At 72.2% G+C, this 115,343-nt stretch carries 86 protein-coding genes and 2 pseudogenes (2 of these 88 cut by a window edge); 61 read left to right on the plus strand and 27 right to left on the minus strand.

Going from position 1 to position 115,343, the window contains the following annotated elements:
* Positions 1–1,260, plus strand: the final stretch of a protein-coding gene (locus Q5425_RS12350) for a HAMP domain-containing protein (RefSeq protein ID WP_308672489.1). The gene continues 3,300 nt to the left of window position 1, outside the view; the window shows 1,260 of its 4,560 coding nt (coding positions 3,301–4,560); its start codon lies beyond the left edge, outside the window; the stop codon is at positions 1,258–1,260.
* A complete protein-coding gene (locus tag Q5425_RS12355) occupies positions 1,257–3,647 on the plus strand; it encodes a SpoIIE family protein phosphatase (RefSeq protein WP_308672315.1) in 2,391 nt (796 codons plus the stop codon). The genes Q5425_RS12350 and Q5425_RS12355 overlap by 4 nt, the downstream gene beginning before the upstream one ends.
* Positions 3,648–3,825: 178 nt before the next feature.
* Here Q5425_RS12355 and Q5425_RS12360 read toward each other — a convergent pair whose 3' ends face one another.
* Together Q5425_RS12360 and Q5425_RS12365 are read right to left on the minus strand one after the other, a co-directional pair.
* Entirely contained in the window at positions 3,826–4,920 is a 1,095-nt protein-coding gene (locus Q5425_RS12360) for an ionic transporter y4hA (RefSeq protein WP_308672316.1), read from the minus strand.
* A 51-nt stretch (positions 4,921–4,971) separates the two neighbouring features.
* The gene (locus Q5425_RS12365) at positions 4,972–5,886 is read right to left on the minus strand and encodes a LysR family transcriptional regulator (RefSeq protein WP_308672317.1); all 915 of its coding nucleotides are present in this window, start codon (positions 5,884–5,886) and stop codon (positions 4,972–4,974) included.
* Positions 5,887–5,956: 70 nt separating this feature from the next.
* Here Q5425_RS12365 and Q5425_RS12370 point away from each other — a divergent pair, with 70 nt between their 5' ends.
* Positions 5,957–7,690 (plus strand): pyruvate dehydrogenase, encoded by a 1,734-nt coding sequence (locus tag Q5425_RS12370; protein ID WP_308672318.1) that lies wholly within the window; start codon positions 5,957–5,959, stop codon positions 7,688–7,690.
* Between the two features lie 61 nt (positions 7,691–7,751).
* Here the strand turns inward: Q5425_RS12370 and Q5425_RS12375 are convergent, their stop codons facing one another.
* Positions 7,752–8,585 (minus strand): urea carboxylase-associated family protein, encoded by an 834-nt coding sequence (locus Q5425_RS12375; RefSeq protein WP_308672319.1) that lies wholly within the window; start codon positions 8,583–8,585, stop codon positions 7,752–7,754.
* 155 nt (positions 8,586–8,740) lie between these two features.
* Between Q5425_RS12375 and Q5425_RS12380 the strand changes: the two genes are divergently transcribed.
* Both Q5425_RS12380 and Q5425_RS12385 read left to right on the plus strand, forming a co-directional pair.
* Positions 8,741–9,829 carry a hypothetical protein gene (locus Q5425_RS12380; protein ID WP_308672320.1) on the plus strand — a complete coding sequence of 363 codons (1,089 nt, stop codon included), beginning with the start codon at positions 8,741–8,743 and terminating at the stop codon, positions 9,827–9,829.
* Between the two features lie 94 nt (positions 9,830–9,923).
* Positions 9,924–10,592, plus strand: a complete 669-nt coding sequence (locus Q5425_RS12385; protein ID WP_308672321.1) for an HNH endonuclease family protein — start codon at positions 9,924–9,926, stop codon at positions 10,590–10,592.
* On the opposite strand, the gene Q5425_RS12390 is transcribed toward Q5425_RS12385, so the two are convergent.
* Positions 10,589–11,365 carry a fructosamine kinase family protein gene (locus tag Q5425_RS12390; RefSeq protein WP_308672322.1) on the minus strand — a complete coding sequence of 259 codons (777 nt, stop codon included), beginning with the start codon at positions 11,363–11,365 and terminating at the stop codon, positions 10,589–10,591. The genes Q5425_RS12385 and Q5425_RS12390 overlap by 4 nt on opposite strands.
* 53 nt (positions 11,366–11,418) lie before the next feature.
* Between Q5425_RS12390 and Q5425_RS12395 the strand changes: the two genes are divergently transcribed.
* Positions 11,419–11,775, plus strand: coding sequence for an MmcQ/YjbR family DNA-binding protein (locus tag Q5425_RS12395; RefSeq protein ID WP_308672323.1), 357 nt, complete (start codon positions 11,419–11,421; stop codon positions 11,773–11,775).
* Here the strand turns inward: Q5425_RS12395 and Q5425_RS12400 are convergent.
* The 4 genes from Q5425_RS12400 to Q5425_RS12415 all read right to left on the minus strand — a co-directional run bounded on the left by Q5425_RS12400 (position 11,700) and on the right by Q5425_RS12415 (position 18,402).
* Positions 11,700–12,563, minus strand: a complete 864-nt coding sequence (locus Q5425_RS12400; protein ID WP_308672324.1) for a GNAT family N-acetyltransferase — start codon at positions 12,561–12,563, stop codon at positions 11,700–11,702. The two genes, Q5425_RS12395 and Q5425_RS12400, sit on opposite strands and share 76 nt — an antisense overlap.
* Before the next feature lie 43 nt (positions 12,564–12,606).
* Positions 12,607–14,679, minus strand: a complete 2,073-nt coding sequence (locus tag Q5425_RS12405; RefSeq protein ID WP_308672490.1) for a putative Ig domain-containing protein — start codon at positions 14,677–14,679, stop codon at positions 12,607–12,609.
* Between the two features lie 108 nt (positions 14,680–14,787).
* Positions 14,788–15,009: a hypothetical protein gene (locus tag Q5425_RS12410; protein WP_308672325.1), complete on the minus strand. Its 222-nt coding sequence runs from the start codon at positions 15,007–15,009 to the stop codon at positions 14,788–14,790.
* A gap of 411 nt (positions 15,010–15,420) precedes the next feature.
* Positions 15,421–18,402 (minus strand): BTAD domain-containing putative transcriptional regulator, encoded by a 2,982-nt coding sequence (locus Q5425_RS12415; protein ID WP_308672326.1) that lies wholly within the window; start codon positions 18,400–18,402, stop codon positions 15,421–15,423.
* A gap of 325 nt (positions 18,403–18,727) precedes the next feature.
* Between Q5425_RS12415 and Q5425_RS12420 the strand changes: the two genes are divergently transcribed.
* The gene (locus Q5425_RS12420; RefSeq protein WP_308672327.1) at positions 18,728–19,090 is read left to right on the plus strand and encodes a DUF488 family protein; all 363 of its coding nucleotides are present in this window, start codon (positions 18,728–18,730) and stop codon (positions 19,088–19,090) included.
* A 101-nt stretch (positions 19,091–19,191) separates the two neighbouring features.
* Here Q5425_RS12420 and Q5425_RS12425 read toward each other — a convergent pair whose 3' ends face one another.
* Positions 19,192–21,519, minus strand: coding sequence for a glycoside hydrolase family 2 TIM barrel-domain containing protein (locus tag Q5425_RS12425; RefSeq protein WP_308672328.1), 2,328 nt, complete (start codon positions 21,517–21,519; stop codon positions 19,192–19,194).
* Positions 21,520–21,601: 82 nt separating this feature from the next.
* Positions 21,602–22,636 (minus strand): LacI family DNA-binding transcriptional regulator, encoded by a 1,035-nt coding sequence (locus Q5425_RS12430; RefSeq protein WP_308672329.1) that lies wholly within the window; start codon positions 22,634–22,636, stop codon positions 21,602–21,604.
* 162 nt (positions 22,637–22,798) lie between these two features.
* Between Q5425_RS12430 and Q5425_RS12435 the strand changes: the two genes are divergently transcribed.
* From Q5425_RS12435 to Q5425_RS12475, 9 genes are all read left to right on the plus strand, one after another.
* Entirely contained in the window at positions 22,799–24,316 is a 1,518-nt protein-coding gene (locus tag Q5425_RS12435) for a sugar ABC transporter ATP-binding protein (RefSeq protein WP_308672330.1), read from the plus strand.
* Entirely contained in the window at positions 24,313–25,353 is a 1,041-nt protein-coding gene (locus tag Q5425_RS12440) for an ABC transporter permease (protein WP_308672331.1), read from the plus strand. The genes Q5425_RS12435 and Q5425_RS12440 overlap by 4 nt, the downstream gene beginning before the upstream one ends.
* Complete coding sequence (locus Q5425_RS12445) at positions 25,346–26,371, plus strand: ABC transporter permease (protein WP_308672332.1); 1,026 nt, start codon at positions 25,346–25,348, stop codon at positions 26,369–26,371. Before Q5425_RS12440 ends, Q5425_RS12445 begins: the two co-directional genes overlap by 8 nt.
* An 80-nt stretch (positions 26,372–26,451) precedes the next feature.
* Positions 26,452–27,513 (plus strand): rhamnose ABC transporter substrate-binding protein, encoded by a 1,062-nt coding sequence (gene rhaS, locus Q5425_RS12450; protein WP_308672333.1) that lies wholly within the window; start codon positions 26,452–26,454, stop codon positions 27,511–27,513.
* Between the two features lie 3 nt (positions 27,514–27,516).
* The gene (locus Q5425_RS12455) at positions 27,517–27,852 is read left to right on the plus strand and encodes an L-rhamnose mutarotase (RefSeq protein ID WP_308672334.1); all 336 of its coding nucleotides are present in this window, start codon (positions 27,517–27,519) and stop codon (positions 27,850–27,852) included.
* Positions 27,849–29,012 (plus strand): L-rhamnose isomerase, encoded by a 1,164-nt coding sequence (gene rhaI / locus Q5425_RS12460; protein ID WP_308672335.1) that lies wholly within the window; start codon positions 27,849–27,851, stop codon positions 29,010–29,012. Before Q5425_RS12455 ends, rhaI begins: the two co-directional genes overlap by 4 nt.
* Before the next feature lie 2 nt (positions 29,013–29,014).
* A complete protein-coding gene (locus Q5425_RS12465) occupies positions 29,015–31,045 on the plus strand; it encodes a bifunctional aldolase/short-chain dehydrogenase (RefSeq protein WP_308672336.1) in 2,031 nt (676 codons plus the stop codon).
* Positions 31,046–31,056: 11 nt separating this feature from the next.
* A complete protein-coding gene (locus tag Q5425_RS12470; RefSeq protein WP_308672337.1) occupies positions 31,057–32,478 on the plus strand; it encodes an L-fucose/L-arabinose isomerase family protein in 1,422 nt (473 codons plus the stop codon).
* 44 nt (positions 32,479–32,522) lie between these two features.
* A complete protein-coding gene (locus Q5425_RS12475; RefSeq protein WP_308672491.1) occupies positions 32,523–33,881 on the plus strand; it encodes a rhamnulokinase family protein in 1,359 nt (452 codons plus the stop codon).
* A 58-nt stretch (positions 33,882–33,939) separates the two neighbouring features.
* Here the strand turns inward: Q5425_RS12475 and Q5425_RS12480 are convergent, their stop codons facing one another.
* A complete protein-coding gene (locus tag Q5425_RS12480; RefSeq protein ID WP_308672338.1) occupies positions 33,940–34,275 on the minus strand; it encodes a hypothetical protein in 336 nt (111 codons plus the stop codon).
* A 106-nt stretch (positions 34,276–34,381) separates the two neighbouring features.
* Here Q5425_RS12480 and Q5425_RS12485 point away from each other — a divergent pair, with 106 nt between their 5' ends.
* Entirely contained in the window at positions 34,382–35,413 is a 1,032-nt protein-coding gene (locus tag Q5425_RS12485; protein ID WP_308672339.1) for a LacI family DNA-binding transcriptional regulator, read from the plus strand.
* Between the two features lie 190 nt (positions 35,414–35,603).
* Positions 35,604–38,804, plus strand: a complete 3,201-nt coding sequence (locus Q5425_RS12490; protein ID WP_396135157.1) for a TIM-barrel domain-containing protein — start codon at positions 35,604–35,606, stop codon at positions 38,802–38,804.
* A gap of 70 nt (positions 38,805–38,874) precedes the next feature.
* On the opposite strand, the gene Q5425_RS12495 is transcribed toward Q5425_RS12490, so the two are convergent.
* Both Q5425_RS12495 and Q5425_RS12500 read right to left on the minus strand, forming a co-directional pair.
* Complete coding sequence (locus Q5425_RS12495; RefSeq protein WP_308672341.1) at positions 38,875–39,399, minus strand: DUF305 domain-containing protein; 525 nt, start codon at positions 39,397–39,399, stop codon at positions 38,875–38,877.
* Positions 39,396–40,328, minus strand: coding sequence for a DUF1996 domain-containing protein (locus Q5425_RS12500; protein ID WP_308672342.1), 933 nt, complete (start codon positions 40,326–40,328; stop codon positions 39,396–39,398). Before Q5425_RS12500 ends, Q5425_RS12495 begins: the two co-directional genes overlap by 4 nt.
* A gap of 217 nt (positions 40,329–40,545) precedes the next feature.
* Here Q5425_RS12500 and Q5425_RS12505 point away from each other — a divergent pair, with 217 nt between their 5' ends.
* Positions 40,546–42,678, plus strand: a complete 2,133-nt coding sequence (locus Q5425_RS12505) for a discoidin domain-containing protein (RefSeq protein WP_308672343.1) — start codon at positions 40,546–40,548, stop codon at positions 42,676–42,678.
* Positions 42,679–42,718: 40 nt separating this feature from the next.
* Here Q5425_RS12505 and Q5425_RS12510 read toward each other — a convergent pair whose 3' ends face one another.
* A complete protein-coding gene (locus Q5425_RS12510; protein ID WP_308672344.1) occupies positions 42,719–43,069 on the minus strand; it encodes a VOC family protein in 351 nt (116 codons plus the stop codon).
* A gap of 76 nt (positions 43,070–43,145) precedes the next feature.
* On the opposite strand from Q5425_RS12510, the gene Q5425_RS12515 reads away from it, so the two are divergent.
* From Q5425_RS12515 to Q5425_RS12530, 4 genes are all read left to right on the plus strand, one after another.
* Positions 43,146–43,970: a helix-turn-helix transcriptional regulator gene (locus Q5425_RS12515; protein WP_396135159.1), complete on the plus strand. Its 825-nt coding sequence runs from the start codon at positions 43,146–43,148 to the stop codon at positions 43,968–43,970.
* Between the two features lie 577 nt (positions 43,971–44,547).
* Complete coding sequence (locus Q5425_RS12520) at positions 44,548–44,982, plus strand: XRE family transcriptional regulator (RefSeq protein ID WP_308672346.1); 435 nt, start codon at positions 44,548–44,550, stop codon at positions 44,980–44,982.
* Positions 44,983–45,014: 32 nt separating this feature from the next.
* The gene (locus Q5425_RS12525) at positions 45,015–45,593 is read left to right on the plus strand and encodes a hypothetical protein (RefSeq protein ID WP_308672347.1); all 579 of its coding nucleotides are present in this window, start codon (positions 45,015–45,017) and stop codon (positions 45,591–45,593) included.
* 9 nt (positions 45,594–45,602) lie between these two features.
* On the plus strand, positions 45,603–46,682 hold the full coding sequence (locus tag Q5425_RS12530) for a hypothetical protein (RefSeq protein ID WP_308672348.1): 1,080 nt from the start codon (positions 45,603–45,605) through the stop codon (positions 46,680–46,682).
* 28 nt (positions 46,683–46,710) lie between these two features.
* Here Q5425_RS12530 and Q5425_RS12535 read toward each other — a convergent pair whose 3' ends face one another.
* Positions 46,711–47,223 (minus strand): 2'-5' RNA ligase family protein, encoded by a 513-nt coding sequence (locus Q5425_RS12535; RefSeq protein WP_308672349.1) that lies wholly within the window; start codon positions 47,221–47,223, stop codon positions 46,711–46,713.
* Positions 47,224–47,239: 16 nt separating this feature from the next.
* On the minus strand, positions 47,240–47,659 hold the full coding sequence (locus Q5425_RS12540; protein ID WP_308672350.1) for a hypothetical protein: 420 nt from the start codon (positions 47,657–47,659) through the stop codon (positions 47,240–47,242).
* 155 nt (positions 47,660–47,814) lie between these two features.
* On the opposite strand from Q5425_RS12540, the gene dinB reads away from it, so the two are divergent.
* The 4 genes from dinB (at position 47,815) to fdhD (ending at position 52,813) form a co-directional block, all read left to right on the plus strand.
* Positions 47,815–49,005, plus strand: coding sequence for a DNA polymerase IV (gene dinB, locus Q5425_RS12545; protein ID WP_308672351.1), 1,191 nt, complete (start codon positions 47,815–47,817; stop codon positions 49,003–49,005).
* Positions 49,006–49,805: 800 nt separating this feature from the next.
* Positions 49,806–50,216, plus strand: coding sequence for an Lsr2 family protein (locus tag Q5425_RS12550; protein ID WP_308672352.1), 411 nt, complete (start codon positions 49,806–49,808; stop codon positions 50,214–50,216).
* A gap of 451 nt (positions 50,217–50,667) precedes the next feature.
* Positions 50,668–51,978, plus strand: coding sequence for an OFA family MFS transporter (locus tag Q5425_RS12555; RefSeq protein WP_308672353.1), 1,311 nt, complete (start codon positions 50,668–50,670; stop codon positions 51,976–51,978).
* A 1-nt stretch (position 51,979) separates the two neighbouring features.
* Positions 51,980–52,813, plus strand: a complete 834-nt coding sequence (gene fdhD, locus Q5425_RS12560) for a formate dehydrogenase accessory sulfurtransferase FdhD (protein ID WP_308672354.1) — start codon at positions 51,980–51,982, stop codon at positions 52,811–52,813.
* Here fdhD and Q5425_RS12565 read toward each other — a convergent pair.
* The 3 genes from Q5425_RS12565 to sucC are packed head-to-tail and all read right to left on the minus strand — an operon-like array spanning position 52,801 to position 55,709.
* Positions 52,801–53,679 (minus strand): LysR family transcriptional regulator, encoded by an 879-nt coding sequence (locus Q5425_RS12565; RefSeq protein WP_308672355.1) that lies wholly within the window; start codon positions 53,677–53,679, stop codon positions 52,801–52,803. The genes fdhD and Q5425_RS12565 overlap by 13 nt on opposite strands.
* Positions 53,679–54,560 carry a succinate--CoA ligase subunit alpha gene (sucD, locus tag Q5425_RS12570; protein WP_308672356.1) on the minus strand — a complete coding sequence of 294 codons (882 nt, stop codon included), beginning with the start codon at positions 54,558–54,560 and terminating at the stop codon, positions 53,679–53,681. Before sucD ends, Q5425_RS12565 begins: the two co-directional genes overlap by 1 nt.
* A 3-nt stretch (positions 54,561–54,563) precedes the next feature.
* Complete coding sequence (gene sucC, locus Q5425_RS12575) at positions 54,564–55,709, minus strand: ADP-forming succinate--CoA ligase subunit beta (RefSeq protein WP_308672357.1); 1,146 nt, start codon at positions 55,707–55,709, stop codon at positions 54,564–54,566.
* A gap of 277 nt (positions 55,710–55,986) precedes the next feature.
* On the opposite strand from sucC, the gene Q5425_RS12580 reads away from it, so the two are divergent.
* The 5 genes from Q5425_RS12580 to Q5425_RS12600 all read left to right on the plus strand — a co-directional run bounded on the left by Q5425_RS12580 (position 55,987) and on the right by Q5425_RS12600 (position 64,070).
* On the plus strand, positions 55,987–57,723 hold the full coding sequence (locus tag Q5425_RS12580) for a thiamine pyrophosphate-binding protein (RefSeq protein WP_308672358.1): 1,737 nt from the start codon (positions 55,987–55,989) through the stop codon (positions 57,721–57,723).
* Between the two features lie 14 nt (positions 57,724–57,737).
* Entirely contained in the window at positions 57,738–58,967 is a 1,230-nt protein-coding gene (frc, locus tag Q5425_RS12585) for a formyl-CoA transferase (protein ID WP_308672492.1), read from the plus strand.
* Positions 58,968–61,094 (plus strand): acetate--CoA ligase family protein, encoded by a 2,127-nt coding sequence (locus Q5425_RS12590; protein WP_308672359.1) that lies wholly within the window; start codon positions 58,968–58,970, stop codon positions 61,092–61,094.
* Positions 61,095–61,258: 164 nt separating this feature from the next.
* Positions 61,259–62,638 (plus strand): OFA family MFS transporter, encoded by a 1,380-nt coding sequence (locus tag Q5425_RS12595; RefSeq protein ID WP_308672360.1) that lies wholly within the window; start codon positions 61,259–61,261, stop codon positions 62,636–62,638.
* 55 nt (positions 62,639–62,693) lie between these two features.
* Positions 62,694–64,070 (plus strand): OFA family MFS transporter, encoded by a 1,377-nt coding sequence (locus Q5425_RS12600; protein WP_308672361.1) that lies wholly within the window; start codon positions 62,694–62,696, stop codon positions 64,068–64,070.
* A 92-nt stretch (positions 64,071–64,162) separates the two neighbouring features.
* Here the strand turns inward: Q5425_RS12600 and Q5425_RS12605 are convergent, their stop codons facing one another.
* Positions 64,163–64,900: a GntR family transcriptional regulator gene (locus Q5425_RS12605; RefSeq protein ID WP_308672362.1), complete on the minus strand. Its 738-nt coding sequence runs from the start codon at positions 64,898–64,900 to the stop codon at positions 64,163–64,165.
* 264 nt (positions 64,901–65,164) lie between these two features.
* On the opposite strand from Q5425_RS12605, the gene Q5425_RS12610 reads away from it, so the two are divergent.
* The 16 genes from Q5425_RS12610 to Q5425_RS12685 all read left to right on the plus strand — a co-directional run bounded on the left by Q5425_RS12610 (position 65,165) and on the right by Q5425_RS12685 (position 85,205).
* Positions 65,165–66,154: a 2-dehydropantoate 2-reductase gene (locus Q5425_RS12610; protein WP_308672363.1), complete on the plus strand. Its 990-nt coding sequence runs from the start codon at positions 65,165–65,167 to the stop codon at positions 66,152–66,154.
* Positions 66,155–66,166: 12 nt separating this feature from the next.
* Complete coding sequence (locus Q5425_RS12615; protein ID WP_308672364.1) at positions 66,167–68,089, plus strand: molybdopterin-dependent oxidoreductase; 1,923 nt, start codon at positions 66,167–66,169, stop codon at positions 68,087–68,089.
* 1 nt (position 68,090) lies between these two features.
* Positions 68,091–69,833 carry an NAD(P)H-dependent oxidoreductase subunit E gene (locus Q5425_RS12620; RefSeq protein WP_308672365.1) on the plus strand — a complete coding sequence of 581 codons (1,743 nt, stop codon included), beginning with the start codon at positions 68,091–68,093 and terminating at the stop codon, positions 69,831–69,833.
* Between the two features lie 34 nt (positions 69,834–69,867).
* Positions 69,868–70,725, plus strand: coding sequence for a 2Fe-2S iron-sulfur cluster-binding protein (locus Q5425_RS12625; RefSeq protein ID WP_308672366.1), 858 nt, complete (start codon positions 69,868–69,870; stop codon positions 70,723–70,725).
* Between the two features lie 612 nt (positions 70,726–71,337).
* A complete protein-coding gene (locus Q5425_RS12630; RefSeq protein ID WP_308672367.1) occupies positions 71,338–72,150 on the plus strand; it encodes a TIM barrel protein in 813 nt (270 codons plus the stop codon).
* Positions 72,147–73,034, plus strand: a complete 888-nt coding sequence (locus Q5425_RS12635) for an NAD(P)-dependent oxidoreductase (protein WP_308672368.1) — start codon at positions 72,147–72,149, stop codon at positions 73,032–73,034. The genes Q5425_RS12630 and Q5425_RS12635 overlap by 4 nt, the downstream gene beginning before the upstream one ends.
* 1 nt (position 73,035) lies before the next feature.
* Positions 73,036–74,724: a glyoxylate carboligase gene (gene gcl, locus Q5425_RS12640; protein ID WP_308672369.1), complete on the plus strand. Its 1,689-nt coding sequence runs from the start codon at positions 73,036–73,038 to the stop codon at positions 74,722–74,724.
* Between the two features lie 194 nt (positions 74,725–74,918).
* The gene (locus Q5425_RS12645) at positions 74,919–75,788 is read left to right on the plus strand and encodes an FAD binding domain-containing protein (protein WP_308672370.1); all 870 of its coding nucleotides are present in this window, start codon (positions 74,919–74,921) and stop codon (positions 75,786–75,788) included.
* Positions 75,779–76,249 (plus strand): 2Fe-2S iron-sulfur cluster-binding protein, encoded by a 471-nt coding sequence (locus Q5425_RS12650; protein ID WP_308672371.1) that lies wholly within the window; start codon positions 75,779–75,781, stop codon positions 76,247–76,249. Before Q5425_RS12645 ends, Q5425_RS12650 begins: the two co-directional genes overlap by 10 nt.
* Positions 76,246–78,537, plus strand: a complete 2,292-nt coding sequence (gene pucD, locus Q5425_RS12655) for a xanthine dehydrogenase subunit D (RefSeq protein WP_308672372.1) — start codon at positions 76,246–76,248, stop codon at positions 78,535–78,537. The genes Q5425_RS12650 and pucD overlap by 4 nt, the downstream gene beginning before the upstream one ends.
* A 3-nt stretch (positions 78,538–78,540) precedes the next feature.
* Complete coding sequence (locus Q5425_RS12660; RefSeq protein WP_308672373.1) at positions 78,541–79,023, plus strand: nucleoside deaminase; 483 nt, start codon at positions 78,541–78,543, stop codon at positions 79,021–79,023.
* A 50-nt stretch (positions 79,024–79,073) separates the two neighbouring features.
* The gene (locus Q5425_RS12665; RefSeq protein ID WP_308672374.1) at positions 79,074–80,519 is read left to right on the plus strand and encodes an NCS2 family permease; all 1,446 of its coding nucleotides are present in this window, start codon (positions 79,074–79,076) and stop codon (positions 80,517–80,519) included.
* A gap of 9 nt (positions 80,520–80,528) precedes the next feature.
* The gene (locus Q5425_RS12670) at positions 80,529–80,906 is read left to right on the plus strand and encodes a gamma-glutamylcyclotransferase (protein WP_308672375.1); all 378 of its coding nucleotides are present in this window, start codon (positions 80,529–80,531) and stop codon (positions 80,904–80,906) included.
* On the plus strand, positions 80,903–81,997 hold the full coding sequence (locus Q5425_RS12675; protein ID WP_308672376.1) for a glycerate kinase: 1,095 nt from the start codon (positions 80,903–80,905) through the stop codon (positions 81,995–81,997). The genes Q5425_RS12670 and Q5425_RS12675 overlap by 4 nt, the downstream gene beginning before the upstream one ends.
* 70 nt (positions 81,998–82,067) lie before the next feature.
* Positions 82,068–82,763 (plus strand): TetR/AcrR family transcriptional regulator, encoded by a 696-nt coding sequence (locus Q5425_RS12680; RefSeq protein ID WP_308672377.1) that lies wholly within the window; start codon positions 82,068–82,070, stop codon positions 82,761–82,763.
* 216 nt (positions 82,764–82,979) lie between these two features.
* On the plus strand, positions 82,980–85,205 hold the full coding sequence (locus tag Q5425_RS12685) for a glycoside hydrolase family 15 protein (protein WP_308672378.1): 2,226 nt from the start codon (positions 82,980–82,982) through the stop codon (positions 85,203–85,205).
* An 88-nt stretch (positions 85,206–85,293) separates the two neighbouring features.
* On the opposite strand, the gene Q5425_RS12690 is transcribed toward Q5425_RS12685, so the two are convergent.
* Both Q5425_RS12690 and Q5425_RS12695 read right to left on the minus strand, forming a co-directional pair.
* Positions 85,294–86,163 (minus strand): hypothetical protein, encoded by an 870-nt coding sequence (locus tag Q5425_RS12690; RefSeq protein ID WP_308672379.1) that lies wholly within the window; start codon positions 86,161–86,163, stop codon positions 85,294–85,296.
* Positions 86,160–87,161 (minus strand): SPFH domain-containing protein, encoded by a 1,002-nt coding sequence (locus Q5425_RS12695; RefSeq protein ID WP_308672380.1) that lies wholly within the window; start codon positions 87,159–87,161, stop codon positions 86,160–86,162. Before Q5425_RS12695 ends, Q5425_RS12690 begins: the two co-directional genes overlap by 4 nt.
* Before the next feature lie 76 nt (positions 87,162–87,237).
* Between Q5425_RS12695 and Q5425_RS12700 the strand changes: the two genes are divergently transcribed.
* Complete coding sequence (locus tag Q5425_RS12700; protein ID WP_308672381.1) at positions 87,238–87,915, plus strand: NUDIX domain-containing protein; 678 nt, start codon at positions 87,238–87,240, stop codon at positions 87,913–87,915.
* Positions 87,916–87,958: 43 nt separating this feature from the next.
* Here Q5425_RS12700 and Q5425_RS12705 read toward each other — a convergent pair whose 3' ends face one another.
* Positions 87,959–90,796: a glycoside hydrolase family 2 TIM barrel-domain containing protein gene (locus Q5425_RS12705; protein WP_308672382.1), complete on the minus strand. Its 2,838-nt coding sequence runs from the start codon at positions 90,794–90,796 to the stop codon at positions 87,959–87,961.
* Positions 90,797–90,896: 100 nt separating this feature from the next.
* Complete coding sequence (locus tag Q5425_RS12710) at positions 90,897–91,895, minus strand: LacI family DNA-binding transcriptional regulator (RefSeq protein WP_308672383.1); 999 nt, start codon at positions 91,893–91,895, stop codon at positions 90,897–90,899.
* A 108-nt stretch (positions 91,896–92,003) separates the two neighbouring features.
* Between Q5425_RS12710 and Q5425_RS12715 the strand changes: the two genes are divergently transcribed.
* The 3 genes and pseudogenes from Q5425_RS12715 to Q5425_RS12720 form a co-directional block, all read left to right on the plus strand.
* The gene (locus Q5425_RS12715; protein WP_308672384.1) at positions 92,004–94,136 is read left to right on the plus strand and encodes a restriction endonuclease; all 2,133 of its coding nucleotides are present in this window, start codon (positions 92,004–92,006) and stop codon (positions 94,134–94,136) included.
* 156 nt (positions 94,137–94,292) lie between these two features.
* Positions 94,293–94,409 (plus strand): annotated as a pseudogene (locus Q5425_RS45725) (transposase); the annotation flags it as partial.
* 23 nt (positions 94,410–94,432) lie between these two features.
* Positions 94,433–94,552, plus strand: a pseudogene (locus Q5425_RS12720) (glutaminase); the annotation flags it as partial.
* A gap of 2 nt (positions 94,553–94,554) precedes the next feature.
* Here the strand turns inward: Q5425_RS12720 and Q5425_RS12725 are convergent.
* Positions 94,555–95,172, minus strand: coding sequence for a PAS domain-containing protein (locus Q5425_RS12725; protein WP_308672385.1), 618 nt, complete (start codon positions 95,170–95,172; stop codon positions 94,555–94,557).
* Positions 95,169–96,275 carry a pyridoxal-phosphate dependent enzyme gene (locus Q5425_RS12730; RefSeq protein ID WP_308672386.1) on the minus strand — a complete coding sequence of 369 codons (1,107 nt, stop codon included), beginning with the start codon at positions 96,273–96,275 and terminating at the stop codon, positions 95,169–95,171. Before Q5425_RS12730 ends, Q5425_RS12725 begins: the two co-directional genes overlap by 4 nt.
* A 770-nt stretch (positions 96,276–97,045) precedes the next feature.
* Between Q5425_RS12730 and Q5425_RS12735 the strand changes: the two genes are divergently transcribed.
* The 8 genes from Q5425_RS12735 to Q5425_RS12770 all read left to right on the plus strand — a co-directional run bounded on the left by Q5425_RS12735 (position 97,046) and on the right by Q5425_RS12770 (position 114,080).
* Positions 97,046–103,948, plus strand: a complete 6,903-nt coding sequence (locus Q5425_RS12735) for an SDR family NAD(P)-dependent oxidoreductase (RefSeq protein WP_308672387.1) — start codon at positions 97,046–97,048, stop codon at positions 103,946–103,948.
* Between the two features lie 5 nt (positions 103,949–103,953).
* Positions 103,954–108,315: a beta-ketoacyl synthase N-terminal-like domain-containing protein gene (locus Q5425_RS12740; protein WP_308672388.1), complete on the plus strand. Its 4,362-nt coding sequence runs from the start codon at positions 103,954–103,956 to the stop codon at positions 108,313–108,315.
* Positions 108,312–108,638: a phosphopantetheine-binding protein gene (locus Q5425_RS12745; RefSeq protein ID WP_308672389.1), complete on the plus strand. Its 327-nt coding sequence runs from the start codon at positions 108,312–108,314 to the stop codon at positions 108,636–108,638. Before Q5425_RS12740 ends, Q5425_RS12745 begins: the two co-directional genes overlap by 4 nt.
* Complete coding sequence (locus Q5425_RS12750; RefSeq protein WP_308672390.1) at positions 108,635–109,438, plus strand: alpha/beta hydrolase; 804 nt, start codon at positions 108,635–108,637, stop codon at positions 109,436–109,438. The genes Q5425_RS12745 and Q5425_RS12750 overlap by 4 nt, the downstream gene beginning before the upstream one ends.
* Positions 109,438–110,607 (plus strand): nucleotide disphospho-sugar-binding domain-containing protein, encoded by a 1,170-nt coding sequence (locus Q5425_RS12755; RefSeq protein WP_308672391.1) that lies wholly within the window; start codon positions 109,438–109,440, stop codon positions 110,605–110,607. Before Q5425_RS12750 ends, Q5425_RS12755 begins: the two co-directional genes overlap by 1 nt.
* A gap of 46 nt (positions 110,608–110,653) precedes the next feature.
* Positions 110,654–111,106 (plus strand): GNAT family N-acetyltransferase, encoded by a 453-nt coding sequence (locus Q5425_RS12760; RefSeq protein ID WP_308672392.1) that lies wholly within the window; start codon positions 110,654–110,656, stop codon positions 111,104–111,106.
* A gap of 26 nt (positions 111,107–111,132) precedes the next feature.
* Positions 111,133–111,969, plus strand: a complete 837-nt coding sequence (locus Q5425_RS12765; protein ID WP_308672393.1) for an SDR family oxidoreductase — start codon at positions 111,133–111,135, stop codon at positions 111,967–111,969.
* An 80-nt stretch (positions 111,970–112,049) separates the two neighbouring features.
* Positions 112,050–114,080, plus strand: coding sequence for an MDR family MFS transporter (locus Q5425_RS12770; RefSeq protein ID WP_308672394.1), 2,031 nt, complete (start codon positions 112,050–112,052; stop codon positions 114,078–114,080).
* A 53-nt stretch (positions 114,081–114,133) separates the two neighbouring features.
* Here Q5425_RS12770 and Q5425_RS12775 read toward each other — a convergent pair whose 3' ends face one another.
* Positions 114,134–114,970: a PHP domain-containing protein gene (locus Q5425_RS12775; protein ID WP_308672395.1), complete on the minus strand. Its 837-nt coding sequence runs from the start codon at positions 114,968–114,970 to the stop codon at positions 114,134–114,136.
* A gap of 30 nt (positions 114,971–115,000) precedes the next feature.
* Here Q5425_RS12775 and ligD point away from each other — a divergent pair, with 30 nt between their 5' ends.
* On the plus strand, positions 115,001–115,343 hold the 5' end (the start) of the coding sequence (gene ligD / locus Q5425_RS12780) for a non-homologous end-joining DNA ligase (RefSeq protein ID WP_308672396.1). Its footprint extends 602 nt past the window's final position; the window shows 343 of its 945 coding nt (coding positions 1–343); it begins with the start codon at positions 115,001–115,003; its stop codon lies off the right edge, out of view.

Consider the following 115,343-nt stretch of genomic DNA (forward strand, 5'->3'; position numbering starts at 1 on the left):
GGCGGGATCGAGCTGCACATCGAGCCGGTGGACCCGGAAACCCTGCCGCGACCGCTGCGCGTGCACGGGCCCGCCGTCGCCTTCCGCGTCACCGACACCGGCATCGGGATCGCCGAGCACCAGCTCGAATCGATCTTCGGGGCGTTCCAGCAGGCCGATGGCACGACCAGCCGCAAGTACGGCGGCACCGGGCTCGGCCTGTCGATCAGCCGCGAGATCGCGCAGCTGCTCGGCGGCGTCATCACCGCCGAAAGCACCCTGGGCGAGGGCAGCACGTTCACCTTCACGCTGCCGGTCGCGCGCCCGGACTTCGCGCCGCTGCCCGCGGGGGAGCACCCCGGCACCGCGCTCGCGACGACCGACTCCGGTGCCCCCGCCCCGGCGTCGGGGCCGCGCGCGTACCGGCGGCTGCTGGTCGTCGAGGAACGCCAGCACGGGCTGCTCACGCTCGTCGCCGAGAGCGCGGCGGCCGACCTCTCCGACAGCCGCGACATCGGCCTCTCGCCCGCCGACGTCGAGGTCGTGACGGCGGTCGGCACGCAGGAGGCGGCGGCCGCGCTCGCCACCGACGCCTACCACTGCGTGGTGCTCGACCTGGACCTGCCGGACCGGACCGCGTTCACGTTCCTCGACGCGATGCAGGGCGACAGCGCGCTGCGGCTGGTGCCGGTGCTCGCGCACAACAGCCGCCGCCTCGACAGCGAGCTCGAACAGCTGGTGCAGTCCCGCTCGGACGTGCAGTCCCTGGAGGTGCTGTCCGGGCTGGACGAACTGCGCGAGCGGATCGCCCTGCACCTGTCGGCCGAGGAGCCGGGGGCGGTGCTGCCGCTGGTCCGCCCGGACGAGCCGGCCACGCCGGTGCGGGCGGCCGACGTCGACACCACCCTGGCCGGGCGGACGGTGCTGATCGTCGACGACGACCCGCGCAACGTCTACGCGCTGACCGGGATCCTGGAGCTGCACGGGATGCACGTGCTGCACGCCGAGGACGGCCGCAAGGGCGTCGAGACCGTCGCTTCGCACCCCGGCATCGACCTGATCCTGATGGACGTGATGATGCCGGAGATGGACGGCTACACCGCGACGGCGAAGATCCGCGCGATGCCCGAGCACGCCGGCATCCCGATCGTCGCGGTGACGGCGAAGGCGATGCCGGGTGACCGGGAGAAGAGCCTCGCTTCGGGTGCGACCGACTACGTGACGAAACCGGTTGATGCGGACGACCTGGTCGCCCGCATCAAGCGGCACGTGACGGCGTGATCGGCGACGAGAGGTTGCCTGCCGAAGACCAAGGCATTCCCGTGCTGCCCCCGCCGGCCGAGGTGTCGGCCAACCTCGCCCGGCTCGCCGACACCGTCGCCCGCCTGCGCGGCGAGGTCGACCACGCGCACGCCGTCGCCGACGGCCGCGGCCTGATCGAGCTGGCCAAGGGCGTCCTGATGGAACGCCTGCACTGCACGCCGTCGGACGCGGCGAAGCAGCTGGAAACGCTGGCCGAACGGTCCGGGGTGACGCCGCTGGAGTTCGCGGCGGACGTCGTGGGGGAGGCGGCCGAGGACCGCATCACCGAGGTGACGCAGGAGTTCCTGGCCCGTGCGGAAGGCGAGGAGTCCGTCGCCGTGCGGCTGCGGACCGCCGAAAGCGGCGTGCTCGCGGCGGGGGACACCCAGCGCGTCGCGGAGTCCATTTTGGAGCACGCGCTGCGGCCGCTCGGCGCGACCGCCGTCGCGGTGTGGCTCGCCGGGCCGGACGGGTCGCTGACGCTGGCCGGCTCGGCCGGGTTCTCCGCCGAAGAGGCGGCCCGCTGGTGCTACGTCCCACCCGGGGTGGCCACGCCCGCCCGCAGCGCGCTGATCGAACGCGACACCGTCTGGTTCCCCACGCTCGCCGGCGGCGGGCTGCCCTCGATCGGGCAGCACACGCTCTCCGGCGGCGGGCGGGTGGCGGTGCCGACCGGCACCGGCGGACGGATCATCGGCGTCGTCGAGATGTGCTGGCCGGAGCCGCTGCCGCCGGAACCGGGCCGGCAGCGCCGCCAGCTGGAGGCGCTGGCCGAGCTGTGCGCGCACACCCTCGACACCTGGGACGGCGTGATCACGCCGGTGGCGGCGGACGGGTCCGGGGACTTCCTCGGCGAGCTGGTCGACTTCATCGACGGCCTGCACGACCCGGCCGTGCTGCTTTCGCCGTGCCTCGACGGCGGCGACCGGCTCAGCGACTTCCGCATCCACCACGCGAACGTCCGGTTCGCCGACCCGGGCGGGCGGCCGCGCAGCCGGATCGTCGGCACCCGGCTGCTGGAGGCGTACCCGCTCGCCGCCGAGGAGAGCGGCCTGCTCGACAAGGTCCAGCGCGTGTACGCCACCGGTGAGCCGTTCCGGGCCGACAGCATGGCGATCACGACCCTGGTCGACCAGGTGCCGCTGACCGTGCTCACCGACGTCAGCGTCACCCGCTTCGCCGGGAACGTGCTGCTGATCCTGCGCATCCAGGACGACGCGGCGAAGCTCGCGGTGCTGCTGCAGCACGCCCAGCGGCTCGGCCGCATCGGCGGCTTCGAGGAGAACGTGGTCACCGGCGTGATCACCTGGAACTCCGAGCTGTTCTCGTTGTACGGGCTGCCGCCGAACGCCATGCCGCTGTCGCTGAACGAACTGGCCGCGCACGCCCACTCCGACGACGCGCCGGCGATCGGCCGGTTCCTGCGCGGCGTGCTGCACCACAAGCGCCCGTCGTCGACGGCGTTCCGGCTGCAGCGCTCCGACGGCGTCGCCCGGTACATCCGGGTGGTCGCCGAGCCGGTCGTCGACGCCCGCGGCGAGCTGGTCGCGGTCCGCGGCGCCTACCAGGACGTCTCGTCGCAGCACTGGACCGAGGTGGCGCTGGCCGCGACGCGGGACAGGCTGGCCGAGACCGAGCAGGAGGCGATCGAGCGCAACCGGCTCGCGTTGCAGCTGCAGCGCGCGATCATGCCGCCGGCCAAGGGGCCGATCGACATGCCGGGCCTGCGTGCCGCGGTCCGCTACCGGCCCGCGGAGAAGGAGCACCTGGTCGGCGGCGACTGGTACGACGCGGTCGCCCTGCCGACCGGCGAGGTCCTGCTGTGCGTCGGCGACGTCGCCGGCCACGGCATCGACGCGGCGACCGGGATGGTGAGCCTGCGCAACGCCCTGCGCGGCCTCGCGGCGACGGGCGCCGGGCCGGCCCAGCTGCTGACGTGGCTGAACCTGGTGGCCTACCACCTCACCGACCACGTGACGGCGACCGCGGTCGCGGCGGTCTACGACCCGGCCCACCGGAAGCTCCGCTGGGCGCGGGCGGGCCACCTGCCCCCGATCGTCCGCCACCGCGACGGCTCGGCGACGACGTTGCCGCTGATCCGCGGATCCCTGCTCGGCGCGGTCCGCGACGTCGAGTACCAGGAAGAGGAGCTCCAGCTCGCCGAGGGCGACATCCTGCTGATCTACACCGACGGCCTGATCGAGCGCCGCGACCGCCCGGTCCAGGAGTCGGTCGCCCGCCTGGTGACACTGGTCGACGGCCACAACGGCGGCCTGGAGCACCAGCTGGACCGCCTGCTGACCTACAGCACGGCGGACACCGACGACGACACCTGCGTGGTCGGCATCGAGGTCACCACGTCCTGACGCGTGATGCCCCTGCAATCACGCGTGATGCCCCGCCAATCACGCATGATGCCTCTTCGATCACGAGAGATGCCGTTTTCCGCCCGGGCCGGTGAGACGAACGGGGAACCGGCCGTGATTCGCGGGGCATCTCGCGTGATCGGGCGGGCATCACGCGTGTCTGGCGGGGCATCACGGGTCAGGGGTTGATGGCCAAGACCAGGAAACCCGCCAGCAGCACCAGGTGCACGCCGCCCTGGAGGCGGGTGGCCCGGCCCGGGACCACCGTCAGGACGCTCACCACCACCGTCAACGCCAGCAGCACGATCTGCGTCGAGCCCAGGCCGAGCAGGAGCCGGCCCGGCAGCCACAGCGACGCCAGCGCGATCGCCGGGATCGTCAGGCCGATGCTCGCGATCGCCGAACCGTACGCGAGGTTCAGGCTGATCTGCATCCGGTCGCGCTGGGCGGCGCGGACCGCGGCCAGGGTTTCCGGGAGCAGCACCAGCAGCGCGATCACCACCCCGACGAACGACTGCGGGAACCCGGCCGCGCGCACGCCGGCTTCGATCGCCGGCGATTCCACCTTGGCCAGCCCGACCACCGCGACCAGCGCCACCAGCAGGAGCGCGAGGCTGCCCAGCGTCGCCCGGTTCGACGGCGGGTCCGCGTGGTCGTCCTCCTTGACGGCGCCGTCGGCCGCCACCGGGAGGAAGAAGTCGCGGTGGCGGACCGTCTGGGTCAGCACGAACGTCCCGTACAGCACCAGGGACGCCAGTGCGGCGAAAGTCAGCTGCGTGGGGGAGAACACCGGTCCGGGCGTGCTGGACGTGAACGCCGGCAGCACCAGGCTCAGCGTGGCCAGCGTCGCGACCGTCGCCAGCGCCGCCCCGCTGCCTTCCGGGTTGAACAGCGTCGAGCCGTAGCGCCGGGCGCCGACGAGCAGCGAGATGCCGACGATGCCGTTGGTCGTGATCATCACGGCGGCGAACACGGTGTCCCGGGCGAGCGAGCCCGCCTCCGGGCCGCCGGAGACCATCATCGTGACGATCAGCGCGACCTCGATGACCGTGACGGCGACCGCGAGCACGAGCGAGCCGAACGGTTCGCCCACCCGGTGGGCGACGACCTCCGCGTGGTGCACCGCGGCCAGCACGGTCGCCCCCAGTGCGACGGCGACGGCCACGAAGACCGGGCCGAGGTCGCGGCCCCAGGCGAGCGCCAGCACGAGCACGCCGAGCACCGGGGTGACGGAGGTCCAGGACAGCAGGAAGGATCTCAGCGCGGCGACCATGCCTCCACCCTCGCACACCGCCGGGGTTCCCGCGGTCCCGCACGGCGCTTCTCACATCGTCCCTTGTGGACTGTCGAAGTCGGCGGGCGCCAGCCGTGGTGCGGTGTCGAGGACGTGCCGTCGGAAGGTTTCGCTCAACGGTGGGAGGTTCCGGCCGCTCGCCCAGGCGAGCCCGATGTCGCGGGCAGCGTCCACATCGGTCAGTTCGAGGTGGGGTGCGGGGATCGGTGCCGTGGGCGGCAGCGGCAGCACGGACACGCCGAGCCCGGCGGTGACGAGGCCGCGCAGCGTCTCGACTTCGTCGCCTTCGAACCCGGTGCGCGGGGTGAACCCGGCTTCGGCGCACAGCCGTTCGGTCGCCTCGCGCAGCGCGTAACCCGGGCGCAGGAGGATGAACGTCTCGTCCGCGACGTCGGCGAGGCGGACCCGGCGGCGCCCGGCGAGCCGGTGGTGCGGGGGCAGGGCGAGGCGCAGCGGCTCGACGAGCAGCCGGGTCCAGTGCAGCTGGGGGTGGCCGGGGTCGCCGCTGGTGATGACGACGTCCGCGGTGCCGTCGAGGAGTTCCGCCTCGAGCCCGGCCTCGCCGTGCTGCCGCAGTTCGAACCGCGCGCCCGGGTGCTCGCGCAGGAAGCCGCGCAGCACCGCGGGCACCAGCCAGGTGCCGAAGGTGTGCAGGAAGGCCAGCGGCACGACCCCGGTGTCCGGCGCGACGATCTCGCCGACTTCCCGCAGGCCCAGGTCGAGCTGGTCGAGCAGGCGATCGACGTGCCGCTTGAAGGCGTGCCCGGCCGGCGTCAGCCGCAGCACCCGCCCGGAGCGGCGGAACAGCTCCGCGCCGGTGTCGTGCTCGAGCCGCCGGAGGGCCCGCGACAGGGCGGGCTGGGTGAGGTGCCCGCGCGCGGCGGTCTCGGTGACCGTGGCGCCGTCGGCGACCTCCCGGAAGAGCCGCAGCGTCTGCACGTCCATGCCATTAGTGTATGGATTTTCAGCCAATCAGGCATTGGACGCATCGATCGTCCCGGGCCAGGCTGGAGGTATGGCTACCGTGGCGGAACAACTGGTCAGGACCCTGCGCGACGCGGGGGTCGAGCGCATCTACGGCATCGTCGGCGACAGCCTGAACCCGATCGTCGACGCGGTCCGCCGCACCGACGGCATCGACTGGGTGCACGTGCGCCACGAGGAGACCGCCGCCTTCGCCGCGGCGGCCGAAGCGCAGGTCACCGGCAAGCTCGCCGTCTGCGCGGGCAGCTGCGGGCCGGGCAACCTGCACCTGATCAACGGCCTGTTCGACGCCCACCGCTCGGGAGCACCGGTGCTGGCGATCGCGTCGCACATCCCGTCGAACCAGATCGGCACCGGGTTCTTCCAGGAGACCCACCCGGACCGGCTCTTCGCCGAATGCAGCCACTTCAGCGAGCTGGTGGCCGACCCCGCGCAGCTGCCGCGGCTGCTGCGGATCGCCACGCAGACCGCCGTCGGCAAGGGCGGGGTCGCGGTGCTGACCATCCCCGGCGACCTCGCCGACCGCAAGGCCACCGGCCCGCTCACCGAGCGGCTTCCGCTGGTCACGCCGTCGCCCGCGGTGCCGCCGGCCCAGGCGGTCACCGAGCTGGCGGACCTGCTGAACTCGGGCGAGAAGGTGATGCTCTTCGCCGGCGCGGGCGTCCGCGGCGCGCACGACGAGGTCATGGCGCTGGCCGGAAAGCTCGCCGCGCCGGTCGGGCACTCGCTCGGCGGCAAGGAGTGGATCCAGTACGGCAACCCGTTCGACGTCGGCATGAGCGGCCTGCTCGGCTACGGCGCCTGCTACGACGCGATGCACGAAGCCGACCGGATCGTGCTGCTGGGCACGGATTTCCCGTACGACAAGTTCCTCCCGCAGGCCCGCACGGTGCAGATCGACCACGACCCGGCCCACCTCGGCCGCCGCACCCCGCTCGACCTGGCCGTGCACGGCGACGTGCGCGAGACGCTGCGTGCGCTGCTGCCGCTGCTGAAGCCCCGCACCGACCGGGCGTTCCTCGACCGGATGCTGCGCGAGCACGTGCGGAAGCTGGAGAAGGTCGTCGGCGCCTACACGACGAAGATCGAGCACCGCCGCCCGATCCACCCGGAGTACGTCGCTTCGGTGCTCGACGAGGTCGCGGCCGACGACGCGGTGTTCACCGTCGACACCGGCATGGGCAACGTCTGGGCCGCGCGGTACCTGACGCCGAACGGCCGCCGCCGCGTGCTGGGTTCGTTCCGGCACGGCAGCATGGCGAACGCGCTGCCGCACGCGATCGGCGCGCAGCTCGCCCAGCCGGGCCGCCAGGTCGTGTCGCTGTCGGGTGACGGCGGGCTCGCCATGCTGATGGGGGACCTGCTGACGCTGCCCGCCTACGACGTCCCGGTGAAGGTCGTGGTGTTCAACAACGCCACGCTGGGCATGGTGAAGCTCGAGATGCTCGTCGACGGCCTCCCGGACTTCGGCACCGACCACGCACCGGTGAACTTCGCGGCGATCGCGGCCGCCTGCGGCGTGTTTTCGGAGCGGGTCGAGGACCCGGCCGACGTCCGCGGCGCGCTGGAGAAGGCGTTCGCCCACCCCGGCCCGGCGGTGGTCGAGGTGGTCACCGACCCGAACGCGCTGTCGATCCCGCCTCGGATCACCGGTGAGATGGTCCGCGGCTTCGCGCTGGGCGCCACGAAGACGGTGCTCAACGGCGGCGTCGGCAAGATGGTCGACCTGGCGCGGACCAACCTGCGCAACACCCCGCGGCCGTAGCCCGGGCGGGTGCGGTCCACAGTGGACCGCACCCGGTTCGGTGCGTCGGCGCAGCTCTCGGTCACGTCGGCGGCCACTCCGGCAGCCGGGTGCCGTGCAGGCCGCGGTAGGCCGCGCGCTCCGGTGGGCGCCAGTCCGCGAGGAGCTCCGCCCGTGGCTTGAAGACCTCGACGCCGAGCGGGCGGCACGTGTCGATCGGGTCGCGGGCGTCCGGCCCCCACAGCGGGACCGAAAGGTCGCCGCCCGGGCAGGTCGACAGCGCGCACAGCAGGTCGACCTCGGCGAAGAACTCGAAGTGGTCGCCCGGCCGGGCGGGGCTGGCCTTCATGAAGTACCGGTCCTCGTTGTTGAGGCCGGTGCACTGGAAGACGTTGAGGACGTCGTGCACGTCGAACTCGGTGAGCCCGAACGGTGCGACCGCGCGGACGAGGTTCGAATGGCAGTGGAAGTCGAAGTCCTCGCCGGTGAGCATCCGGTTGACGTACGGGTCGCAACGGGTGCCGAGCAGGTCGTGGACGCGTCCGCCGTCGCCGTCGGCGCCGTGGCCGTCGAGGGTGTCGGCGGTGATGGTGGCCAGCGGGCGCAGGAACGGCAGCGTCGACCACAACCGGTCGAACGTGCTGACGTGGGCGCGCTGCAGCTGGCGGGTGCGCGCGGCCCAGAACCGTTCGCGCGGGTCGTCGGCGTGCCAGAGGTTGAGGTCGCCGACCTGCGGTCCCTCGACGGTCCGGAGGCGGCAGAGGTGCCCGCGCGGCACCCGCCACGCGCGTCCCGAGCGGATCGGGACCTCGAACGCGTCGACGAGTTCCCGGCCGTCTTCGACGGCGAGCCGCCGGTAAAAGGGCCGGTCGACGTCGAGGGCACGGCCTCGGTACGCGGCTGGGGGTGAAGCCATCGGCGGTCTCCCTGATCGGTGGTAGGAACCGCTCCAGGATGCCCCGGCTACACACGGTGGTGATCGACCACTCGTTCGGCTGCTGGGGCGGCGGTGGGGTTGCCTCCTACCGTCGGAGGAGCGCTCGCCGTTTTGTCGTGGGAGGTGTGATCGGCGTGCTCGTGGCCCTCCAGCGCACCGCCGAAGACCGCCGCCTCCCCGCGGCGGCGGAGCACGTGGTGGGACTGTTGCGGTCGTGGGGCCCGGGGCCGGAGCACCTGACGGGCCTCGCGCTGGCGGGCATCGCGCTGCCGAGCCGGCTGGGGCCGCGGTTCGTGGACGCGCTGGTGTTCACCCGGTACGGCGTGGTGGTGATCGCCGCGCACGAACCGGGGCCGGCGCAGTGGCCGGGCCCGGACGAGCGGGCAGGAGCGGGAGTGGCGGCCGCGAAGGGCGCGCTGGGCGGGCATGAGGGCGGCAGGTATGTGACGGGGCTGGTCGCGGTGGTCCCGGCGGCGGATCCGGGGGCGAGCGAGCCTGAAGCGGACCCGGAGTTGTGGGGGCCGGAACCCGCGTCGGCGCCGCCCGGCCGCCGGCCGGTGGCGGGCTCGTCGGAGGGCCGGTCGGAGGCTGCCCCAGCTCCGGGACCCGGCCCCCGAAGGGGCAGCTGGGCGGCCCCGCCGCAGACCCGGTTCGAGGGTGTCCCGGAGCCGGGACCCGACCCCCGAAGCAGCAGCTGGGCGGCCCCGCCGCAGACCCGGTCCGAGGGTGCCCCAGCGCCGGGACCCGGCCCCCAAAACACCCCACCGACGTTCCACTGGCGTGCCCCCGAGCCCGTGCCCGGTGTTGCGGTCGTGCTCGCCGATCCCCGTGGCCTGCGGCGGATCATCGCCCAGCACAACCGGTGGCGGACCGTCTGGTCGGCCGATGACGTCCTCGACGCCTGCTACGCCCTCTCCCTCGCCCACCTCGCTCCACCGCGGGCGGCGCTGATCGCGGATGGCTTCCCGGCCCGGCTTCCGGTGCTCGACCGGCTGCCGGAACTGCCCGCCGTGATTCCCGTCCTCCCGGAACCGCCTCCGCCCGCGGCCGAGGACGATGCCGTTGCGTGGACGCCGGCGGTGCGCGGGCCCGGCTCGGCCGTCTTCCCGCGGCCGCGGCCGATCCGGCAGGTTCCGTGGGGGCTCGTCTTTGTGCTCACCGTGCTCGTCACCGTGGGGATCGTCGCCGCCGTCTTTGTCGCCCAGGTCTTCCACGGCTCCTGAACTGCCCCGATCGTTTCGCGTCAACGGGACCGGCTGCACCGTTTCCCCCGCGCCTCCGCTGGGCACCTCCGGGTAGACGTGAAAGGGGTTCACGATGCCGCGCACCCGAGCGCTTGTCCTGCTGGCCGTCCTCGCCGGTTCGTCCCTCACTGGGTGCAAGCTCGCCGACGAGCTGGCGTCCGGGGCCGGGCCGGTGACCCAGGCGCCCGGCACGGTCGCCGCTCCGCCGATCTCGCCCGACCAGGCGCGGACCGAACTGGCCGCCCTCAAGGTCGCCGTGCGCGGGACCATGGACGGCTACAGCCGTGACGAGTTCCCGCACTGGGACAAGGTCGACGCGAACTGCGACGTCCGGGAGCAGGTGCTCAAGCGCGACGGCAAGGACGTCAAGACCGACGCGCAGTGCGCGGCGAAGTCCGGCACCTGGGTCAGCCCCTACGACGGCGAGACCTGGCACAAGGCGTCCGATGTGGACATCGACCACGTCGTCCCGCTCGGGCAGGCCTGGGTCAGCGGCGCGAAGAGCTGGACGCGGGAACGGCGGGAGCAGTTCGCGAACGACCTCGTCCGGCCGCAGCTGAAGGCGGTCACCGACAACCTCAACGTGCAGAAGAGCGACAAGGCCCCGGACGCCTGGAAGCCGCCGCTCGTGTCGTACTGGTGCGCCTACGCCACCGACTGGATCGTGGTGAAGCGCAACTACGGCCTGACGATCACCGTCCCGGAGCAGAAGGCGCTGGAGTCGATGTTGCAGCGCTGCTAGAAGGAACGCGCCGCGGAGACCGCCTGGCCGGCGTAGGACGGTCCGAACAGGACGGTGTGCACCAGCAGCGGGAACAGCTGGTGCAGCCCGATCCGGTCGCGCCACCCGGCCGCCAGTGGCGTCACCTCTTCGTAGGCGACGACGACACGATCGAGGTGCGGGCAGCCGAACAGGCGCAGCATGGCCAGGTCCGTCTCGCGGTGCCCGCCGTGCGCGGCCGGATCGATCAGCCACACCTGGTGCCCGTCCCACAGGACGTTGCCGTTCCAGAGGTCGCCGTGCAGCCGCGCGGGCGGCTCCGCCGAAGCCGGGATCCGCGCGCAGGCCCGCTCGAACACCGCCGCTTCGGACGGGCCGAACGTTCCCGCGTCCACCGCCAGGCGGACGTAGGGCAGCACGCGGTCGGACGCGTACCAGGCCGCCCAGTCGCCGGCCGGGACATTGGCCATCGGCGCCCGGCCGATCCACGCCTCCGCCGGTCCGTCCGGCGGCGGTGCGCCGAACGCCGGAGCGCCCGCCGTGTGCAACCCGGCCAGCCCGCGGCCGAAACGGTCCGCGGCCGACGCCGACGGGCGCCCGGCCGGGACACGGTCGATCACCAGCCGGTCCCGGTCGTGGCTGTGCACGGCGGGTATCGGGACCGTGCCCGCCGCAGCCAGCCAGCGCAGGCCCGCCGCCTCGGCCGCCGCGGCCCCGGGAGCGTGGCCCCGCTTGACGACCACCTCGCGGCCGTCGTCAAGGACGGCTTCGCGGACGTCTCCGGGCTCGCTCATGTTCCGCACGGTACCGGCGCGCTACGGTGGTCGCCGGAGATTGGGGGACGACGGTGACGGTGCAGGTCCGGGAACTCGAACAGCTGCTCGGAACGCTGGCGGAGGTCCAGCGCTCGGAGGCGCGCGACTACTCGTCGTTCAGCGTGCGCGGCAAGCGGTTCGGCTACTTCTGGCCGCGGACCCGGACCGTCGGCCTCAAGCAGACCGTTTCCGAACAGCTGGCGCTGGTCTCGGAGCGGCCGGACGTGTTCGAGGTGCAGTTCACCGCGGGCGGGTTCGGCTGGGTGGTCGTGTACCTCGACGGCATCGACGCCGAAGAGCTCGCCGAGCTCCTCTACGAGGCCTGGCGGCTGTCCGCGCCGGAGGAGCTCGTCGCGGAGGTGCCCTTCACCAGGATCGCCCGGGCGTAGAGCAGGTCGAACCCCTGCCGCTGGGCGTTCTGCTGCGACTTCGACCCCGGCAGCGTGGTGACGATGGCGACGTCGCACCCGGCCGCGGTGGCCGCGGCGAGCCGGGTGCGCAGCAGTGCCGTCTGGACGCCGCGGCGGCGGTGGGCCGGCATGGTGGCGGCGCCGGCGAACTGCGCGATCCCGTCGGTGACCCGGAAACTCGCGCCGCCGGCGAACTCGCCGTTCCGTTCCGCCGTGTACCGCCGGACCCCGGCCATGTCCCGCAGCGCGTTCACGATGATCTCGGGGGAGAAGTCTTCGTGCGAAGGCAGGCCTTCGGTATCGGTGACCATGGAGGCACCGGCGATGGCGGCCAGCCAGGTTTCGAGCTCGTCGTCCCGGCACGGCCGGACCTCGCCGGCGGCGGCTTCCACCGGGCCGCCGAGGCGCCGGCCGAGCACGTTCTCGTACGACTCCAGCCGGTAGCCGCGCGCGGTCAGGAACGTCCCGACGGACGGATCGGCCAGGTGGCACAGCTCGACTTGCACCGGCGCGCCCAGCTCGGCGAAGACCGCTTCCACCTCGTCGAGGTCGTCGGGCAGGCCGGCGAAGCCGAGGCCCGCGACCTTGTTGAACGGTGAGCCCGCTTCGGCGAAGGCCGCGACACCTCCGGCGAGCGGGCGTGTGAAGCCGAGGTCATCCCCGAGCCGCGCGCGGGCAGCAGCACTGCACGCGGCGACGAACCGTGCTTCCGCGCGTTCGATGCGCTCGGCCAGAGCTGTGTCGCAAAAGAGCCGTTCCCCGTCCACATCCCCACAGTGGCGGACGCGGACGGGGAACTCCAACCGTTTTTCAGCCTTCCACCCGGTGCGAAGCCCAGAACGACGTCAGGTCGGTCGACCCGGCCGCCGCCTGCGCCGCGGCCTTGAACTCCGCCGTGGTCGACACGCCGTACCAGTGCGACTGCGCGTACGACTTCAGCAGGTTCGCCATCGCCGTGTCGCCGATCAGCCGCCGCAGGTCGTGCAGCGTGCACTTGCCGTAGTTGTAGACCACCGTCGAGTACCGGGACGAATGCGCGTCCCAGTAGGCCATCGAGTTGCTCAGCTTCTCCGCGCTCGACTGCCACGTGATGCCGCAGCCGCTGCCGGTGATCCCGCGGTAGAGGTCGGTGGCGTAGTCGGTGAAGCTCTCGTCGAGCCACGGGGAGGTGTACTCGTCGTCGCCGACGATGCCGTACCACCACTGGTGGGCGATCTCGTGCGGCAGCGCCACGTTCGACACCAGGTCGAGCACGAAGCCCGGGTACTCCATGCCGCCGAACCAGAAGTTGTTGTCCAGCACCACGTCCAGCTCGCCGTACGGGTAATCGCCGAAGCGGCCCGAATGGACGTCGACGGAGTCGGCGGCCAGCGCCAGCATCGAGTTCGCGCTGCTCGTGGAAATCCCGCCGACCGAGTAGACGTTGACCCGCACGCCCTTGCCGGACGTCGTCGAGATCTTCGCGAACGGCCCGGCGGCCCACGCGAAGTCCCGCACCTTGGCCGCCACCGCGTGCGTGGTGGTCGTGGTGCCGCTGGTGGTCTCGGTCGAGGTGCCGGTGGCCGGGGTCAGCAGCGACGCCGGGTGGACGAGGGTGACGTCGAAGTCGCCGATCACCGTGTAGAACGACTCGCCGTTGTTCGTGTAGGGGTCGAGGTGCCAGCCCGCGCCGTCGCGGACCGCGAGCACCGGCAGCGCGTTGCCGATCATGTTGTACGCGCCGTCGTGGCCGAACCGGTCGGCGCCGCTGGGCACGACGATCTTCAGGTCGAACCCGATGGTCGCCGACTGCCCCTGGGCCAGCGGCGCGGGCAGGGTGATCTTCAAGGCCGTGCAGTTCACGCTCAGCGCCGATGGCGTGCCGCCGGTGACGTTGGTGACGGTGATCGGCGTCGTCGGGCAGGCGCCGTGGTAGTTGTCCCAGAGCCGCAGGTAGACCTCGGGCAGCGCGGTCGCCGAACCGTTGGTGAAGCCGACGCTCTGGTGCCCGGTCCAGGTGTCGCCCGCGGTGTTCGAGGTCAGGTTCACCGTGTACGCGGGGTTGACCGGCGTGCGCGTCGAGTCGGCGGGTGCGGCCGAGATCGTCCAGGTGAACGTGGCGCTGCCGCTGTTGCCGGCCGGGTCCTTCGCCGTCACGGTCACCGAGGAGGTGCCCGCGGCGGTCGGCGTGCCGGTGATCTTGCCGGTGCCCGCCCCGATCGCGAGGCCGGCGGGCAGGCCGGTGGCGCTGTAGGTGAGCGCGTCGCCCTGCGGGTCGCTCGCCTGGATCTGCAGTGCCGCGGCTTGGCCGACGGCGCCGGTCCGGGCGCCCGGCGAGGTGACGACCGGCGACTGCGGGTTGCTCGTCCCGGTCGTGGTCAGCGAGAAGTCGTCGAGGAGGAAGTTGGTGGCCAGGCTGGAGTCCTCGGTGCCGGTGATCTTCAGCGTCACCGTCTGACCGAGGTAGCGGGAGACGTCCACCGTGCGCTGGACGTAGCCGGTGTTCTTGTCGAGGTTCGAGTAGCTCGCCAGCGTGTCGGAGCCCGCCTGCACCAGCAGCTTGTCGTACTTCGTGCTGGTCGTCGTCTCCTTGGTGTCGATGTGCGACCACCACGACAGCGTCGCCGACGCGCAGCCGGCGGGGAGCGTCAGCGACTGGGACAGGGTGTCGGTGTGCGTGCTGCCGGTGCCGTCCAGCCAGGCGACCGCCGTCCCGCCGTGTGCGGGTTCCGCCGCGGTGGCCGCGGAGATGACCCCGCTGGTCTGGGTCCACGGCGCGGTGCCGCTCTCGAACCCGCCGTTGCCGACGATCTGGTCACCGCAGACCGCGGCGGCCTGGGCCGGCGCGGCGACGGCGACTGTGCCCAGCAGGCCGGTGGCCACGCCGAGCGCAGCAGAAAGCACCCTCGATCTCATGGAGGTCGTCCTTTCCCGGCTCCGCCCGTGGGAGCCAGGAGAAGCGTCCTCTGCGGTCCGGGCCGCAACAACCCGCCATGAGTCGGGTTCGGCGGCTCAGGCCTGCTGGAGCACGTTCAGCAGGATGACCAGCAGCGCGATGGCCCCGGCGACCGCGAGGCACGCGGACACCGCGGACCGGATCATTTCCCCGAACCCCTTCGCGGTGCGGGCCCGGTAGGCGGAGTAGTTGGCGCGGGCCTCGCGGGCGCTGTGGACGCGGCTGCCGACGAGCAGCCCGGCGCCCAGTGCGAGGAGGACGGCGATGAAAACGGACACGAGCGAGTCCCTTCCGGACGGGAACGGTGGACGGTGTTCCTTTCTAGACCTGGCGGACGCCGTGCGCCACGGCTTGTCGGAATCCGCCGGTGGGGCCGGAAGACCCTGGTGGTCGCGGCGCCCCGCGTTCCTCGGAACACCGCCGGGACCGATCCGCGGTATTCGTAGTTTTCCCTGTCCGGCAGGGAGAATACGAGTGTCCGGGCGTCCGGATCGAACATCCACTTCGGACTGATGTCGATCAAGGCACCTTGATGTGCGGAACTTGTACACCGCATGGGGAGCTTGGGACCTTCCGACAGGGAGGACGAAATGGGTACCGCGGCGCGCAACTACAGCGAAAAGGCCGGCCGGTCGCTCGTCTTCACGGGCTCGCACAACATCTCTGCGTAGCGCGCCACCTGCTGACGCTCACCCGGCCAAGCTCGCCAGGATGCTCGCCGCCCGGGTTTCCAGGGGCCGGTAGCCCGCCTGGGCGGCGAGCTTGACCGCCGCTTCGCCGTGGGTGCGGGCCACTTCGCCGTCACCCACGGCGAGCGCCGCTTCGGCGAGGCCGGTCAGTGCCGCGGCTTCGCACCACGTGAAGCTCGTTTCGCGGGCGATGTCGAGTGCCGCCGTCAGGTGCTCGACCGCGTCCGCCGCGCGGTCCAGCCGGAGGCAGGTTTCGCCGAACGCGGCCAGTGCCGACGCCTCGGTGCCGCGGTCGCCGATGCGGCGGGTCAGTTCCACCGCCTCGGCCGCGTCGGCGAGCGCCCGCGTGCCGTCGCCCGCGCGGGCCTCCAGGACGGCCCGGCCGGACAGCGCGGCCGCTTCGCCGTACTGGTAGCCGAGTTCCCGGTTGGCGGTCAGGGCCCGCTCGTAGAACCCGGCCGCGACGGCGTTGCCGAGATCGCGGTGGACGTGCCCGAGGTCGACCAGCAGCACGGCCACGCTGAAGCGCGCGCCGTCGCGTTCGGCGATCTCCAGCGCGCGGCCGAAGTGACCGAGCGCGGCGTCGAAGTCGCCGACCTGCCCGCAGGCGAACCCCAGGTTGGCCAGCGCCATCGTGATCCCCGGCATGGCGGCCTCTTCGCACAGCCGCAGCGCCTCGAGCCCGCACGCGATCGCCTCGTGCGCGTCGCCGAGGCGCTGGTGCACGGCGCTCAGGTTGTTGAGCGCCGCGGCGCGCCCGGCGGGCCACTGGGCCGCCAGCTCGTCGGCCAGCACCGTCGTCAGGTGTTCGCGGGCTTCGGCGTAGCGGCCGCTGTTGACGCCGGCGAGCGCGATGGACAACCGCATCGCCGCCTGGGCCTGGCGGTCGGCGGCCGCCCGGGCGGCGGTCAACGCCGTCGTGGCCGTCTCGATCCACTCGGTGTGGTGGCCGCGGTGGTGGAAGAACGCCCGGAGCGCGTCGGCCAGGTGCCACGCGTACTCGCGCGGGCCGTGCGCCGCCGTGTGCTCGACGGCGGCCGCGAGGTTCGGCCACTCCGTGTCCAGCCAGGCCAGCGCGTCCTCGGTGCCCTCGAACACCGGCTCCGGTTCGGCGCGGGGCAGCCGGAGGAAGTGCGGGATGAGCAGGCGTCCCGCCGCGTCGGCCGTGACGAGGTAGAGGTCGAACAGCCGGCGCCGGGCAGCGTCGGCTTCGGCGGCCGTGTCGTCGGCCGCGACCCGCCCGCCCGCGTAGCTGCGCAGGAGGTCGTGGAAGCGGTAGCGGCCGGGCAGGTGCCGTTCGACGAGGTTGGCCGCGGCCAGGGCCTTGAGCTGCTGGCCCGCCCGGCCTTCGGCGACCGCGGCGAGCCGCGCGGCCACCGGCGGGGTGAACGTCTGGCCCGGCACCAGCGCCAGCCGCCGGAACAGCAGCCGGTGCTCGGCGGGCAGCGCCCGGTACGAGACGGAGAACGCCGTCGTGACCGCGCTTTCCTCGGCGCCGTCGACACTCAGCCCGGCGAGGGGATCGCCGTCGGCGAGCTCGCGGGCCAGCTCCGCGATCCCGGACACCTCGCCGGCGCCGAGGTTCGCCGCGGCCAGCCGCAGCGCCAGCGGGAGGTGCCCGCACAGCCGGGCCAGCTCGGCCGCCGCGGCCGGCTCGGCGGCGACCGCGGGCGGCCCGAGCACGGTTTCCAGCAGCTGCCGGGAATCCTCGGCCGGCAGCACGGACAGCGGCATCGCCCGCGCGCCGGTGCGGGCGATGAGGTCGCCGAGCCGCTGGCGGCTGGTGACCAGCACCGTGCCCGACGGCGGCAGCAGCGGCGTGACCTGCGCGCTGTCGCGGGCGTTGTCCAGCAGGACCAGCACCTGCCGGTCGGCCAGCAGCGAACGCCAGAGCGCGGTGCGGCCGTCCGGGTCCGGCGGGATCGCCCGCGGATCGGTGCCCAGTGCCCGCAGCAGCTGCGCGGCCGCGACGGCCGGGGTGAGCGGCTCGTGGTCCGGGTCGAACCCGCGCAGGTCGAGGTAGAGCTGGCCGTCGGCGAACCGGTCGCGGACGCGGTGCGCCCAGCGGACCGCGAGCGCGGTCTTGCCGACGCCCGCGGTGCCGGTGACCACGCGGATGTCCGGCCCGGGGCCGGTGCCGGCCGGTTCGTCGAGCCGGGCCAGCTCCGCGGCGCGGCCGGTGAAGCCGCGGACGTCGTGCGGCAGCTGGGCCGGGCGGACCGGTTCGGGCGGCGGTTCCGGCGCGACGTCCAGTGCCGGGTCGGCGGCGAGGATCGCGGCTTCCAGGCGGGTCAGCTCCGGCGCCGGGTCGAGCCCGAGCCCGGTCGCGAGCCGGGCGCGCAGGCGGCGGAAGGCGGCGAGGGCGGCGTCGGTGCGGCCTTCGCGGTGCAGGGCGAGCATCAGCTGGCCGACGAACCGCTGCCGCAGCGGGTGCGCGGCGACCAGCGTCGTCAGCTCGGCGAGCACGTCGCGGCCCCGGCCGAGCCGCAGCTGCGCGTCGATGCGGTCCTCCAGCGCGCTCCAGCGGGCCTCGTCCAGGCCGGCGAGCAGCTGCGCGGCGACGTCGCCGGTCGCGGCCCCGGCCAGTGCGTCGCCCCGCCACAGCGCGAGGGCCTCGTCGAGCAGCGCGACGGCGGTTCGGTCGCCGGCCGCGCGGGCCCGGCGGACGAGGGCGGTGAACCGGTGCGCGTCGACGCTGTCCGGGTCGGCGCGCAGCACGTACCCGTGGCCTTCGGTGACGAGTTCGGGGCCGTCCGCGGCGCGGAACACCGCCCGCAACCGCGAGATGAGCGCCTGGACGGTGTTGCGGGCGCTGGCCGGCGGATCGTCGGGCCAGAGCAGGTCCACGAGCCGGTCCATGGCGACCGGGCGGCCGGCGTCGAGGAGCAGGACGGCGAGGACCAGCCGCTGCTTGCGGGAACCGAGGTCGACCGGGTCGCCGTCCGCCGTCGCCTCGACGGCGCCGAGGACGCGGAACTCCACCCGGTCACCTCCCCTTGCGTTCACCCGTTCGTGGGCGGGCGTGCAAGCGTACTGCAAGCGTCGTGCAGGCCCGGTCCGCCATCCTGGCCGGGCCGCTGGACATGATCCCGATGATGTCCACGGCCGGCTCGGCCGCCGGTGTGGTTCCGGCGGATTCGGCTGTCGTTGCTCACGGGCGGCACGAGCTGGGGGTAGGACCACCACGGCGACCCCTCCACGGTCGCCGTGGTGGCCCTTTGTCCCTTTGCTGCGCGGGGCAGCTTCCGCCGGGGGCGGCAGCTGCGTTCCGGTGGCGGTGCACCGCGGCTCGACGCAGAATGCGCGCATGCAGCCGACGGTCGTCCGGGTGGCGCACCTGGCCGACCCGGCCGGGCCCGCCGACGGCGTCCGCGTGCTCGTGGAACGGCTCTGGCCGCGCGGCACCGCCCGCACGGCGGTGGTCCTCGACGGCTGGTACCGCGGCCTGGCCCCGTCCGACGAGCTGCGCACCTGGTACGGCCACGACCCCGAGCGCTTCGCGGAGTTCGCCGAGAGGTACCGCGCGGAGCTGCGCGAGCCGGACCGCGTGGCGGCCCTGCAGCGGCTGCGGGCCCTGGCCGGGGACGGCCCGGTGACGTTGCTGACGGCGAGCGGCTCGCCGTCGATCAGCCAGGCGGCCGTGCTGGCGGCGGTGCTCGCGGGGGAGTAGGACGACGGCCGGGGCTGTGCCGCAGCGCGTTGCCGACCAGGTTCGCCACGACGATGTCGAGCCGCCGCCGGTCGAGCCGGGCGATGATCCCCGGCGGCAGCTCAAGAGCGCGTCGAGGTCGCGGTCACCCGTACCGTCGCCGTCGCCGAGCCGAGCTTCTCGTGGCGGGCCGTGAGCGTCAACGTTCCCGGCGGGCCCGCGAACGGCCGCAGCCACACCGCGGCCGCGCCGCCCGTCGCGCCGAAGTCCAGGGTCGGCTCGCCGATCAGCTCGCCCGGCCCGGTCAACGTCAGCGTCACCGCACCGGCCGTCCCCGCGCGCAGCGTCCCGAAGCGGTCCGTCGCCGCCACGACCACGCGGGTCGCGTCGCCGCCGTCCGCGCGCAGCTCCGGGTCGTCCGGGACGCAGCTGAGCACGTCCCGGCCGCGGTCGCCGCTGAAGCGACGGCTCACGACCAGCCGCCCGCCCGCGTAGCCGTCGATGCGCAGCTGCGGTCGCCGTCCCTTCGGCACGATCAGGTCGGCGGCGAAGGGCGGGTACCGCAGGTGCGGGAAGTCCGCGCGGCGGCTGCGGGCCTCACCGGCGGGCCGGTCGTCGAGGAACAGCAGCAGGCGGTCGCAGTTCGACCAGATCGTCGCGCCCGGCCCCGGGCCGCCGGGCCGCTCGGTGAAGTCCCAGGCGAAGCCGGGTTCCAGGACTGCCCGCACCCGCGGGTCGACCTGGGAAGCGTAGAAGGCTGCGGCCGGCTTGGGGATCCGGAAGATGTCCGCCACCCCGGCGTACTTCGACCCGCCGACCGACCGCTGCCAGCCCGACGGGTAGTCGAACGCGCACCACGCGAGCAGCCCGCAGTAGCGGTCGTCGGCGGCGGCCAGGTCGTGCGCCTTCGCGTGCAGTTCGGCCTGCTGCTGCCGGGTGGCCGCGGCGTCGGTGCGGCGGTACGCGCGCGCCCCGGCGAGCGTCCCGATCGTCTCCGTCACCAGGTACGGCACCCCCGGCCGGGGCGGGCGCAGCCGGAAGGGCGCGCCGCGGCGGGCGGTGTAGTCGTTGTACGCCACGACCTCGACGTCGCGGCCGGCGAACCGGGCGCCGGTGGCGCTGGCCAGCGCGCCGCTGGTCGGCCGGGACGGGTCGAGCCGCCGGGCGAGCCGCCCGGTCCGCTCGTACAGCGCCGTCGTGCCGTCGGCCTCGTTCACCCGCGTGCCCCACACGACGATGCTCGGGTGGTTGCGGTCGCGCACGACCATCCCCGCGACGTCGGCCAGGTTCCGCCGCTGCCAGGTGTCGTCGCCGATGCGGCCCCAGCCCGGGACCTCCTCCCACACGAGCAGGCCCAGCTCGTCGCAGGCGTCGAGGAACGCGCTCGACTGCGGGTAGTGCGAGCAGCGGACCATCGTGCAGTTCAGCTCGCGGCGCAGGATCTCCGCGTCGCGCCGCTGGACGCGGTCCGGCAGCGCCCCGCCGGCGAACGGGTACCACTGGTGGCGGTTGAGGCCGAACAGCTTGAGCCGCCTGCCGTTGAGGAAGAAGCCGCCGGCGGTGAACCGCGCGTCGCGGAACCCGGTCCGGACCACCCGCTCGTCGAGCACCCGGAGCCCGGCCCGGACGGTCACCACGACCTCGCACAACGCCGGGTCCTCGACGTCCCAGAGCCGGACCGCGCCGAGCCCGCCGACGTCGAACTCGGCGGTGGTGCCCGCCACCGGGGTGGTGGCGCGCGCCAGCTCGCGGCCGGCTTGGCGCACCGACGCGGTCACCTGTCCCGCGACGGGCGCGTCGAGCGTGCACGTCAGGTGCAGCGACCGGCCGGGGGAGAGGACGTCGGCGGGCCGGGCGAAGACGTCGGCCAGCCGGGCCCGCGGCACCGCGCCGATCGTGGCGGGGCGGTAGATCCCGGCCGGCTGGTAGAAGTCGATCACCGACGGTCGCGCGCGCGGGAGATTGGGCGGGACGTCCAGCGCCCACCGCCCGTCGACGACCACGGCGAGGACGTTGTCGCCGGTCACGACGCCGGGGAGTTCCACTTCGAAGGGGAGGTAGCCGCCTTCGTGGGTGGCGACGAGCGTGCCGTTGAGGTGCACTTCGGCGTTCGTCATGACGCCGTCGAAGCGGGCGGTGTGGCGCTCGGCGGCCGTCACGGTGAAGTGCTTGCGGTAGATCCACCGGTCCTGCCAGGACGCCGGGTCCCAGCCGGTCCACGAAAGCGGCGTCACGCAGTGGGGCAGCTGCACCGGCACGAGGCCGGTCTCGTCGAAGCCGGGCTCGGTGCCGCCGTCGTCGTACCGCCCGAACAACCAGAAGTCGCCGAGCCGTGCGGTTTCCGGGCCGGCGGCGGCGTGGCCGGCCGACCCGGCGACGGCGGCGCCCAGCAGCGCGGCCCCGCCCGCGGCGAGGAACCCGCGCCGCGAAAGCCGCCGCTGCCCGCCCATGCCGACCTCCGTGCTCCTCGCCCCCGATCCTGCGTCCCGCCCGGTGAATCAGGTGTGGGGTCCCGCGGGTGGCACGGCAGCTTCAGCGCAGGGTCGAGGCGCGAACCACCAGCTCGGGGGTGAACACGACTTTCCGGTGTTCGTGGGCGGTTTCGGTGGTTTCCGCCAGCAGGAGCTCCGCGGCCGTGCGGCCCAGCCGCCGGCGAGGCTGGCGGACCGACGTCAGCGGGACCGCGGCCGCCGCGGCGAACTCGATGTCGTCGTAGCCCACGATCGCCAGGTCGTCCGGGACGCGCATGCGGAGGTTCGCGCAGGTCTGCAGCAGACCCAGGGCGACGAGGTCGTTGGCGCAGAACGCGGCGGTCGGGCGGACCGGCGCGGGCAGCCCCGCCAGCCGCTCGCCGGCCCCCCGGCCGTCGGCCACGGTCAGCGCCGTCGTCGTGAGGTCGACGAGGTGGTCCGGGCCGAGCCCGGCGGCCGTCAACGCCCGCAACGCACCGAGCCGCCGGTCGCGGACCTGGCCCACGCTCGTGTGGTTGCCGATGAAGGCGATCCGCTCGTGGCCCTGTTCCACCAGGTGCCGCACGGCGATCTCGCCGCCGTAGACGTCGTCGACGGCGACCGAGCAGTGGGTGGTGCCTTCGGGCGTGCGGTCGACGACGACCACCGGTGTGCCGCGGCGCGCGATTTCGCCCAGCAGCGGGGCGTCCGGGTCCACCGGCGTGATGAGGATGCCCTGGACCCGCTGCTGCTCGAGGCGCCCGAGGTAGGCCGCTTCCCGCGAGGGCCGGTGGGCGCTGTTGCAGAGGAACAGCGACAGGCCGCCCTCACCGGCGGCGTCCGCGGCGTCTTCCATGCCGGCCGCGACGTCGGTGAAGAACGGGTTGCTGCCGTCGAGCATGACGTAGGCCAGCACCCGGCTGCGCCCGGCCCGCAGCTGCCGCGCGGACTCGTTGCGCACGAAGCGCAGTTCGGCCATCGCGGCCTCGACCCGCGCGCGGGTCGCCGGGCTGACCCGGTCGGGCCGGTTGAGCACATTGGACACCGTGCCGAGGGAGACGCCGGCGGCCGCCGCGACTTCCTTCATGCCCGCCGCGCGCGGCTCCCTGACCACCATCCGACCCCCTCTTCACACTGGCCGTTGAAACGTAACATCAGCGCAAACAAACTGGTGGAGATGTCGTTTGGCCACGACTTCGCCGATGCATTGACTTCCTCTTCCGCCGCATAGTAACTTCACCGCACCAGATTTGTGAAACCTTTCAATCCGGAGGTCGCGATGACGCGCCCACGCCCGGGCCGGGCCCCTCTGCTCGAGGTGCGCGGCGTGACGAAGTCGTTCGGCGCGGTCGCGGCCGTCGCCGGCGTGAGCTTCGGCCTGCACGCCGGCGAGGCCCACGCCCTCGTCGGGGAGAACGGCGCCGGCAAGTCCACGATCGTCAAGATGCTGGCCGGCGTGCACCGGCCCGACGACGGCACGCTGCTGCTGGACGGCGAGGCGATCGAGTTCTCCTCACCCGCCGACGCGAAGGCCGCCGGCATCGCGGTGATCTACCAGGAACCCACGCTGTTCCCGGACCTGAGCGTCGCGGAGAACATCGTGATGGGCCGCCACCCGCGCAAGAGTCTCGGCCGGATCGACCGGGCGGCGATCCGCGCCGAGGCCGAGCGGCTCTTCGCCCGCTTGGGCGTGCGGATCGACCCGGCGCGCCCGGCCCGCGGGCTGTCGATCGCCGACCAGCAGATCGTCGAGATCGCCAAGGCGCTCAGCGCGGACGCCCGGGTGCTGGTGATGGACGAGCCGACCGCCGCGCTGACCCGGGTCGAGGTCGAGCGGCTCTTCACCGTCGCCAGGACGCTGCGCCGGGAAGGCGCGGCGATCATGTTCATCTCCCACCGCTTCGAGGAGATCACCGAGCTCTGCCAGCGCGTGACGATCATGCGCGACGGCAAGCACGTCTCCACCGACGCCCTGGAGGACGTCACCGTCGACGAGATGGTGAAGCGCATGGTCGGCCGCGACCTGGACGCGCTGTTCCCCAAGCAGGACGTCGAACCCGGCGCGGTCGTGCTGGAGGTCGAAGGCCTCGCCCGCGAGGGCGTGTTCCGCGACGTCTCCTTCTCCGTGCGCGCCGGGGAAATAGTCGCGTTCGCCGGGCTGGTCGGCTCCGGCCGGTCGGAGGTCGTGCAGGCCGTGTTCGGTGTCGACGAGCGGGACGCGGGGGTGGTGAAGGTGAGCGGGAAGAAGCTCAAGCCGCACTCGGCGCGGGCCGCGATGGCCGCCGGGATGGCGCTGGTCCCCGAGGACCGGCGGCAGCAAGGCCTGATCATGGACCTCTCGATCGAGCGGAACGTGACGCTGCCCCGGTCACGCGCGCTTTCGAAGCTCGGCTTCCTCACCGGCGCGAGCGAACGCCAAGAGGCCCGGCACTGGACCGAGCGGCTACGCACCAAGTACCGACGGCTCGGCGACCCTGTCGGCACGCTTTCGGGCGGCAACCAGCAGAAGGTCGTGCTGGCCAAGTGGCTGGCGATGGCGCCGAAGGTGCTGATCGTGGACGAACCGACGCGCGGCATCGACGTCGGTACGAAAGCCGAGGTGCACCGGCTGATGTCGGCGCTGGCCGCCGAAGGCGTCGCGATCGTCATGGTGTCCTCCGAACTGCCGGAGGTATTGGGCATGGCCGACCGCGTGCTGGTGATGCGGGAGGGCCGGATCGTGGCCGAGCTCCCGCGCGCCGAGGCGACCGAAGACTCGGTGATGTTCGCCGCGATGGGGCAGGGGGCCGCCGCATGACCGTGACCGAGGAGGCCCCCGTGACCGGGACACCGGCTGTCCACTCCGGACGTTCGTGGACCGCGAACGTGTTCAAGGCCCGCGAATCCGGGATCATCCTCGCGCTCGTCGTCCTGGTCGCGTTCACCGCGACGCAGAACTCGAGGTTCCTGTCCGGGCAGAGCATCCGCGACATCCTGCTGGGGACGGCGATCCTGGCGGTGCTCGCCGTCGGGCAGGCCATCGTGATGATCACCCGCAACATCGACCTCTCGGTCGGCTCGGTGCTCGGCCTCGCCGCTTTCGCCGTGGGCACGCTGATGAAGGACAACCCGGGCCTGCCGGTGGTCGTCGCCATCCTGGCCGGGCTCGCCGTCGGGGCGGTGTGCGGGCTGGTCAACGGCGCGCTGGTGCGCTTCGGGCAGGTGCCCGCGCTGGTCGTCACGCTCGGGACGCTCTACGCCTTCCGCGGGGTCAGCTACTTCTGGGCCGGTGGCCAGCAGATCAACGCCGACAAGCTGCCGGCGTCCTTCCTGGGCTTCGGCACCGCCTCGGTGCTCGGCGTGCCGTGGCTGGTGCTCATCGCGGTGCTGGTCCTCATCGCCGCCGGGATCGTGCTGCGGAGCTACCGCGCCGGGCGCGAGCTGTACGCGATGGGGTCGAGCCCGCAGGCCGCGCAGCTGGCCGGCATCCGGGTCGGCCGCAACACCAGCGCGGCGTTCGTGGTCAGCGGCGCGCTCGCGGGACTGGCCGGTGTCCTGTTCGCCGCCCGCTTCGGCACCGTGGACGCGGCCGCCGGCACCGGCTACGAGCTCAACGTGGTCGCCGCGGCCGTCGTCGGCGGGGTGGCGGTGTTCGGCGGCAGCGGCTCGGTCTGGGGCGCGGGCCTCGGCGCGCTCCTGCTGACCGTGATCGGCAGCGCGCTGGCCGTGCTCGACATCAACCAGTTCTGGCAGCAGGCCATCGTCGGCGCGCTCATCCTGCTGGCCATCGGCGCCGACCGGCTGGTCGCCGTCCGGGTCGCCAAGGCACTGAAGAAGAGGGATTCCCATGTCTGACCAGGGGAACCGGCTCGGGAGGCTGCTCAGCTGGGACGCCGCCGTCGTGCTCGTGACGGTGATCGTCCTGATCGTCGCCTCCGGTGCCGTCGAGAACTTCGGCACCAGCCGCAACTTCACCTTCCTGCTGCTCGACCTGCTCCCCATCGCGCTGGTCGCGCTGCCGATGACGTTCATCATCGTCACCGGCGAGATCGACCTCTCGGTGGCGAGCACGCTTGGCCTGACGTCGGCGGTGATGGGCTCGCTGTGGGACGCCGGCCTGCCGATCGAGACGATCATCCCGCTCTGCATCGTGCTCGGCGCGGCCCTCGGCGCCTTGAATGGCTTCTTCGTCACCGTGCTGAAGCTGCCGTCGCTCGCTGTCACCATCGGCACGCTCGCCCTCTACCGCGGCTTGGCCTTCGTCGTGCTGGGCGACGGCGCGGTCGCGGACTTCCCGCGGGACTACACGAGCTGGGTCACCGGGACGATCGGCGACGGCCCGATCCCGAATGTCCTGATCCCGCTGGTCGTGGTGGCGCTGATCTTCGGTGTCGTGCTGCACGCGACCCCGATCGGCCGCGGCGTGTTCGCCGCGGGCGCGGGGGAGCAGGCGGCCCGGTTCGCGGGTATCCGGACCGGGCGGCTCAAGTTCTGGCTGTACGTCGTGAGCGGTGCGGTCGCTGGGCTCGCCGGGATCCTGTGGACGCTGCGCTACTCCAGTGCCCGCGCCGACAACGGCTTCGGCCTCGAACTGGCCGTCGTGGCCGCCGTGCTCCTCGGCGGCGTGTCCATCTTCGGCGGCAAGGGCACGCTGCCCGGCGTGCTCGCCGGGGTGGTCCTGCTGGCTTCGCTGCAGAACGCCCTGCGCCTGCAGGACGTCTCGAACGAAGCGCTCAACATCGTGACCGGCGTGCTCCTCATCGTGTCGGTCCTGCTTCCCAACATCGTGACTTCGGCCCGCACGGCAGTGCGTCGCCAAAGGCCGGCGGTACTGATCCGGCCAAAAGCAGGCCGGCCCCCAAGCGGCGCTTGACCGTTGCTGCGAAGTCATTCGGCCGTGACTGTGGCCGGATCAGTACCGATTAGTACAGCAACTCCCGAAAGGTGACAAAGATGTCCCGACGGTTCCTCACCGGCGCAGTGTCGGCCGGGCTGGTGCTGGTCCTGGCCGCCTGCGGCGGCACGACCAAGAACGACAACGCCGGCTCCGGCGCCCAGCAGTCCACCGCCGCGGCTGACCCGAACGCGGCGGCGAAGGAGGGCGTCAAGATGGCGTTCCTGCCCAAGCAGCTGAACAACCCTTACAGCGACATCGAGGTCAGCGGTGGCCAGGCCGCGCTCGGTGAGCTGAAGGGCGAGTACAAGCTGGTCGGGCCGAACGACGCGAGTGCGTCGTCGCAGGTCAGCTACATCAACACGCTGATCCAGCAGCAGCAGGACGTCATCGGGATCGCGGCGAACGACCCGAACGCGGTGTGCCCGTCGCTCAACCAGGCCCGCAGCGCCGGCATCAAGGTCGTCGCCTTCGACTCCGACGCGGCGAAGGACTGCCGCGACGTCTTCATCAACCAGGCCACCACCCAGGGCATCGGTGAGGCGCTGGCCAAGCAGGCCAAAGACCTCTCCGGCGGGTCCGGCGAGATCGCCGTCCTGTCCGCGACGCCGAACGCCACGAACCAGAACGCCTGGATCGAGGTGCTGAAGAAGGAGCTGGCGAAGCCGGAGTACGCGAACATCAAGCTGGACAAGGTCGCCTACGGCAACGACGACGACCAGAAGTCGTTCCAGGAGGCCCAGGGGCTGCTGCAGTCGTTCCCGAACCTGAAGGTGATCGTCTCGCCGACCACGGTGGGCATCGCGGCGGCGGCGCGGTACGTCAGCTCGTCGAGCTACAAGGGCAAGGTCGCGGTGACCGGGCTGGGCACGCCGAACCAGATGCGCGCCTTCGTCAAGGACGGCACCGTGAAGCAGTTCGCGCTGTGGAATCCGGCCGACATCGGTTACCTCGCCGCCTACGCGGGTGTCGCGCTCAAGTCGGGGCAGATCACCGGCAAGGAGGGCGAGAAGTTCAAGGCGGGCAAGCTCGGTGACTACACCATCGGCGGAGGTGGCGAGATCGTCCTCGGCCCGCCGACGACGTTCGACGCGAACAACATCGACAAGTTCAACTTCTGACCGATGCCCCGCTACTGCTTCTGCCTCCAGGTCAAGCCCGACCGGAAAGCCGCCTACGCCGAGCGGCACCGGGAGGTGTGGCCCGAGATGCGACAGGCCCTGCACGACACCGGCTGGCGCAACTATTCGCTGTTCCTCCGCGACGACGGCCTGCTGATCGGGTACGTCGAGGCGGACGACCTCGAAGCCGCACAGGCCGCCATGGCGGAGACCGACGTCAACACCCGCTGGCAGGCGGAAATGGCGGAGTTCTTCACCGGCCTCGACGGCAGTCCGCCGGATGAAGGGTTCCAGCTGCTCGACGAGGTCTTCCACCTCGACGTCCGGGAAGGACAGTGATCGCCGTGGATGTCAAAGCGGCCCTGCGAGCTCAGCGCATCGAGACGCCGTCGTGGGCGTACGCGAACTCGGGCACCCGGTTCAAGGTGTTCCCGCAACCGGGTGTCCCGCGGACACCGGAGGAGAAGATCGCCGACGCCGCGACCGTGCACCGGTTCACCGGTGTGGCGCCGAGCGTGGCGCTGCACATCCCGTGGGACAAGGTCGACGACTACGGCGCCCTGACCGCGTACGCGCGGGACGCCGGCGTCGAGATCGGCGCGATCAACACGAACGTGTTCCAGGACGAGGACTACAAGCTCGGTTCGGTCACCAACCCGGACGCCGGGATCCGCCGCAAGGCGACCGATCACCTCCTCGAGGCCATCGACATCATGGACGCGACGGGCTCGCGGGACCTGAAGCTGTGGTTCTCGGATGGAATCAACTACCCCGGCCAGGACGACATCCGCGACCGGCAGGACCGGCTGGCGGCGGCGCTTCGCGAGACGTACGAGCGGCTTGGTGCGGAGCAGCGGATGCTGCTGGAGTACAAGCTGTTCGAGCCCGCGTTCTACGCGACCGACGTCCCGGACTGGGGCACGTCCTACGCCCACTGCATCGAGCTGGGGGAGCGGGCGACGGTGTGCATCGACACCGGCCACCACGCGCCGGGGACGAACATCGAGTTCATCGTCGCCTTCCTGCTGCGGGCCGGGAAGCTCGGCGCGTTCGACTTCAACTCGCGCTTCTACGCCGACGACGACCTCATGGTCGGGGCGGCGGACCCGTTCCAGCTGTTCCGGATCATGTACGAGATCGTCCGCGGCGACGCCCTCGACCCGGCCTACGGCATCGCGTTCATGCTGGACCAGTGCCACAACATCGAGGCGAAGATCCCGGCGATCATCCGGTCGGTGATGAACGTCCAGGAAGCGACCGCGAAGGCGCTGCTGGTGGATCGGGACGCGTTGCGGGCGGTTCAGCAGGCGGGTGACGTGCTGGGCGCGAACGCGGTGCTGATGGACGCCTACAACACCGACGTCCGGCCGCTGCTGGCCGAGCTGCGGGCGGACGCCGGGCTCGACCCGGACCCGATCGCCGCTTACCACCGCAGCGGGTACCAGGAGAAGATCGTGGCCGAGCGCGCCGGCGGCACGCAGGCCGGATGGGGAGCATGAAGATGACCGTGCCGGAGCAGCTCATCGCGCGCAGCAACGCGCTCGGGGCCGACCCGCGCAACACCAACTACGCCGGCGGCAACACCTCCGCCAAGGGCGCCGTCACCGACCCGGTGACCGGCACGCCGGCGGAGGTGCTGTGGGTCAAGGGCTCCGGCGGCGACCTCGGCACGCTGACCGAGGCCGGCCTGGCGGTGCTGCGGCTGGACCGGCTGCGTTCCCTGGTGGAGGTCTACCCGGGTGTCGAGCGCGAGGACGAGATGGTCGCCGCGTTCGACTACTGCCTGCACGGCCGGGGCGGGGCCGCGCCGTCGATCGACACGGCGATGCACGGCCTGGTCGAGGCGCCGCACGTCGACCACCTGCACCCGGACTCGGGCATCGCGCTGGCGACGGCGGCCGACGGGCCGGCGCTGACGAAGGAGTGCTTCGGCGACCGGGTCGCGTGGGTGGACTGGCGGCGGCCCGGGTTCCAGCTGGGCTTGGACATCGCCGCGGTCAAGGCGGCGAACCCGCAGGCGATCGGGGTGATCCTCGGCGGGCACGGCATCACCGCCTGGGGCGCCACCTCGGAGGAGTGCGAGCGGAACTCCCTCGACATCATCCGGACCGCTGAGGAGTTCATCGCGTCCCGGGGTGCTCCGGAGCCGTTCGGTCCGGTCGTCCCGGGTTTCGAAGCCTTGCCCGTCATCGAACGCCGGGCGCGGGCGGCCGCCCTGGCGCCGGTGATCCGCGGGCTGGCCTCGACCGACCAGCGTCAGGTCGGCCACTACACCGACAGCGACGTCGTGCTGGAGTTCCTGTCCCGCGAGAAGCTCGGTCCGCTCGCCGCACTGGGTACGTCGTGCCCGGACCACTTCCTGCGCACCAAGGTCCGTCCTCTGGTGGTGGACCTGCCCGCGACCGCGCCCCTCGACGACGTCGTCGCGCGGCTGAAGGAGCTGCACGGCGAGTACCGCGACGAGTACCGGGCCTACTACGAGCGGCACGCCGTCGCGGATTCGCCCGCGATGCGCGGGGCCGACCCGGCCATCGTGCTCGTTCCCGGCGTCGGGATGTTCTCCTTCGGCAAGGACAAGCAGACCGCGCGCGTGGCGGGCGAGTTCTACGTCAACGCCATCAACGTCATGCGTGGCGCCGAAGCCGTTTCGACGTACGCCCCGATCCCCGAGAGCGAGAAGTTCCGGATCGAGTACTGGGTTTTGGAAGAGGCGAAGCTGCAGCGGATGCCGGAACCCAAGCCCTTGGCCGGACGGATCGCCCTGGTCACCGGGGCCGGGTCCGGCATCGGCAAGGCCATCGCCGAGCGACTGGCCGCGGAGGGTGCCTGTGTCGCCATCGCCGACCTCAACGCCGAGGCGGCCCAGGCCACCGCGACGGGCATCGGCGGGGCCGACCGGGCCGTCGCCGTCACGGCGGACGTGACCGATGCCGCCGCCGTGCAGGCCGCGATCGACGCCACCGCGCTGGCCTTCGGCGGCGTCGACCTGGTCGTCAACAACGCCGGGCTGTCCATCTCCAAGCCCTTGCTGGAGACCACCGAACGGGACTGGGACCTGCAGCACGACGTCATGGCCAAGGGCTCGTTCCTGGTCTCCCAGGCCGCGGCGAAAGCCATGGTCGCGCAGGGCATCGGCGGCGACATCATCTACATCTCGTCGAAGAACTCGGTGTTCGCCGGCCCCAACAACGTCGCCTACGGGGCCGCGAAGGCCGACCAGGCCCACCAGGTCCGGCTGCTGGCCGCCGAGCTGGGCGGGCACGGCATCCGCGTCAACGGCGTCAACCCCGACGGCGTCGTCCAGGGCTCCGGCATCTTCGCCGGCGGCTGGGGCGCCCAGCGCGCCGCCGTCTACGGCGTGCCGGAAGAGAAGCTCGGCGAGTTCTACGCCCAGCGCACCATCCTCAAACGCGAAGTGCTCCCCGAGCACGTCGCGGCCGCGGTGTTCGCCCTCACCGGCGGCGACCTCACCCACACCACCGGCCTGCACGTCCCCGTCGACGCGGGTGTCGCGGCCGCGTTCCTGCGTTGACGAAAGGACCGATGACCTTGGATCGCATCAGCCCGCGCCGCACCCGCGTCGGCTTGGTTTCCGGCGGGCTAGGGGCGTACTGGCCGCAGTTCCCTTCGCTGCTGCCGCAGCTGCGGGCTTCGGCTCGGCGCGTCACCGAGCGGCTGTCCACCATGGACTGCGAGGTGGTCGACGCGGGGTTCGTCTCGGATGCCCAGGAGGGCGCGGCCGCGGCCGAGAAGCTGCGGGTGGCCGGGTGCGACCTGATCGTCGGGTTCCTCACGACGTACCTGACGTCCAGCATGCTGGCGCCGGTCGCGCAGCGCTCGGGCGCGCCGGTGCTGCTGCTGAACCTGCAGCCCACCGAGGCGATGGACCACGAGTCCTTCGACACCGGCGCGTGGCTGGCCTACTGCGGCGCCTGCCCGCTGCCGGAGATGGCCAATGCGTTCCGGCGCCTGGGTGTCGAATTCCGCTCGGTGTCCGGGTACCTGGAGGATGCGCGGGCGTGGACGCGGATCGAGCGGTGGATCAAGGCCGCGGGCGTCCGGGCGGCGCTGCGGCACGGCCGCCACGGCCTGCTCGGGCACCTCTACCCGGGCATGATGGACGTCTCCACCGACCCGACGCTGGTGTCCGCCCAGCTGGGCGGACACGTCGAGGTCCTGGAGATCGACGACCTGCGGGTCCGCGCGGAGAAGGTCACCGAGGACGAGACGGCCGCGCGCGTCGCGCTCGCCCGTGAAGTGTTCACCTTGGACGAGTCCGTTGTGGACGAAGACTTCGCTTGGGGCGCCCGGGTTTCGGTGGCCCTCGACCGGCTCGTCGACGACTTCTCCCTCGACTCGCTGGCCTACTACCACCGCGGCCTCGACGGCGAGACCCACGAACGCGTCGGCGCCGGGTTCATCCTCGGCGCGTCCCTGCTCACCGCCCGGGGCATCCCGGCGGTCGGCGAGTACGAGCTGCGGACGTCACTGGCCATGCTGGTCATGGACCGCCTGGGCGCGGGCGGCTCGTTCACCGAGCTGCAGGCGCTGAACTTCCGCGACGGTGTGGTCGAGATGGGCCACGACGGCCCGGCGCACCTCGGGATCAGCGCCCGCAAGCCACTGCTGCGCGGCCTGGGCGTCTACCACGGCAAGCGCGGCTGGGGCGTGTCGGTGGAATTCGACGTCCAGCACGGGCCGGTGACGCTCTGCGGGCTGGGGCAGCGGCGGGACGGCACGTTCACGCTCATCGCGTCGGAAGGCACGGTCGTGCCCGGGCCGCTGCTGCGGATCGGGAACACGACCTCCCGCGTCGACTTCGGCTGCGACCCGGGGGAGTGGACCGACGCGTGGTCGGCCAGCGGGATCGCGCACCACTGGGCACTCGGAACGGGCCACCGCGTCGCCGAGCTGACGGCCGTCGCGGACCTGCTGGGCCTGGAGCTGACGGTGGTGCGTCCGTGAAGCGAGTCGCGGCCGTCGACCTCGGCGCGTCGAGCGGACGGGTGATGGCCGGAACGGCCGGGCCCTCGACGCTGACGGTCGAGGAGGTGCGGCGCTTCCCGAACGGCGGAGTCCGCGCCGGGCCGGCGCTGTACTGGGACATCCTGGGGCTGTACCGCGAGACCCTGGCCGGGATCCGGGAAGCCGGGCGCCTCGACGGCGTCGGCATCGACTCCTGGGCCGTCGACTACGGGCTCCTGGACGACCGCGGCGCCCTGCTCGGCAATCCCGTCTGCTACCGCGACCCGCGCACGGACGGCGTGCCCGCTTCGGTCTCGGCTCTGGTCCCCGACCGCGAGCTCTACGACGTGACGGGGCTGCAGCAGCTCCCGTTCAACACCCTCTACCAGCTGGTGTCGGAAGCCGGCCGCCTCGACGCGGCGTCGACGATGCTGCTGATCCCCGACCTGCTGAACTACTGGCTCACGGGGTCGATCGGCGCCGAGCGCACGAACGCGTCGACCACGCAGCTGTACGACGTCCGCGCGCGGACGTGGGCAGACTCGCTCGCTTCGCGGGTCGGCATCCCCCCGCGGCTGCTGCCACCGTTGCGCGATCCCGGCACGGTGGTGGGCCCGGCGGACGAGCTGTCCGGCATCCCGGTGGTGGCGGTCGGATCGCACGACACGGCCTCGGCGGTGGTCGCGGTCCCGGCGTCCCCCACCGCGAACTTCGCGTACATTTCGGCGGGCACGTGGTCGTTGGCCGGCCTGGAGCTGCCGGCACCGGAGCTGAGCGACGAGGCGCTGGCGGCGAACTTCACCAACGAGGGCGGCGTCGACGGCACGATCCGGTTCCTGCGCAACGTGATGGGCCTGTGGGTGCTGTCGGAAACGCTGCGCACGTGGTCGACGCCGGACCTCCCGGCCCTTCTTCGGGCGGCGGCTGCCTCCCCGGCACTGGCGGCGGTGGTGGACATCGACGCCCCGGCGTTCCTGCCGCCGGGCGACATGCCATCCCGCCTCTCGGCGGCCTGCGTCGCCACGGGCCAGCGCCCGCCATCCGGCCGGGCGGCGGTGGTCCGCTGCATCGTGGACAGCTTGGCCTTGGCCCACCGCCGGGCCATCCACGCTGCGGCCCGCATTTCCGGACGCTCGGTCGACGTCATCCACTTGGTGGGCGGCGGCGCCCGCAACGAGCTGCTGTGCCAGTCGACGGCGGACGCGTGCGGGGTCCCGGTGCTGGCGGGCCCGGTCGAAGCGGCGGCACTGGGGAACGTGCTGGTCCAGGCCCGGGCGTTGGGGGAGGACCTGCCGGACCTGGCGGCGATGCGGGCTTTGGTGCGGGAAACGCAGGAGATCCGCCGCTACGAGCCGTCGGGAACCGCAGACTGGGCGGCGGCGGAGGCCCGGCTTTTCGGTTGACGGTTCCCATCGGCGAGGAGTTCGGCTCGGCTGCTGGTCCTCCACCGGCCCTCCGAGCTCAGAGGGTGATGTTGCCGTGGATGTCGCGGGCCTGCACGACCTTCCCGGTGACGTTCCCGGTCACCTGGTTGTGCACGCCCCCTTGGCTCTCCGACACCTTCTCCCACTCCGTCCGCAGCGCTTCGGAGAACTCGCCGTCCTCCGCCTCGACCTCCTGCAGGCGCTCCGCGAGGGCGGTGATCGGCCGGTTGTCCTCCGGGGCCGCCGACGCCGCTTCCAGGGCCGCGATGGCCGTGGGGTCCTTGGCGAACTTGCGTTTGACCAGGTCGTACAGGCCTGTTGCCCCCTTCGCCGCCAGTGCGGCGGCGATGGAGATGAGGATCGGTTCGGGCATACGTTCCAACCTAGCCGCGCGCGTCCTGCCGGAGATACAGCCGACCGTGCACGACATTCGCCCGCGGCAATGGGAGAGCGCTCTCACAGCGTGCTAGAAAGGACAGGTGACGACGCAGCCGCCCACCCTGGAGGACGTCGCGCGGGTCGCCGGCGTCTCGCGCGCCACCGTGTCACGCGTGGTGAACAGCGTGCGCAACGTCGATCCGAAGCTGCGGGAGACCGTCGAACGCGCCATCGCCGATACCGGGTACGTGCCGAACCGGGCCGCTCGCACGCTCGTCACCCGGCGCACCGGGGGGATCGCGCTCGTGGTGTCGGAGCCGGCGCGACACGTCGAGGCGTTCACCGGCGGGGTGTTCGGCGATCCGTTCTTCGGGCGCGTTGTCGAAGGCGTGGTCGCGCACCTGCGTCCGCACGGGCTGCACCCGCTGCTGATGCTCGTCGACAGCGACGAAGAGCGGGCGAAGCTGGTGCCGAAGCTGCGCCAGGAGCAGGTCAGCGGGGTGCTGCTGATCTCGCTGCACCCGGCGGAGGACTCCCTTCCGCGCGTGCTGACCGGCGCGGGCGTTCCCACCGCGCTCTTCGCGCGTCCGGGCCGTCCGGCGCCGGTCTGCTACGTCGACGTCGCCCACCAGGACGGCGCCCGGCTCGCCGCGGACCGGCTCGTCTCGCGCGGCTGCCACCGGGTCGCCACCATCGCGGGCCCGGCGGGCACCCCGGCGGGGCAGGACCGGCTGGCCGGATTCCGCGACGCGATGGCCCGGCACGGCCACGCCTACGTCGCGGTGGCCGAGGGCGACTTCACCGAGCGCGGCGGTGAGCTGGCGATGGAGCGGCTGCTCGCCGAGGACCCGGCGCTGGACGGCCTGTTCGTGGCCAACGACCTGATGGCGTACGGCGCCCTGACCGTGTTGCGCGAAGCGGGCAGGCGGGTCCCGGACGACGTGGCTGTCGTCGGCTTCGACGACAGCCGGGTCGCGCTGAGCTGCCGCCCCCGCCTCACGACCGTCCGCCAGCCGGTCGAGGAAATGGGCGCGGCGATGGCCCGGATGGTCCTGGACCGCATGGCCGACCCGGCCCTGCGCGCGGAGTCGGTGATCTTCGACCCGCAGCTGGTGGTCCGCGACTCGGCCTGACCGCCGGGTTCGCGACACGCCCGAGACCCAGCGCGACGGCGCGTCACCGGCCACTGATCTGTCCGGACAGGTCCGTTCAGTGGTCTGGACATCCACGGAGACGTTGTGCTCAGATTTCCAACGTTGTAACGCCGCCGAGTCCCCTTCACCGGAACGGAGTTCCGCCTTGCGGAGCAGAACAGCGAGATCCATGCGGCGGGCCTGCGCGCTCGTCGTCGCCGGGACCGCCGTCGCGGCGGTGACCGTCGCGACGCCCGCCGTGGCCGGGCCCGTGCGCCAGACCGTCACCGCCGGGAACGCCCGCTTCCAGGTGCTGTCCCCGACCCTCATCCGCACCGAGTACGCCGGCGACGGCCGCTTCACCGACGCCGCCACCTTCAACGCCGTCGGCCGCGGCGCCTTCACGCCGACGCCGTACACCAGCACGGTTTCCGGTGGCGTGCTCACGATCCGGACGAGCGCGACGACCCTCACCTACCGGCTGGACTCCGGCCCCTTCGACGGCGGCAACCTCGAGATCCGCACGACCGCGGGCGCGGCCCCGGTGCTCGCGGCGCCCTGGCGCCACCTGACCTGCACGGCCGGCGCGCGCTGCGAGGCCGAAGACCTCACGACCGACGGGCTCGGCGTCGCCACCGACCACTCCGGCTACACCGGCGAAGGCTTCCTCGCCGGGTTCGAGAGCACCGGCAACTCGGTGACGGCCGACGTCCTCGCGCCCACCGCGGGGACGTACTCCCTGACCGCCCGCTACGCCAACGGCCAGGGCGGCGACGGCCAGCACGCCACCCGCACCCTGAGCGTTTCGGTCGACGGCGGCGCGGCGCAGAAGCTCACGCTGCCCGCGACGGCCGACTGGAACGCCTGGGCACTCGCCTCGGTGCCGGTCACCCTCGGCGCCGGCCACCACAGCGTCCGCGTCGAACGGACCGCGGCCGACTCCGGCAACGTCAACCTCGACGGCCTGGCCGTGCTGGCCGCCGGCGCGCCGTTCCCGCCGGCCTCGGCGCGCGCGTTCACCGGCTGTCCGGCCGGGGTGAGCTGCGAGGCCGAAGCCGGGCTCCGCACCGGCTCCGCCGTCGTGGCGACCGACCACCCCGGGTACGCCGGGCGCGGGTTCGTCGCCGAGCTCAACCGCGGCTCGACGCTGACCCACCGCGTGGCGGACGTCCCGGCCGACGGCACGTACCTGCTGCACGTCCGGTACGCCAACGGCCAGGGCGGCGACGGCCGGCACGAGACGAGGACCGCGCCGGTCACCGCGAACGGCGTCACCCGCACGCTGGCCCTCCCGGTCACCGACAGCTGGGACGCCTGGAAGAGCGCGTCCGTGCCGGTCGACCTCAAGGCGGGCACGAACGACGTCGTCCTCGCCTGCCCCGAGGACACCAGCTGCCACGTCAACATCGACACCGTCGCCGTCACCCCGGCCGCGGGCACGGCCCCGCAGCCGCACCTCGCGCTCGGCGGCTACCGGCGCGGCCTCGACGGCGTGAACGGCGACAACGGCGCGCCGTCAACCACCGAAGGGCTCCTGCACCAGGACGGCTGGTACCTGCTCGACGACAGCCCCTCCGCGCTGTACGACACGCGCACGCGCGCGGTCACGCAGCGCCCGTCCCACAGCGGGAACCCCTACCAGGACGGCTACCTGTTCACGTTCGGCCACGACTACAAGGCGGGGCTGCGCGACCTCGCGACCCTGACGGGGCCGCCGCAGCTGCTGCCGCGCTGGGCCTACGGCGTCTGGTACTCCGAGTACATCGACCGCACCGCGGCCGACTACCGCGACACGATCCTGCCGCGGTTCCGCAGTGAAGGCGTCCCGCTGGACGTGCTGGTGACCGACACCGACTTCAAGGCGCCGGACACCTGGAACGGCTGGCAGGTCGACACCGCGAAGTTCCCCGACCCGGCCGGCTTCTTCGCCTGGTCGGAGGCCCAGGGCCTGCACAACAACCTCAACATCCACCCCAGCATCATGGGTTCGGACCCGCAGTTCGCCCGCGCCCAGGCGACGGCGAAGGGCAAGCTGGTCAAGTCGAACTGCGGCAGCGACTGCTACGTCTTCGACTGGGGCGACCCGGACCAGCTCAAGGCCTACCTCGACCTGCACGCAGGGATGATGAAGCAGGGCAACGACTTCTGGTGGCTCGACTGGTGCTGTGACGCGTCGCGGTCGAGCCTGCCCGGCGTCACCCCGGACGCCTGGATCAACCAGCAGTACGCCGACCTCGCGGCGCCCGCGACCGGCCGCGGGTTCGTCATCTCGCGGGCGTACGGGTCGCTGCAGGCGGGTGGCTACGGCGGCCCGACGGCGCTGGCGACCGGGCCGTGGGCGGACAAGCGCAGCACGCTCCACTTCACCGGCGACACGGCCTCGACCTGGGGGACGCTGCGGATGGAGGTCGGCGTGACGCCGGCGGAGTCGGCCGCGACGGGCATGTCGGCCATCAGCCACGACATCGGCGGCCACAACGACACGACCGGCCTGCGCGGCAGCGAGACCTACACCTCCGGTGGCCAGCAGCACCAGACGTTCAAGCTGCCGGACGACCTGTACGCGCGGTGGGTCCAGCTCGGCACGTTCCAGCCGATCGACCGGCTGCACAGCAACCACAGCGACCGGCTGCCCTGGCAGTACGGCGGTGCGGCGAAGGCGTCGGCGACGAAGTTCCTGAACCTGCGGGAAAACCTGGTGCCGTACACGTACACCCTGGCGCAGGAGGCCGCCACGACGGGCGTCCCCGTGGTGCGGCCGACGTACCTGGAGTACCCGGAGGAGCCGGGCGCGTACGCGGCGGCCCAGAGCGAGTACTTCTACGGGCCGGACATGCTGGTGGCGCCGGTGACGTCCCCGGGCACGTCGGCGACGACGCCGGTCTGGTTCCCGCCGGGCCAGTGGACGGACTACTTCACCGGCAAGACGTACGCGGGCGGCACGACGCAGCAGATCACGTCCGACCTGGGCACGATGCCGGTGTTCCTCCGCGCGGGCGGCATCACGGTGACCCGGACGGCGGACGTCACCAACGACGTCCAGAACCCGCTGAACCGCGCCACGGTGACGGTGGCACCGGGCGGATCGGGGACGTTCTCGCTGTACGAGGACAACGGCGTTTCGTCGTCGCGTTCGTCGTCGACGAAGATCACCTACAGCGAGCGCTTCGGGGCGCACACGGTGACGGTGGCGCCGTCGGCGGGATCGTTGCGGGTGGCCCCCCGCGAGTGGACGGTGAAGTTCGTCGGCGTGGCGTCGCCCCCGAGCCGGGTGAAGGTCGGAGCCGGCTGGGCACCGTCATCGGCGTGGAAGTGGGACGCGGCGACGAAGACGCTGACCGTGACAGCGCCGGCTCACCCGGGCCGGGGACCGGTGACGGTCACGTACTGAGCCGCCGGCGGGCGGAGCCGTGAAGGCTGCCGCGAGGGAATCGGATCCCTCGCGGCAGCCTTCACCGATTTCATGCCGTCTTCGCGAGCACCGCGCCTACGCGCGTTCCCTCTGCGCCGACCTCCCCGGCCAGCTCGCGAGTCTCCGGGTCTTCACCGGAGGCCTGCTCGCCGCCGGCCAGCACGACGAGCTGCGCCGCGTGTGCCCGCAGCAGCGCGACCAGGCGCCGGTCGAAGCCGGGACCTCGTTCGCTCCGCAACGCCACCAGGTCGGCCACCGTGACCATGCCCGGCATGCGGTGTCCACTGTGGATGTCGCTCGCCGGCAGCCCGGCCCGGTCGCGGGCCGCGCGCAGGCGGACCAGCAACCGGTCCTGCGGGCCCGCGACAGCGCCGGCCGCCGAGCGGACCGCCGTGCTCGCCGCGTGGTCCGGAGCCAGGCGCGCCGCCGACAAGGCGTTCTCCGTCATCGGCACCACCAGCTGCAACCAGGCCACGTCGGTCGGGTTGAAGGCCGCGGGAGCGGGACCGGCGGTGGTGGCGCAACCGCCCATGATCAGCGCCACCACCGCCGCCCCCAGGGCCCGCCGGTTCACGGACGGCCGGGCAGCCGGTAGTTCGGGCCCAGCACGCTGCCGCGGTCCGGCTTGTACAGGTCGAACCCGCGCGGGTCGCACTGCAGGCCGCCGTTGATGCAGTGCTTCACCAGCGCCGCCAGTGTTTCGGGGTCCCACGCGTTGAAGAAGTCGTAGTGCCACGAGTACCCGCGCCCGCTGGCCAGGTGCACCCCGGTCATGTCGCCGCTCACCGGGAACGCCATCTTGAACTCCAGCATCGGCACGGCCACCGGGTGATCGGCCGGGCACGTCAGCGTCGCCCGGTCCGGGTACGCCACGTGGCTCTTGTGGTCGGCCGAGTCCAGGTGGACGCCGTCCCAGCAGCTCGGCGCCTGGTAGCGGATGTTGAGCTGGCTGCCGGCCACGCACCGCACGGGGACGTCCCAGTTGTGGAAGCTGTCCCCGCATTCCCAGCCTTCGACGGCGCCGGGCGCGTGCTGGAACTCGTCCTGCGTCGCCGTGACGCTCCCGGCCACGTACCGCAGGCCGGGCGGGAACGGCACGACCTTCGTGTAGTCGAGGATCCCGGACTTGTAGTAGACGACCTGCGCGAAGTTCGGCAGGACCACCTGGTTCCCGTTGTACACAGTCGGGAACCAGTACGCGGACAGGTCGTCCGGCGCGATACAGGTCGTGTTGCCGACGCCGGCGCCCTGCAGGGATTGCAGCGTCGTCGCCGCGTTTGTGGTCTTGTTGCCGAGGAACGTGTGGTCGTGCGACGCGCCGGGCAGCCCGGGGAAGACGATCGGGTCGTCCGGCTGGTGGTGGCTGGGGGAGCAGTTGACCTGGAACTCGTGGTGGGTCACCAGGTCGTCGGCCCCGGCGGGCGACCAGGTGGCCGCGGTCAGTAAGGCGCCTGCCAGCACGGTGGCGGCGGTGCAGGCGAGGAGCGCGGCTTTTGTTGCCAAGGGTCCTCCACGGTGAGGTGCCAAGGATGGGAGAGCGCTCTCCCAAAGCATGCGCACCTCGCTGCCGCCGTGTCAAGGAGCACGCGGTTGTCCCAGCGGACAGTCATTGTCGGGTTTCCGGCCGAATCTTGACAACGCGGGGGCGGCTGCCGAACCATCGGTTCCGCTCGGAGAGCGCTCTCCCTTCCTTCGTTCCCCCTGCCGTACGGGAGTCATCGTGGACCGACCGTCGCTCGTCCGTGCCGTCCCGGCACTGGTGGCCTTGCTGGTGCTGGGCCTGCTCGCCGGCCCCGTTCCGGCGCACGCCGCCACACTGCTTTCCCAAGGCAGACCGGTGACCGTGTCGAGCAGCGAGGGGGCGGGCACCCCGGCATCGGCGGCCGTCGACGGCGACTCCGGCACCCGCTGGGCGAGCGCCTGGAGCGACCCGCAGTGGCTGCAGGTCGACCTCGGCGCGCCGGCCGACATCAGCCAGGTGACCTTGAACTGGGAAGCCGCCTACGCGACTGCATACGAAATCCAAGTCTCAGACAACGCCGCATCTTGGCAGACTGTATACAGTACGACCACCGCGGTCGGCGGGATCCAAAATTTCGCTGTCGCCGGTCATGGTCGTTACGTCCGCCTCTACGGCACGCACCGCGTCGGCGGTTACGGCTATTCACTCTGGGAGTTCCAGGTCAGCGGCACCCCGGGGACGCCGACGCAGGACGGCCCCGGTGTCACGCGGGTAACCGGCACACAGGGGAACTGGCAGCTCACGGTCGACGGGATGCCGTGGACCGTCAAGGGGCTCACCTGGGGACCGCCACCCGGCGAAGCGGCCGCGCGGATGCCCGAACTGCACACAATCGGCGTCAACACCGTCCGCACCTGGGGCACCGACGGCACCACTCAGCCGTTGCTCGACGCTGCCGCGGCCAACGGCATCAAGGTCGTCAGCGGCTTCTGGCTGCAACCCGGCGGCGGCCCGGGCAGCGGCGGGTGCGTCGACTACACCACCGACACCGCCTACCAGAACACGATGCTCGCCGAGATCCAGAAATGGGTGACTGCATACAAAAACCACCCGGGCGTGCTGATGTGGAACGTCGGCAACGAATCCATCCTCGGGATGCAGAACTGCTACTCCGGCACCCAGCTGGAGCAGAACCGGATCGCCTACACGCGCTTCGTCGACCGGGCCGCGCAGGCGATCCACGCCATCGACGCGAACCACCCGGTGACGTCGACCGATGCTTGGACCGGCGCGTGGCCGTACTACCAGGCCTACGCACCCCACCTCGACCTGTATTCGGTCAACTCCTACGCCCACGTCTGCCAGGTGAAACAGGACTGGCTGGCGGGTGGTTACACGAAGCCGTACGTCATCACCGAAACCGGCCCGGCCGGCGAGTGGGAGGTGCCGGACGACGTCAACGGCGTGCCCGCCGAACCGACCGACCAGCAGAAGCGCGACGGCTACGTCGACGCCTGGAACTGCGTACTGGCCCACCCCGGAGTGGCGCTCGGCGCCACGCTCTTCCATTACGGCACCGAGGGCGACTTCGGCGGCGTCTGGTTCAACATCACCACGGGTGGGGAGAAGCGGCTCTCGTGGTACGCGGTCCGCAGGATCTACAGTGGACAGACCGGCGGCAACACCCCGCCGGTGATCTCCTCGATGAACCTCAGCCGCGTCACCGACGTCCCCGCGGGCGGTACCTTCACGGTGACGGCCGCGGTGTCCGATCCGGACGGTGACCCGGTCACCTACACCATGGGCTACAACAGCAAGTACATCGACAACGCAGCGGGCCTGGTCCCCGCCCGGTTCACCGGGAACGGCACGTTCACCGTCACCGCGCCGCAGCAGCTGGGCGTCTGGAAGCTCTACCTCTACGCCCGGGACGGCCACGGCAACGTCGGCATCGAGACGCGTTCGCTGCGCGTGGTCGCCCCGCCGGTACCGGGCACGAACCTGGCGCGCGGCGCCGCGACCACGGCGTCGACGTACCAGGCCGACGGCCCCGGCGCGCCCTACCCGCCGCAGGCCGCCACCGACGGCGACAGCGCGACCCGGTGGGCGAGCGCGTGGAGCGACCCCCAGTGGCTGCAGGTGGACCTGGGGCGCAGCCAGGCGTTCGACCACGTCCAGCTGGTGTGGGAAGCGGCGTTCGGGAAGGCCTACGAAATACAATCGAGCGACGACGCGGCGAATTGGCACACGGTATACACAACGACGTCCGGCGACGGCGGTGCGGACGATCTCGCGGTCTCGGCCACGGCCCGGTACGTGCGCGTCCACGCGACTCAGCGCGGCACGGGGTACGGCTATTCGCTGTACGAGTTCGGCGTATACCGGTCTTGACGGGTGTGGTGGCCCTTAGGCGCCGAAGGGCCACCACGTGTCAGCTCTCGGCGAGGCAGAAGAGGTGGCCTTCGGGGTCTTGCAGGACGATCCAGTCGCCGCCGCCGGGCTGGAAGTCCGGCTTGGTGGCACCGAGCGTCACGAACTCGTCGACGGCGCTTTCGAGGTCGCCGACCCGGAGGTCGAGGTGGGCGTGCTTGGCGGCACCCGGCCAGGCGGGACCGCGGTAGCCGGCCACGCGCTGGAAGCCGAGACCGACCGGGCCGCCGCCGAGCTGGACGGTGTCGTCGCCGGCGTGGGTCACCTCCCAGCCGAGCGCCTTGGCGTAGAAGGCGGCGAGCGCGACCGGGTCGGCGCAGTCGAGGACGACGGTGGTGAGTTCTGCGGGCACGGGTGGCTCCTTTCGTCGTGCGGGAGCCTGCCCGCCGTCCGGGGGTACGGTCTTGAAGATCTTTGCGGCGCGGAAACTGTCGTACCCCCGGCGTACCGTCCGGCTTGTGCGTGATGCAGTCGAGGTCGTGGCCCGCCCCGGGTATTCGGTGAGCGTGGTCCGCTGCGCCGACGACCACACCGGCTGGTCGGCGGCGGAGGTGTCGGCCGGGCACCGCATGGTGCTCGTGCGGCGGGGCCGGTTCCGCCGGCGCGTCCGCGGAGTGGTCGCGGACGCCGACCCGACGGCGGCCTACCTCGTCGAAGCCGGCGACGAAGAGCGCTTCGCGCACCCGGCGGGCGGAGACGTCTGCACGTCGGTGGACTTCGCCGCGGAGTTGTGGCGCCGCCTCGCGGGTGAGAAGCCCACGCCGTCGACGGTGTACGTCGACGGCGCGCTCGAGCTCGCCCACCGGCGCGTGGCCGCCTCGGCCGCCGACCCGGACTACGCGCTGGCGGAACAGCTGCTGGTCTTGATGGGCGGCGCGCTCACCCAGGCGGCGCAGGTTCCGACACCGGCCTCGCCGGGGCACGCGGACGACCGCGCTTTGGTGGCTCGGGCGCGGGAGGCGATCGTGGCGGCCGACCCGGCGGCGGCCGGGCTGTTCCCGCTGGCGGAGTCGCTGGGGGTGTCGCCGTACCGGTTGAGCCGCGCGTTCCCGCGCGAGGTGGGCGTTTCGCTGACCCGCTACCGCAACCGCGTCCGGGTCGGCCGCGCCCTCGAGCGGCTGGAGGCGGGGGAGGAGGAACTGGCGGTGCTCGCGGCGGACCTCGGGTTCGCCGACCAGGCCCACCTGACCCGGACGGTCCGCGAGCACGCCGGGGCGCCGCCGGGGGTGGTGCGCCGGTTGCTGGCGAGGTGAGGGCGGTGCCGGTGGCCAGGGGGACGCGGCGGGTGGGCCGGCCGAGCGGTCGCTGAGGCAGCGCCGGAGGTTCGCGGGCGGGTGAGCGGGCCGGTTGCCCAGGCCGCGCGCCGGAAGGCGGTGGTCGGTCGCGCGGCGAGCGCCGGCCGGCCCTCGTCGAGGCCGCGCGCCGCCGGGAAGAGGCTGAGCGGTCGCTGAGGCAGCGCGCCGGATGTTCGCCGGAGGGCGGTGGTCGGTCGCGTGGCGGGAGGCCGGCCGCCGAAGCGGCGCGCTGGTTGCTCGCACAGGAGCCGACGGTCGGATCGCGCGGCAAACGGATCCACCGGGCCGCGACGCCGGCCGTGAGCCAACCAGCGAGAGAAGCGTGAGATGGGGCGGCGCGGCGGAAAGGGTTAGGCGCGTGGCCACCCCCAGCGGCCACGTGAGTCACCCGCGGCCGCTGCGCCACCCCGGGCCCGGTGTCACGTTTCCGAAACACCGGACGGGAGTATCGTAGTCTTTCCGACACAGGGTGTGTCAAGTTTTCGGAACAGCTACTCTGACCGTTGTCACGTTTCTTGGCTGCAGGTGGTGTGTGGTGAGCGAAGAGCGCAGTTTCGCCGAACGGCTGGCGCACTTGATCGCGACCGTGCACCCGCCGGACCGCAAGCCCTACTCCTACCGGGAGATCGCGCACGGCGTCGCCGAGCAGACCGGCGTCACGATGTCGGCGACCCACGTCCAGCAGCTGGCCGTCGGCGCGCGCAAGGACCCGAAGCGCTCGCACATCCAGGCGCTCGCCCAGTTCTTCGGCGTGCCGGTGACGTACTTCTTCGACGACGAGGTCGCCGGTCAGGTCGACCGGCAGGTCGAGGACGTCGTCGCCTGGCGCGACAGCGAAGCGCGGAACCTGGCGCAGCGGGCCATGCGGCTCTCGCCGCGGGACCGCGAAACCGTGACGGCGCTGCTGGACCAGCTCGGCAGCTACGACGACAGCCGGCGCCGTTCGGGCCGGCGGCGGAAGCCGGAGTGATTCCGGGCGGCTCGGCTACGATGAGCTCGTCCGTGATCGCGCCCCGGTGCACCCGGCTGGCGCCCGGTGAGCGGGGAGGACCCATCGACGAGCGTGGCCTGCCGGACCTTCGCGACCGGGCACGCGAGCGCGTGCGGACGGTGCTCGCCGCCGTCCCGCTGCCGCGGCCGTGGTCGATGAACGCCTGGGTCGACGGTCTCGAAGCGTGGCGGGGGCGCGAGATCGACCTCGTCCCGATCGCGTACCGGCCCGGTCAGCCGTCCGGTGCGTGGCAGGCCCGCCCGGACTACGACCTCATCGCCTACACCGAGCACACGTCGGCGCTGCACCAGGACCACATCATCGCCCACGAGCTGGCCCACATGCTGTGCGCGCACACCGGGACCTGCCTGATGGCGGAGTCCGAGGCCGCCGAGCTCGCCCCGGACCTGGCGCCGCGGGCGTTGTCGCACCTGCTCACCCGCGTCACGACCGGCACCGACGAGTACGAGGCCGAACTGATCGCCGTCCTGCTGATGAGCGCGGCGACGAGTGAGCCGCCCGCCGTTCAGCCGGGTGCGTCCGGCCGAGCGGCGGACCAGGCTAGGCGGCTGGCGGCACTCCTGGGATAGTCGCGTCCCGTGATCGACATACTTTTCGTCGGAGTCGGGCTCTTCGCCCTGTTCGCCGGATTCTGGCGCGCGGCCCGCGCCCGGCGCACCGGCGCTGGTGCGGGCCTGGCCGTCTCGCTCATCGCGCTGGGCGCGGCGTTCTGCTTCCTGTCCAACCGGGCGCAGCAGTTCGAGAGCGAGATCTACCCGAGCCTGGGACGGCTGCTGTCGAACCTGGCGACGATGGTCGCCGCGTACGGCATCGGCCTGACGGTCGCGGAAATCAGCGGCACCCGCGACCGCGGCCGGCGCACCCGGCTCGTCGCGCTGGGCGTGGCGCTGACGGTGCTGGTGGTGACGTTCTTCAGCACGCCGGACCTGCCGCGCGGCCTCGGGTTGTTCGACGAGCTGTACCGCACGCACCCGACGCTGGTCGTCTACGTGTTCACCTACACGGTGTACCTCGGCTTGGCGGTGCTCGACATCGGGATCGTGGCGGCGGTGACGATCCGCGCGAGCGGGGGAGCGCTGCGCGCCGGGCTGGCGCTGTTGCTGCTGGCGTCGGCGTTCGCCATCGCGTACCTGGCCGGGAAGGTGGTCGCGACGATCCACGCCCTGCAGGCCGACCACCCGGCGAAGGCGTTGTGCCGCGGGCCGTTCTCGACCCTGCCGTGCACGCTCGACGTCGGCTTCCCGGCGGTTTCGGTGCTGCTGATCGTGCTGGGGCTGACGATCCCGGCGATCCCGGGCCTGGCGGCAGCGCGCCGCGACGCCCGGACGCTCCGGCTGCTGCGGCCCCTGCGCGCGCACCTGACGCGGCGCTTCCCGGAGATCGCCCGCATCGACCCGGCGGGGCCGTCGCGGCGCGAGCGCCTGCTGACGGCGATGAGCGAGACCAACGACGGCTTGATCCTGGCGGGCGTGACCCCGGACCTGCCGGCCGCGGCGGCGGCGAGGCTGGTGCGCGACCTCCCGGACGAGCCGGGCGAGGCGGAGCCGCCCACCCCCGCAGGGGAACCGTTCGCCGCGGACGTGGCGCGGCTGCGGGCGATCGCCCACGCGTACCGGAAGCTGGACGGAACCACGGCGGCCGGGGTCACCGAGCCGTGAGTGAAGCGGCACGAAGAGTGTCGACCGCTCACCCGCCGAACGGTGCCTCCAGCCGCGGCTCCCAGCCGCGTTCGGTGAGCGCCACCAGCCGCAGGGCCTCCGCCCGGTCGGTCAGCGGCAGCAGCGGCCGCACCTCCTGGGCCACCCGCTCGAGGGCCTCGGCCGAGCCGCCCATCGCGACCGTCAGGTGGACCGCCGGGCGCGGCCCGAACCGTCCCCCGTACGGCAGGATCTCCGGCCACCGAGCGCCAACGGCATCGGCAACGTCCTGGAGTGCCGGAGCCGCGAGAGCCACAAACCCGGGCGCGGCGACCAGTTCCGAGAGCTTCACCTCCGGCGGCGGGACAGCCGCGGCGAGGGAGCGGACCGCCGCGAAGACGTCGTCGGTCAGCGCGTCGTCCGGCAGGAACGGGTACAGCGCCGTCACGTGGGCGGGCAGGCCGGGGCGGACCAGGGCGGGGTCGACCCGCCGGGCCGCGGCCAGCACCGGTTCGGCGGCGGGCAGCAGGATCAGCAGCGCGGTGGTTCCGGGTTCGGGCACCACCGCATCATGGCAGTCAGGCGGCGGCCGTCTCCGGGAACCGGGCCGCACGCGCCAGCGCCAGGCTCCGCCGGCACAGCTCCACGAGCTCCCGGTTGGCGCGGCTGTGCGGGATCTCGCCGCAGAGCCCGCAGTGGATGGTCACCTCGCCGGCCAGCTCGTCCACCGCGACCAAGGCCTGGTGGTCGCAGCGGCGGCACCAGCGGTACCCGATCGCCGGGTTGGTGTGCACCGGTGACGCCACGCAGTCGTGCAGCCAGCGGCGGTGCGTGCGGCAGGTGACGCGGTCGGTCGGGTCGAGGCCGCCGTCGTCCTCCACCCGGTCTTCACGGGCCAGCGTCGTGGCCAGCAGCGGCTGGCGCGCCGCGGCGGGCCGGTCGTGCGGGCTCGGCGCGGCCCACGCGTGGTGGTCGCCGCATCGGCACTTCTCGGTCATGTCGCCCCCAGTGGTCGGGCTGTTCGATGCTTCGAGTGTGAGCGGCGCAACAGAGCGTGGACAACCGGAAAAAGGCGCACTTTCGACCGGCGGCACGTCACCCGCGGTAGGCGGACGAGCAGACTTCGGCGCGCGGGTATGCGAACATGTGTTCTATGACCGCCGAGGGGCCCATCCTGCACGCCGACCTCGATGCGTTCTACGCCTCGGTCGAACAGCGCGACGACCCGGCGCTGAAGGGACGGCCGGTGATCGTCGGCGGTGGGGTGGTGCTCGCCGCGAGTTACGAGGCCAAGGCCTACGGCGTGCGCACCGCGATGGGAGGCGCGCAGGCCCGCCGGCTGTGCCCGCACGCGGTCGTCGTGCGCCCGCGGATGTCGGCGTACCTGGCCGCCAGCCGGGCGGTGTTCGACGTCTTCCACGACACCACCCCGTGGGTGGAAGGCCTCTCGATCGACGAAGCGTTCCTCGACGTCGGGGGACTGTCCAGGATCGGCGGGCGGCCGAGTGAAGTCGCCGAACGGCTGCGCGCGGACGTCGCCGAGCGGACCGGGCTGCCGATCACCGTCGGGGTGGCGCGGACCAAGTTCCTCGCCAAGGTCGCCAGCCGGGTGGCCAAGCCCGACGGCCTGCTCGTCGTCCCGCACGACGCCGAGCTGGAGTTCCTGCACCCGCTGCCGGTTTCGGCGCTCTGGGGTGTCGGCAAGATCACCGCCGAAAAGCTGCGGGTGCGGGGGATCACGACCGTGGGCCAGCTGGCCGCGTCCGAGCACGTGGACCTCGTCGGCCTGCTCGGCCGGGCCGCCGGGGCGCACCTGCACGACCTGGCGCGCAACGACGACCCGCGCCGCGTGGAGCTCGGCAGGCGGCGCCGCTCGATCGGTGCCCAGCGGGCCCTCGGCCGCGGCAGGCGGACCCCGGCCGAGCTCGACGTCGTGCTGGTGGCGTTGATCGACCGGATCGCCCGCCGGTTGCGCGCCGCGCGCCGCGTCTGCCGGACGGTGACGATCCGCCTGCGCTTCGCCGACTTCTCCCGCGCCACGCGCTCGCACACGCTCACCGAGCCGACCGCCGGCACCGGTGTGCTGCTCGCCGCGGCGCGGGAGCTGCTCGTCTCCGCGCTGCCGCTGATCGCCGACCGGGGGATCACCCTGCTGGGCGCGGCGCTGTCGAACCTGGCGGACGAAAACCCCTTCCAGCCCGCTCTGCCGTTCGAGCGGCAGCGGGCGACCGAGCTCGACACCGCGCTGGACGCGGTGCGGGACCGGTTCGGGAAGGCCGCGGTCACCCGGGCCGTGCTGCTCGGCCGTCCGGACGACCTCGAAGTGCCGATGTTGCCCGACTGACCGGGAAAGCCGGGAAGGGGCCCGGCGTCCCGCAGTTCCGCGGGCCCGATTTCCGGTCCCGGCGTGAATCTGCCGGCCCCGCAATCGGTGACACCGAGCCAGCCGGCGAACACGGGGCGGAACGGTCCAGTCCACTCTGGACGGGCCGTTCCCGGAGCGGATCGACGGCGATACCGCCCGGGACGAACGTCACCGAAGCCGGTTCGGCGCCGGTCCGCGGTTGCCGGTTGACCGCATGGGTCACCGGATGGCCGTCCTCGAACACCGGAATCGTCCCGGCGAGGTCCGATTCGCGAACGAATCGAGTCCGGCACCCGGAATCGGATACTGGTCTATACCAGAATTGACGCGCAGCGGGCGCGCTTCGGTGAGCCGGCGCCGTGCGGGTGAATGGATGCGAACCGTGGAGCCGGTGGCAGGCCGTAAGTTCCTCGGCGTGGCCGCGGAGGAAGTGCTCGGCGGGAAGGCCGGAGAAGGCGATCGTCCGGGCGTCGGCGCGCAAATGTACCGCTCGTACCGTGGCTGCTGTGAAGGCGGGGTGGTGGCCGCGGGTACCATTACCGGGAAAGCCGGTGGCCTTCATCCCGCCACGGTACCGATTCGATTTCGACCATATCACAAAAATGAATCCGTGCAACGACGACGAGCATTTCGGCGCCGTTGCGGTCACTCTGGACACGGGCGACCCGCTCGCCCGAGCGGCCATTGTGGACGCTTCAGGGTGTCGCGCGTGCCGGGCATGATTCGACAGGTTAGGGTCTGTCCGACCGTGTTCTGGAGAAGATGAGGAACGACGAATCATGGCGCAACGGGTGCAGGTCCAGATGGTGGACGACCTCGACGGCAGCGAGGCTTCGCAGACCGTCCCCTTCAGCCTCGACGGGGTGACGTACGAGATCGACCTGTCGGAGGAGAACGCCTCCGCGCTGCGGGACGAACTCGCTCGCTACGTCTCCGCGGCGCGGCGCATCGGCGGCCGCAAGGTCCGCCTCGCGACCGGCCAGTCGCTGTCCGGCCCGGCCGGCTCGGGCACCGACCGCGAGCGCAACCGGCAGATCCGCGAATGGGCGCAGGCGAACGGCTACGAGGTCGCCGAGCGCGGCCGCCTCTCCAGCGAGATCATCGCCGGCTTCGAGGCCGACCAGGCCGCGGCGGCCGAGCCGGCCGAAGCCAAGCCTGCGCGCAAGCGAGCGACCCGCAAGAAGGCTTGAAAACCGGGCCCGTGCCGGCGAAGCTGCGCCCGCGGCTTCGCCGGCCGGCTGCCGCTTGAGCGTGCTCGGGTGGCGGTCGGTGTTCCTTCCGTGCCTCACCGTCACCCGCCCGGTTCGATGTGGACACAGCCGAGGTGGTCGTCGCCCGGAAACCGGGAATTGCGCGGTTTGACGGGCGGCGAAAGCTTGTCGGAGGGCGGCTCCGATGGCCAGACTGTCAATGCTCCACGCGGCCGGTACCGCGGTGGAGCACCGGTCCGGTGGCTGCCTCCTCCCTCGATGGCCACCGGGCCGCCCCTTTTCCCCGGCGTGACGCCCTGACTCGGCCGCTTCGATCGGCCGTCCGGGCGGCCTGCCGGACCTTCCAGTGGACATTCCCGGCGTACAGGCGCACACTCAGCCTACTGAATACTGCATACAATCTTCAGTTGGGCGCTGGGAGGCGGTCGCCATGGCCGAGGTGCGCGAGCTCCGGGACGTCTACGGACGGCGGTACCGCGTCGGGGAGTCCGACCGGGAACTGCTCGGCAGGCCGCGGTCGTGGATCACCTGGCTCGCCGCGGCGGCCATGCTCGCCGCCGGGGTCCAGCAGTACGGCTTCGGCGCGATCGTGCCGTCGCTGAGCCGCACGCCCGGCTGGACGTTCGGCGGGATCGTGCTCTCGCTCGCGGTGTGGGCGATCTGCCAGGCCGGGGCCGCGTTCCCGGCGGCGTGGCTGCGCGAACGCGGCCTGCTGCCCGCACCCGCCGCGATGGCCGCCGGCGCCGTCCTGTGCGCCGCCGGGCTCGTGACGCTCGGCCACGCGACCAGCCTGCCTGCCGTGTTCATCGGGTACTCCGTGCTCGGCGGGCTTGGCACCGGCCTGGTCTACGCCACCTGCGTCGGCGCGGTGCTCGCGTGGTTCCCGGAGCGCACCGGGCCCCGCGCCGGCATCGTGAGCGGGGCTTTCGCCTGTGGCAGCGTCCCCTTCGTCGTGCTGGCCGCCGCCCTTCCGGTGGCGCGTCCGGTGCTCCTGGACGTCACCGCCGCCGTCGTGTTCGCCGTCATCGCGGGGTGCTCGGTGCTGCTGCGGTACCCGCCGCGGCACTGGTGGCCTGCCGCACCCGAACCCCGGGCCTGGGCTCTCGACCGGGCGCACAACCGGCGTCCCGCGGTCCGGCACTACCGGCCGGCGGAACTGGTCAAGTGCGGCACGACGCTCGCGCTGTACCTCGTCGTCGTGCTCGCGGCCGCCGTGCTGCTGTTCGACCTCGCGTACCTGGCGACGTTCGCCGCCGCGCGCAGCGGACCGGCGCTCGCGGCGGCCGCGCTGGCGGTGCTCGCCGCGGCCACCGGCAGCGGCCGCGTCCTCATCGGACGGTTCGCCGAGCGGCTCGGCCGGCACCGGATCCTGCGGTTCGGGCTGCTCGCGGGGGGCGTCGCCCAGCTCGTGCTGTTCTACTCCGGCGAACACCGGCACGCCGTCGGCCTGCTGCTGGGTGCGGCGCTGGCCGGGCTCGGCAACGGCTGCTGCTACACGTTGCTGGTTGGGCTGGTGCGCGAGTACTTCGGCGAGGAATCGGCGGCGCAGAACTTCGGGATCCTGTACAGCGCCAAGGCCGTCGGCGCGGTGGTGGGGATCGGGCCGGCCGCGCTCGTCGTGACGGCCCACGGGTTCGTCGGCGCGTTCGCCGCGGCCGGGGTGCTGAGCCTCGCCGGTGCGGTGCTGTCCGGGCGGCTGACCCAGCCGGGCCGGCCCAAGTCGCTGCTGCCGGTGGCCTGACGTGGGCCGGATGACCAGCAGGCGGCGGGTGCTGCGCGTCCGCGACGGCGAGCACGTCACGCGGCCGGACACGCTGACCGTCGAAGAGCCCCTGGAGATCCGGGTCGCCGGTAAACCGCTGTCGATCACGATGCGGACCCCGGGCGACGACTTCGACCTGGCCGCGGGTTTCCTGGTCGGCGAAGGTGTCGTCCGCGCGGCCGCCGACATCCGGTCGATCCGCTACTGCGCCGGCGCCACGGCGGACGGCGGCAACACCTACAACGTCCTCGACGTCGTGCTCGCCGACGGCGTCGCCCCGCCGGACGCCTCGGTGGAGCGGAACTTCTACACGACGTCCTCGTGCGGGCTGTGCGGCAAGGCGAGCCTGGACGCCGTGCGCACGACGGTCACGTGGCCGGTCGACGACGACCCGTTCGCGACCGACCCGGCGACGCTGGCCGGGCTGCCGGACGAACTCCGTGCGGCACAACGGGTCTTCGACCGCACCGGCGGTCTCCACGCGGCCGGGTTGTTCGACGCCGACGGAAAGCTGCGGTGCCTGCGCGAAGACGTCGGACGGCACAACGCGGTGGACAAGGTGGTCGGCTGGGCGACCCGCGGCGGCACGCTGCCCCTGTCCGGGACGGCGCTGATGGTGAGCGGCCGGGCGTCGTTCGAGCTGGTGCAGAAGGCGGTGATGGCCGGGATCCCGTTGCTGGCGGCGGTGTCCGCACCGTCGTCACTGGCGGTGGACCTGGCCGCCGAGCTGGGCCTGACCCTGGTCGGCTTCCTGCGCGGAACGTCGATGAACGTCTACACGCGACCGGACCGCCTGGGCCTTCAGCCGAGCTGAGCGAGCACGGCGGCCACGGCGGGACCGGGATCGCCCCGGTGCAGGGCGGCGAGCTGCCACGTGACGGGTCGCTCGAACCGCCGCACGGTGAGCTCCGGAAACCGCGCGGCGGCGGAGGCAGGCAGAACGCAGGCGGCGAGCCCGGCCCGCACGAGCCCGGCAGCCACGGCGAGATCATCGACTTCCAGCGAGATCCGGCGGTGGGGGAAGGCGCGGTCGACGGCCTCACGGATCGCCCAGCCGGGTGGGAAGTCCACCAGGGAGAGGGCGGAGAGGTCGGCGGGGGCGGAGCGGGCGCCGCCGGGGGCGGTGGCGAGGACCAGCTCTTCCGCGGAGAGCGGGGTGATGACCGGTTCGGTCGCGGAGTCACCGAGTGCCGGCGCGGGTTCAGAGCCGGCGTGACCAAGGATTGCTGACCCGGCCGCGGAGTCACCGGACGACAACGTCACTACCACATCCACACTGGACTCCCGCAACCGGTACCACCCCTCCTCCGCCCCCACCTGCCGGACCTCCACCGCCAAACCCGGGTGTGCGTGCCGCAGCCGGGTCAGCGTTCGGTGCAGGTCGGCCAGCAAGCCCGGGCACACGCCGAGCCGGACCCGGCCGTCCAACGGGGAGACCGCCGCCCGGGCGCGCTCCGCCGCCTCGAGCGCTGCCCGGGCCGCCGGGACGAACGCCTCGCCCGCCGGGGTCAAGACCACCCGGTGCGTCGTGCGGTGGAACAGCGGCGTGCCCAAGTCGCGCTCCAGGGCGCGGACCACCGTGGATACCGTCGACTGGACCGTTCGCAGGCGCTGGGCGGCCGCCGTGAACCCACCCTCCTCGGCGACCGCCACCACCACCGCCAGCTGGCGCAGCTCCATCAGCCGAGGATTTCGCGGGCCAGCGCCGCCGTCTCGCTCGGTGTGCGCCCGACCCGGATTCCCGCCGCCTCCAGCGCTTCCTTCTTCGCCGCCGCGGTGCCCGCCGAGCCGGAGACGATCGCGCCCGCGTGGCCCATCGTCTTGCCCTCCGGGGCGGTGAAACCGGCGACGTAGCCGACCACCGGCTTCGACACGTTGGCGCGCACGAACTCCGCGGCCCGCTCCTCCGCGTCGCCGCCGATCTCGCCGATCAGCACGATCAAGTCCGTCTCGGGGTCCTTTTCGAACGCCTCCACCGCGTCGATGTGCGTCGTCCCGATGATCGGGTCGCCGCCGATCCCGACGCACGTCGAAAACCCGATGTCCCGCAGCTCGTGCATGAGCTGGTACGTCAACGTGCCCGATTTCGACACCAGGCCGATCCGCCCCGGCCCGGTGATGTCGGCCGGGATGATCCCGGCGTTCGACTTGCCGGGGGAGATGATGCCCGGGCAGTTCGGCCCGATGATCCGCGTCCGCCCGCCCGCGGCGACGGCGTGCGCCCACAACCGCGCGCTGTCGTGCACCGGGACGCCTTCGGTGATCACCACCACCAGCCCGATCCCCGCGTCCACCGCCTCGATCACGGCGCCGGCGACGAACGGCGGCGGCACGAACAGGACGCAGACGTCCGCCCCCGTCGACGCCATCGAGTCCGCGACGCTGCCGAACACGGGCAACACCACCGGACCGATCTCCACCCGCTGCCCGGCCTTGCGCGGGTTCACCCCGCCCACGACGTTCGTCCCGGCGGCCAGCATCCGGCGCGTGTGCTTCGCGCCTTCGGAACCGGTGATGCCGGAGACGACGACCCGGCTGTTCTCGTCCAGGAAGATGGCCACGGTTCAAACCTCCGCGATCGCGAGCTTCGCCGCTTCGCGGGCGGCGTCGTCCATGGTGGCCACCACGGTGACCAGGGGGTGGCGGGCTTCGTCGAGGATCCGCCTGCCTTCGGTGACGTTGTTGCCGTCGAGCCGGACCACCAGCGGCTTGCTCGCGCGGGAACCCAGGACCGCCAGCGACCGCACGATCCCGGTCGCCACGGCGTCGCAGGCGGTGATGCCGCCGAAGACGTTGACGAACACGCTGCGCACCTGCGGGTCGCCGAGGATGACGGTCAGCCCGGCCACCATCACCTCGGCCGACGCGCCGCCGCCGATGTCGAGGAAGTTCGCCGGCCCGCGCGCACCCACCTCCGCCGCGGCCGCCGCGACGACGTCCAAAGTGGACATGACGAGGCCGGCGCCGTTGCCGATCACGCCGATGTCGCCGTCGAGCTTGACGTAGTTCAGGCCCTTCGCCCGGGCCTCGCGCTCCAGCGGATCGCCGTCGGCGGGATCGTCGTAGGACGAGCAGCGGCGGAAGGACGCGTTGTCGTCGAGGGTGATCTTGCCGTCCAGGGCCACGATCCCGGCCGACGTGCTCGCCAGCGGGTTGACCTCGACGAGTGTGCAGTCTTCGGCGACGAACACCTCCCACAGCTTTTCGACGACCCCGGCGACTTCGGCGCGGACGTCGGCCGGGAAGGCCGCCGCGACGGCCGCGGCGTCGACGCCGTGCAAGGGGTTCACCGGCACGCGTACCAGCGCGTCCGGCCGGGACGCCGCCACCTCCTCGATCTCCATCCCGCCTTCGACCGACGCCATGGCGAGGAACGTCCGCCCGGCGCGGTCGAGCAGGAAGGAAACGTAGTACTCGTCGGCGATTTCGCTCGCTTCGGTCACCATCACCCGGTGCACGGTGTGGCCCTTGATGTTCATCCCGAGGATGTCGTCGGCGGCCTGCTCGGCGTCGTCGGCTGTATGCACGACGCGGACGCCGCCCGCCTTGCCGCGGCCGCCGGTCTTCACCTGCGCCTTCACCACGACCGGGCCGCCGAGGGCCGCCGCCGCGGAACGCGCCGAGGCCGGATCCGCCGCGACCCGGCCGCGGGGCACGGGTACGCCGTGTTTCTCGAAGAGATCGCGGGCTTCGTGTTCGAAGAGGTCCATGCGGGGGCGTCCTTTCCGCGGCGGGGCAGGGCAAGGAAGTCCGCCGTGTCCGGGCAGGGAGCGGTGGTCCGCGGGGGCCGGTTTCGAGTCCGGAAAAACCTGCGGATGGCCCTGGACACGGGCTGCCAGAAGAGTGACTATATGCCTACCCCATACGGTATGCAATCTACAGTCTGCCGCGAAGGGGCCGCTGACCTCGCAACTCAGCTGATGAAAGAAGAGGCGACACGCACCGCCGGACAAGAGAGATCCGGTGGCGGACCAGAGGAGTTGAGCCATGGCGCTGACCACGACCGGCACCACCGCGGGGGAGAGTGCCGCAGCGACGAACGGCGCCGAACCCGCGCCTGCGGGGATATCCGGCGGTCACCTGGTGGCCAAGGCGCTGAAGGCCGAAGGGGTCGACACGATCTTCACCCTGTGCGGCGGCCACATCATCGACATCTACGACGGCTGCGTCGACGAAGGCATCGAGGTCATCGACGTCCGGCACGAACAGGTCGCGGCACACGCGGCCGACGGGTACGCCCGCATCACCGGCAAGCCCGGCTGCGCGGTCGTCACCGCCGGGCCGGGCACCACCGACGCCGTCACCGGGGTCGCGAACGCGCTGCGCGCGGAAAGCCCGATGCTGCTGATCGGCGGCCAGGGCGCGCTGACCCAGCACAAGATGGGGTCCCTGCAGGACCTCCCGCACGTGGACATGATGACGCCGATCACCAAGTTCGCCGCCACCGTCCCGCACACCGCCCGGGTCGCCGACCTCGTTTCCATGGCCTTCCGCGAGGCCTACGCCGGCGCGCCCGGGCCGTCCTTCCTGGAGATCCCGCGGGACGTCCTCGACGCGCGCGTCCCGCTCCACGACGCCCGGATCCCCGAAGCCGGCCGCTACCGCGCGTCCACGAAGAACGCGGGCGACCCGGCGGACGTCGAGAAGCTCGCCGACCTGCTGGTGCACGCGAAGAAGCCGGCCATCCTGCTCGGCAGCCAGGTATGGACCACCCGCGCCACCGGGCCGGCCACCGAACTGGTGCGCACGCTCAACATCCCGGCGTACATGAACGGCGCCGGCCGCGGCACGCTGCCGCCGGGCGACCCGCACCACTTCCAGCTCTCGCGCCGCTACGCCTTCGACAACGCCGACCTGATCATCATCGTCGGCACCCCGTTCGACTTCCGGATGGGCTACGGCAAGCGGCTGTCGAAGGACGCCACCGTCGTCCAGATCGACCTCGACTACCGCACGGTCGGCAAGAACCGCGACATCGACCTCGGCATCGTCGGCGACGCCGGCCAGGTCCTCGCCGCCGTCGCGCAGGCCGCCACCGGGCGCACCGACAACGGCGCCGTCGGCCGCAAGGCCTGGCTCGAAGAACTCCAGGCCGTCGAGGAAAAGGCGAAGCAGAAGCGGCTGCCGCTGCAGCACTCCGACGCGAGCCCGATCCACCCGTACCGGCTGGTCCACGAGATCAACGAGTTCCTCACCGAGGACTCGATCTACATCGGCGACGGCGGTGACATCGTCACCTTCTCCGGCCAGGTCGTCCAGCCCAAGTCGCCCGGGCACTGGATGGACCCCGGCCCGCTCGGGACGCTCGGCGTCGGGATCCCGTTCGTCCTGGCCGCCAAGCACGCCCGGCCGGACGCCGACGTCGTCGCGCTCTTCGGCGACGGCGCCTTCAGCCTCACCGGCTGGGACTTCGAGACGCTGGTGCGGTTCAACTTGCCGTTCGTCGGCATCGTCGGCAACAACTCGTCGATGAACCAGATCCGCTACGGCCAGGCCGCGAAGTACGGCCTGCCGCGCGAGCGCGTCGGCAACACCCTCGGCGACGTCCGCTACGACGAGTTCGCCCGGATGCTCGGCGGCCACGGCGAAGAGGTCCGCGACCCGGCCGACATCGGGCCGGCGCTGTTGCGGGCGCGGGAGTCCGGCAAGCCGTCGCTGATCAACGTCTGGGTCGATCCCGACGTGTACGCCCCCGGAACCATGAACCAGACCATGTACAAGTGAGCGGAGGCCAAGGCATGGGCAAGGCACTGGAGGGCGTCCGCGTCCTCGACATGACGCACGTGCAGTCCGGTCCGTCGTCGACGCAGCTGCTCGCCTGGCTCGGCGCGGACGTCATCAAGCTCGAGACCCCCGGTCGCGGCGACATCACCCGCGGGCAGCTGCGCGACCTGCCCGGGGTGGACAGCCTCTACTTCACGATGCTGAACTCCAACAAGCGCAGCATCACGCTGAACATGAAGAGCGCCGAGGGCAAGGAAGTCTTCGAAAAGCTCGTGTCCGGAGTGGACGTCCTGGTGGAGAACTTCGGCCCGGGTGTGGTCGACCGGTTCGGTTACCCCTGGGAAAAGCTGGCCGCGCTCAACCCGCGGCTGGTCTACGCCTCCATCAAGGGCTTCGGTCCCGGCCGCTACGCCGACTTCAAGGCCTACGAAGTGGTGGCGCAGGCCATGGGCGGCGCGATGAGCACCACCGGCTTCGAGGACGGGCCGCCGACCGCGACCGGCGCGCAGATCGGCGACTCCGGTACCGGCATCCACCTGGTGGCCGCCATCCTCGCCGCGCTGTACCAGCGGACCTCCACCGGCCGCGGCCAGCGCGTCCAGGTCGCCATGCAGGACGCCGTGCTCAACCTGTGCCGGGTCAAGCTGCGCGACCAGCAGCGGCTGGCGCACGGCCCGCTCGGCGAGTACCCGAACGACCAGTTCGGCGACGAGGTCCCGCGCTCGGGCAACGCCTCCGGCGGCGGTCAGCCCGGCTGGGCGGTGAAGTGCGCGCCCGGCGGGCCGAACGACTACATCTACGTGATCGTCCAGCCACCCGGCTGGGCCCCGCTCGCGCGGCTGATCGGCAAGGCCGAACTGGCCGACGACCCGGCGTGGGCCACCCCGGAGGTCCGGCTGTCCAAACTGGACAAGATGTTCGCGCTCGTCGAGGAGTGGACCGAGAAGCACACCAAGTGGGAAGTGATGGAGCAGCTCAACGCCTGCAACATCCCGTGCGGTCCCATCCTGTCCACCAAGGAGCTCATCGAGGACGAGACGCTGGCCGAGCTCGGCTCGGTCGTCGAGGTCCCGCACCCCGAGCGCGGCACCTTCAAGACGGTCGGCTGCCCGCTCAAGCTGTCCGACTCGCCGGTGGAAATCGAACGGTCGCCGCTGCTCGGCGAGCACAACGACGAAGTACTGGGCGAACTCGGCTACAGCGAAGCGGAACTGGACAAGTTCCGCGCGGCAGGGGTGATCTGAGTGGCGGATCGTGCGGCGGTCGAAAAGATCCTCGACCAGGCGGCGACCGAGGGGCGTTCGTCGCTGACCGCGCCCGAGGGGCGTGCGGTCTGCGAGGCATACGGTATCCCGACTCCGGCCGAGCGCCTGGCCGCCACGGCCGAGGAGGCCGTGGCCCACGCCGAAGCCATCGGGCTGCCGGTGGTGCTGAAGATCGTTTCGCCGGACATCCTGCACAAGACGGAGGCCGGCGGCGTCCTCGTCGGCCTGAAGGACGGCGAAGCGGTCAAGGCGGGCTTCGCGAAGATCCTGGAGAACGCGAAGGCGTACGACGCCGGCGCGCGGATCCTCGGTGTCCAGGTGCAGCAGATGCTCACCGAGGGCCAGGAGGTGATCATCGGCTCGGTCACCGACCCGACGTTCGGCAAGATCGTCGCGTTCGGTCTCGGCGGCGTGCTGGTGGAGGTGCTGAAGGACGTCACGTTCCGGCTCGCGCCGACGAGCACCGAGGAAGCGCTGTCGATGGTCGACGGTATCCAGGCAGCCGAGATCCTGCGTGGTGTCCGCGGATCGGATCCGGTCGACCGGGACGCCCTCGCCGCGGTCATCACCGGGCTCGGGCAGCTGGTCGCCGACTTCCCGCAGCTGTCCGAAGTGGACCTCAACCCGGTGCTCGCGACGGCGGCCGGGGCCACCGCGGTCGACGTCCGGATCCTGGTCGACCCGGCCGCGGCGAAGGAGCCGCAGCGGTTCACCCAGGAGGAGATCCTCGCCTCGATGAACCGGATCATGAAACCGGCCGCCGTCGCGGTGATCGGTGCGTCGGCCGAAGCCGGGAAGATCGGCAACTCGGTGATGAAGAACCTGGTCAACGGCGGTTACGCGGGGGAGATCCACCCGATCAACCCCAAGGCGGCCGAGATCCTCGACCGCAAGGCCTACCCGAGCATCACCGACGTCCCGGGCGACGTCGACGTCGCGGTGTTCGCGATCCCGGCGAAGTTCGTCCCCGCGGCACTGGAGGAAGCGGGCCGGAAGGGCGTGGCGGGCGCCATCCTCATCCCGTCCGGTTTCGGCGAGACCGGCAACATCGCGCTGCAGGACGAGGTCGTCGCGATCGCCCGCAAGCACGGCGTCCGCGTCCTCGGCCCCAACATCTACGGCTACTACTACACGCCGGAAAACCTGTCGGCGACGTTCTGCACGCCGTACGACGTGAAGGGCGGCGTGGCCCTTTCGTCGCAGAGCGGCGGCATCGGCATGGCGATCCTCGGCTTCAGCCGGTCGGCGAAGATGGGCGTCTCCTCGATCGTCGGCGTCGGCAACAAGGCCGACATCGACGAGGACGACCTGCTCACCTTCTTCGAGCACGACGACAACACCGAGCTCATCGCCATGCACCTGGAGGACCTCAAGGACGGGCGGGCGTTCGCGGAGACGGCGAAGCGGGTTTCGCAGCATAAGCCGGTCGTGGTGCTCAAGGCCGGCCGGACGTCGCAGGGCGCGAAGGCGGCCAGTTCGCACACCGGCGCGCTGGCCGGCAACGACAAGGTCTACGACGACATCCTGCGCCAGAGCGGCGTGATCCGGGCTCCCGGGTTGAACGACCTGCTCGAGTACGCCCGCGGCATCCCGCTGCTGCCGGCGCCGAAGGGCGAGAACGTCGTCATCATCACCGGTGCCGGCGGCTCGGGGGTGCTGCTTTCGGACGCCTGCGTCGACAACGGGCTGGACCTGATGGACATCCCGCCGGACCTCGACGCGGCCTTCCGCGAGTTCATCCCGCCGTTCGGCGCGGCGGGCAACCCCGTCGACATCACCGGCGGCGAGCCGCCCTCGACCTACCGCAACACGATCGCGCTGGGTCTCGGGGACGACCGCATCCACGCCCTGATCCTGGGCTACTGGCACACCATCGTCACCCCGCCGATGGTGTTCGCGGAACTGGTCGTCGAGGTGGTCGAGGAGTACCGCGCCAAGGGCATCCACAAGCCCGTCGTGGCGTCGCTCTCCGGCGACGTCGAAGTCGAAGAGGCCAGCGACCACCTCTACGCCCACGGTGTCGTTGCCTACCCGTACACGACCGAGAAGCCCGTGGCCGTGCTCGGCGCGAAGTACCGCTGGGCTCGGGCCGCGGGCCTGCTCTGAGCGTCCTCCACAGGGGCTGGCCCATCCACACGGAAAGGACGAAGATCCACCGCACGACGGCAGCAGAGGGACACGAGGTGCTCTTTGGGGGTCCGGGTGGCGAAGCCCCCGGCTCAGGGCGAAGCCCTGAATGTCCCAGTCAACGGTGACGAAAGAGAACTCTTATGACCGCAGCCACGTACCAGGAGATCACTGACAAGAACGGAAGAGTCTACCGGGTCGGTGAGTCCGACCGGGACATCATGGGCCGGCCACGGTGGACGATGGTCGTCCTGCCCTGGGTGGCCATGATGGCCATCAGCTCCTCGGAATACGCGTTCACCTCGGCCGAGGACACGCTGTCCTCGGCGCACGGCTGGCACGGCGCCCACATCTTCTGGCTGCTGGCCGTCTGGGTCTTCTTCCAGGCGGCGGTCGCCTTCCCGGCGGGCAAGATGCGGGAAAGCGGCCGGCTTCCGGCCAAGTCGGCGATGATGATCGGTGCGGTCGGGACGGTGCTCGGCTACCTGTCCCTGGCCTACGCGCCCAGCGTCTTCTGGGCGTACCTGGGCTTCGGCCTCTTCGGCGGCGGTGGGGCCGGCTTCGTCTACGCGACCTGCATCAACATGGTCGGCAAGTGGTACCCGGAGCGCAAGGGCGGGAAGACGGGCTTCGTCAACGGCGGCTTCGCCTACGGCTCGGTCCCGTTCATCTTCATCTTTACCAACTACCTGGACCTGGGCAACTACGGCACCATCCTGCCCGCCGTCGGGTTCTTCCTGGCGGTCGCGGTCGCGGTGAGCGGGTTCTTCTTCCGCGACCCGCCGAAGAACTGGTGGCCCGCCCACGTCGACCCGCTGAAGGTGTCCGACGACCCGCGCGTCCGCCGGTCGCTGGCGAAGAACCCGCCCGCGGTCAAGCAGTTCACCCCGCGGGAAGCGGTCAAGACCGGCATGCTGCCGCTGATGTGGTTCTGCCTGCTGTGCACGGCGGGGGTGAACATCTTCGGCATCTCCGCGCAGGTCCCGTTCGGCAAGGAGATGGGCTTCGCCGGCGGCATCGTCGCGCTGGCGATGAGCCTGAAGGCGGTCATCAACGGCGCCGGGCGCGGGGTCATCGGCTGGATCTCCGACCGCTACGGGCGGCGGCAGACGCTCTTGCTGGTCTGCGTGGTGCTCGGGCTGGCCCAGGTCGCGGTGTACCTGTCCGGCTCGATCGGCAGCATGCCGCTGTTCCTGCTGGCGTCGATGGTCTCCGGGTTCGGCGGCGGGGCGATCTTCCCGTTGTTCGCCGCGCTGACCGCCGACTACTTCGGGGAGAACAACAACGCCAGCAACTACGGCCTCGTCTACAGCTCGAAGCTCATCTCCGGGATCGTCGGTGCGGGTCTCGGCAAGGCGGTCATCGACGGGTGGGGCTACGGCCCGGCCTTCTACCTGGCGGCGGCCACGAGCCTGCTGGCGGCGGGGCTCGCGTTGTTCCTGCGCCAGCCCGGGCGCAAGCCCGGCGGGACGCGCGATCAGCTCGCCGAAACCGAGCTGATCGCCCGGCCCGCCACCGGCTGACGTCCGGTTGGGCAGCGAAGGAGACCCGAGCCGGCGCGGACGAAAGAGATCTTCGATGACCACAGCGCAGTACCAGGAGATAGTCGACGAGAACGGACGGGTGTACCGCATCGGCGAGACCCCGCACGACATCATGGGCCGCTCGCGCAGCTGGATGGTCTGGCTGCCCTGGATCGCCATGATGGCGGTCAGCGTGTACGAGTACGGCTGGGGCGCGGTCGAAGGCACCCTGGAGCAGAAGTACGGCTGGACGCTGTCGGACGCGTTCTGGCTGGCCAGCATCTGGGCCGTGTTCCAGGCCGCGGTCGCGTTCCCGGCCGGGCGGCTGCGGGAGAAGAACATCGTGTCGGCGAAGACGGCCATGCTCGCCGGCGCGGTGTGCAGCGGGATCGGCTACTTCGCCATTTCGCACAGCGGCAACCTCGTGGTGGCGTTCGCCGGCTACTCCGTGCTCGGCGGGACCGGCGCCGGGCTGGTGTACGCGACCTGCGTCAACATGGTCGGCAAGTGGTACCCCGAGAAACGCGGGGCGCGGACCGGCTTCGTCAACGGCGGGTTCGCCTACGGCGCGGTCCCGTTCATCTACGTGTTCGCCGCCTTCCTCACCCCGGCGAACTACTCGGCGATCCTCGACGTCATGGCCGGGTACATGCTGGTCGCCGTCGGCGTCTGCGGGTTCCTGTTCCGGGATCCGCCGAAGAGCTGGTGGCCGAAGGAGGTCGACCCGATCTCCTGGGCGAAGGGCAGGAGCGGGGTGCCGAGCCTGGCCCGGAACCCGCCCGCGGTCCGCCAGTTCACGCCGATGGAGGCGGTCCGGACCGGCATGCTCCCGCTGATGTGGGTGTGCCTGGTGATCATCGGCGGTGTCTCGCTGTTCGGCATCAACTTCCAGGTGCCGTTCGCCAAGGAGAGCCACTTCGGCGCGTTCGTCGCGGCTTCCTCGGCGGGGGTGCTGGCGATCGTGAACGGCACCGGCCGCGCGGTCGTCGGCTGGGCGTCGGACAAGCTCGGTCGGCGGCGGACGCTGACGATCGTGCTGCTGATCGCCGGCGGGGCGCAGTTCGGCGTGCTGTACGCCGGGAACACGCACAACCTGGTGCTGTTCATGGTGTTCGCGTTCCTGACCGGGTTCGGCGGCGGCGCCTTCTACCCGCTGTTCGCCGCGCTCGTGCCGGACTACTTCGGCGAGAACAACAACGCGTCGAACTACGGCCTGGTCTACAGCGCGAAACTGGTCGGTGGCGTCGGCGGCGGCGGGCTCGCCGCGGGGGTCATCGGCGCGTGGGGCTACACCGGCGCCTACGTCCTGGCCGGGTGCATCGCGGTGCTCTCGGCGGTGCTGACGCTGTTCCTGCGCCAGCCGGGCCGGTCGCGCCACCAGCTCGCCGAAACCGAGCTGGTGACGCGGCCGCCGGCCGCGGCCGGCGGCTGACCCCTCTTTCGAGGGGTCCCGGGGCTTGCCCCCCCCGGGCCGGGATCTGGGGCACGGCCCCAGACTCCGGAGGTTCCCCGGTCCTGCCGAAATCAGGACCGGGGGGCTTCCGGGCGTTCGTGGTAGGCCTGGCGGGTCCGTTCGGTGTGCTTGGCCATGATCTGCTCCGCCTTGCCGACGTCGCCGTCGGAGATCGCGTGGATCAGCTCGTCGTGCTCGTTCCACGCGTCCCGCCCGCGGGGACGGGCGATCGGCGTGTAGTACCAGCGGACCCGGCGGTCGACCAGGCCGATCAGCTCCGCGAGCACGGCGTTGCCCGAGAGCTCGGTGACAAACGCGTGGAGGGCGGCGTTGGCCGCGACCAGGCCTTCGGTGTCGTCCGCGTGCAGGGCGTCGACGCCGGCCTGCTGCAGTTCCCACAGGCGCCGGACGTCGGCGGGGGTCGCGTTGGCGGCGGCGAGCTTCGCCGAGTGCGTCTCCAGCACGCTGCGGACGCTCAGTAGCTGATCCGCCTCCTCGTCGGTGGGGAGGTGGACGAAGGCGCCCTGGGCGGGACGGAGGTCGACCCAGCCTTCGCTCTGCAGCCGCTGCAGGGCTTCGCGGACGGGCTGCCTGCTGACGCCGAGGTATTCGGCCAAGTCGGCTTCGACCAGGTGCTGGCCGGGTTCGAGGGTGCGGTTGATGATCAGCTCGGCGAGGGCCTCGTAGACGACCTGGCGCAGCGGGGCGGGCCGTTCGACGCGCTTGGCGGCGGTCGAGCTGAGCGAGCCCTTGGCCGTGCGGCGGCCGGTCGGGCCTCGGCCGGGGAGCGGGGTGGCGGGCTGGCTCACGGGACACCTCAAAGGGGGAGAGACACGATGATCTCCGCCCAGGATACAGGTTTTGGTATGCAAAATCCCGGTGACTCACCCGGGGTAGGGGTTTTCTGCCGATGCGGATCAACGACGGCTGGGTGAAGTGACCCCAAGTGTCCGGTTTGTCGTCCTTGGCTGCGCCGCTGGAGTGGCTTCGAACTTCCGGGAGCCTCGGCTCTGGTTTACCAGGCGGATCCAGGATACTGTATGCAATCACGCGTCGGACCAGGGAGGCACATCATGAAGGTGGCTGTTCTCGGGGCCGGGGCGATCGGCGCCTACGTCGGAGCCGCGCTGCACCGCGGCGGGACCGAGGTGCACCTGATCGCCCGCCGGGCTCACCTCGCCGCGATGCGCGAACGCGGTGTCCGCGTGCTCAGCCCGCGCGGCGACTTCACCGCGCACCCCCACGTCACGGACGACCCCGCCGAGGTGGGCGAGGTCGACTACGTGTTCCTCGGCCTCAAAGCCAACTCCTACGCTTCGTGCGGGCCGCTGCTCGCCCCGCTGCTGGGCCCCGGGACGGCGATCGTGGCGGCGCAGAACGGCATCCCGTGGTGGTACTTCCACGGCCTGAAGGGGCATCCGCTCGAAGGGCGGCGGGTCGAGACCGTCGACCCCGGCGGGTCGGTGACCGCGGTGCTCGAGCTGCGGCGGGCGATCGGCTGCGTCGTCTACTGCTCGACGGTCATCGAGGAACCGGGCGTCATCCGGCACCTGGAGGGCACCCGGTTCTCCCTGGGCGAGCCGGACGGCGAGATCTCCGCGCGCTGCAAGGTGCTCAGCGCGGCCATGATCGCCGGCGGGCTCAAGGCGCCCGTCGAACCGGACCTGCGCGACGACATCTGGGTCAAGCTGATGGGCAACGTCGCCTTCAACCCGCTCTCGGCCCTGACCCGGGCGACCATGGCCCAGATGTGCGAGCACGACGACACGCGCGAGCTCGTCGCCACGATGATGACCGAGACACTGGCCATCGCCCGCGCCGCGGGCAGTGACCCGGGCGTCTCGGTCGAGAAGCGCATCGACGGCGCCTGGCGCGTCGGCCACCACAAGACGTCGATGCTGCAGGACCTCGAAGCGGGCAAGCCCCTCGAGATCGACGCGATCATCGGTGCCGTCGTGGAGCTGGCCGGCCTCACCGGCGTGCCCGCGCCGGCCCTGCGGTACGTCCACGCCGCCATTTCGCTGCTCGACCACACCAGCAAAGTCCCCGTCGGGTCGCACTGACCGGAGGTCCCCGTGAAGCGCAGGAACACCGAGCCGTACGTGCGGCTCACCCAGCCCCTCGTGCGCGATTCCGGCGTGCTGCGGCCGGCGACCTGGGAGGAAGCCCTCGACCGGGCGGCCGCCGGGATCCGCCGCACCCTCGACGGCAAGGGGCCCGAGGCGTTCGGGATGTTCTCGTGCGCCCGCGCCACCAACGAGATGAACTTCGTCGCGCAGAAGTTCACCCGCGCGGTGATCGGCACGAACAACGTCGACTCGTGCAACCGCACCTGCCACGCGCCCAGTGTCGCGGGGCTGGCCCGGGTGTTCGGCAGCGGCGGCGGCACGTCGTCCTACCAGGAGATCGAAGACGCGGACGTCATCGTGATCTGGGGCGGCAACCCCCGCGAAGCGCACCCGATCTTCTTCCACCACGTGCTCAAGGCCGTCCACCGGGGAGCGAAGCTCTTCGTGGTCGACCCGCGGCAGACCAGCACGGCGAGCTGGGCCCACCGGCAGCTGCAGCTCGAGGTCGGCACCGACATCCCGCTCGCCCACGCCGTCGCCCGGGAGATCATCCACTCCGGACTGGCGAACACGACGTTCATCGAGCGCGCCACCGAGGGGTTCGCCGAGTTCGCCGCGTCCGTGGAGCCGTGGACCCCGGAGGTCGCGGAGAAGACCACCGGCGTGCCGGCGGAGCTGATCCGCGAACTGGCCCACACCTACGCCCGCGCCGACCGCGCGCAGCTGTCGTGGACCCTCGGCATCACCGAGCACCACAACGGCACCGACAACGTGCTGTCGCTGATCAACCTGGCGCTGCTGGCCGGCCAGGTCGGCCGCTACGGCGCCGGGCTCAACCCGCTGCGCGGGCAGAACAACGTCCAGGGCGGCGGCGACATGGGCGCCATCCCGGACCGGCTCCCCGGCTTCCAGGACGTCCTCGACGCCGGTGTCCGCGCGAAGTTCGACAGCGCGTGGGGCTCGTCGATCCCGCCGCACCAGGGCCTCAACCTCACGCAGATGCTCGACGCGATGGAACGCGGCGCCCTGACCTGCGTGTACATCATCGGCGAGAACCCGGTGCAGTCCGAAGCGGACTGCGAGCACACGATCAAGCGGCTGGCGAACGTCGATCACCTGATCGTGCAGGACATCTTCCTCACCAAGACCGCGCAGCTGGCCGACGTGGTGCTGCCGGCGAGCGCGGCCTGGTGCGAGAGCGACGGCACCTTCACCAACTCCGAACGCCGCGTCCAGCGCGTCCGCAAGGCCCTCGAACCGCCGGAAGGCGCCCGCGACGACATCGAACTGCTCTCGGAGCTGGCGCGGCGGCTCGGGCACGACTGGCACTACACCGGCGGCGAAGAGGTCTGGGACGAACTGCGCTCGCTTTCGCCGATGCACGCCGGGATGTCGTACCGGCGGCTGGAAGAGCTCGGCGGCATCCAGTGGCCGTGCTACTCCGAAGACACCCTCGAACCGACGTTCCTGCACGCCCGGCTGTGGGCCGAGGACCCGGCCGGACGCGGCCGCCCGGCGCCGTTCACCGTGCTCGAACACAGTCCGCCGGTCGACCTGCTGACCGACGAGTTCCCGATCCGGCTCACCACCGGGCGGCGGCTGGATTCCTACAACACCGGCGTCCAATCCGCCGGGTTCCCGTCCCCGCTGCGGCAGGGGGAGACCCTCGACCTCTGCCCCGAGGACGCGCGTGCCCTCGGCGTCGAACCCGACGAGCTGGTCCGGATCTCGTCGCGCCGCGGTGCGATCGTGGCGCCGGTGCGGCTGGACAAGGGCCTGAAACCCGGGCTGGCGTTCATGACCTTCCACTTCCCGGACGAGGTCGACGTCAACGTCATCACCATCGAAGCCACCTGCCCGATCGCCGGGACCGCCGAGTACAAGGCCGCGGCGATCCGCGTCGACAAGCTCCGGGAAGCGGGCGTCTGAAGTGGACCTCAAGCTGCTGGACGCCATCGCGTCGCACGAAGAACGGGAGGCGGTCGCCGGGTTCGCCGGTGGCGGCCGTGACCGGCTGCTCCCCGCCCTGCACGCGGTCAACGACCGGGTCGGCTGGATCAGCCAGGGCGCACTGAACCTCATCTGCGAGACGCTGCACGTGCCGCCCGCCGACGCGTACGGCGTGGCCAGCTTCTATTCGCTGTTCGCGCTGGAGGAGCGGCCGGAGCGGGTGGTGCACGTGTGCACCGACCTGGCCTGCCGGATCAACGGCGCGGAGACGGTGTGCGACGTCCTCACCGAGCACGTCGGCGCCGCGGGGAAGGCGCGCGGCGGGGTCACGTGGCTGCGCAGCCCGTGCCTCGGCGTCTGCGAACGGGCCCCCGCGGCGCTGACGTTCCAGGCCGGCGACCCGGCGACGGCCGAGCTGCTCGCCCCCGCGACCGGCGCGTCGGCCGTGCTCGCCGCTTCCCGGGCACCGGCGGGCGAGGGAACGCCGCCGGTGCTCCACCAGAAGGACGGACTGCGGCTGCTGCGCCGGGTCGGCGTGGTCGATCCGTCCAGTTTGGACGACTACCGCGCGGCCGGCGGTTACGCCGCGCTGCGCAACGCCCTGCGGATGGGCCAGGCCGCGGTGATCCGCGAGGTCACCGACGCCGGCCTGCTCGGCCGCGGCGGGGCGGCGTTCCCGACCGGGCGCAAGTGGGCGGCCACGGCCGCCCAGCCCGCCGGGCCGCACTACCTGGTGTGCAACGCCGACGAGAGCGAGCCCGGCACGTTCAAGGACCGGGTGCTGCTCGAAGGCGACCCGTTCGCCCTGGTCGAGGCGATGACGATCGCGGCGTTCGCGATCGGCGCCCGCCAGGGGTACGTCTACCTGCGCGGCGAGTACCCGCGGGCGCTGCGGCTGCTGCGCAACGCGCTGGCGGTCGCCCGCGAGCGCGGGTTCCTCGGCGTGGACGTCATGGGCCACCCGGGGTTCACGTTCGACATCGAAATCCGGCGCGGTGCGGGGGCCTACATCTGCGGCGAGGAGACGGCGATCTTCAACTCGATCGAGGGCTTCCGCGGCGAACCCCGCACGAAGCCGCCGTTCCCGGTCGAGCAGGGGCTGTTCGGCAAGCCGACCGTGGTGAACAACGTCGAGACACTGGTGAACGTGCCGCTGATCCTCACCGAGGGCGCGGCCGCGTACCGGGCCATCGGCACCGAGGCGTCGGCCGGGCCCAAGCTGTTCTGCCTGTGCGGCAACGTCGAACGGCCCGGTGTCTACGAGGTGCCGTTCGGCACCACGCTGCGGGAGCTGCTCGCCTTGGCCGGGGGAGTGCCCGAGGGGCGGTCGCTGCGGGCGGTGCTGCTGGGCGGCGCGGCCGGCGGGTTCGTCCGGCCGGACGAGCTGGACCTGCCGCTCACGTTCGAGGACGCGCGCGCGGCGAAGACGACGCTCGGCTCGGGTGTCGTCCTGGTCCTGGACGACCTCGCCGATCTGGGCGGGTTCCTGCTGCGGATCGCGGAGTTCTTCCGCGACGAGTCGTGCGGGCAGTGCGTCCCGTGCCGGATCGGGACCGTGCGGCAGGAGGAGGCGATCCGCCGTGTCCTGGCGTCCGGTACGGAAGAACGGCCGTTGCTGCGCGAGGTCGGCGGGGTGATGCGGGACTCGTCGATCTGCGGCCTCGGTCAGACCGCGTGGAACGCCATCGAGTCCGCCATCGACCGGTTGGGAGCGCTGAAGTGACCAGCGACGACACACGTTTTCCCGTGGAGGAGCCATGACCGTTGTGGACATCGGGATCCCGAAGCGGCTGGTCGAGTTCACCGTGGACGGCTCGGCTGTGCGCGTACCCGAAGGCTCGACGATCCTCGACGCGTGCACGGCGGCGGGCAAGGACATTCCGACCCTCTGCTACGGCGACACCCTCGAACCGGCGAACGCCTGCCGCGTCTGCATGGTCGAGGTCGAAGGTTCGCGGACGCTGGTGCCGTCCTGCTCCCGCAAGGCCGAGCCGGGCATGGTGGTGCACACCGACTCGGAGCGGACGCGCACGAGCCGCAAAGTGGTCCTGGAGCTCCTGGCGTCGGCGACCGACCTGTCGACCACGCCGGAGGTGGCGGAGTGGATCGCGGAAACCGGCGCGGACCCGGACCGCTTCGGCCCGGACGCGGCGACGGTCGCCCAGCCGGCCCTGGTGGACAACGAGCTGTATGTCCGGGACTACGGGAAGTGCATCCTCTGCTACAAGTGCGTCGACGCGTGCGGTGAGCAGTGGCAGAACTCGTTCGCGATCACCGTCGCCGGCCGCGGGTTCGACGCGCGGATCTCCACGGAGTTCTCGAACCCGTTGCCGGACAGCGCCTGCGTGTACTGCGGCAACTGCGTCGAGGTCTGCCCGACCGGCGCACTGAGCTTCAAGCGCGAGTACGACAAGCGCGAAGACGGCACCTGGGACGAGTCCCGCCAGACGGCGACGACGACCGTGTGCACGTTCTGCGGGGTCGGCTGCAACCTCACGCTGCACGTCCAGGACAACGAGATCGTCAAGGTGACTTCCCCGCACGAGAGCTCGGTGACGCACGGCAACCTGTGCATCAAGGGCCGCTTCGGCTGGCAGCACGTCGAGAACAAGTGACCGGCCCCGGGTACCCCTGACCCCCAAGGAGGTCCGGACGGTCTGTCCGGACCTCCTTGGCGTTGGATCTGGTGCCGGCCGTCGACGCGGTGGGGGAGCCGCGGTAGCCGGTCACTCCTTTGAGGTAGCCGCCGGCTTCGTCCGTCAGGGAAATCCAGGCTTTGTCGGGCCCGCCGGCGGCGTTCGCGTCGAGGGTGAAGGACGTCTGCCCGGTTCGGCTGCTCCAGAGGCTCGTGCGCCCGGAGCCCAGTGGAGTGCTACCGGCGAACGCCTGCGCGGCGATCCACGGCAGTCACTGGCTTTGAACGTTCCAGCGATGCCGATCGATCGGTTGAAGGAGGTCGCCGTGCGGGTGTGGCCGCGAAGACCATCCCGGCGACCGACGCCGCCGCGGCCCGCGACCGCGCCGATCTTGCTCGTGCGGCTCTTCGCCATTGTCCTGACCCTTCGGCATGGCGCTTCCCCCTGCGATCGTCGCGGCCCGAAGCGGAGCCGCGACAGGACACGCGCGATGGCCGGCAGGTTCGGCGGCGGCCGTTGACCTCGCGACGAACGGCCAGCTATTCTCGATATGCGAAAGAAAGATTCCGGATAGCGAAATTCGAGGTCGCGATGCCTGAAGAGGGCCACTCCCTGCCGTACGTCGCCAACCTGTCGATCCTGTTCCAGGAGGTACCGCTCCTCGAGCGCGCCGCCGCCGCGCGGGAAGCCGGGTTCACCGACGTCGAGTACTGGTGGCCGTTCGGGTCCGCCGATCCCGCGCGCGAGGACGTCGATGCCTTTGTGAAGAGCCTCGACGGGGTCCGGCTGTGGGGGCTGAACTTCTACGCCGGCGACATGGCGGCGGGGGAGCGGGGCCTCGTCTCCTGGATCGGCCGGGAGACCGAGTTCGCCGACAGCCTCGCCGTCGCGCTCGGGATCGCCGAACGCACCGGGTGCCGCAGCTTCAACGCGCTCTACGGCAACCGGCTCGACGGCGAGGACCCGGCCGCGCAGGACGACCTGGCCCGGGTGCACCTGGACAAGGCCGCCGATGCCGTCGCCGGGATCGGGGCGCAGCTGGTCCTCGAGCCGCTCTCCGGTGCGGACCGCTATCCGCTCAAGACCGCCGCGGACGCCGTGGCCGTGCTCGACGACCTCGGGCGCGGCAACGTGCGGCTGCTGGCCGACCTCTACCACCTGGCAGTCAACGGCGACGACCTGGACGCATTGGCGAAGCGGCACCTCGCCCGGATCGGGCACGTGCAGATCGCCGACGCGCCCGGACGGCACCAGCCCGGCACCGGCGCCCTCGACCTCGGCGGGCACCTCGCGGACCTGGAGCGGGCCGGTTATTCCGGCTTCGTCGGGATCGAGTACGTCCCGGTGCCCGACACCGTCACGTCGCTGGACTGGCTGCCGATCACCCGAAGGGGACGAGCATGAAACTGGGATTCATCGGGCTGGGCGTGATGGGCGCCCCGATGGCCGCGCACCTGGTCGCGGCGGGGCACGACGTGCGCGGCTACGACGTCAGCAGCGCGGCGGGCGAGAAGCTCGAAGCCGCCGGCGGACGGGCCGCCGGGAGCGTCGCCGACGCGGTGGCCGGGGCGGCCGTCGTGATCACGATGCTGCCGAACCACCCGCAGGTCGAGGAGGTCGTGCTGGCCGCGGGCGGGGTCCTCGACGCCGCCGGGCCGGGCACGCTGCTGATCGACATGAGCACCATCCGGCCGGAGACGTCGATCGCGATCGCGGAGGCCGCCCGGGGCAAGGGGATCCGGGTGCTGGACGCGCCGGTTTCGGGTGGGCAGGCCGGCTCCGAACAGGCGTCGCTGTCCATCATGGCCGGCGGCACCGCCGAAGACTTCGAGACCGCGAAACCGGTGCTCGAGGCCGTCGGCAAGACGATCGTGCACGTCGGCCCGCACGGTGCCGGCCAGGTCGTGAAGGCCGCCAACCAGCTCGTCGTGGGCGGGATCTACGGCCTGGTCGCCGAGGCGATCGTGCTGCTGGAAGCGTCCGGAGTGGACGCCGCCACGGGGCTGGACGTGCTCGCCGGCGGGCTCGCGGGGAGCCGCATCCTCGAGCTCAAGCGCCAGTCCATGGTGGAGCGCCGGTTCGCGCCCGGCTTCCGGATCGACCTGCACCACAAGGACATGGGGATCGCGCTGGCCGCCGCCCGGCAGGCCGGGGTCGCGCTCCCGCTCACCGGGCTGGTCGCCCAGCTCGTCGCCGCCGGCCGCGCCATGGGCCACGGCTCCCTGGACCACTCGGCCTTGCTCAAGGTCGTCGAACAGTTGTCGGGCCGCGTCCCGGCGGAGGTGTGACATGCCCAGAATCCCCGCGATGCAGGCGGTCGTCGACGTCCTGGAGAGCGAAGGCGTCGACACCGTCTTCGGCTGCCCCGGTGCCGCGATCCTCCCGCTGTATAACGCCCTACAAGGCCGCGTGATCGAGCACCTGATCGTCCGCCACGAAGAAGGCGCGACGCACATGGCCGACGGCTGGGCGAGGACGAACGGCAACGTCGGCGTGGCCATCGGCACGTCCGGCCCGGCCGGGACGAACATGATCACCGGGCTCTACACCGCGCACGCGGACTCGATCCCGATGATCTGCATCACCGGCCAGGCCGCGACGACGAAGCTGCACCAAGAGGCCTTCCAGGCCGTCGACATCGTCGAGATCGCCAAGCCGGTGACGAAGTGGGCGGTGCAGGTCAAGGAGGCCGCGCAGCTGCCGTGGATCTTCCGCGAGGCCTTCCGGATCGCGCGCTCCGGCCGGCCCGGCCCGGTGCTCATCGACCTGCCGATCGACGTCCAGAAGCAGGACATCGAGTGGGACTCCTCGATCGACTCACCCCTGCCGGTCACGGCCGTCAAGCCCGCGCCCGCACGGGTCGAGCGCGCGCTGGACCTGCTGCTGGCCGCCGAGCGCCCGCTGATCCTGTCGGGTGGCGGGGTCGTCCTCGGCGAGGCGAGCGAGCAGCTGCGGGCCGCGGCCGAGCGCCTCGGGGTGCCGGTGCAGGTGACGCTGATGGGCAAGGGCAGCTTCCCCGAGGACCACGAGCTGTTCGCCGGGATGGCCGGCATCCAGACGTCGCAGCGCTGGGCCAACGCGGCCTTCCTGGAAGCCGACCTCGTGCTGGCGCTGGGCGCCCGGTTCGGCGACCGGCACACCGGTGAGCTGTCGGTCTACCGCGGCAACCGCAAGTTCATCCACGTCGACATCGAGCCGACCCAGCTGGGCAAGGTGTTCGGCCCGGACCTCGGGATCGTCTCGGACACGCGGGAGTTCCTCGACGCGCTGCTGGTGGCGCTGGACCGCCGCTCGACGACACCGCGGCCGGGCTGGGTCGCCCGGATCGGCGAGCTGAAGGAGGCGCTGCCCCGGCGGGACGACTTCGACAGCCTGCCGATCAAGGCACCGCGGGTGTTCAAGGAGATCAACGAGACCTTCGGCGAAGACACCTACTTCGTCACCGCGATCGGGCTCTACCAGATCTGGTCGGGCCAGTTCCAGAAGGCGCACAAGCCACGTCACTACCAGGTGTGCGGCCAGGCGGGCCCGCTCGGCTGGGAGATCCCCGCCGCCATCGGTGTCAAGAAGGCCAGGCCGGACGCCGAGGTCGTCGGCGTGGTCGGCGACTACTCGTTCCAGTTCCTGGTCGAGGAGCTGGCCGTCGCCGCCCAGTACGACGTCGGGTTCGTGCTGATCATGCTCAACAACGAGTACCTCGGGCTCATCCGGCAGGCCGAGACCGGCTACGACATGAACTTCGAGGTCGACATCCACTACGACTCGATCGGCACGGACAACGTGAAGATCATGGAGGCCTACGGCTGTTCCGGCACCCGCGTGCACGAGCCGGGGGAGATCCGGACGTCTCTGGAATGGGCGCGCAAGGAAGCCGAGCGCACCAGCCGCCCGGTCCTGGTCGAGATCATGATCGAACGCGAGGGCAACGCCGCCATGGGTGCCGCCCTCGACGCCGTCAAGGAGTTCGAGCCCGCGTAACCCCCTGCGTGACCACGGCCGCCGTGCGAGATCCGACCTCGTACGGCGGCCTTTCCGTGCGCTGGGGCGAGCGGTTGTCGGAAAGTACAAACGCGAGCCCGAAATTCACCCTTCTTTCAGGGGTTCAGCCGTGGTCGGCGCCACACCCGAGCGTGTGTACTTCTTGCCGAAGCAGCCCCGAAAGGACGTCCACAGTGGAATTCCTCCGACCCGCCTCGCTGGCCGACGCGCTCGCCGCGAAGGCCGCCAGCCCCGGTGCGGTCCCGATCGCCGGTGGCACGGACGTGATGGTCGAGCTCAATTTCGACCACCGCCGTCCGGAGTCGCTCCTCGACCTCGGCCGCGTGCCCGAGCTGCACGAGCACGGCACCGACGGCGGCCGGATCCGGATCGGCGCGGCCGTGCCCTACGCCCGGATCATCGCCGAACTGGGCACCCAGCTGCCCGGCCTGGCGATGGCCGCGCGGACCGTCGGGTCGCCGCAGATCCGCAACCGCGGTTCCGTGGGCGGCAACCTGGGGGCGGCTTCCCCGGCCGGCGACTCCCACCCGGCGCTGCTCGCCGTGGACGCCGAGGTCGAGATCGCCTCGGTCCGCGGTACCCGGATCGTGGCGGCGAAGGACTTCTACGTCGGGGTGAAGAAGAACGTGCTGGAGCCGGACGAGCTGATCACGGCCGTGCTGCTGGCCCCGGCCTCCGGTCCGCAGCAGTTCAGCAAGATCGGCACCCGCAACGCGATGGTCATCGCCGTCGCCGCCTTCGGACTCGCCCTGCACCCCGCCGAAAAGCGGGTCGGCACCGGCATCGGCTCGGCCGCCCCGACCCCGCGGCGGGCGTTCGACGCCGAGGAGTTCCTGGCCGGCGAGCTGGACTGGGACGCGCCGAAGGCCCTCGCCGACTCGGTGAAGCGCCGCTTCGGGGACCTGGTCGCGGCGGCGGCCGCGCCGATCGACGACGTGCGGGGGAGCGCGGCCTACCGGCGCCATGCTCTGGGGGTAATGGCACGACGGACGCTGACCTGGGCCTGGACCGAATATTGCGGAGGGAGCGCGAAGTGCGCGTGAACGTCACCGTCAACGGCGAACCCCGCCGGGCGGACAACGTCTGGGAGGGTGAGAGCCTCCTCTACGTCCTGCGCGAGCGGCTCGGCCTCCCTGGTTCGAAGAACGCCTGCGAACAGGGCGAGTGCGGCTCGTGCACGGTCTACCTCGACGGCGTCCCGGTGTGTGCGTGCCTGGTCGCGGCCGGTCAGGCCGAGGGCCGCGAGGTCGTCACCGTCGAAGGGCTCGCGGAGGGCGACGCCCTGGACCCGGTGCAGGAGGCGTTCGTCGAGCGCGGTGCCGTCCAGTGCGGCTTCTGCACGCCGGGTCTGCTCGTCGCGGCGCACGACCTGATCGAGCGGAACCCCGGGCCGTCCGACGTCGAGATCCGCGAGGCCCTCGCCGGGAACCTCTGCCGCTGCACCGGCTACGAAAAGATCCTCGACGCCGTGCGCGACGCCGCCGCGAAGAAGGCCGTCCGATGAGCGCCCCGGCCCGCTCCCCGCAGGAGCTGCACGACACGATCGCCGGGGGCATCGGCGAGAGCCCGCTGCGCCCGGACGGCACGCTCAAGGTGCGTGGCGAGTTCGCCTACTCTTCGGACCTCTGGCACGAGGACATGTTGTGGGGCGCGACCCTGCGCAGCCCGCACCCGCACGCCCGGATCGTCCGCCTCGACGTCTCCCGCGCGCTGGGCCTGCCGGGCGTGCACGCGGTGCTCACCCACGAAGACGTCCCCGGCGAGAACGTCTACGGCCTCAAGTTCCAGGACACGCCGGCGCTGGCCGAAGGGGTCGTGCGCTACCAGGGCGAACCGGTGGCCATCCTCGCCGCCGACCACCCGGAGATCGCGCGGCAGGCGCTCAAGGAGATCGTCGTCGAGTACGACGTGCTCGAGCCGGTCACCGACCCCGAGCGGGCGGCGCACGACGACACCCTGCCGAAGCTGCACCCGGGCGGGAACCTGGTGCGCCACCAGCGGATCGTCAAGGGTGATCCGGACGCCACCGCGGACGTCGTCGTGTCCGGGGTGTACGAGGTCGGGATGCAGGACCAGGCGTTCCTCGGCCCGGAGTCCGGGCTCGCGGTGCCGGCCGAGGACGGCGGCGTCGACCTCTACCTGGCGACCCAGTGGCTGCACGTCGACCAGCGCCAGACGGCGAAGGCCCTCGGCCTGCCCCTGGAGAAGGTGCGGCTGACGCTGTCCGGGGTCGGCGGGGCGTTCGGCGGCCGCGAGGACCTGTCGATGCAGATCCACTCCTGCATGCTGGCGCTGCGCACCGGCCGTCCGGTGAAGATGAGCTACAACCGCCTGGAATCGTTCTTCGGGCACGTCCACCGGCACCCGGCGAAGATGTACTACGAGCACGGTGCCACGAAGGACGGCAAGCTCGTCTACGTCCGCGCGAAGCTGTACTTCGACGGCGGAGCGTACGCGTCGAAGACCCCGGTCGTGGTCGGCAACGGCACTACGCTGAGCGTCGGCCCGTACGACGTCCCGAACGCGCACATCGAGGGCTGGGGCGTCTACACCAACAACCCGACGTGCGGCGCGATGCGCGGGCTCGGCGCGGTCCAGCCGACGTACGCCTACGAGTCCCAGATGGACAAGCTCGCCGCCGCGCTGGACCTCGACCCCGCGGAACTGCGGATCCGCAACGCGCTGAGCGAAGGGTCCACTGTGGTCACCGGCCAGGTGGTCGACTTCCCCGCGCCGGTGGCCGAGCTGGTCCAGCGGGTCCGCGACCTGCCGCTGCCGCCCGCGCGCAGCGGTGCCGCCGACATCCGCGAACTGCCCGGCGGCGCGTCCAACACCACCCACGGCGAGGGGGTCGTCCGCGGCATCGGCTACGGCGTGACGATCAAGAACATCTCCTACGCCGAAGGGCTCGACGACTACTCGACCGCCCGGGTCCGCCTCGAGGTGCTCGGCGGCGAGCCGGTGGCGCTGGTCCACACCGCCGCCGCGGAGGTCGGGCAGGGCCTGGTGACGCTGCAGCAGCAGATCGCCCGCACCGAGCTGGGCGTGCCGCGGGTGAGCGTGCACCCGGCCGACACGAGCGTCGGCGACGCGGGCTCCAGTTCGGCGTCGCGCCAGACCTACGTCACCGGTGGCGCGGTCCGCAACGCCTGCCGCGCGGTCGCCGAGGCGGTGTACGCCCGGCTGGGGGTCTCCGCGGAAGGCATGACCCTCGCCGGCGGCAAGGTCGTCGCGGCCGGCGGCGAAGTCGTCGCGGACCTGGCCGAGCTGCTGGGCGAGACCGCGATCGAGGAGACCCGCGAGTTCCACCACCGCCCGACGTACCCGCTCGACCCGGAGACCGGGCAGGGCGACGCCCACGTCCAGTACGGCTTTTCGGCCCACCGCGCGGTGGTCGACGTCGACCTGGACCTCGGCCTGGTCAAGGTGGTGCAGCTCGACTGCGCCCAGGACGTCGGCAAGGCGATGAACCCCGACGCCGTCGTCGCCCAGATCCAGGGCGGCTCGGCGCAGGGCCTGGGGCTGGCCGTGATGGAAGAGATCCTGGTCGAGGGCGGCAAGGTGCGGAACCCGTCGTTCACCGACTACCTGATCCCGACGATCCTCGACACGCCGCCGATGCGCGTCGAGATCCTCGAACGGCCCGATCCGCACGCGCCCTACGGGGTCCGCGGGGTCGGCGAACCACCCACGATCTCGGCCACGCCGGCGATCGCCAACGCCATCCGCGCGGCCACCGGCCTCGAGTTGCCGCGCGTCCCGATCCGCCCCGAGCACATCACCGGAGTCTGAGAAATGACCACCTCGATTTCCGCCGAGCAGGAATGGCTCGGCGAAGCCGTCCGGATCGCCACGCGGAACGTCGAAAACGGCGGCGGCCCGTTCGGCGCCCTGATCGTCAAGGACGGCGAGATCGTCTCGACCGGCGTCAACCGCGTCACGGCGAACCTCGACCCGACCGCACACGCCGAGGTGGTCGCGATCCGCGCGGCCTGCCAGGAACTGGGCACGTTCAGGCTGGACGGCTGTGTGCTCGTCTCCAGCTGCGAGCCGTGCCCGATGTGCCTGTCGTCGGCGTTGTGGGCGCGCGTGGACAAGGTCGTCTACGCGGCCGACCGCGACGACGCGGCCAAGGCGGGCTTCGACGACCGCGCCTTCTACGAACTGTTCGACCGTCCGCGTGAGACGTGGACGGTTCCCGTGACGCGGCTGTCCGCAAAGGACGGATTCGCGCCCTTCGCGGCCTGGCTCGACAAGAGCGACCGCACCGACTACTGACCCACGAGGCCAGCTGACCGGAGCATCCCCCACCGGCAAGGGCAGGACGCATGACCCAGACCGAAATGCAGCAACCGGAGCTCGGCGAAGTACCCGCAACACGCCGTTCCCTCCTCGACAAGGTGTTCGAGCTGAGGGCGAGGCAGAGCACCATCGGCCGTGAAGTCCGCGGCGGCGTGACCACGTTCGTCGCGATGGCCTACATCGTGCTGCTCAACCCGCTCATCCTCGGTGCGTCGGCCGACATCACCGGCGCCCGGCTCTCGGCCGCCCAGGTGACCACGGCGACCGCGCTGGCCGCCGCCGTGATGACCGTCCTGATGGGACTCGTCGGCAACGCACCCCTCGCGCTGGCCGCCGGCCTCGGCATCAACGGCATCGTCGCCTTCCAGATGGCCCCGGAGATGACCTGGGCACAGGCCTTCGGGCTGGTTGTGCTCGAAGGCCTGTGCATCGTGCTGATGGCCGTCAGCGGCGTCCGCGAGCGGATCATGAACGCCATCCCGCGGCCGCTCAAGACCGCGATCACCGTCGGGATCGGGCTCTACATCGCGCTCGTCGGCCTGGTCAGCGCCGGGTTCGTGACTCGCGTCCCGGACGCGGCGGCCAGCCCGGTGCCGGTCCGGCTCGGCGCGGACGGCCACCTCGCCGGCTGGCCGATCGTCGTGTTCTGCGTCGGGCTGCTCCTGATGATCGTGCTGGTCGCGCGCAAGGTCCCGGGCGCGGTGCTGATCAGCATCGGCGTCGCGACGGTCCTGGCGGTCGTGCTCCACGACGGCTTCGGTGTCGGCGGCTGGGGCCGCACCGACCCGGCCCTGCCCGACCACGTCGTCGCCGCACCCGACTTCGGGCTCTTCGGCCACATCGATCTCTTCGGCGGCTTCGCCTCGGCGGGTGCCCTGGCCGCCACGGTCTTCCTGTTCACGCTGGTGCTGTCCGGGTTCTTCGACGCCATGGGTACGATCACCAGCGTCTCCGACGAAGCCGGCCTGTCTAAGGACGGCAAAGTCCCGCGGATGGGCCGGATCCTGCTGGTCGACGGCGCGGGCGCGATCGCGGGCGGCGTCACCGGCTCGTCGCCGAACACGGTTTTCCTGGAATCCGCGGCCGGCGTCGGCGAGGGGGCGCGGACGGGGCTCGCGAGCGTCGTCACCGGGCTGCTGTTCGCCGGGACGCTGCTGTTCACGCCGCTGGCGGGGGTCGTCCCGGCCCAGGCCGCGGCGCCGGCGCTGGTGGTCATCGGCGGCATGATGGTCGCGCAGTGCCGGAGCATCCCGTGGCACGACCCGGACTACACGATCCCGGTCTTCCTCACCGCGGCACTCATCCCGTTCACCTACTCGATCACCAACGGCGTCGGTGCCGGCCTGATCGCGTTCGTGCTGATCAAGATCGGCCGCGGCAGGTGGCGGGAGGCCGGCTGGCTGCTGTCCCTGCTGGCGCTGGTGTTCGCGGTGTACTTCGCCATCGACGGTGTCGAAGCCCTCTTCCGGTAAGGAGTTCCCGTGCCCCTGATGTTCTTCAACGGCGGCGCCATGCGCGGCGAGCCACTGCACCACCTCCTCGACGGATCGCCGTTCGTGGCGGTCGCGGACACCGCGCCGAAGTACCGGTTCTACGCCGTCGGCGACCAGTGCCCGGCGCTGTACCCGGTGTCGCACGGCGGCGCGGCGGTCGCCGGCGAGGTCTACGACGTCTCCCTGGACGCCCTGCGGGACCGGGTGCTGCCGGCCGAGCCCCACGAGCTGGAACTCGGTGTCGTGGAGCTGAGCGACGGCAGCTCGGCGTTCGCGATGCTGCTGCGGCGGCCGTACACCTCGCACGTCGCCCTGCGCGACATCACCGAGATCGGCGACTGGCGGGCCTTCAAGGCGAGCGCGTGAAGGTCCTGGTCGCGCCGGACAAGTTCAAGGGGTCGCTGACCGCGGGGGAGGTGGCGTCGGCGGTGGCTTCGGGCTTCGCCGACGTCCACCCCGCGGCCGTGGTGCGGACCCTCCCGGTGGCCGACGGCGGCGAGGGCACGGTCGACGCCGCCGTCGCCGCCGGGTACCGGCGCGTGCGGGTCCCGGCCCGCGGCCCGACCGGGGCACGGGTGACGGCGTCCTACGCGGTGCGCGGGGACACGGCGGTCGTCGAGCTGGCGGAGGCGTCCGGGCTGCACCGGCTGCCCGGCGGGCCGGAACCGCTCGCCGCGAGCAGCGCCGGGGCCGGCGACGTCGTCGCCGCCGCGGTGCGGGCGGGGTGCCGCCGGATCGTCCTCGGCGTCGGCGGCAGCGCCTGCACGGACGGCGGCACCGGACTGCTGACGGCACTGGGGGCCCGCATCCTGGACGACGCCGGGCGCGAAGTCCCCCTCGGCGGTGCGGTCCTGACCCGGGTCGCCGCGCTGGACCTGTCCGGAATGGACTTGTCCGAAGTGGACTTCGAGGTGGCGAGCGACGTCGACAACCCGTTGTACGGCCCGGACGGCGCCGCCTTCGTCTACGGCCCGCAGAAGGGCGCGTCACCGGACGACGTCGAGGTGCTCGACGCCGGGTTGCGGAACTGGGCCTCGGTCGCCGGGCCGGAGTTCGCCGGGCGGCCGGGCGCCGGGGCGGCCGGGGGAGTGGGCTTCGCGGCGATGGCGGTGCTGGGCGCCCGGATGCGCCCGGGCATCGAGCTGCTGCTCGACCTGCTGGGGTTCGACGACGCTCTGGCCGGAGCCGAGCTGGTCGTCACCGGCGAGGGCTCCCTCGACCGGCAGACGCTGTCCGGCAAGGCCCCGGCCGGGGTGGCGCGCGCCGCGGCCGCCAAGGGCGTCCGGTGCGTGGCCGTCTCGGGCCGCTGCCTGTTGTCCGCGGAGGAGCTGGCCGCGGCGGGTATCGCGGCCGCGTACGCCCTGACCGACCTGGAGCCGGACCCGGCCCGCTGCATGGGGGAAGCGGCGCCCCTGCTTCGCCGCCTCGCCCACCGCGTGGCCGTGGACCACCTTTGACCTGCTTTTTGCTGTCCAGGTATCACTGATCCCGAACGGGTGCTACCGAAGTGTTGTTATCATCGGAACCATGGCAACGAAGACGGCAACGGACACCCGGGAGCGAATCCTCGAGGCGGCGGCCGCGCTGCTCGCAGCGGAGGGCCGCGACGGCCTCTCGACGCGCGCGGTCAGCGCGGCGGCGGGCGTCCAGCCACCGGCGTTGTACCGGCTCTTCGGCGACAAGGACGGCCTGCTCGACGCGGTGGCGGCGTACGGCTTCGACGAGTACCTGTCGAGCAAGCGCGCAATGGGCTCGACCGCCGACCCGGTCGAAGACCTCCGACGCGGCTGGGACCTCCACGTCGAGTTCGGGCTGTCCCGCCCGGAGTTCTACGTGCTCATGTACGGCGACGCGCGCCCCGGCCGCACTTCGCCGGCCGCCCGCGAAGCCGAGGCGATGCTGCGAAGCATCGTCGAGCGCGTCGCAGCGGCAGGCCGGCTCCGGGTGAGCGTGGAGCGCGCGGCCCGCCTGACCCACGCGGCCGGAATGGGCGTCGTGCTGACCCAGATCGCCACACCGGAGGAGCAGCGCGACCCGGAGCTGTCGGCAACGGCCCGCGAGACGGTGCTGGCCCGCATCCTCACCGGAGCCACCGAGCCGCCGGGATCGGACCTGCCCGAGCGAGCAATCGCCCTGCGAGCCGGACTCGACGGCGCAACGGTCCTGACCGAAGCCGAGCGCATCCTTTTGGCGGAGTGGCTGGACCGCATCGCGGACGCGTAAGCGACCGCCCCAAGCCGCGACCCGCAGCGGAAAGCCCGGCACCCAGACCCCTCCCCGCAACCCCGATCCGAAGCCGTAGTCACAATCGGGCTTCGGGGTGGCGGAGCAACAGCGAACTAAACCGGTAAAGACCGATCGGACATTGCTTGTCACCGTCCAACGGCCCAATATGTTGCGGCCCACAACATATCCGCGACAACGCCGTCGGAGGGTCCCATGATCAGGTGGAAAGCCGTCCTGACCTGCACCGCAGCGGGAGTCCTGCTCGCCGGAGCCCTGCCCGGCACGGCACGGGCCAGCGGGACCGCGACCGACTGCTGCGGCAGCGGCGCCTCATGGACAACCGGCAACAAGTCCGCGCTCGGCACTTCGACCACCCCCGGCAGCCCCCTCTGGTTCACCGTCGCCGACGGCATCACCACCGAGGTGTTCTACCCGCGGGCCGACGTACCGAACATGCAGGACATGCAGTTCCTCGTCACCGACGGCTCGAGCTTCGTGGACCTGGAACGCGACGCCACGAACCACGTCGTGTCGATGCCCGACGAGAAGGCCCTGCAGTACACCGTCACCAACACGGCCAAGAGCGGAAAGTACCGGATCACCACGAGCTACGTCACCGACCCGGCCCGCGCGACGCTCGTCACGAACACCCGGTTCCAGTCGCTCGACGGCGGCAGCTACCGGCTCTACCTCCTGGCCAACCCCTCGATGGCCGGCGGCGGGGCGAACGACAACGCCTGGTGGGACTCCACCGGCGCCCTCCTGGCGAGCGGGACCGAGACGCTGTTCGGCGCGACGGCCACCACGGTCGTCTCCGCACTGCGCGTCTCGACCGGCTTCACCGCCCACGACAACGGCTACAGCGGCGCGGCCAGCGACTGCCTGGTCGACCTGCGCGCCGACAAGACGCTGAACAACCAGTTCGACAACGTCTCGGGCAACGGCAACGTCGTCCAATGTGGACAGATTCCGGTCGGCCCGGACACGACGTTCACCGTCGCGCTCGGTTACGGCGGCACCGCGGCCGCGGCGTCCTCGGCGGCGAGTGCGTCGCTGAGCAGCGGGTTCACGGCCGTGTCGGCGTCCTACCGCAGCGGGTGGAACTCCGCTGTGAACGGCCTCAAGCCCGCGCCGGCCAGCGTTTCCGGGGATACGCAACGGCGGCGCGCCTACTACGTGGCGGCGATGGCGCTGAAGGCCGCCGAGGACAAGCAGCACCCGGGCGCGAGCGTCGCGGGCCTGGCCACACCGTGGGGCAACTTCGCAGGCGGCGACCACCTCAACGACGGCTACCACCGCGTCTGGGGCCGCGACCTCTACCAGCAGGCGACCGGCCTCCTGGCCGCCGGCGACACCGCGCAGGCCAAGCGGATGGCCCAGTTCCTCTGGAACTCGCAGTGGATCGGCAGCCCCACCGCCGGCGACGGCACGACGTACCCGGCCGGGTCGTTCCCGCGCTACAGCCCGGTGTCCGGTGTCGCGGGCGCGAGCGCCCAGCAGCTCGGCTGCTGCGAACAGCTCGACCAGGACGCCGACGCGATCCTGCTGGCCTGGCAGACCGGCCTCACCGACGCTTCGACGTACGCCAAGGTCAAGACGACGGCGAACCACATCGTCTCGACCGGCCCGGACACCACCGAGCGGTGGGAGGAGCAGTACGGCAAGTCGCCGTCCTCGGTCGCCGCGGAGATCGCCGGGCTGATCGCGGCGGGCGCCCTCGCGCGGGCCAACGGCGACACGGCGAGCGCGTCGGCGTGGGAGTCCACCGCGGACTCGTGGCGCAACTCCCTGGCCGGCTGGACCGTGACGACCTCCGGCTACTGGGGCGGCCACACCTACTACGAGCGCCTCGACCGGGCCGGCAACCCGAACGACGGCGCGACGATCTGCTTCGACGAAGGCTGCTTCTACGAACACGACGTCACCGACTTCGGGTTCCTCGACCTGGTGCGGCTCGGCATCCGCCCGGCCGGGGACGCGACGATCGCGAACTCGGTGGCGCCGACGGCCGCGGCGTCGGACGGCAACTCGGCGATGCAGGTGACGCTGCCGAACGGCGACGTCTACTTCCACCGCTACCCGCACGACAACTACGGCGAGAGCACCGCGAACTGCAGCGGCTGGCCGGCCGGAAGCAGCCAGCGGTTCGGGCGGCTGTGGCCGGTGCTGTCGGGGGAGCGCGGCCAGTACGAGCTCGCCAACGGCCGCTCGGCGGCGGTGTACCTGAAGTCCATGGCGGACTCGGCCAACGACGGCTACTTCGTGCCCGAGCAGGTCTGGGATCGCGCGGACGTCGGCTGCTTCGGGCTGGGCCGCCCGACCGGCAGCGCGGGCCCGCTGATGTGGGCCGAAGGCCAGTACCTGCGGCTGGCGCAGAGCATGGACGCCGGCCACAACCTCGACACCCCGTCGATCGTCAAGGCGCGGTACGGCACCTGACCCACAGGCATACCCACCCCTCGGGGGACGGATCCGGAGCTTTCACGTGAAAGCTCGGGCCCGGCTCGAGGGGTGGCGGGCGGGTGCGTCACCGCACCAGCCGGACGGTCTTCGCCGCGGGGGCGAAGGTTGCCGTCTGGCCGCGGGTGAGGGCGACCGTGTCGGCTTCAAGGCCGTCGCCGAACGCGACCAGGCGGTCGGATTCGACCTCGACGGTCAGGGGTGCCCTGGTCAGTTCCCCTTCGGTGCACGTGGTCCCGGTCGTCGGCGACGGCCACGCCTCCCGCACGAACCAGACCAGCCGGGCCTCGCCCGGCGCCGGCAGGGGCAGGCCGCTGTGGCGTTCCCGCCACACCGAGCCGCACCAGCCGGTGGCCCCGGTGCCCGTCCCGACCAGGATTCCCGACGACGCCTGGCGTTCCGCCCGCCCGCCACCGACCCCCAGCCGGTAGCGGGCGGTCTGGTGCCCGGCGTGCCCGAGGTAGATCTCGTTGAGCGCGAGCAGCCGCTGGCCGTCGTCCGCGACGAGCTCGGCCATCGTCCGGTGCTCGACGTCGCCGGTGGACCGGATGAGGTCCGCGACGGCTTCGACCGGGTGCTTGACCAGGACGCCGGGCTCGCCGGGCGCGATCCCGATGACGGGCTGGCCGTCGAGGTACTTGGCCACGTTGGCGATCAGGCCGTCCTGCCCGACCACGACGACGACGTCCTCCGGGGTGAAGAGGAACCGGTCGAGGTCCGCGCGTTCGACCTCGCCGCGGCGCCAGTCGAGCGGGATGGCGGCACTGGCCGCGGCGAGCGCGGCGCGCACGGCCGCGTCCGCCGCGGTCACCTCGGCGAGGTCGCGGCCGCGGGTGCGCAGGAAGAACTCCGCCTGGCCGCGGGTGCCGTGGCGGGCGAGGAGTTCGGCCAGCTCGGTGCGGCGGTGCACGAGCACGACCCGCGGGGCGAGGCTCACGACCGCACGCCGAGCTTCGTCAGCAGCGGCGTCAGCAGGTCCGGCGTGAGCACCAGGCTGTCGATCCGCGGCAGGTTCCCCGCCAGTTCCTTCAGCGCCAGCCCGGCGAGCACGCCCTCGGGCAGGTCGCGGTACGCCGCCAGCCGGGCCGCCTCGCCCGCGGCTTCCGCTTCGCCGAGCGCCCGCTTCCCGTCGGCCTTCACCTGCGTCAGCCGTTCCTCGCGCGAGGCCTGCGCCTCCGTCTCGATCCGGTTCGCCGCCGCGGCTTCCTCGGCCTGCCGCCGGGCGTTCGCGCCGCGCTGGGCCAGCAGCTGCTCCTCGCGGCGGGCCAGCTCGATCTGGTTCTGCAGCTCGTTTTCGCCGATCGCGCGTTCGCGTTCGACCGCCAGCGCGCGCCGCTCGAAGGTCGCACGATCGGCCTCCTGCTGCACCTTTTCCCGCGCGGTCGTCTGGAGCGCCTTCTCGACCTCCGGCTGGGCCCGGATCGCGACGACGCGGACGTCGATCACCGCCGACCCGGTCTGCGCGAGCCGCGTGTCCTGTTCGGCCAGTCCCGCCCGGATGCGGTCGCGGACCGCGCGGACGCCGTCGACGAGCGCGGTGGCGAGGGGAGTGCGGGTCAGCACCTCGACCGCGTACTGCTGGACGTTTTCGGTGAGCAGCCCGCTGATCTGGGCCAGGGGGTCGCTTCTCCAGCGGCCGGTGTCCGGGTCGATGGAGAAGTCGATGCGCTGCGCGGCCAGTGCCGGATCTTCGATCCGGAAGGTCAGCGCGAGCTGCACGGTGACGTCCTGGAAGTCGGCCGTGCGGGCGTGGAACAGCAGCGGCAGCTCGCGGTCGTCGACCGGGACCTCCGAGACCACCGCCGTCAGCGGCCGGTACCAGAACGACAGCCCGACGCCGTCGTGCGCGAGCTTGCCGCGGCGGTAGTGGCGGATGTGCACGGTCGGGGCGCCGCGCAGGTGCCGGAACCCGAACCGGCGGTTGATGTCGGCCATGGAGCCTCCCTTAATCGTCGTGATGACGATATGGGTCGGACTGGCTAATCGTCAAGCTGACGATTAAGGTGGTGGCATGGATCACCCGCCGTTCGCCGTCACCGTCGACCTCGTCGTGCTCACCCTGACCGGGGACGAGCTGTGCGCACTGGTGGTGCGCCGCGGCGTGGCGCCGTACCTGGGGGAGTGGGCGTTGCCCGGCGGGTTCGTCCGCGAGGACGAGGACCTGGCGGACGCGGCGCGCCGGGAACTGGCCGAGGAGACCGGGCTGGCGGCGGGCACCGTCCACATCGAACAGCTCGCCGGCTACGGCGCCCCGGACCGGGACCCGCGGATGCGGGTGGTCACGGTGGCGTACCTGGCGCTGGCCCCGGACCTCCCGGTGCCGCGCGCGGGCACGGACGCGGCGGAGGCCCGCTGGGCACCGGTGCGCGCGCTGCGGGCCGAACGCCTGGCGTTCGACCACGACCGCATCCTCGCCGACGGCGTCGAACGCGCCCGCGCCAAACTGGAGTACTCCCCGCTGGCCACGGCGTTCTGCGCGCCGGAGTTCACGGTCGCCGAGCTGCGCAGGGTGTACGAACTGGTGTGGGACACCCGCCTCGACCCGCGCAACTTCCACCGCAAGGTGACCGGAGCCGAGGGGCTCCTGGAGCCGACGGACCGCACGACCACCCGCGACGGCGGCCGCCCGGCCCGGCTCTACCGGCGGGGTGCGGCGAAAGTGCTGTACCCGCCCATGCTGCGCAGCTGATCACCCGGCGCCTTGGGGGGAACCTCGAGGCGCCGAGCCCGGATCACCGCCCCGGCACTGACCGGAACCACAGCGTGAACTCGGTCTTCTGCGGCACCAGCCGGTACCGCGGCAGCACGCCCGGCCCGCACGACGCCGTGCCGAGGCCGTGCTGGGCCACGTCCAGCGTCAGGTGCACCAGCTCGCCCGGCAAGAGATCGGCCGTGTGCCGCGCCTCCTCCAACGCGGCCGCGGTCCAGCGGCGGGCCGTGAAGTCGAAGACCGGTTCGCCGTCGACGCGGATGCCCGCGCCGTCCGGGGCCGTCAGGCGCGCCCAGCGGACCGCCGTCCGGTTGCCGTTTTCCTGCGGGAACACGTACGGCGTCTGCAGACCGTCGACGCTGCTGGAGAACCGGCCGATCCGCGCCGCCTGGCAGCTGTCCGGATACGCCTCGCCGGGACCGCCGCCGAACCACTCGGCGGAACCGAGCGTGGCCGGGACCGCCATCGCCAGCCCGAGCCGGGGGAGCGTGCCGGGGAACTCGCCGTCCGGGGTCACCTCCACCCGCAGCCGCAGGCGGTCGTCGAACGCCGTCCACGTGTAGTCGGCGAACAAGCCGAACGGCTGCGCCGGCGGCGCGACGCGCGTCCGCACCACCAGTTCCTCGCCGTCGGCGTCGACCGTGATCACGCGGTGCTGCACGCGGTGCAGCCCGGCCTCGCGCCACTGGTCGGCGTCGGGCCGTCCCGCGAAGCCGCCGCGGTCGTTGTCGGTCGTCGCGCGCCAGACGTCGAGCCGCGGTCCGTGCACCGGGTGCCCGCCGAGGGTGGTCAGCGTGCCCGTCGCCGGGTCGAATTCGCCGGTTCCCAGCACCAGCCTGCCGCCGGTGCGGAACACCGGTCCGCGCGGCGGGAGCGGCGCCGCGGCGGGTGCCGCCGCTACCGCGAGCTGTCCCCACCCGACGACGTGCCCGGCCGGCGCCCACGCGGTCGCCGAGGCGAGCGACGCCGAGACGGTCAGCCACGACTCGCCTGCCGTCGCGGGCAGCGAAGGCAGCGGTACCACGGCACTCTGTCCGGAAAGGACGGGCGGAACGTCGAGCACGCCTTCGGCGACAGCGATTCCCTCTTCTTCGAGGACCCAGCCGAAGGCGAGGTGCCCGGTGCTCACGAAGTCGTGGTGGTTGCTCACCCGGAGCCCGGACGCGTCCGCGTCGATCCGGACCGGCTCGATGACCTTCGCGTACTCGACCAGCCCCGGCGACGGCGTCCGGTCGGGGAAGACCAGGCCGTCGATGACGAAGTTGCCGTCGTGGATCGGCTCCCCGAAGTCCCCGCCGTAGGCGAAGTGCCCGCCGGCGGCCAGGCCGTGGTCGATCCACTCCCAGATGAACCCGCCCTGGCAGTTCGGGTACCGCTCGAACAGCTCGCGGTACTCCAGCAGCCCGCCCGGGCCGTTGCCCATCGCGTGCCCGTACTCGCACTGCAGGAACGGCAGGTCCCGGCGGCGCGCGTTGGTGTCCTCCCGGCGGCCGATCCGCTCGACGTCCTCGTGGGTGGCGTACATCCGGCTGTGCACGTCCACGTAGGCGCACTCGGCGTCGCCCTCGTAGTGCACCGGCCGGGTCGGGTCGCGGTGGCGCACCCATTCGGCCATCCGCGCCAGGTTCTCCCCGGTGTGGCTCTCGTTGCCCAGCGACCAGAGGATCACGCTGGGCCGGTTCTTGTCCCGCTCCACCGTGCGCCGCATCCGGTCGAGGTACGCCTCGGCCCACATCGGCTCGCCGCTGGGGTTGCCGGCCCAGCCCAGCGGCTCGAAGCCGTGGGTCTCCAGGTCGCACTCGTCGATCACCCACAGCCCGTAGGTGTCGCAGAGCTCGAGGAACGCCGGGTCCGGCGGGTAGTGGCTGGTCCGGACCGCGTTGATGTTGTGCCGTTTCATCAACAGGACGTCGGCCAGCGCGGTCTCCGGCGACACGACGCGCCCGGTGCGCGGGTCGTGCTCGTGGCGGTTCACCCCGCGCAGCATCAGCGGCCGGCCGTTGACCTCGAGCCGGCCGCCGGAGATCGTGACGGTCCGGAACCCGATCCGGACCGCCACCCGCTCGGCCGCGGTGGCCAGCGTGCCCTCGTACAGCCGCGGGGTCTCGGCGCTCCACGGCTCGACCGGCAGCTCCAGCGGTTCCCCGGCCGGGTGCCCGGAGACGCCCAGTTCGGGGATGTCCAGCACGACGTCCGGTCCGGTTTCGACGCGGACCGTGCCCAGGCCGGTGGTGTGGTCGTAGTCCGCGCGGACCCAGTGGTCGGCGATGCCGCCGTCCGGGCGGGCGAGCAGGGTGACCGCGCGGAAGATGCCGGACAACCACCACATGTCCTGGTCTTCGAGGTAACTGCCGGCCGACCACTGGTGCACGCGCACCACGAGGACGTTGCCGTCCGGCCGCAGCAGCGGCCCGACCTCGAACTCCGACGGCAGCCTGCTGCCCTGCGTGACTCCGAGTTCGGTGCCGTTGAGCCAGATCCGGCCGCACGAGTCGATGCCGTCGAAGCGCAGCACCGCGGGCCCGGCGGGCCAGCCCGCGGGCAGGTCGAACCGCAGCCGGTGGTCGCCGGTCGGGTTGTCCGACGGCACGTGCGGCGGGTCGACGGGGAACGGGTAGTGCACGTTCGTGTAGGCGGGGCGGCCGTGGCCGTGCAGCTGCCACAGCGACGGCACCGGCAGCTCGTCCCACGCCGAGTCGTCGAACCCGTCGGCTTCGATCCCCGCCGGAGCGGCCGCGAGGCTCGGCGAGAGCCGGAACCGCCACGTGCCGTTCAACGACAGTGCCGGCGCGTCGGAGGTGAAGGCCGCGCGCGGCGGGAGCGATCCGCGGCCGGGGCCGGGGTCTTCGAGGTACGACATGGGGTCCCTTCCGCACTCGGCACGCCGCCCGTGAACGTTCCCGTGAACGTTCACGGGCCGCTCGGAAGTGTGCGTGGCGGCGGGACCGGGTGTCAAGGGATCAGGCGGATTCGCGCAGGTGGAGGCGGGCGCGGACGATCAGCGCACCGGGTTCGAGCGGCTCGGCCCCGGTCACGAGCCGGGCCGCCTGCTCGACGGCCAGCGCGCCGAGCGCACGGGTGTCGATGGCGACGCTCGACAGCTCCGGTTCGACCAGGGTGCCGAGCGCCAGCCCGTCGAACCCGATCACGGCGAGATCGGCGGGCACGCGCAACCCGAACCGGCGGGCCTCGCGCAGGGCGCCGATGGCCATCACGTCGTTGAAGGCGAAGAGGGCCGTGACGTCGGGGTGGGCGGCGAGCAGGTCGGCCAGCGCCCCGCCGCCGCCGTCGACGGTCTGGGCGCCGGCGGTGATCCAGCCGGGGTGCACCGGGACCCCGCACTCCGCGGCGGCCCGCAGGAACCACCGGCGGCGGACGCTCGGGGCGGGGCGGCCGTCGAGCATGCCGATCCGCCGGTGCCCGCGCGAGACCAGGTGGGCGACGGCCTCGCGGACGCCGTCCTCGCCGTCGATCCCGATGCCGCTGAAGCGGGGGGTGCGCGGTTCCCGGCCGATCAGGACCACCGGGATGCCGGCCGTGAGGTGGTCGAGGTCCTCGTCGGACCGGCCGAAGTACCCGGCGACGGCGTCGACCTGGGCGCCGATCACCCGCAGCGTGGCGAGTTCCTGGTCGGGGTCGTCGGCGGTGTCGTGGACGACGACGTGCCAGCCGCGGGCCCGGGCCGCCTCCAGCGCGCCGGAGGCGACCTCGGTGAAGAACGGGTTGAGCAGGTCCGGCACGACGAGGCCGATGGTGGTGGTGTCCGGCCGGACCAGGCCGCGGGCGAAGCGGCTGGGCCGGTAGCCGAGCGCACGGGCGGCGTCGAGCACGCGCTGCTTGGTCGAGCCGTCGATCTCGCCCTTGTCGTTCAGCGCCCGCGACACCGTCTGCCGGGAGACCCCGGCCGAGCGGGCGACGTCGTGGATCGTCACCCGCCGGGGTTCCGTAGTTCCGGGCACCGCCCACCTCCTCTTCCGGAGGACGAGTATGCCCGCTCCCGCCCGGCCGTGAAGGAGGGCGACACGCGTGTCCAGGAGGTCGACACGCGTGGTCAATATAGTACTTCCATGACGTCCGTCGATTCGCACACCGCGGTTCCGCAACTTGCGGCGCAGAGAGCCCTCTATCGTGGTCAGGCCAGCTCGATACCCGCCCTTCCCGGTGGCAAGGCAGTTTGGCTCCCGCTTGCACTCGAACTCGTCAAACAAGTGGGCGACGGGCGCGTGGTGGACCTCGACACGAACGCGGAGTTGTCGTTCGACATCGGTCGGATCGAGCCCCGTCAAGGTGGCGCCGCACCGAAACTGACGCCGGCGACCTGGCGCGAGTACTACTCCTTTTTGCGAGGCCTTCGGCTGGTGGAGAGCACAGCAGGAAAAGTTCATCTCACCGCCGCCGGACTGGAACTGCAGTCGAATCCGACGCCGGAACGTCTCTCGGTGATCCTGGCCGACCGCACCAGGTTTTTCGCGGAGGTGCTGGCCATCATCGCGGAGGAGGCACTGACCGTAGACGAGGTCGATGACCTGCTTCAAGCGCGTTACGGACAGTCCTGGCGCAGCAAGGGAAACACGCGCAGCCGGATGGACTGGCAAGAGGTTCTCGGCTTGATCGAAGCTAAAGGCAACCGTCGCTGGCAGATAACTCCAGCCGGGCGCACTCTGCTCGATGGACGGACGATAGTTACGCCAGAAGCCTTCGGAGACGAACCCGAACGCGTTGTGGAGATTCCGGAGCCTCCCGCGGAGGTCGCTGCGCTGCTCGCGGACCTCGACGCATTGAACCGCGCGCACGAGTCCCGGAGTACCTACAACATCTGGGTGCCGAGTCCGCCGTCGAAACCCAACAAGGTCGAGAACCTCAGGATCATCATCAACGCCGTGTTCGAGAAGATCGAGCGCGATGAACTTTTCACCTTCATTTGCCAGACGTTCGAGCTCAAGCGCAGTAGCGTGGCATCGATGTTGCCGTTCATGCGCGCGTCGGGGATTCTCGTCGAGGTCGGTCGTGGAGTTTTCGAGGCCACGCCTGCGGCGAGAGCTTGGGTCGAGTCCGGCGACGACCTGAACTTCATCCGGATCCTCCATGCGAACATGCGGTTCGTCGGCGAGATGATCCGCGCTGTCGAAAACGACGCCACACGCAATGCGGTGTATGCAGAAGCCGCACTGTTCGGCTTGAACATCGACAAGAGCCGGTGGATTGCCGGCTTTCTACTCAATACCGGGCTCATCGAAGAATCACGGTACGGCAGTCTCAGGGCCACGCCGCGCGGGTCTGCGCTGGCTGCCGAGCTTCCTCTTGCGGACATGCCGACAACGCAGGGCGCACCCGGCAGCGAGGTTGTAGTCAGCCGGGTCGTCGAAGAGGGGCAGTCGCCGAATTTGCGGGAAACCTTGGTCAGGCTGTCCCGAGAACCGCATGCCGGGGGTGAGGGCTCGGGTCGGGCATTCGAAAAGGCGGTCCGGGACACCTTCCTCGCACTGGGATTCGAAGCCCGCGCAGTGGGCGGCGCCGGCGACACCGACGTGCTTGTCCGATGGCGCGACAAGGATGGCGTGCAGTCCACGGCAATCATCGAGGCGAAATCTCGGGCGAGCGGCAGTGTCACGCACACAGATGTCAGCGACGTGGCGATCGAGACGCACAAGAACCGGCATCGTGCAAGCCTTGTTGCGGTTGTCGGCCCAGGCTTCAACGGGGACACCATCAAGGACATGGCGGCACAGAAGAGCTGGGCCCTGCTGGATGCTGAGCGGCTGGGAACCCTTGCCGACGTATCCATCGAGTTCGGGCTCCGGCCTTGCGAGGTGGGCCGGATGTTCCAGGTTCCCAACGGGCTCTCGGACCTCGAGGACTTGATCGCGGATCGCCAGAGGGAGCTGGATGTCACTTCGTTCTTGCTTGCCAAACTGGCGGAAGAGGCGAGTGAATCCGGAGAAGCGATCTCGGCGCGCGATATCTCCCGGGACGGTCGTCGAACCGACCTGGCTCCCAGCGTCGACGAGGTGGTGGTTGCCATCGACGCACTGCTGCAAATGCAGATCGGAGCGCTGCGGCTGGTGGATGTGGCCGATGACCCGAAATTCGCAACCTATGTCCTCGGTGACGCATCGGCCGGAGCGGGGCAGCTTCGTGCTCTTGCGGGGGCAATCGAGCGCGGAGTTGCCTCGGTCGGCAGGTCGGGATCGGTAGGCTGACCGCCCAGCTGCGCCGACTCCGTCCGCGTTCGGAAGGGTCGACACGCGTGTTCGGGAGGTCGACACGCGCGATTGAAGGGTCGACACGGTGTTGGAGTTGCCCTGTGGGGCCGGACACCTTGATTCCAGACGGTGGTCTGGAGGGAGGATGTCCTGGTGTCTCGCAGGTCGAAGTATCCGGAGCAGTTCCGTCGCGATGCGATCGAGCTGGTCGACTCGAGTGACCGTCCGTTGCGGCAGATCGCCCGGGAGCTGGGGGTCAATCATGAGACCTTGCGCTCGTGGGTCAACCCTGCGTCCCGGGCCGGTGCGCGGTCTGCATCTGGAGCCCGGGGCTGGACGCGCGCGGCAACTCCGTCGCCGGGGTCGCCGCGCTCGACCGGTTCACCACGCTGACCGGCTGGTCGGTTTTCTGAGATCAGCGCAGGTAGTTGTAGACGCTGGCCCGGGAGATCCCGAGCAGGTCGGTCAGCGACGGCACCGCGTTCTTCAGCTCCAGGAACCCTCGCTCCTTCAGCGACCGCGCGAGGTCTTTCTTCGCGGCCGCCGGCAGGCTGCGCGGGGTGTGGCCGCGCTCGGTGGCGTAGTCCTCGACCAGGGCGCGCAGCTCGTCGCCCGTGCGGGCGCGCAGCGATTCGGTGAGCGGGGCCGGGTCGTCGGTACTGGCCAGGCGGGTCAGTGCGTGGGCCGCCGAGCCGAGCAGGGAGACGTCGAGGTTGAGGCAGAGCGCCGCGACGTACTCGCCCTCCGAGTTGCGGATGCCGATCGACGTGCTCTTCGCGGGCCGTCCGTCCGGGAGGCGGTTGGGGTAGTTCTGCAGCACGTCCGGGAACGCCGCGTCGGCGATCCGGGCCAGGCCCAGCTCGGTGGCGGGATCACCGACCGCGCGCCCGGACAGGCCGCCTTCGATCGCCCGGACGGCGTGGGCGGGGTCGCGCAGGTCGTGCAGCACCACCTCGCACAGCCCGGGGAACATCCGGCCGACGGCGTGGGCGATCTTCCCGGCCTCGCGCAGCAGCAGCTCGTCCTCGGTCATCCGATCAGCTCCCGCAGCTTGTCCGCCGCCTTCAGCCCGGAGCCGGTGAGCACGACGACGGTGGTTTCGCCGGGCCGGATCGCGCCGCGGCCGCGGAAGACGTCGATGGCCGCGGCGGCCGTCGCGCTGGTCGGCTCCGCGTAGAGGCCCAGCGACGCCAGGCGGCGGGCGGCCGCGGCGATGGCGTCCTCCTCGATCGCGGCGGTGTCGCCGCCCGAGCGCCGGATCGCCGCGACGACCTGCGGCAGCCGCACCGGCCGCCGGATCGCGGTCCCTTCGGCGATCGTCGGGGCGAACGCCGGTGGCTGCCGGTCGTGGAAGGCCGCGTCGAGGGGGGAGCAGTTGCGCGGCTGCGCGACGAGCAGGCGCGGGAGCCGCGTGATCGACCCGGCGGCCAGCAGTTCCCCGAACCCGAGGTCGCAGCCCAGCACGATGCTGCCCGCACCGGCGACGGTGACGACGGCGTCCGGCGCGCGGAACCCGAGGTCTTCCCACAGCTCGTAGGCGAGGGTCTTGGTGCCCTGCAGGAAGAACGGGTGCCAGTTGTGGCTGGCGTAGGTCGTGCGGCCCGACCGGCGGACGGCTTCGGCGGCGGTGTCGTCACGGGTGCCCGGGACCAGTTCGACGGCCGCGCCGTACGCGCGGGCCTGCAGGACCTTCGCCGGCGACGTGCCCTCGGGCGCCAGGACGGTCGCCGCGATGCCGGCCGCGGCGCTGTAGGCCGCCACCGACGAGCCGCCGTTGCCGGAACTGTCCTCCAGGAGCTCCTTCACCCCGGCGCCGGCCAGCGCGGAGACCATGACGCTGGAGCCGCGGTCCTTGAAACTGCCGGTCGGGCCGAACCATTCGAGCTTGAACCGGACCTCGGCGTCGCCCCAGACCTGCGGGACGAGCGGGGTGCAGCCTTCGCCGAGCGACACCGGGCGGAGGTCGCCGGGCAACGCGGCCCGGTAGCGCCAGAGCGAGCGGATCCCGGTCTCGACCTGGTCCGGGCGCAGGCCGGGCCTGGGCGCGACGGTCAGCGGGGCACCGTCATCGCCGCGCCAGCGCAGCGGATCGCCGGGGTACCGGGTGCCCCGCTCGTCGGTGTACCAGTACGGCACCGTCACCTCCGTGGGTTGGACGAACAGTCCAACCTTAGACCTACTGTCTAGTAGTACTCACTGGTACGCGAAATGTCTTCAGCTTCTTCTCAGGAAAAGCTTGTAACGCGGTGGGGGAAAATTTCGATCACCGGTGCCGGCCGTCGTACCCGCTGGTGGTCGCCCGAATACCGCCGGTCGTCGCCCGCGGGGTGGCGGGCGGGTGCCGATCTCCCCGTTCGTGGTCGTGTGAGCACCGGGAACCCCGGCACGCGACCAATCCACAGTGGACCTCCGCGGCCGGGCGGCGATGGCTCTTCTATTCTTCGGCGGATTCTTGCCGCGTCCCGTAAAAGGGTCTGAAAATTGTCGTGGCCAACCGGCGGAAGATGGCTCCGTATGGCCGGTGAAGCCGGGTATTCCGCACGCTCGCTTTACCGCGGGGAAAAGCGGAGGTGACCGCGCGGAAACGCCGGACCCGCCGGTAGGCGTAGGCCGGACCGGGCAACGGTCCCGCGTCCACCAGGCGGGATGGCTTGCGCCGTCCGGCGGCGCGTACCGGGTGGACCACGCCGCCGAACTGGTCCGCCGGGGCAGGACCGGGCAATCGGAGTGCCCGCCCCGGGCAAGGAACGTGACGGCGACGTTAAATTCTTGCGCCGTCGGCCTGGTCCATCCCGAATTTTCTGAACCCCGGCTATGAAATCGCGGTGGGTTGTTGACGGCGCGGAAGGAACCCGCTTAAGTACACCCCGTTACCCATCACCCTTTCGTGCGTAGCGGGAGTTCCCATGCGTCTCTCGAAAGACGACTCCGTGCCGGCCGAGCTGGTCGTCGCCGTGTCGCCGCTGCGATGGCCGTCGGCGCGCGGGGTCGCCGCCGCCGCGCGCGGAGGCGCGCTCGGCGTGCTAGATCTGACGGCCGGGGGCGCCGCGGCCGCGGAGGAGCTCGCGCTGCTGGGGGAATGGGGCATCCCGGCGTTCGGGGTCCGGCTCGCCCGCCCCGCGGAGGCGGACCTGCCCGATGCCGCGACCACCGTGCTGCTGACCGAAGATTCCCCGTGCACGGCGCGGGATTTCCCGGGCCGGCGGGTGCTGGCCGAGGTCACCTCCCGCGCGGCGGCCGGCCGCGCGGTCGCCGCCGGCGCGGCCGGCCTGATCGCGCGCGGCCACGAATGCGGCGGCCCGGCCGGGGAACTGAGCACCTTCGTGCTGCTGCAGGCCCTGCTCGACGACGACGCACTCGGCGTCCCGGTGTGGGCGGCGGGCGGCATCGGCCCGCACACCGCCGCGGCCGCCGTCGCGGGCGGCGCGGCCGGGGTCGTCGTCGACACCCAGCTCGCCCTGCTGCCGGAAGCCGAACTGCCATCCGCCCTCACCACGGCCGTCACCGGCCTCGACGGCTCGGAAACGACCGTCGTCGACGGCGTCCGCGTGCTGGCCCGGCGCGGGAGCACCCCGGTCGAAGCGGGCCAGGACGTCTTCCTCGCCACCCGGTTCCGCGACCGCTGGGGCACGGTGACCGCGGCGGTGCGCGGCCTGGCCGACGCCGTCGGCGAAGCCCTGCGCCTGCCCGACGCGGTGCTGGGCCCCGGCAGCGCGGGCAGCCGCGCACTCGGCACGGCACTGCCGGTCGCACAGGGACCGATGACCCGGGTCAGCGACCAGCCCGCGTTCGCGGCCGCGGTCGCCGCGGGCGGGGCGCTGCCGTTCATCGCGCTGGCCCTCTCCGGCCCGGAACAGACCCGCGACGTCCTGGAACGAACCCGCGCGGCCGTCGGCGACGCGCCGTGGGGTGTCGGTGTCCTCGGGTTCGCCGCCGACGACGTCAAAGCCGCGCAGCTGGCGGTGATCCGCGAGCTGCGGCCCACCCACGCGATCATCGCCGGTGGCCGCCCGGCCCAGGCCGCGGCCTTGGAGGAAGCCGGCATCGCCACCTTCCTCCACGTGCCCTCACCGGGCCTGCTGAAGCAGTTCCTCGAGGCGGGGGCGCGCAAGTTCGTCTTCGAGGGCTCGGAATGCGGCGGCCACGTCGGCCCGCGCACCAGCTTCCCGCTGTGGGAGGCCCAGCTCGGCGTGCTCGCCGACTTCCTCGCGGCCACCCCGGACGCGGCCGCCGGCCTGCAGCTGCTGTTCGCCGGCGGCATCCACGACGAACGCTCGGCCGCGATGGTGGCCGCCCTCGCCGCGCCGGTCGCCGCGCGGGGCGTTGCCGCCGGGGTTCTGATGGGCACCGCCTACCTCTTCACCCGCGAGGCCGTCGACGCGGGCGCCGTGCTTCCGCTGTTCCAGCGCCGGCTCCTGGAAGCCGAGCACACCGACCTGCTCGAAACCGCGCCGGGACACGCCACCCGCTGCGTCCGCAGCCCGTTCACCGAGGAGTACGCGGCGATCAAGGCGGACCTCGCCGGGCGCGGCGTGCCGAGCCGGGACGCGTGGGAACACCTGGAGACCCTCAACGTCGGGCGGCTCCGCCTGGCGAGCAAGGGCATCGAGCGCGTCGGGGCCGAACTGCGCGACGTCGGCGAAGACCGCCAGCTCGCCGAGGGCATGTTCATGGCGGGCGAGGTCGCCGTGCTGCGCTCGGCCGTCACCACGATCGCCGGTCTGCACCACTCGGTCGGCGAAGGCGCGAACGCGTTCCTGCGCGCGCGGGCCGCCGAATTCGGCGTCGCCGAGGTGGAACCGGCGGCCCCCGAGCCGCTGGACATCGCGATCGTCGGCATGGCCTGCATGTTCCCGCAGGCTCCCGACCTGGCGGCGTTCTGGGCGAACGTCCTGGCCGGCACCGACGCGGTCACCGAAGTGCCGCCGCAGCGCTGGGACACCGCCTTGTACTACGACCCGGAGGGCCAAGGGGAGCGGACGCCGTCGCGCTGGGGCGGATTCCTGCCCGAGATCGGCTTCGACCCGCTCAAGTACGGCATTCCGCCGTCGTCGCTGGCCAGCATCGAACCCGTGCAGCTGCTGGCCCTGGAGGCCGCGCACCGCGCGCTGGCCGATGCGGGCTACGCCGGCCGCGCGTTCGACCGGGCCCGGACGTCGGTGGTGTTCGGCGCCGAAGCGGGCAGCGACCTGTCGAACGCGATGACCTTGCGCTCGGTGCTGCCGTCCTACGTGGGCGAGCTACCGTCCGAACTGGACGAACGGCTGCCGCGGATCACCGAGGACTCCTTCCCGGGCGTGCTGGCCAACGTCATCGCCGGGCGGATCGCCAACCGGCTCGACCTGGGCGGCGCCAACTACACGGTCGACGCCGCGTGCGCGTCCTCGCTGACCGCGGTCGACGTCGCCTGCAAGGAACTGACCGCCGGCACCAGCGACCTCGTCCTCTGCGGCGGCGCGGACCTGCACAACGGCATCAACGACTACCTCCTGTTCGCTTCGGCGCACGCCCTCTCGCCCACCGGGCGGTCGGCGACGTTCGACAGCGCGGCCGACGGCATCGCGCTCGGCGAAGGCGTCGCCTGCATCGCCCTGAAGCGCCTCGCCGACGCCGAACGCGACGGCGACCGCGTGTACGCGGTGATCAAGGGCGTCGGCGCGGCCTCCGACGGCCGCGCGCTGGGCCTGACCGCCCCCCGGCCCGAGGGCCAGCACACCGCGTTGACCCGCGCCTACCGCAACGCCGGCGTCTCGCCCGCGCGCGTCGGGCTCGTCGAGGCGCACGGCACCGGCACCGTCGTCGGCGACCGGACCGAGCTCGGCACGCTGACGAAGGTGTTCACCGAGGCCGGTGCCGCGCCGGGCGCCTGCACGATCGGCTCGGTGAAGTCCCAGATCGGGCACACCAAGTGCGCCGCGGGCCTGGCCGGGCTGATCAAGGCCGCGCTGGCGCTGCACACCGGCGTCAAACCGCCGACGCTGCACCTTTCCTCGCCGAACCCGGCCTGGGACCCCACGACGAGCCCGTTCGTGTTCCAGTCGGCGGCGCAGCCGTGGCCCGCCCCGCCCGCGGAGCGGCTCGCCGGCGTCAGCGCGTTCGGCTTCGGCGGCACCAACTTCCACGTGGTGCTCGGCGCGCACGACGGCGTGCCGCCCGCGCAGGCGGCCGACGAGTGGCCCGCGGAGCTGTTCACCTTCCCCACGGAGTCCGCGGCGCGGGCCGTGCTGGAGCTGGCCACCGACGTCCCGGCAGGGCGGGAGCCGTGGCGGCTGCGCGATCTGGCCCTGAGTGCGTCGCGGCGGGCCGAAGCGGCAGGCGGGCGGATCCGCCTCGCCGTCGTCGCGTCCACTGTGGACGAGCTGACCCGGTTGCTGCGGCAGGCGCTGGACGGGCAGGACGTGCCGGGCGTGCACCGCGCCGGTGCGGACGAACCCGGCGACGTCGCGGTCCTGTTCCCCGGCCAGGGCAGCCAGCGGCCGGGCATGTTCGCCGAGCTGTTCGTCACCTTCCCGGAGCTGCAGCGGTACCTGCGCCTGGACCCGGCGACGGCCGACGTCGTGTTCGGCCCGGCGGTGTTCGGGAAGCAGGCGCGGCAGGCGCCGGCCACGCGCGTCACGGACACCCGCGTCGCGCAGCCCGCGCTCGGCGTCACCGGGCTGGCGGCGTTCCGGCTGCTGAGCCGCGCCGGCGTGCGGCCCGCGATGACCGGCGGCCACAGCTACGGCGAGCTGACGGCGCTGGCCGCGGCGGGCGCGCTCACGCCGGAAGCCCTGCTGCACGCCAGCCACGCCCGGGCCGCGGCGATCCTCGACGCGGTGCCCGGCGGGGATCCCGGCACGATGGCCGCGGTCTCGGCGGGAGCCGCCGAGACCGGGAAAGTCCTCGCCGACGCCGGGCTCGCCAACGTCGTCCTGGCCAACCACAACTCGCCGAAGCAGACGGTGATCTCCGGACCCACCGCCGACGTCGAGGCCGCCGTCGGGCACCTGCGTGCCGCCGGCCTCGGCGCGAAACGGATCCAGGTCGCGTGCGCGTTCCACAGCTCCCTGGTGGCTCCCGCGGGAGAGGCGTTCGGCCGGGCGCTCGACGCGATCGGCGTCGTGCGGCCCGCCGTCCCGGTGTACGGCAACCGGACGGCCGGGCCGTACCCGGCGGACCCGGACGCGATCCGCGGCGAACTGGCCGCCCAGCTGGGCGCGCCGGTCCGGTTCGTCGAGCAGGTCGAGGCGATGTACGCCGCCGGGGCGCGGGTGTTCGTCGAGGCCGGGCCCGGAGCCGTGCTGGTCAAGCAGGTCGCCGCCATCCTCGGCGACCGGCCGCACCGGACGGTCGGGTTCGAACAGCCGGGCCGGCGTGGCCTGCCGGGTTTCCTCAGCGCGTTGGCGCAGCTGGCGGTGGCCGGGGTGCCCGTCGAGACGGGCTGGCTGTTCCGCGGCCGCGACGCGGTCGACGCTTCCGCCGCGCCGCGGCCGAAACGTCCCGGGTGGACGGTCGACGGCCACCTGCTCCGAACGGCGGACGGCACGATCCCGGCCGGCGCGTTGCGTCCGGCCGAACGGGTCTCGTCGGTGTGGCCCGCCGCGGCCCCGCAGGCGGCGACGTCGGAGGCGATGGTCGCGGACTTCCTCCGCACGAGCCGCGAGATGATCGCCGCCCAGCGCGACGTGCTCCTCGGCTTCTTCGGCACCGACGCCCCGGTGCCGGTCCCCGCGCAGCTCCCGGTCATCGAGCCGCCCACGGTGGCGCCGGCCGCGCAGCCGAAGGCGGCTTCGGTGCTGGAGACCGTGGTGGCGGTGATCGGGGAGCGGACCGGGTATCCGGTGGAGATGATCGAGCCGGACCTCGACCTGGAAGCCGACCTGAGCGTGGATTCGATCAAGCGGGCGGAGATCGCGGGCGAGCTGGCGTCCCGGCTGGGTCTCGCGGGTGGCGACGTGGAGGAGTTCGCCAAGGCCCGCACGGCGTCGGCGATCGCCGAGCTGATCGGCGACCAGCGCCCCAATGTGGCGTTGGTTGCGTTGAACGCACCGAACGCCACATTGGTTGCGTCTGACGCACCGAACGCCACATTGGGGCGCTCGGTGCTGGAGACCGTCGTCGAGGTGATCGGGGAGCGGACCGGGTATCCGGTGGAGCTGATCGAGCCGGACCTCGATCTGGAAGCCGACCTGAGCATCGACTCGATCAAGCGGGCCGAGATCGCCGGCGAACTCGCCACCCGCCTGAACCTCGACACCGGAGACGACGTCGAAGAGCTGGCCAAGGCCCGCACGGCCGCGGCCATCGCCGAGCTGATCGATCCCGAGCGCCCCAATGTGGCGTTCGGTGCATCCAACGCACCGAACGCCACATTGGGTGCGTCTGACGCAACCAACGCCACATTGGGGCGCTCGGGGCCGGCTGAGCCCGCGCCGGTCGTCGTTGCGCCGAAGCGGCTGGTCATGGCCGAGGTCGAGCTCGCTCCCGCCGAGGTCCCTCAAGTCAGCGGGCGCAAGTTTCTCCTGCTCGGGCGCGGGGCGCTCGCCGAGGCCGTCAGGGGCCGCCTGAACGAGCTGGGCGCGTCCGCCGAGGTCGCCGACGACGTCCGGCCCGGGTTCGACGGGGTCCTGTTCCTGCCGGACGACGGGCCCGTGCTGCCTGCCGCCTTCCCCCGGTACCAAGCCGCCCTGGCGATGAACCCCGCCTGGCTGCTGACCGCCGGACCCGGCGAGGGACTGCGCGGCTTCCACCGCAGCCTCGCCCGCGAATACCCGGACACCCTCACCCGCGTCGTCGAGCTGTCCCCGAGCGAGACGCCCGAAGCACAGGCAACGGCCTTCGTCGAAGAACTGTCCTCAGGAGACCGCGAGCCGGTCGTCGTCCGCGAAGGCGGACATCGCAGGGGCTTCCGGATGACCGAACAGGACCTCGGCCCGCTCGGCAGCAGCGGCGCGGGCCCGGCGGGCGACGGCGCCGCCGAAGCGGCCGCCATCGGCCTGGACCGCGACTCGGTCGTCCTGCTCGTCGGTGGCGCCAAGGGCATCACCGCCCGGTTCGCCGAGACACTGGCCGGCGCCGCCCGCTGCCGGATCGAACTCCTCGGCCGGACCCCGGTGCCGACGGCCCACGACGAACACCCGCAGGCCGAAACCGCCAGGGACCTCCGCGCCGCGCTCATCGAAGCCGGGCTGAAGAGCCCCGCCGAGGTCGAACGGACGGTCCGCCGGATCCTCGGCGAGCGCGAGGTCCGGCGGACCCTGGCGAAGCTCGAGGCCCTCGGCAGCCCGGTGCGCTACCAGTCGGTCGACATGCTCGACGCCGAAGCCGTGCACCGCGCGGTCAAGGAGATCCACGCCGAGCACGGCCGCCTCGACGGCATCGTCTACGCGGCCGGCGTGATCGAGGACAAGCTCGTCGCCGAGAAGACGCCGGAGTCGTTCGGCCGCGTTTACGGCACGAAGGTCGACGGCGCCCGCACCCTCCTGGAGGCGACCGCCGACCTGCCCGACGAGCCGAAGTTCGTGGTCCTGTTCGGCAGCATCGCCGCGGCACTGGGCAACCGCGGCCAGTCGGACTACGCCGCCGCCAACGACGCACTCGAGGCGCTGGGCCACCGGTGGCCCGCGGGGCGGGCGGTGACCGTCCACTGGGGACCGTGGGCCCCGACCGGCGACCACGACGGCATGGTGACGCCCGAGCTGATGCGCGACTACGCCCGCCGCGGCATCGCGCTGATCGACCCGGAGGAGGGCACCCTCGGCCTGCTGCGGGAGCTGGCGTGGGGCCGCACCGACACCGGCGCCGTCGTCCACACGGCGTCCGGATGGTGACGGACATGCGGGTTGCCATTGTCGGGATGTCGGTGCTGCTGCCCGGCGCCCCCGACCTGGCGAGCTACTGGCGCAACCTGGCCGGCGGTGTCGACGCGATCACCGAAGTGCCGCCCGAAAAGTGGGACGGCACGCACTACGCGCCCGGCGAGCAGCGCCGGGCCGACCGGGTCTACTGCCGGCGCGGCGGGTTCGTCGACGACCTGGCCGAAGTGGACGTCACCGGCTTCGGGATCATGCCGAACTCCGTGGCCGCCACCGAGCCGGACCAGCTGATCGCGCTGCGGGTCGCCGCACAGGCCGTCGCGGACGCCGGCGGGCCGGACCGGCTGCCCGCCGACCGCGCGAAGGTCGGGGTCGTGCTCGGCCGCGGCGGCTACCTGACGCCGGGGCTGGTCCGCCTCGACCAGCGCGTCCGCACCGCCAGCCAGCTCGTCCGCACCCTCGGCGAGCTGCTGCCCGACCTGGACGCGGACCGGCTCGACGCCGTCCGCCAGGCGTTCACCGACCAGCTCGGCCCCGAGGCGCCCGAGTCCGCGATCGGGCTGGTGCCCAACCTGGCCGCGTCGCGGCTGGCCAACCGCCTCGACCTGCGCGGGCCCGCGTACACCGTGGACGCCGCGTGCGCGTCCTCGCTCATCGCCGTCGACCACGCCGTGCGCGAGCTGGCCACCGGCCGCTGCGACGTCGTCCTCGCCGGCGGGGTGCACCACTGCCACGACATCACCTTCTGGAGCGTGTTCAACCAGCTCGGCGCGCTGTCGCCGTCCGAGCGGATCCGGCCGTTCCACCGCGACGCCGACGGGGTCCTGATCGGCGAAGGCACCGGCGTCGTCGTGCTCAAGCGCCTCGCCGACGCCGAGCGCGACGGCGACCGCGTCTACGCGGTGATCACCGGCACCGGCGTCGCCTCCGACGGGCGGACCGCGAGCCTGGCCAGCCCCGACTCCGGCGGCCAGGTCCGGGCCGTCCGCCAGGCGTGGGCCGCGGCGGGCCTCGACCCGGCGGCTCCGGACTCGATCGGCCTGCTGGAGGCGCACGGCACCGCCACCCCGGCCGGCGACGCGGCGGAGCTCGCCACCCTCTCGGAGGTCTTCGGGAGCCACGGCCGCGCGGTGCTCGGCTCGGTCAAGTCGATGATCGGCCACACGATGCCCGCGGCGGGCGTCGCCGGGCTCGTCAAGGCGGCCCTGGCCGTGCACCACGGCGTCCTGCTGCCCACCCTGCACTGCGACGACCCGCACCCGGCGCTGGCCGCGACGCGGTTCTCCGCTTTGGCCGCCGCCAGGCCGTGGGACGCGCCGGTGCGCCGCGCCGGCGTCAACGCGTTCGGCTTCGGCGGGATCAACGCCCACGTCGTCCTGGAGCAGGCACCGGGCCGGGCGAAGCCGGTCGCGGTCCGCGAGCCCGAACGCATGCTGCGGCTCGCCGCGCCGACCGTCGACGCGCTGCGCGAGCTGTTCGACCGGCCCGGCACGCCGGAGACCGGCACCGGGCCGGTCCGGCTCGGCATCGTCGACCCGACGGAGAAGCGGCTGGCCCTGGCCAGGAAGGCACTGGCGCGGGGCCGGGCCTGGCGCGGCCGCAACGACGTGTGGTTCGCCGACCGCCCGCTGCTGGGGCCGGCCGGGGGCAGGATCGCCTTCCTCTTCCCCGGCCTGGAGTCGGAGCTCACGCTGAACTGCGGCGACGTCGCCCGCCACTTCGGCCTGCCGTGGAAGCACGCCGACGTCGAGGTCGGCGACGTCGGACGGCAGGGCGCCGCGGTGTTCGAGCTGGGCAGGCTGCTGCACGCCGCCCTCGGGCGGATCGGCGTCACGCCCGACGCCGTCGCCGGGCACAGCCTGGGTGAATGGACGGCGATGGCCGTGGCCGGCGTGCACGCCGGGGCCGAGGTCGACGCCTTCCTCGCCGGCTTCGACCCGGACGCGCTCGTCGTCCCCGGGCTCGCCTTCGCCGCGGTCGGCGCGCCCGCGCCCCGGGTGCTCGAGGAGCTCGCCGGCCGCACCGACGTCGTCCTCTCGCACGACAACTCCCCGAACCAGGCCATGATCTGCGGTCCGGAAGCGGCGGTCGGCGCGCTCGTGCAGCGGTTCCGGGACGCGGGGGTCGTGGCGCAGGTGCTGCCCTTCCGGTCCGGTTTCCACACCCCGATGCTGCGGCCGTACCTGGACCCGATCCGCGCCGCGGCCGAGCGCTTCACCTTGTACCCGCCGCAGCTGCCGCTGTGGTCGGCGACCACGGTGTCGGAATACCCGGCGGGCGAGGCCGAGGTCCGCGAGCTGTTCGTGCGGCACCTGCTGCAGCCGGTCCGGTTCCGCCCGCTCGTGCGGGCGCTGCACGCCGCCGGGTTCCGCGCGTTCGTCCAGGTGGGCGCCGGGCAGCTCGGCTCCCTGGTCGGCGACACCCTGCACGGCGAAGACCACCTCGTGGTGGCGGCGCACTCGGCCCAGCGCCCCGGGCTCGCGCAGCTGCGCCGGGTCGCGACCGCGCTGTGGGCCCACGGCCTCGACGGCCCGCTCCCGGGAGGCGGAGCTCCCGGGTGTCACGTCGACTTCTCCCGCCTGCCGGGCGAGCGCCCGATCGCCCCCAAGGCGGTCAAGCTCGACCTCGGTGGCCGCCTGATCTCGCTGGACGAGCAGGTCCGCGCGCGCATCGCCCTGCCGCCCACCGGCAGGTCCACTGTGGACGACCTGGCCGGGAAGGGCCCGCTCGCCGCGGAGTTCGCCGCCCTGCTGGCCGACACGGCCGAGCTGGCCTCCACCGTCCTCGCCCCCCGCCCCGACCCCGCACTTTCACGTGAAAGTGCGGCCCCAGGACGGAGCTTTCACGTGAAAGCTCCGTCACCGGCGGCGCTGGACACCACGCTTGTCGTCTCGATCGAGGCGATGCCGTACCTGCTCGACCACTGCTTCTTCAAGCAGCCGCCGCAGGCCGACCCGGGGGACCGCTGGCCGGTCGTTCCGGCGACCACGGTGATCGACCACCTGATGCGGTTCGCCGAGCAGGCCGCGCCCGGGCGCCGCGCGGTCGCGGTGCACGACGTCCGCCTCACCCAGTGGATCACCGCGGTCCCGGCCGTCACCGTGCCGGTGCGCGTCCGGCCGCAGGGCGCCGACCGGGTGCTCGCGGCCCTCGACGGCTACTCGCAGGCCGTTGTGGAACTCGCCCCGGAACACCCCGCAGAAGCGCCCGCGCCGTGGCGGTTCCCCGCGTCGGCCGAACAGGTCCCCGAGACCACGGCGGCCCAGCTGTACGACGAGCGCTGGATGTTCCACGGCCCGCGCTTCCAGGGCGTCACGGAGCTGACCGCCGTCGGCGAGCGGCACGTGCGGGCCGTGCTGACGACACCGGCCGCGCCCGGCGCGCTGCTCGACAACGTCGGCCAGGTGCTCGGCTACTGGATCATGTCCCGGCTGCCCGAGCGCACCACCGTCTTCCCGGTCGCCATGCGCAAGATCCGGTTCCACGGCCCGCACCCGGCACCGGGGGAGCGGCTGGAGTGCCTGGTCCGGATCACCGGGCTGACGGACGAGTTCCTCGACGCGGACATGCAGCTCGTCCGCGACGGCCGGGTCTGGGCCGAGTTCACCGGCTGGCGCGACCGGCGGTTCGACAGCACCGCGCACATCCGCCAGGCCGACCGGACGCCGGAGCGCTCGACCCTGTCGCACGAGCAGCCGGGCGGCTGGGCGCTGGTGCACGAGCAGTGGCCGGACCTGGCCACCCGCGAGCTGATCATGCGCAACTACCTCGCCGGCGCCGAGCGGGAGGCCTACGAACGCCGTCCGCCGCGCGGGCGGCGCCAGTGGCTGCTCGGCCGGATCGCGGCCAAGGACGCCATCCGGCAGTTCCTCTGGCCCCGCGGCGAAACCGAGATGTTCCCGGCCGAGCTGCGCATCGGCAACGACGACCGCGGACGTCCGCAGGCGACCGGCGCCTACGGCCGCGAGCTGCCGCCGGTGACGATTTCCGTGGCGCACCGCGCCGAAGCCGGCGTCGCGATCGCCCGCCACGGGCCCTGCGGCATCGACGTCGAGGAGGTCGTGCCGCGCTCGAAGTCCACTGTGGAGGCGGCGCTCGGGCCGGCCGAGCTGGCGCTGTTCGCGAGCCTGTCCGGCGATCCGGAGCGGTGGTTCGCCCGGTTCTGGACCGCGAAGGAGGCGGTGGCGAAGCTGCGCGGCACCGGCCTGCGCGGCGAACCGCGGGACTTCGAGGTCGTCGCGGCCGCGCCGGCCGAGCTGACCGTCCGCACCGGCGGCCACGAATACCGCGTGTGCTGCACCGACGTCGAAAACCCGCCGGGCGCGCCGCCGCGCCGTTACGTCGTCGCCTGGACCGAAGAGACGAAGGAGACTGCCGGATGAGCATCGAGACCACGGCTGCGGACGAGGTGACCGTGCTCGCCCAGCTCGGCGAAATGCTGCGGGAGCTGCTCGAAGAGTACGGCCTCGACGGGGAAGACGACGAGGAAGACGCTGCCGAAATCACCATGGACACGACGTTCCACGACGACCTCGAACTGGAGAGCGTCGACCTGGTGGCGCTGTCCGGGCAGCTGCGCGAGCGCTACGGCGACCGCGTCAACTTCGCGACCTTCATCGCCGAGCGGGACCTCGACGAGATCATCGCGCTGACCGTCGGCGAGCTCGTCCGGTACATCGTCGCCTCCCTGCGGGCGACGGCGTGAGCCGGATCCGTGCGGGCGAGCTGGACGTGCACGTCCAGCGGCTCACCCCGGACCCCGCGCCCGACGGCGGCGCGCCGATCGTGGTGTGCGTCCACGGCCTGCTCACCGACAGCCTGGCCAGCTACTACTTCACGCTCGGCCCGGACTTCGCCGCGCGCGGGCTCGACGTGCTGATGTACGACCTGCGCGGGCACGGCCGGACCACCCGCCCGCCGTCCGGGTACCACCTGGAACGGTTCGTCGACGACCTGGTCGCCGTCCTCGACGCGTGCGGGATCACGCGGCCGGTGCACGTCGTCGGCAACTCGTTCGGCGCTTCGGTGGCGTTCGGGCTGGCCGCCGCCCGGCCCGACCGGGTGGCGAGCGTCGTCGTCATCGAGGGCGAACCCCCGACCGGGGAGTGGACCCGGCACATGGCCGACGGTCTCGCCGACGCCAAGAACCGGCTGGCGATCGACGAGGTGATCGGCTGGATCGCCGACAACCACGGCGCGCACACCGCACGGCTGTCCAAGGCCGCGAACCGGATCCTGCAGACCACCACGATCGCCGAGGACATCCCGCGCAGCGCGACCATCGCGGCGGACCTCTCGGCGGTGCGCTGCCCGGTGTTCGCGATCTTCGGCGGCGACTCCGGGCTGGCGGCCCAGGTGCCGCACTTCGAAACGCACCTCGACGGCCGCTGTGTCGTGCTGCCCGGCCAGGGACACTCGGTATTGGTCGAGCGGACCGCGGAGATCACGGAGCTGATCTTCGAGTGGGTCCGCGACACCGCGCGCACGCAGGCGCGGGTGCGGTAGTGGCGCGGTTCCTCTTCGTCGTCCCGCCCCTGGTCGGGCACGTCAACCCGGCCGTCGGCGTGGCGGCCGAGCTCACCGCGCGCGGCCACGAGGTCGCCTGGGCCGGCCACGACGAGCTCCTGTGGCAGCTGACCGGCCCGGAGGCGCTCGTGTTCTCCTGCGCCGTGCCGCCGGACCTGCCCGCGCGCCCGGCCGCGCTCAAGGGACCGGCGGCGCTGCGCTTCCTGTGGCAGGACTTCCTCGTCCCGCTGGCCGGCGCGATGGCGCCCGGCGTGACCGCGGCACTGTTTGCGTTCGAACCGCACGTCGTGGTCGCCGACCAGCAGGCGCTGGCCGGCGGCCTGCTCGCCGAAGCCCACGGCCTGCCGTGGGTCACCTCGGCGACGACGTCGGCCGAACTGGTCGACCCCCTGGCCGGCATGCCGAAGGTCGCCGAGTGGGTCGGCTCGCTGCTCGACGGGCTGCGCGCGCGCATCACCGGCGGCCGGGGCGAGGCGGATCCCCGGTTTTCACCGCACGGCGTCCTCGCCTTCACCACCCGCGAGCTGCTCGGCGCGGCCACCCTGCCGCCGCAGGTCCGGCTCGTCGGGCCCGCCCTCGGCGCGCGTCCGTCCACAACGGAGTTCCCGTGGGAGTGGCTCGACCCGCTCCGGCCGACCGTGCTGGTGTCGCTCGGGACCGCGAACACCTCGGCGGGAGCCGGGTTCCTGACGGCGACGGCGGAGGCGTTCGCGGAGACGTCCGCGCGGGCGGTGATCGCCGACCCGGGTGGTGTGCTCGGCGAGGTCCCGCCGAACGTGCTGGTGCGGCCGCACGTCCCGCAGCTGCCGCTGCTGTCCCGGGTCGACGCGGTCCTGTGCCACGCGGGCCACAACACGGTCTGCGAAACGCTGTGGCACGGCCTGCCGCTGGTGGTGGCCCCGATCCGCGACGACCAGCCGATCGTGGCGGCCCAGGTGGTCGCCGCGGGCGCGGGCGTCCGGCTGCGCTTCGGCCGCGCCGACGCACCCCGCATCGCGGCGGCGGTCGAGGAAGTGCTGACGGAACCGTCGTACCGGCGCGCGGCCGAAACGGTCGCGGCCTCGTTCCACGCGGCGGGCGGAAGTGCGGCGGCCGCGGGGCACCTGGAACAGCTGGCCCTGGAAAGCCTGGCGCACCTCCCGCGCTGAAAGTCGTTGTTTACACCGAAAAATCGACGGGGTTACCGTCGTGGCCATGACTGTTTCCGAATGCCGTCCCGAGGACGTTCCCGACCTGGTGGCGTCGGCCGCGGCGCTGTTCGCCGAGGACGGCGGGCGCCACGATCCGTTCATGGACACCGGCTGGCCCGCCCGCGAAGGCCGGGCCTACTACGCGGATCTCGTCGAGGATCCGGCGTGCCTGTGCCTGCTGGCCGACGGGGGTGGGGGTCACCTGGTCGGGCGGCTCCGCCGGCCGAACCCGCTGCGGCCCGGCGCCGTGACGGCCGAACTGGAAAGCATGCGCGTCGCACCGGAGCGGCGTCGCGAGGGGGTGGGAAGTGCGCTCGTGAACGCGTTCCTGGCCTGGGCACACGAACACGGCGCGAACGAAACGACTGTGCAGGCGTACGCGCAGAACGCCAGTGCACTCAACTTCTACCGCACACGGGGATTCCGGCCGGTTCTGGTGACCTTGGCGCGCACCTGAGCCCCTCCGGGGTGACACTGGAACCCATGGGCATCCTGGACGGCCGGGCCGTCGTGGTCACCGGTGCCGGACGTGGGCTGGGCCGGGCTTTCGCGCGGCACGCGGCGGAGAACGGCGCCGCGGTCGTCGTCAACGACGTTGATGCGGAACCGGCCCACGAGACCGTCACGGCGATCGAGGCGGACGGCGGCACCGCCGTGGCGAGCGTCGGCTCGGTGGCCGAGGCGGACTACGCGCGGTCGCTGATCACCCTGTGCTGCAGGCGGTTCGGGTCTCTCGACGGGCTCGTCAACAACGCCGCCGTCGGGTACCACGCGCCGCCGTGGGAGGACGACGACACCGAGCGGACCCGCGCACTGGTCGAGACCAACGTGCTCGGTCCGTTCCACTGTGGCACCGCCGCCGCGAAAGTCATGTGCGCCCGCGGCCGCGGTGTCATCGTCAACGTGACGTCGGGGTCGATGATCGGGCAGCGCCGCGCCGCCGCGTACTCGGCGTCGAAGGGCGCGGTGGCGTCGATGACCTATTCGTGGGCCGTCGACCTGGCCGAGCACGGGGTGCGCGTCAACGCCGTCAGCCCGATCGCCTGGACCCGGCTGATGGCCGCCGACCCGAACGGGAACCCCGCCGCACCCCCGCCGGAGCAGGTGGCGCCGCTGGTGACCTACCTGCTCAGCGACCTCTCGGCCGGCGTCACCGGGCAGGTGCTGCGGCTCGCCGACGGGCACCTGCACGCGGTCCGGCAGCCCGCCATCATCCGGCCGGTCCTGCACCGGGAGACCTGGACGGTCGACCAGATCGCCGCGGCCGTCGGCGGCGAACTCGTCCTCGAGTCACCGCCCCGTGACCGCTGGACGCTCTGACCGGCCCGGACCACCGGAACGGGTGGCTATCCACAATGGACCCCGCGCACTAGCTTGGAGGACGGGCGAGGAGGGCGGAGATGACGGCCACCGCGGAGGTCACCCCGGGCGCGGCGACACCGCCCGCCCTGACCCGCGGCCGGGTCAACGCCGTGTTCGGCGCCGTGCTGCTCGGGATGCTGCTGGCGGCGCTGGACCAGACCATCGTCGGGACCGCGCTGCCCACCATCGTCGGCGACCTCGGCGGCGCGGGCCACCTGTCCTGGGTGGTCACGTCCTACCTGCTCGCCGAGACGATCATGACCGTGGTCGTCGGCAAGCTCGGCGACCTGTTCGGCCGCAAGCCGATGTTCCAGCTGTCGGTCGTCGTGTTCGGTGTCGGCTCGTTCTGCGCCGGCTTCGCCGACAGCATGGTCTGGCTGATCGTCTGGCGCGCGGTGCAGGGCCTCGGCGGCGGCGGGCTGATGGTCACCTCGACCGCGATCGTCGCCGACGTCGTCCCGCTGCGCGAACGCGGCAAGTACCAGGGTGTGCTCGGCTCGGTGTTCGGCGTGGTGACCGTGGCCGGCCCGATGCTCGGCGGCTTCTTCGTCGACCACCTGTCGTGGCGCTGGGCGTTCTACGTCAACATCCCGCTGGTCGTCGTGGTGCTGGTGGTGGCGTCCTCGGCGATGCCGAACGCCCGCGCCGCGGTCAAACCGGTCATCGACTACCTCGGCATCCTGCTCATCGGCCTCGCCGCGACCGGTCTGACGCTGGTCACCAGCTGGGGCGGCACGCAGTACGCGTGGGGCTCGCCGGTGATCATCGGGATGGCGCTCGGCTCGGTGGTGCTGCTCGCGGCGTTCGTCGTCGTCGAGCTGCGGGCGGAAGAGCCGATGCTGCCGATGCGGCTGTTCCGCAACCCCGTGTTCACCGTCGGCGGGATCATGAGCTTCGTCGTCGGCTTCGCGATGCTCGGCGCGCTGTCCTACCTGCCGACGTACATGCAGTACGTCCAGGGCACCTCCGCGACGACGTCCGGGGTCCGGCTGCTGCCGATGGTGCTGGCGCTGCTCGTCGCGTCGATCACCGCGGGCAACGCGGTGAGCCGCACCGGCCGCTACAAGATCTTCCCCCTGGCCGGCGCCGCGGGCATGACGGTCGGGCTCTACCTGCTTTCGCGGCTCGACACCGACACCGGGTTCTGGGAGGCGTCGGCGTACATGGCCGTGCTGGGGCTCGGCATCGGGCTCGGCATGCAGGTGCTGACGATCGCCGTGCAGAACACGGTCGACTACGCCGACCTCGGCGTCGCGACGTCCGGCGTGACGTTCCTGCGTTCGATCGGCAGCTCGTTCGGCGCGGCGATCTTCGGCACGGTGTACGCCAACCAGCTGACCCCCAAGCTGGCCGCGCTTCCGGTGCCGCCGGGGGTGGACCCGCGGGCGCTGCAAGTACCCACGGCGTTGCACGCGCTGCCGGACGCCGTGTCGGCTCCGGTGATCAAGGCGTACAGCGACTCCCTCCACGTGGTGTTCCTCGCGGCGGCGCCGGTCGGCCTGGTCGCGTTCGCGCTGGCGTTCTTCCTGAAGGAGGTACCGCTGCGCGACACGGCCCGCGCGGCGGCGCCCGGCCTCGGCGACGGTTTCGCGATGCCGGAAGCCCGCACGGACGACCGTGAGCTGGAACGCGCGGTCGCGACGCTGTTCTTCCGCGAACGCCGTCAGGTGGCACCGGCGATCATCGAGCGAGCCGGGAGCGACCTCGACGAGGGCGGCATCTGGTGCCTGCTGCAGGTCCACCTGCGCGGCCGCCGCGGTTCCCCGGCCACGCTGCGAGCGATCGGCGAGCACTTCGGCGTACCGGCGCAGGTGCTGGAGCCGGCGTTCAACCGCCTAGAGCTGACGGGCCACCTGAGGTACACCCGGGACGGCTGGGAGCTGACTGCGTCGGGCCGCGAAGAGTTCGCGAAGGTGGTCCAGGCCTGGCACGACTGGCTGGCCGACCGCCTCGGCGACTGGGGCCCGACCGACCGCGCCGACCTGGACGCGGCGATCGGCCGGGTCGCGGCCCGGCTGATGGACCAGAGCGGGGACTCACGCTCGTACGGTCGCCACGCCCTGGCCTGACACCGCACTTTCCCTACGAAAGTGACGGCGTCACTTTCGTAGGGAAAGTGACCTCAGCGGCGCCAGAAGTCGTGCGGGGTGCGGCCCCTTCGGAAGCCGCAGGCCTCGACCAGCGCTGCCGCCTCCGGGAAACCGTGGCCGACCAGGGCCGGGTCGTGGGCGTCGCTGCCGAACGCCACCGCCTCGCCGCCCACCTGGAACCACCAGCGCACCACCTCGCCCGGCAGCGGCACCTTCGTGTTCACCTCCAGAGCGCGACCGCTGCGAGCCAGCTCCCGCAGCACCGTCCGGAACTCCTCCTCGAACTCGGCCGCCACGAACGGTGGACCTTCCCCCGGCCACGAGCGCAGCGCGTAGTCGATGTGGGCCAGCACCGCGAAGTCCGCCGTCGACTCGACGAGTGCCAGTACCTCCTCCAGGTACGCCCGCAGCACCTCGCCGGGCGGCCGGTCCGAGATCGTCGTCAGCTCGTGGTGGTGCTCGCCGTCCGGCAGGGAATGGACCGAGCCCAGTACCCGGTCGAAGGCGTTGGCCGCCAGCAGCGCGTCGGCGCGGGGGCGGTGCCGGTGCGGCTCGCTCAGCTCCACACCCGACAAGATCCGCAGGCCGGCGAACCGGGAGCGGCACTCCTCGACGCACGCCAGATATCCCGCGACGTCGAGGTCCGGCGGCTCGAGGACGCCGTCCGGGCGCAGGCGCACCCGGAAGTGGTCCGGCAGCAGCGGGCGGATCGGTGCCGGGATCAGCCACGGCGTCAGGTCCGCGTGCTCGGTGAACGCCACCGAAGGCAGGCCCAGCTCCAGCGCCCGTTCGCACGAGCCGGTCATCGAGCCGGTGATCGTGTCCCAGGACCATTCGGTGTGGACGTGACCGTCCGCCGGCAGGCTCACCGGTCCACCGTAGCGAGTAGCGTCTGATCCATGGCGGACAAGGCTGTAGAGCTCGAAGTCGGGCACCGGACCGTCCGGATCTCCAACCCGGACCGGGTGTACTTCCCGGCCCGCGGCGAGACGAAGCTCGACCTGGTCAACTACTACCTCTCGGTGGGCGACGGCATCGTCAACGCCCTGCGGGAACGGCCCTGCATGCTGCACCGGTTCCCCTCCGGCGTGGCGGGGGAGAAGGTGCACCAGAAGCGCGTGCCGAACGGCGCCCCGCCCTGGCTGGAGACCGTCCGGGTCACCTTCCCGCGCTACAACCGGCACGCCGACGAACTGTGCGTCACCGAGCTCGCGCACGTCGCCTGGGCCGTGCAGATGTCCA

The organism is Amycolatopsis sp. A133, assembly GCF_031082405.1.
Taxonomy (GTDB): domain Bacteria; phylum Actinomycetota; class Actinomycetes; order Mycobacteriales; family Pseudonocardiaceae; genus Amycolatopsis.

Coding starts and splice junctions, on each gene's coding strand:
- Q5425_RS12360 (WP_308672316.1), bottom strand. CDS start 4,920: ATGGTCGCCGCGCTGAGATCCTTCCTGCTGTCCTGGACCTCCGTCACC.
- Q5425_RS12665 (WP_308672374.1), top strand. CDS start 79,074: ATGACCCAGACCGAAATGCAGCAACCGGAGCTCGGCGAAGTACCCGCA.
- frc (WP_308672492.1), top strand. CDS start 57,738: ATGGGCAAGGCACTGGAGGGCGTCCGCGTCCTCGACATGACGCACGTG.
- Q5425_RS12770 (WP_308672394.1), top strand. CDS start 112,050: ATGACGGCCACCGCGGAGGTCACCCCGGGCGCGGCGACACCGCCCGCC.
- Q5425_RS12550 (WP_308672352.1), top strand. CDS start 49,806: ATGGCGCAACGGGTGCAGGTCCAGATGGTGGACGACCTCGACGGCAGC.
- gcl (WP_308672369.1), top strand. CDS start 73,036: ATGCCCAGAATCCCCGCGATGCAGGCGGTCGTCGACGTCCTGGAGAGC.
- sucC (WP_308672357.1), bottom strand. CDS start 55,709: ATGGACCTCTTCGAACACGAAGCCCGCGATCTCTTCGAGAAACACGGC.
- Q5425_RS12735 (WP_308672387.1), top strand. CDS start 97,046: ATGCGTCTCTCGAAAGACGACTCCGTGCCGGCCGAGCTGGTCGTCGCC.
- Q5425_RS12555 (WP_308672353.1), top strand. CDS start 50,668: ATGGCCGAGGTGCGCGAGCTCCGGGACGTCTACGGACGGCGGTACCGC.
- dinB (WP_308672351.1), top strand. CDS start 47,815: ATGACCGCCGAGGGGCCCATCCTGCACGCCGACCTCGATGCGTTCTAC.
- Q5425_RS12475 (WP_308672491.1), top strand. CDS start 32,523: ATGGCCGGAACGGCCGGGCCCTCGACGCTGACGGTCGAGGAGGTGCGG.
- Q5425_RS12455 (WP_308672334.1), top strand. CDS start 27,517: ATGCCCCGCTACTGCTTCTGCCTCCAGGTCAAGCCCGACCGGAAAGCC.
- Q5425_RS12680 (WP_308672377.1), top strand. CDS start 82,068: ATGGCAACGAAGACGGCAACGGACACCCGGGAGCGAATCCTCGAGGCG.
- Q5425_RS12705 (WP_308672382.1), bottom strand. CDS start 90,796: ATGTCGTACCTCGAAGACCCCGGCCCCGGCCGCGGATCGCTCCCGCCG.
- Q5425_RS12765 (WP_308672393.1), top strand. CDS start 111,133: ATGGGCATCCTGGACGGCCGGGCCGTCGTGGTCACCGGTGCCGGACGT.
- Q5425_RS12700 (WP_308672381.1), top strand. CDS start 87,238: ATGGATCACCCGCCGTTCGCCGTCACCGTCGACCTCGTCGTGCTCACC.
- Q5425_RS12625 (WP_308672366.1), top strand. CDS start 69,868: ATGACCGTTGTGGACATCGGGATCCCGAAGCGGCTGGTCGAGTTCACC.
- Q5425_RS12365 (WP_308672317.1), bottom strand. CDS start 5,886: ATGGACGTGCAGACGCTGCGGCTCTTCCGGGAGGTCGCCGACGGCGCC.
- Q5425_RS12740 (WP_308672388.1), top strand. CDS start 103,954: ATGCGGGTTGCCATTGTCGGGATGTCGGTGCTGCTGCCCGGCGCCCCC.
- Q5425_RS12430 (WP_308672329.1), bottom strand. CDS start 22,636: ATGGTGGTCAGGGAGCCGCGCGCGGCGGGCATGAAGGAAGTCGCGGCG.
- Q5425_RS12595 (WP_308672360.1), top strand. CDS start 61,259: ATGACCGCAGCCACGTACCAGGAGATCACTGACAAGAACGGAAGAGTC.
- Q5425_RS12470 (WP_308672337.1), top strand. CDS start 31,057: ATGACCTTGGATCGCATCAGCCCGCGCCGCACCCGCGTCGGCTTGGTT.
- Q5425_RS12580 (WP_308672358.1), top strand. CDS start 55,987: ATGGCGCTGACCACGACCGGCACCACCGCGGGGGAGAGTGCCGCAGCG.
- Q5425_RS12695 (WP_308672380.1), bottom strand. CDS start 87,161: ATGGCCGACATCAACCGCCGGTTCGGGTTCCGGCACCTGCGCGGCGCC.
- Q5425_RS12435 (WP_308672330.1), top strand. CDS start 22,799: ATGACGCGCCCACGCCCGGGCCGGGCCCCTCTGCTCGAGGTGCGCGGC.
- Q5425_RS12660 (WP_308672373.1), top strand. CDS start 78,541: ATGACCACCTCGATTTCCGCCGAGCAGGAATGGCTCGGCGAAGCCGTC.
- Q5425_RS12440 (WP_308672331.1), top strand. CDS start 24,313: ATGACCGTGACCGAGGAGGCCCCCGTGACCGGGACACCGGCTGTCCAC.
- Q5425_RS12745 (WP_308672389.1), top strand. CDS start 108,312: ATGAGCATCGAGACCACGGCTGCGGACGAGGTGACCGTGCTCGCCCAG.
- Q5425_RS12465 (WP_308672336.1), top strand. CDS start 29,015: ATGACCGTGCCGGAGCAGCTCATCGCGCGCAGCAACGCGCTCGGGGCC.
- Q5425_RS12445 (WP_308672332.1), top strand. CDS start 25,346: ATGTCTGACCAGGGGAACCGGCTCGGGAGGCTGCTCAGCTGGGACGCC.
- Q5425_RS12725 (WP_308672385.1), bottom strand. CDS start 95,172: ATGACCGAGGACGAGCTGCTGCTGCGCGAGGCCGGGAAGATCGCCCAC.
- Q5425_RS12635 (WP_308672368.1), top strand. CDS start 72,147: ATGAAACTGGGATTCATCGGGCTGGGCGTGATGGGCGCCCCGATGGCC.
- Q5425_RS12385 (WP_308672321.1), top strand. CDS start 9,924: ATGCCGCGCACCCGAGCGCTTGTCCTGCTGGCCGTCCTCGCCGGTTCG.
- Q5425_RS12610 (WP_308672363.1), top strand. CDS start 65,165: ATGAAGGTGGCTGTTCTCGGGGCCGGGGCGATCGGCGCCTACGTCGGA.
- Q5425_RS12390 (WP_308672322.1), bottom strand. CDS start 11,365: ATGAGCGAGCCCGGAGACGTCCGCGAAGCCGTCCTTGACGACGGCCGC.
- Q5425_RS12540 (WP_308672350.1), bottom strand. CDS start 47,659: ATGACCGAGAAGTGCCGATGCGGCGACCACCACGCGTGGGCCGCGCCG.
- Q5425_RS12425 (WP_308672328.1), bottom strand. CDS start 21,519: ATGGGCGGGCAGCGGCGGCTTTCGCGGCGCGGGTTCCTCGCCGCGGGC.
- rhaS (WP_308672333.1), top strand. CDS start 26,452: ATGTCCCGACGGTTCCTCACCGGCGCAGTGTCGGCCGGGCTGGTGCTG.
- Q5425_RS12420 (WP_308672327.1), top strand. CDS start 18,728: ATGCAGCCGACGGTCGTCCGGGTGGCGCACCTGGCCGACCCGGCCGGG.
- Q5425_RS12715 (WP_308672384.1), top strand. CDS start 92,004: ATGACGTCCGTCGATTCGCACACCGCGGTTCCGCAACTTGCGGCGCAG.
- Q5425_RS12630 (WP_308672367.1), top strand. CDS start 71,338: ATGCCTGAAGAGGGCCACTCCCTGCCGTACGTCGCCAACCTGTCGATC.
- Q5425_RS12760 (WP_308672392.1), top strand. CDS start 110,654: ATGACTGTTTCCGAATGCCGTCCCGAGGACGTTCCCGACCTGGTGGCG.
- pucD (WP_308672372.1), top strand. CDS start 76,246: ATGAGCGCCCCGGCCCGCTCCCCGCAGGAGCTGCACGACACGATCGCC.
- Q5425_RS12375 (WP_308672319.1), bottom strand. CDS start 8,585: ATGGCTTCACCCCCAGCCGCGTACCGAGGCCGTGCCCTCGACGTCGAC.
- Q5425_RS12490 (WP_396135157.1), top strand. CDS start 35,604: ATGCGGCGGGCCTGCGCGCTCGTCGTCGCCGGGACCGCCGTCGCGGCG.
- Q5425_RS12685 (WP_308672378.1), top strand. CDS start 82,980: ATGATCAGGTGGAAAGCCGTCCTGACCTGCACCGCAGCGGGAGTCCTG.
- Q5425_RS12370 (WP_308672318.1), top strand. CDS start 5,957: ATGGCTACCGTGGCGGAACAACTGGTCAGGACCCTGCGCGACGCGGGG.
- Q5425_RS12480 (WP_308672338.1), bottom strand. CDS start 34,275: ATGCCCGAACCGATCCTCATCTCCATCGCCGCCGCACTGGCGGCGAAG.
- Q5425_RS12565 (WP_308672355.1), bottom strand. CDS start 53,679: ATGGAGCTGCGCCAGCTGGCGGTGGTGGTGGCGGTCGCCGAGGAGGGT.
- Q5425_RS12600 (WP_308672361.1), top strand. CDS start 62,694: ATGACCACAGCGCAGTACCAGGAGATAGTCGACGAGAACGGACGGGTG.